Here is a 115,343-nt window from a genome sequence, read left to right on the forward strand (position 1 = left end):
AGTCAAATATCCCAAACCAAGCTTTATCAATAAGCTCAAGCGTTTATGGGCAATATCTTCGTTTGGAAGTTCCTCAATAATATCTTCAATTGAACGCCCGAAAATATCGTCAATCTCATCCTCATATTTTCTAAGTTTCCTTTTAATATCCAGAAAGGTCGCAACGGTTGACCGGCTGGTAATCGATTGATTCCGGTCCTGTCCGACCATTACCAGTTTATCTTTCGGATAGCGCTTAATAAAATCTTTGGCCATACACTCATTGACAAGTGTCGATTTTCCGCAGCCAGATTCCCCAGTAAAGGTAACCAATCTATTTTTAGGAATCTGAATCTCTTCGATTTGTATATTGCGTAAATAGAGTTCTTGAAATTGATAGCATTCAGATGTCTCGGCAGGATTACGTTCCCAAATAATCGGTTTTGGCCGCGGGGACTCTTCAACAATTTTCCCGCCATATTTCCCACTTCCAGGACCAAAGAACAACTGATCATCAGCAGCATCAAGAACCGTATCTGAATGGTCAATCAGCCAAATTTGGTTTTTATAGCCTAATTGTTTAATTTGCTCGAGAATTTTTAATAGGGTCTCGTGATCGAGTCCGACAGAGATTTCATCAATGATGATCACCGTATTTTCACTAGCAGCCATGAATTCCGCTAAGTAAAGGCGAGTGACCTCCCCGCCTGACAGCGTTCCCATTATTCGATTGATGGTTAAGTAACCTATGTTCATGTTGATGATATTTTGGAGAATATGCTGTTTTTCTTCACTAATATGTAATTCTGTTGCTAGAGAAAAAATCGTTTCAATACTTAAGTTATTGATATCGGAAATACTATGAGATTTTCCAAGTAACTCGAGCTTATATTGCTCCACCTCTTGGCTATAGCGCTGGCCATGGCATTTTTTACATTCCACATTCTTTGTGGTCCCACGGCCTTTACACTCGGGACACCAGCCGAGGGCATTATTAAAGGAAAATGTTTCAGGTGAAAGATGGAATTTCTCGGCTAGCATAACACGAATCTCTTTGAAAACACCTGTATGAGTGCCAATGGTAGAACGGGGATTGGACGAGATGGAGGATTTTCCAAGAAACAACACGAGCGGCATATCTTCCATTTTGATCGCACTGAAATTGGTCTCCATAATATTGGAAAACAAATACTGGTATTCTGCTTTTGGCAATAAGGAAACAAGTCGCTTTTTCGATTCTTCCCCAATCGTTTGGCAAAAAGTAGTTTTTCCCGATCCCGATAAACCAGCGATTCCTAACGATTTATCCCCAGGAAGCGAGGTGTCCAATTTGTTAATATTGTTGGCAATTAATTGTTTTATTTTCAACGTAATAACCTCACAATTCGCAAAATTATGCCTTCCCATCGTAGCATAATTTTTATAGATAGTGAAATGAGAGAAAGAATTCTTCCATTTTATTATTTAAAGCATAGTAAAATGTGGTAAATTTTAATCATACAGGAAGGATGTGGTCATAATGGGTAGATATTCCATTAGTGAGTTTATTAAGCAAACGGAGCAAAAGGATAAGGGTGAAGGATTCTTTGAATTAGAGACACCTAGGATGCTAGAGGTAAATTTAGACGGGCAGGTTTGGGCGAAAGCGGGATCGATGGTAGCCTATCACGGGCAAATAAAATTTACTCGTGAAGGCTTATTAGAGCATGGGCTCGGAACCGCATTCAAAAAGGCTTTTACCGGCGAAGGTGCCTCTCTCATGAAAGCGAACGGGAAAGGAAAATTATATCTAGCGGACAGCGGCAAGAAGATTATTATCCTCAATTTAGAAAATGATTCCATTTATATTAATGGCAATGATTTGCTCGCCTTTGAATCTAGCATTAAATGGGATATTAAGTTAATGAAGAAAATTGCCGGAATGATGGCCGGCGGCTTGTTTAATGTTCGCTGTGAAGGAACTGGGATGATCGCTTTTACCTCGCATTACGAACCGCTTACGTTAAGGGTGACGCCTAGTGCCCCTGTGTGTACGGATCCCAATGCCACAATTGCTTGGTCTGGGAATCTGCAGCCTGAATTTCAGACCGATATCAGCTTTAAAACCTTCATCGGTAGAGGTAGCGGTGAGTCGATTCAAATGAAATTCCAGGGCGACGGCTTTGTTGTCATTCAACCATACGAAGAGGTTTATTTGAAGGCAAAACAATCATAATCTAAGACGATCATAGGGATTGCAATTTCGTTTGCGATCCCTCTTCTTCTCTTACCTCAAAATGAAAACATCCTCCTCATTGCTCGAAAATTACCATAATCTTCACATTCCTCCTAAGTTTTTTAAGTCTAGTAAATTTATAATAATGAGTGAATAGTTTCACAAAATATTTGTATGGGGGAATAAACATGAAGTTTGAAAATTTATTCAATCCGATCAAAATCCGTGGAATGGAATTGAACAACCGGGTGGTTTTTCCAGCGATGGCCACTAACTTAATCTCAGATGGCGGCTTTGTTACCGATAAACTGATTCATTATCATGTTGCCAGAGCTTTAGGTGGGAATGGTCTAAATATTACGGAAGCCGCTTCTGTTCATACTCCCTCAGCCCCGAAAAACTTTCTATCGATTCATGATGACAGTTTTTTACCAGGACTCAAGAAATTCAACAAAGCCATTCATGATGTTGGTGGTAAGTCCTGTGTGCAATTATGGCAAGGCGGTATGGTTGCTACTGGGGCTGATTCCAATGCGCAGTGTATTATGCCTAGTGAAATAAAATTAGCTGATGCAGTTATACCAGGAGCCTCCATCGAAACGATTCATGAGGTGGTACAAGCCTTCGGGACTGCAGCTAGACGTGCCGTTGAGGCTGGTTTTGATTGTATCGAATTTCATGCTGCTCATGGCTATTCCCCCCATTCCTTCTTGAGTGCGGCAATGAATAAGCGAAGCGATGAATATGGTGGCTCTCTAGCAAATCGTGCGAGATATTCGCTAGAATGTATTGAAGCAATCCGTCAGAATATCCCTGAGGAAATGCCGATTCTCATGCGCATTGTTGCCCAGGATGATTATGTCGATAACGGACTTTCCATTGAAGATATCATAGAATTCTCTAAAATGGCAAAAGCGGTTGGCGTGGATGCATTAGACGTTTCTCGTGGCAACTCCTGGAGTGCAGCGGTGAAATATGAAGTTCCCCCTATCGATTTGCCAAAAGGCTTTAATGTTGATAATGCCGCAAGAATTAAGAAAGAAACTGGAATGATAACCATTGCGGTTGGAAGAATCAATGAGCCACAGCAGGCAGAAGATATTCTTGCAAGTGGAAAAACCGACATGGTCGTGATCGGCCGTGGGCAATTGGCTGATCCAGATTTTTGTAATAAGGCTCGTGCTGGTGCTGAAGAAAGCATTATTTCTTGTGTGGGCTGTAATCAAGGCTGTGTAGATCGCTACACGCTCCCACTTTTGTACCCTCACCTATCATGCATGCGCAATCCTGCATTAGGGCGTGAACAGGAATTTACGATCGTGAAAACAGAGCAGCCTAAAAAGGTGCTCGTGGCTGGCGGTGGTTTAGCTGGGATTGAAGCCTCCATCTTACTCAAAGAAAGAGGTCATGAACCAATACTTTGTGAAAAATCTGACCAGTTAGGCGGGCAATTTATCTTGGCTGGAGCTGCACCTCGCAAACGTGAAATGCTTGAGGCAGCGATTTCACGTGGCAATCAGGCTAGACAGGCGGAGGTTGACATTCGTCTATCCACTCCGGTGACCACTTCCCTGCTTGAAGATGTCCAACCGGATGCGGTGATTGTCGCAACTGGAGCAGAACCGGCAAAATTAAATATCCCAGGGGCGCTTCTTCCTCATGTGACGAATTCCTTTGAGGTGTTGGCTGGTAAAACAAATCTGGATGGAACTGTCGTCGTCATTGGCGGAGGATTAGTAGGTTTGGAGGTTGCCGAGTACCTTGCAGTGAGAAATATCAAGGTTACGATCATTGAGGCTTTAAATGAAGTAGCGAAAGAATTAGGTGACTTTAGGAAAATATGTGTGCTAGAAAGTCTCTATCATTCTCAAATTCCGGTCATCACGAATGCGCAATGCATTGAAATTAAAGAAGGCATTCTTACCATTGCTAAGGATGGAGGGCTTGAAAATATTGAATGTGATTATGTCGTGACAGCGATAGGTTCTAAACCTAGAGACTATGAAGATATTAAGGCATATTGTCTGAAAATGGAGATTCCAGTATACGTTATTGGCGATGCGGTAAAGGCACGAAGGGCAATCGACGCGATTGAAGAAGCGGTTGAAGTAGCAAGAACTATTTAAGAATGAAAACGCCAGATATTTATAGTAGTCTGGCGTTTTGATATTTTTTATTGGGTATCCCCTATTGTTTTTGCACAGGTGTGACAACTGCATATACATTTTCAATCGGGTCGGATACATTGATTTCTATTATTTTATATCCATTTCCCTCAGCGTTAGGCTCGTTCGAACTCAAGATGATTGGGTAGTTATTCATTGTTCATCTTCCTTCCAAAAAAATTTCTCACAGAAGTTATGATATGTAAGAGGATCCAAAAGGTGCATCAAAAAGGACAAAAAAGGTCAGTGCGTAGACTGACCTTTTTTCGTTAAGCATCTAGATTTCTATTAAACGGTATCGGCGTAAGTTTCCCCTTCGCTTCTTGTCGTTTTTCTAAAAAGTAATAGAATGCTTGTTTGGATGTTTTCTTCGGAGTATAGCCGAAGTTTGTTTTTAATTGCTGATTGTCCAGCACTGGTCGATAGCGAAGGAAATTGACTTGCTCCTCCCCATACTGGGTCAAGTTCAGTCTCTTGAGAATAAAAAGCATGCCTGCAACTAGCCCCGCCGGAATCCTCAGCACTCGTTTATTTAAGATCTCGCCAATCTCATCGATGGTGAGGGCACCATCCCCTGCAACATTGAAAATCCCTCTTTTTGATTCAGTAATGGCCTTTACTAAACATTCGACCACATCTTGATCCCATATAAACACAAATGGGCTTTTTGAACCGGAGATTCCCAACAGCACCTTCTTTTCAAACAAAGCAGTAATTTGATTGTTCGTATTATCTCCTAAAATCGTTCCGATTCGAAAAATAACCTGTTCTAACTGAGGTTGTTCGACGCGATATTTGGCCAACAGCTCCTCGACGAGTCGCTTATGATAGGAATAGGCAAACTCTTTATTTCCGCGAATCGGATCTTCTTCTTTAATCCACTCCGCATTATCTTCGTGATAGCCGTAGGCAGCGCCACTAGAGGTTAGAATAATTCGCTTCACCCCATTTTCAACACATGCCTTAAGGACATTTTCTGTCCCTAAGACATCGACGGAGTATTCGAAATCACGATTACTCTTCTTCCCCGGGGTGACAATCGATGCCAGATGAATGACTGTGTCGATTTTGTTCAGACGCATAACCTCATTGACATCTGGGGAACGGACATCTAATTTTACAAAAGTAACAAACGGATCATTGATTCCATTGTCTCGAATATCAGCCGCAAAAATTTGAAATTGATTTAGTTTCGCCAGTTTTTTCACTAAATTTCTGCCAAGATATCCTGAGGCTCCCGTAATTAATACATTCATATTTGTACCCCTTTACTCACAGGCGGAGCTTCAGGTGCCCGCCGTGACCAAATCGTGGCCATTGTTAAGCCTGAGATGAGATGCCATACTCCCCACCAAGCCGCGACAATCGCCATTCCCCCGAGACCATTAAAGAAACTGAAGATCAGAACGAGCCCCAAACCTGAATTTTGTATCCCGACCTCAATCGCTATTGCCCGTCGGTCTGCTTCTCGAAGTTTAAATAATCGTGCAGAAAAATAGCCTGATAACATGGCGATGGCGTTTTGTAAAAATACAATAAATACGACCATGCCGACAAATTCAATAAAATAGTTAAAATTAGCGACAAGCATGGCTACTACAAACAAGATGAAAAAGACGATAGAAAAATATTTCATCCCATTATTAACTTTTCTCGCAAAGGCTGGATATTTAGAACGAATCAGCATCCCGATAATTAGTGGTAATCCAAGCATAAGAAAAATCGAAACGAACATATCAATAGGATCGATGGTAAAAGATCGAAGCAATGCTTTTGTTCCTGGATAAAGCGAACCCCATAACAGCACATTTAATGGTGTCATAAAGATGGCAAACACGGTAGAAGCAGCTGACATCGTAATCGATAACGGTGTATTCCCTTTGGCAATATAGGTTAAAAAGTTTGAAAGATTGCCCCCAGGACAGGCAGCAACTAAAATTAATCCTAGGGCAACACTAGGCAGCGGTTTAATAATGGAAACCAACAGAAACGTAAAAGCTGGCAATAGCAAAAACTGACCTGTAAGTCCGATAAGGATGGGTTTGGGGGTAGAAAACGTCCTTTTGAAATCAGCCATACGTAAATCCAATGCGACGCCAAACATGATAAACGCGATGGCGATATTCATGATAGTCAGGGTCGTAGGATTAAAATTGAGTTGAACTTGATCGATGGCCATTATTTACCCTTTGGCTCTGCGTGCATATCTTTGAAGTACTTTAACCCTGGAGCCCACATATGTTTGACTGGATCCACCTCGACATGCAGAACGGAACATTTTCCTGTAGCAAGCGCTCGTTGTAAAGCCAACTTTAAGCCTTTTGGGTCATTCACATATTCCCCATAAGCGCCCATACTTTCTGCAAGCTTATCAAATTGGATATCCCCCAAATCCGCATTGATCGTTTCTTCCGAACTTAATGATTTTTTCAAAACGGTCTTAATCGGTTTTAAAGCAAACTGTTGGTTCATTTTCACCATCCCCCATTGCTTATCGACGACAACAACGAAGATCACTTGCAATTCATTTCGAACCGCAGTTTCAATTTCCTGGGGATGGAAGCCCATGGCTCCGTCACCAATGATGCAGCACACTGGACGATTTCGATTGGCTGCTGCGGCGCCAAGAGCTTGTCCAATCCCCGCCCCTAGCATTCCGAACTTATACGTAGAAATTACCGAACCAGGTTGATCTACTTGCCAGAAGAAATTGGACCAAATAACGGTATTTCCACCATCTAACACGGTAATCGTATCCTTCGGGAAAACCTCCTGGCAAATCGAAGGGACATGGGCTGGGTTCATCGGTATAGCAAAGTCTTCTAAATGTTTATCCAACTTCGCTCGATCCTTCTCTTTATCCGCTAAAATTCGATCAATCTTAGCTTTGCGCTGCTCTATAGCAATCTGATCCTTACGTTTACGCAATTTTTCGTAAAGTTGTGTTAAAAATTTCTTCACATCCGCTTGTATTGCCACTTCCGCGGGTTTGTTTGCTCCTAAAATACCGGGATCCAAGTCAACTTGAATCATTTTTTGGTTGGCATTCCAATAGGGAGCTTTCCCCCACCAATCGGTTTCACCAAGTCTTGACCCTAGGACCAAAAGAACATCGGCTTCATTTCGTGCTTTATTATTCGTTTGGATGTGCAGCATTGGAATCATGAGAGGGTTTCTCTCCGGGATCGCACCTCTTGCCGCCCAACTGGTTGTCACCATCGATTGTAACAGCTCGGCCACCATTTCTAATTCTTCATATGCTCGTGCATGAATCACCCCACTGCCGGCATGAATAAGTGGAAATTCGGCATTGACGAGGAGTTCAACAGCGCGGTCGATTTGTTCTTCCGAAGCACCTGGCAATTCGGTCATGCGATATTGGTAGGGCTCCCAAAAAGCTAGGTCCGTTTTCACTTTTGTATTAAGGATGTTTTCAGGAATATCTAGATGAACAACCCCAGGTCTGCCCTCATAGCATTTCCTAAGAGCGGTACGGAGCATTTCAGGGATTCTATCAAAGGATGGCACAGCCTCACTCCATTTGGCCATTTGCGAAATCACGCCAACCTGGTCGAAGCATTGATAAGTCCCGCCGCGATCAGGATACATAATCCCTGTTCGTCTTGCACTGGTAATCACTAGTACTCTATTTCCTTCCCCCTGCTCCACTACTAATCCAGGCAAGATATTGGCAACACCCGGTCCATTACTCGCCATACAAACCCCTAGTTTTCCTGTGACACGCGCATATGCCCCAGCCATGTGTGCGGCGCTAGTCTCATGTCTAGGAGTAATTAACTCAATTCCATATTTTTGTAGACTTGAATAAAAGCCAAAATAGGTGCCATCAATAATCCCAAACACCGTTTCAACATTCTCTAAGCTCAACATTTTAGCGATTACTTCGCCGCCTGACATTTCTCCCATATGCTTCCTCCTACTACCTGTTTTGGTAGATATGTGTTTTAACATTACATCGGTATAGCAAACGCTTACATTTATTTTGTTATTTAACTATTCTGATATTTAATGAAAGGCTTTCGTTGAAGAATTCATGTTTGTCAAATAAGTGGTGGTTTAAATGATGTTTTACAATGAAGGTGATGTTGTAGTGGTTTTCTAGATGTAGTAAATCTGCCTAAAAGATTTTCTATAAGTTAATGTTCACTCCTTTATGCGTTAACTAGTTTTAACTGGTCCCTACCAATTTAGTTAACATTATATAGATATTACATATAAAGTCAATATATTTATACAATTAATAATATTCAAAAATCTTTTTCGATTTTATTTCCTTTTGAAGTTCAATCAGTAAATCTTTATAGATTTTTTCTACATCCTTCTCCGTAGGTAATTTTTGATTGGTGGAAATTCCATTCCCTGATAAAGCATCTTGAATGAGGTTTGGCAGGCTGTCCACCAGTGGTTTAACCCCACTAAAATACGGTAACCCATCCTCCCAAATTTTAAAATCAGTGTTGTATTGCCGGATTATTTTCACAAGTTCCTGTGCTGATTGGACGCTACTTCCAGTTAACGTGTTCCCCAATAATTGCGCCACCTTTGCATATCGTTCCGCGGATACTTCCAAGCCGAACTCGATGACAAATGGCAGTAATAGGGCCACACTCAACCCATGGGGTATATGTAATCTTGCTCCGAGCGGTCGAGCGGTAGCGTGTGCAAGATTGGTAGAGGAATTGGAAAAAGCCATTCCTGCATAGCAGCTGGCGAGCAGCATCTTCTCTCTTGCTTCCAAATCTTCACCATTCTCATAAGTCTTTGGCAGGTATTCACCAATCAATCGCATCGCTTCAATGGCAAACTGATCGCTGAATATAGTTGCTTGAGTCGATACAAAGGCTTCCATCGCATGTGCTAACGCATCAAGTCCTGTATAGGCGGTTATTTGCTTTGGTAAACTGACGGTTAACCGCGGGTCGAGAATGGCAGCATCAGGAATCAGGCACGGATGTCCAGGATTTTTTTTGACACCACTTTTGACATCCGTTATAACCGTTATTTTCGTTGCTTCAGAACCAGTCCCCGTTGTAGTTGGCACAGCCATAAATGGTAGTCTTGTTAATTTTTCCATTGCTGGAATGTCATCAAAGCAGATCCCTGTATTAACAGCAAACACAGAAACTGCTTTTGCTAAATCGATGGCGCTCCCTCCGCCAACTGCCACCACACAATCTGCCGCACAGTTTTCAATCGCGTTTAGTGCTGTACTTAAGTGATCCGTGTTCGGCTCCCCTTTAAATTCAGAGAAGTAAGTAAACTTTAGCCCTTGTTCACGAATGCAATCATCCAATTCAGTCCTAAATGGCCCATTTGCTAATAATGATCCGGTTACAATAAATAAATGCGACGCACCTAGATCCTTTGCTATTTTTCCAACCTCTTGCAAGCATCCCACGCCAAGCTTTATGATTCGTGGTAAAAATAATGAACTGACCACCTATTCCCCTCCTTTAATTAAGCCTATTTTTATCTGGATGGCATTATTTTTGTCGCTTTGTTTTAATACGAAAGACATACATATCTGGACGAAAATAACTGGTATAGTACTCAACAGGTTCGCCCTTTTCATTGGTAATCAGTCTTTCAACACTTAAAACACTGGAACTGATTGGGACCTCTAGTTTTTCAGCATCCTCTGCAGAGACTTCTTTACAAGAGATAAATTGTTCAGCTTCTACCAATTCAACCCCGAGATTATTTTCTAGAAGGTCATAAATTGTGCTATTTTCCAAGTCATAGTTGGCTAATTGAGTGCCAAGGTCTTCCCTATAGAAATGTCGTTCAATGGCTATCGGTGTTGCATCAGCGGTGCGGAGCCGTGCGATTGTAAAAAGACTATCCGCATTTAATAGGTCAGAAATATAACTCGGTTCTGTTACAACTTCACTGTGCAATAGCTTGGAACCTGGAATCATCCCCATCTTTTTCACCGTCGATGTTAGGCTATTTAATGAATCCAGCCATTCATGGACAGGTGGTTTTTGTGAAATGAATGTACCCTTGCCATGAACCTTTTCTAAGATTCCCTCCTGAACAAGATGAGAAATCGCCTCGCGAACAGTTGTTCTACTAACGAAAAAACGGTCCATCAAATCTCTCTCGCTTGGAATTCGATCCTTGTAGACTCCGTTTTTAATCTCTCCTGCTATCACCTCTTTCAACTGCAGATGCAGGGGAATTGGATTACTCGTATCTATCATCGATCATCCCTCCTTTTATTAAAAATATTCATCGTGACGTACGGACCAGTTGTGGGTAATTCAATTATAAACATAGATTTAGAACTAGGACAATCATTTTTTGAAAATTCAAAAAAGTCCAGACGTGAAGCTCATGTCTGGACTAACAAATTGCCTTAGAATTATCTATTTCGTATCCTGCGGTTGCGGAGAAATGCCGGTATGTCGAGAGATTCTGCTGACTGTACTTGTGCTGGCTTTTCTTCTTTAGCTGGTTGATCATACTCGTATCGCCGTTCTCTCTTAGCTGCGAATTCCTCGATTGCGGGCTGCGGTGACTGTTGGATCACGGTCTCTTCCTTTTCAGTGAATCCGGTTGCAATAATCGTGACAATGATTTCTTCATGTAAGCTTTCGTTAATGACCGAACCAAAAATCATGTTTAATTCCTCGTGAGATGCAGCAGCAACGATTTCGGCAGCCTCCTGGACTTCGTATAAGCTTAAATTGCGGCCGCCTGTAATGTTCATAATGACACCATGAGCTCCATTGATGGAAGTTTCGAGTAACGGACTATTTAACGCTTTTTCCGCGGCTTCCGCAGCACGATTGGTTCCGGTGGCAATCCCGATCCCCATTAAGGCGGTTCCTTTATGGGACATGACGGTTTTCACATCCGCAAAATCAAGATTAATTAAGCCCGGGACTGCAATTAAATCCGAGATCCCTTGAACCCCTTGACGCAAGACCGCATCCGCTTCTCGGAAAGCATCAATCATCGGTGTTTTTTCATCGACAATTTCCAATAAGCGATCGTTCGGAATGATGATTAACGTGTCGACCGCTTCCCTCATCGCTTGGATGCCGCTTTCAGCGTTTTTGGCTCGTTTAAAGCCTTCGAATTTAAACGGACGCGTAACAACCCCAATGGTGAGTGCACCAAGCTTGCGGGCAATTTTTGCAATCGCCGGTGCTGCTCCTGTACCGGTTCCCCCACCCATCCCAGCTGTGACAAAAACCATGTCTGCCCCAGCTAGGACTTTTTCCATTTGCTGATAGCTTTCTTCTACAGCTTGTTTACCTATTTCTGGATTTGCCCCTGCTCCTAAACCTCTTGTTAACGATTGACCGATTTGCATTCGGATGGCTGCTTTTGATTGCTGGATCGCTTGGGCATCGGTATTGACCGCAATAAACTCTACTCCCCCAACTCCGTCCTCAATCATTCGGTTCACGGCGTTGTTACCGCCACCGCCAACTCCGACCACCTTTATTGTAGCCAATTGGTCCATCGGTGTTCCATATTCGAACATGGTCATTCCTCCTCGTTATCAAAAATGAATGGATAACACATTTATCAATGGTGTCCGAGTTCCTATGTTTCGAAATTTCTTTACATGGTTTAGTCGTTTTGCAGGCAAGTTTTTTTAAGTCTACGAAACTATCAGTAAATTGTCTAGTTAAGTGTTACCTAGTTTTCAGGTTATATACTAGTAAAAATTGCACAATTATCGTTTTTTTGTTTCTTTTATTAACGCTAAGTAACATTCTTTTTACAAATAGCTAGACTGGCGCGGTTTCGACAAATTTTGAACTCTCCCCTGTATATAATGACATTGTTTTAGTAGAAGAGAATGGTAGCGAAAGTCAAAAAAATAGAGGTGAAACATGACAGACATTTTGTTTTCTATTGGTACATATCTATCAGTTGCACTTGCTCTAATTTGGCTGATCTCAAAAGCTTTCGATTTGTTTTTTAAATAGCTCTAATTCTACAGGAATCTTCCTTTGTTACCGTAATGGCAGTTTTTTTAAGAACATGGTCACAAACATTTCTTTTTGTTCGGTTTGTAGTTGCTTTTTTGCGAGCCTGGTTACAAATAAAATTAAATATAATAGCGGAGGTGTCATTTTATGAAAGAAATTCACTCACCTAGTGAAATGCAGGAGCTGCTTGGAATCGATCGCAATACTTTACGGAAGTATGCCATTCTTTTGGAAGGTCATGGCTACCACATACACCGGAATCATCGAGGCCACCGAGGCTATTTTGAGAAAGATGTTCATACCCTCCGCCAAATCATCGAACTCAGTAAGCAAAAAGGAGTAGCGCTTGAACAGGTCGTGAAAGATGTAATCGCTTCTGTACATGAAGAAGGAACAAACTCAATTGAAACTCCTTCCACCGTTTGTAACCATGATGAAGTCATAGATAGAATCCACCATTTAGAGCAATTAAACGCGGATTTAATTAAGCTTTTAAAGGAAAAAGCGGTTCGGGAAGCTTATTTCGAAGAAAAGATCAATCTTATATTAAAATATGTAGAACGCACATCTGAGCAACTCGAGGCCGAGCAATATTTAAAAATGGAAGAAGAAACAAGAAAACAGATTGCTGCCGCCACCGTTAAGTCTTGGTGGAAATGGTGGAAATAATTCTAGTGAATAGGTAACTTGTCATAGATAGAAAGTAGCGATTGTCCCCTGTCTCCTTTTATTCCAATCTCTTCCATGTTAGAATTTATTAAAATGATAGATTCAACAAATGAATCATTTGTTTGGTAAGAGGAGGAAAAGTGTGAAACGATTGGCATTGCTTTTAATACTGCTAGTTTCTGTTGTTCTAGCGGCTTGCAGCAGCGATAAAGTGGAACAAACTGCTAAACCAGCCAGTAAAGAAGAAGTAAAAAAAGTAGAGAAAATGCAATTTAGTTTGGTAGATTTAGAGGATATTCCGTTAGAAGTTTCCGAGGAAACGCTGCTCGATCTGACCCCTGGCTCACTAATGAAGGATATCACTTTTGAAAAAGATATTGAAGAGATTGGCGTTAGTGTCCCCAAAATTGATGAAGACTTGAAAAAACAACTGCTTCCTAAGCTTGAGGAATTAACAAAGGAAACAAAAGATTTAGACACGATAAAAAAAGGTTTGATTGCCTTACTGGCAAGCCCTCATTATCAACAAGTCATCGAATCAAGCCATAAATATGAGCCGCAATTTGAAGAACCTTACCTGCCAGACCCTACTCAATCTGATGGCGGCGATGAAAAGCAAGTATCCAAAAAGGCAATTATCCTGCTGGATGCTAGTTCAAGCATGCTGCTTCAAGCCGATGGAAGAGTGAAAATGGATATAGCAAAGGATGCGGTGAAAAGCTTTGCGCAAACGATCGGGCAAGCAAGTGAGGTCTCACTGCTTGTTTATGGTCATAAAGGATCGGAGTCAGATGCGGATAAGATTGAATCCTGCTCCGCGATAGAAGAGCTTTACCCAATGGGTAAATACTCCAAACAAGATTTCCACCAAGCGGTTGACTCCTTTGAAAGTAAAGGCTGGACCCCTCTGGCAGGAGCGATTCAAAAAGCCTCTGATATGAGCGGGCAATATCCTGAAGGAACCACGGTTTACATTGTTAGTGATGGAGCAGAAACCTGTGACGGTGACCCTGTCCAAGCAAGTAAAGCCCTTGCTGAAAAACATAGCAGCAATTCTGTAAATATCATTGGATTTGATGTCGACGGTAAAACAGAAAATCAATTAAAAGCCGTTGCCGAAGCTGGAAATGGCGAGTACTTTAAAGCAGATAGTCCGGAAGAATTGAAGAATACCATTCAATATGAGTGGCTCCCTTCTACTCTCGATCTTGCCTGGGCCTTCACGATGGCTCCGGATGGCTGGGAATTGATGGATGAATATGAAAGAGGTGAAGTATCCCCTCTTCAACTCTGGAATATCGGCAGACGGGAGTCCAATAGAATTCTCGATGCGATTGCCATGATGTACGAAAAAAAATGGATTACAGACGAACAACAATCGGATTTAAGAGACTGGGGATTTGAACGAAGTGCAGCAATGAAGGAACTATATTATGATATGTACGAGAAAAATCGTAATAAAGCGGATAGCAAGAGTAAGGAAATCAGACAGCGCGTCGATGAATGGGTTGCAAAGATGAGACAATTGAAAGATGAACGTGGAGATATTTGGTAGTCAGAAATGCTGCAGATGTGCCTGCAGCATTTTTGTATGGGCTGGTTTAATTCGTTTGTTAGTGATAAAGTAATATTTTAGAAGGAACAACAGAAATGAGGTATTTATTTGAATATTTTATGGGATTTTGACGGTACCCTTTTCGATACCTACCCAGCACTGGTCGAGGGATTTGTAAGCTTAAGTGGCAAGGAGCTTGATCGCACCGAGGTATTAAAATGGTTGAAAATTGATTCGAAAACAGCTTTCAAACATTACGATATCGGAGAAGAAAAACGTGCCGAATATAAAAGATTAGATAAGCAGTATTCAAAGATGTACAGCAAGCCTTTTGAGCATTTAGTGAACGTTCTTTCAGCGGTGGATAACAATATTATTGTCACCCATCGCGATATGGAATCTACTCGCTACCTCCTTGAAAAATATCAGTTAACTCCCTATTTTAAAGAGATCGTTTCCGTGGAAGAACAAGGGTTTGATCGAAAGCCCCACCCTTCTTCCTATCAATTTGTGTTGAAAAGTCATCACATTGATTTGGTTGTCGGTGATCGTGAATTAGATTTGGCCCCAGCTAGAGAACTAAAGATTAAAACGGTAGCGTTTCAAAATCGTAATATTGAAGCAGATTTTCATGTGGATCGCTATGAGGATTTTATTCCTTTGGTGTTGAATTCATTTGTGAAAAAATAAGAGTCAAACCATGAAAAGGATAAGAGTGAATAATCCACCTGAGCGGTCAATCAAAGGTGGGTTATTTTTACTCTATTTCAATCGAAAAGATCTCTTTCAGTCCATTTTTACCTTCATTCGTGATTTTTATCGCTCTTGTTTTAGGTGCACGTTGAACCCAATTTAATTCTAATAGTCTTTCAAGCAATGCCTTTCCTAAAGCGCCTCCAAGGTGATGCCTTCTTTCACTCCAGTCCAAACATTTATGGCTGAAAGATCGACGTTTTTTCTTTACCTCTTCCAGGTTAATTTGAAAAGATGCAAAAAACGCTTCTCCCATTTCCGTCACATAAAACGCATTATTTTCCTCATATAGGACTCCCAAGTTCTTTAATGCAACCGTTAATTCCACTCCTAAATTCCCTGCCAGATGATCATAGCAAGTTCTGGCAATCCGTAACCCTTTATTTTCCGATGCATGTTTAAAGGATTTAATTTCAACGGGTGGAGCAACGGATAAAAGCGATTCCATAATGTGTGCTACTTCCTGGTTTCGAATCCCATAATATCGGTGTCTCCCCTGTTTTTCAACGGTGACAATATTCGCTTCAAGCATTTTTGCTAAATGGAAACTAGCTGTTTGTGGTTTGATTCCTGCCATTTGGGCCAAATCACTTGCTGGATGATATCTCCCATCTAATAAGGCTGTCAAAATAGCCGCACGTGATGTTTCGCTCACAAGTGCAGCTACTATGGCCACATTCGGACTTGCCTTCATTGTAACAACCTCCTTCTTTTGTAATCCACATTTCGATAATGGTTGAAATATATCTATTATAGAATAAATTTAGATAAGAAAAAATAGGAGGAAAATGATAGATGCAAAGACTTTCACAGAGAATGAACACAGATATGATACATCCCAAAATTCTATACTATGGAACACCCGTGATTTTGCTCAATACTCTTAACGAAGATGATACTGTAAATATTAGCCCGATCTCTTCTTCATGGGCACTAGGAAATTGTATTGTATTGGGGATTGGACTTGGTGGAAAAGCAATTGAGAATCTACAACGACATCATGAATGTGTCATCAATGTCCCAAGTCCATCATTATGGGAGAATGTTGAGCGATTAGCCCCTTATACAGGACTAAATCCCGTACCAGATTATAAGAAAAAGTTAGGATTCTCTTATGAAAAAGAAAAATATGAAATTAGTGGACTTACCCCTATAGAATCTAGATCAGTAAAACCTGCGCGGATTATGGAGTGTCCGATTCAAATCGAAGCGATTGTAAAATACATCCGAATTCCTGAATATTCTCCTGACTTTGCCATTGTGGAGACTCAAACCATCCATGTACACGTACATAAAGAGATCCTCCTGGATGAAAATCATATTGATCCAAATAAATGGAGTCCTCTTATTTATAACTTTCGACATTATTTTGGGCTTGGTGACCAGTTAGGTAAAACTTTTCGTTCTGAAACATAATCTATCTTCCTAGTTTAAAACATCCACCTAAGTCAGAGCTTGGTGGATGTTTTGGTTAATTAATTATTTACATTCGTAAGAACTGCTTGAAAATGTTGTTTTACATATGGGATGACTTGCCCTGGTGCCTCGACGTGGATAAAATGCCCTGTGTTCGGGATGATCTGGACTTTGGCTTGCGGGAATTGCTCATCACGGGTCTTGTAGGCAAAGTCTGCAGAAATATAGGGATCATTTTCACCCCACATGATCGTTACGGGATTTTTAATGTCTGAGAGCTTTTGCCACGGTTCAATCAACTTGTAATTGGAAGACCGATATAATTCTAAAATTACATCCCTTCTCTCGGCAGTTTCAAAGATAGAAAAGAAGTCTTCGAGAATCGCTTCTTCTACAGATGGAATTTCCTTTCTCATATTGGTCATCCAGGCTTCTTTATTGGCCATGGCTTCGACTACCTTTTCACCTAGGTCTGGCGTACGCCATTTTTTTGCAAGCGGATGCCAGATGTATCCTGGAAGCAGCAAAGTATCACTAATAATCAAACTCTCAACTTTCTCTACATGATCTCATGCCCACCTGAGCCCAATCATCCCACCCCAGTCATGGACAATGAGATGGATCTTATCCAACTCTAATGCTGCCATAAAATCTTCGATAAACGATACATAGTTTTCCCAACTGGACTCGTTCGGAAAACGTTCGCTCTGTCCAAAGCCTGGAAGATCAGGGGCAATGGCACGGAAACCTAATGAAGCAATCTCAGGCATGATATGCTTCCACAGCATACTTGATTCCGGGACTCCGTGAATTAGCAATACCGGCGGTGCCGCTTCAGAACCTTGCTCCATGTATGAGATATTTAGATTGTTTACGGTAATGTTCTTTTTCATATCGTTATGTAGCTCCTTTTAAATTTTCTTAAGTTTCTATTTATTTCGACATGAATATAGAATCTCCTCTTTTATTTCTGATAAGTCATTGGAGTAAAGCGCATGCCATTCACTGTCTGTTCTACGTCTGTATCCATAAAACCAAGACGATGATAAGCTTCTATCGCATAGGGGGAGGAATTTACGGTGAGTGATTGTCCATTGCTATACTCTTTCATTGTTTGAAATAACTTCCTTGCGACTCCGCGTCTATGAAACTCCTTTTTTACAAAAAGGAGACAAATATGAGTTTTATTTCTAGTTGCGCTCACCCCTATTAATTCACCTGCGAATTTACATCCCCAGAATCGTAAATTCCCATTGTTAAATTGATCCATCATGGATTTGTAGTCTATAAATTTTTTAAATTCATCGATCCCTTGCTGGGTGTAGTCAGGTGCTTCAAACTCGAGGAAAACGGTCCAAACTAAATCCAATGCCCTCTGAATCTCTTCTTTCTTCAAACTAAAAATTTCCATACGCACTTCCTCCCTTTTTATTTATATTTCGTTAGAAAAGTGAGCTCTTCCTTCTTATACAAAATAAAACGGAAACCCTTATTTAAGGCTTCCGTTTTACATTCCGTTCATTGTAGTACATGGACAGAAATAATAGCGAAATCACTATGTTACTTGTAATAAGATCTTCTCTAATGACTTATTCTCTTTGATGAATTTCATGAATATTTCGATAAAACCGTTTGCAGCTGTTCCAATATACTTTTGTTTATGGTGGATAATCGAAACTTCCTTAATAAAAGCAGGATTTGTTAGTTTGATGGCCTTTAATAACCCTGTATTTTCCAGAGAAAAAAGTGTACCAGATATAATCGTAGCCCCTATCCCTTTCTCTACCAGGTCCAATATTGCCTTTGAATCCGATGATTCAATGATAGGCTGAATAACAATCCCTGCACTTAGACAGGCATTCGTAAATAATTTCCTAAAACAATGACCGATTGGATTTAAGATTAGCGGTATATCCTGAATCTCACTAAATTCAATGTCCTCTCTCTCAGACCAAGCATGATCCATTCGTACGACTAAATAAAAATCATCCTCGTATAAAGGAATTTGGATAAAACTTTCATCTGGTTTGGTCATGAAGGTTAGAGCCAAATCAATTTCGTTTTGTTTTACCTTTTCTACCGGGTCATCTATTGCGAAGAACTGAATCTGAACGTAAGGGTACTGTGCATGAAACTCTAACAAAACCTTGGAGGCTATAAGACTCAAGTCACCTGAAAGTGCACCTATCACTAATTTGCCTCGTTTCACCTTTTGCAGTTCCTCTATTTGTTCAGTGGCAAATTTTAAATGTTCGAACACTTTTCGGCAATGTTCTAGGAGGATTTCGCCCGCCTCCGTGATAGCTATTTTTTTACCTAAACGATCAAATAGACGAACACCCAGTTCATCTTCTAACGCTTTCATTTGATAGCTTAAGGTAGGCTGCCCAATTCTTAGTTTTTCAGCAGTCTTTGTAAAATGCAATTCATCACAAAGGGCCATGAAGTATTCTAATTGTCTTAATTCCAAGATTTTTCACACCTTTGAACATTTCATTTTTTTATAAAACGCTAATCGCTCTCCATCCATTCTGAGAACAGGATGAGGAGTGACAGCTCACATAGTTGGTTGGATGGTGAACTGTCACTCCTGTTATCTGATAACCATTCAATCTATCTTACTATGATTATCAGAGTTGCTTCAATGGCAGGTTCTGAGAATTCTTATAAGAACCAGTATCATGTTTTAAAGGTTCTAAACCTAATTCAAATGCATTCACTTAGAATCTGATATTTTTCTAGTTTTATAGATTTTTATTTGTTTTCATATGAAACGACGGAGCGAATCATCGGGTTGCCCTCACCAACTGCTGCTTCAGAACCACTTTCATTCACAGGACCAGCACTACCAGTTTCTTTACGCCATGGAAGTTTGTACGTTTTCCACCATAAGCGCTCTGAGAAGGTGCTGCTGCTATCCATACCAAGGGCTGGAGCAAATGGATATGGTGATTGGGTGCTGAATACAAGGAAATATTCCTTCGGTACGTAAATAGAGTACGGGCTCAGATCAACGGTGACCCAGCCTGGAACAACATCCGATTTTGCAGGAATCGATTCCGTTAGTTTCTTTCCAGGTCCTCCATCAACTCCAGTGGCATCATATACATCCACCTGAAAATTTTCCCCGCCAGGACTAACCCAGCGTGGGTCGATATAAAACTTTCCTGCAGTCAGTAATGCTTGTTCCTCTCCATCCTTCAATGTCATTTTTAATGCGGCCTCATCTACTCCAGTGACCAAAAAGACATTTTCAGCCGAGCCATCATCATAGCTGATTTCACCTTCTGTACCAATAAAAGGCTTTAATTGTACATCAATCGAATGGATGTCATCACCCTTAATTTCAATCCGTTCCCGGTGGGTATGAAAATAGGGAGCACTCACTTCAAGTGTATAAGTTCCTTCAAAAGGTGTTAGCGAATATTTACCGCTTGCTTTTGTTTTTACAGGAGCGACAGCAGCATCTTCAATAAGTTTCACCGTGGCTCCCTTGATGGCTTTTTGGGTTTCGCTGCTCTTGACGGTTCCCTTGATGTTTCCTTTTTCTAATGGAGACAACTCCATCGCAACATTGGTCGATTCATCTTTTGTTACGCTTACCGCTTGAATCTTTTGCTTAAAGCCATATGCCTCGGCTTGTAGATGGTATTGATCTGCTGGCAGATTTATGCGGAAGCTTCCATCTGTTGGATCAGTCGCTAAGAGCCTTCCATTTTCAACAATCTGAATGTGGGCGCTAAGTGGGACTAGAATTTGTTTTTCATCTGGACTTTGTAGCCTTGTAGCCTCCAATGGTTGTTCTAATACAATCGTGGGTGAAGATGGTTGATAGACATTTCCTGAAGGCTTGGCCTCAATGGCTACATCATCCAGATACCATCCTAAATTTGTTTTATCACTGTCGGAATGAAAACGGTAAGCTACATAGACTGTTTTCCCTGAGAAGGATGACAAATCGATAGAAATGGATTCCCATTTTGTGTATAAATGCCCTTCGTTTGTCTTCGCCACATGCCAGTTCTTCATGTCTTCAGAAACGAGCACTTGGCCATAATCATTAGCCCCTACCAAAAACGGAAATCCAAAAGTCTGTTTAAAGTTTAGGAAAACTGCTTCTCCTTTGTTGACTTGGATTGGGGGCATAGATAACAATGATTCTTCGTTATTATTGTAACTCCAGTTATGTTCAATGTTATCTCTCCAGTCAGGGATCGAGGTCGCGTATGCATTCGTACCAGAAGGAGGCTTCACGATATGTGTGGGCATGACCTTACCCCAATTCCATGAACTGTTTCTACCGGTACTGGACCATCCGACAGGTGTTGTTTCAAAATCTGTAGCATACCCGACTGACAACCCTTTCTTCAGGGCCACGCGGACAGGTGCGGTTTTCGTACTATTTCCAGCATAGTCGGTAACTTTCCAGTAATAGGTCATTTCTTTCCCTTTTACTTTTTCCATCGAAAGTTCACTTGCGTAGGAACCGCTATTAAAGTTGCCTTTATAGAGTGTGCCAGTTGATGTTTGCTCGGGTTCTCTGTCGATTTGATAATAAAGCTCCACCTTGGAAACCGCAAAATCATCAGAGGCTTGTACAGAGAGTTTTAAAGGTGCATTCGCAAAAGCATAAGGAAGCGGCTCATGACTGACTACTGGTTTCTTTTTATCGACAGCTTTATAACCTACTTCTCCTTCCAGATTGCCAACCCCGTTAGTACCACTCTTTACAATACCTGTTAGGTCAAGGAGTCCTCTTCCATAGGCATCATTCGGAGAAGATGGATAGTCTGAATCGGATAACGGAAGCAATCCGGCATACAAGGTTTCTTTAATCTTGTCAATCGGCATGTTTGGCTGCATTTGCTTTAAGATGGCAATCGCGCCAGACACATGTGGGGTAGCCATGGAGGTTCCATAGGATAACCCGTATTCGTTATTTGGGAGGGTTGAAAGTATCGCTTCCCCAGGTGCGACCAAATCTGGCTTTATCTCACTTCCACCATAGGGAGAAGGACCCCTTAAAGAAAACGCTGAGATTCGGTTAGCAGAATTTGTTGAGCCCACGGCAACGGTTTCTGGGTAATTTGCGGGATTGACGATTGAACCTGGTCCGACCGGTGTCGTCATACCGTCATGGTTTCCTGCGGCAAATACCGGTGTAATATCGGCTGCCACCCATGCCTTCACAACTAATCTGAACCATTCATTCAAGCTAGAACTGCCACCCCATGAGTTATTAATAATGTCCGGTGCCATCTCTGGATGAGGAGTTCCCGTTTCATCCAATGGAGCAAGAAGCCATTCTCCAGCTTTTATCAAGTCTGTATCTAGTGCTCCGTATTCTGAAAATGCGTTAACTGCAATCCAGCGTGCCCCTGGAGCCACACCGGTGCGCATGCCTGTTTCCGGATCAAAGCCGACCATCGTCCCCGTCACATGTGTACCGTGTCCAAATGGATCCACTGGAGTAGGACTGTTGCCCACCAGGTCCAGCCAATTGTAGGTGTGTGTCATAGTGCCGTCCGGATTAAGTCCTCGGTATTGGCTCTTAAGCGCCGGATGGTTGACGTCTACTCCTGTATCAAAAGTTGCGATTACTACTCCTGATCCATCCAACCCTTTCTCCCAAGCTTTTGTTGCCTGAATTTTTTCAAGGTTCCAAGGGAGCTCATTTGTTAATTTTTGGACTTCAGATGTCTTCGGTTTCGGCAAAGCCTGCCGTTCGTTTAGGTAAATATGGTTTACCTCCGGAAAAGCTGCCATTTCCTGCACAACCTCTTTCGTGGATGTAAAGGAAACTGCATTTACGATGTAGTATGATTGATCATCCTTCAGTTTGCCTTCATCTTTCTTTTGGCGGATAAAATCTTTGATAGGATACTGTGTTTGTTCAGCATTCGTTTGTAGTCCTGACAAGACAGCTGAACGTACTCGGAGTTTCTCTTGATAGCTGCTTGCCTTCAGTTTCTTAGCCTCTTCACGAGCCTGATTAGCGATTTGTCCAACATCCGCTTGGTTTTTTAACTCTACAATTACATTCGTAAACTCGTTTTTTTCAAAGGCCTGTATGACCTCCGGATCCACCTTTTCTTCCATTGGATTTTGATTTGAAACTACGTTTTCTGCTACTGCGATACAGGGAAGGAGAAAGCTAATAAATAGAATGATAGACACTACTAAACTAAATAAATAACGCAACCTACTTATACTATTTTTCAACTGGGGGAAACTCCTCTCAACTTTATTAATGAAAAGCGCTGACAATCCTAGAAGTTGAATGGTGATCATACAACTTCTAACTAGACCTCCTTTGTATTTAGTAAAAGACTACATAATAGTATAAGTATTCTGAAATATTAACAATACAAGATTTTTGATTGAAATGATTATCAAATTAGATGATAAAACGTTCTCAATAAACAACACAACCCAAAAGAAACCAATCGGTCTCTTTTGGGTTAAAAAAATATTTATTAGTTCGCATTTTTAAGCGTATTTTTTAAACTTTTTATGATGCCAATATGCTCACTCTCATGCATGGAAGCGTAGGAAAGTAGTTCACCAATGGTTTCTAGTTTTAAGGTTCCCATGATAAATGGATTTGCAATTTTTTCATCAAGTCTCCCGCTAAATGTTTCTTTTACACGATTTACTTGTTGTAATAGTAATGGATGAAGCTCTTCTAATGGAGGCGGAGTGATCTGCCAGTCAGTTATTTTTGTGCCTGTTTTAAATAAATCCATATATCCCTCAGGCAGGTGTGGAATTTCATTAGCAAAACGAAAGACAATTCCCTCCACGGCAACATATATATGACCTAATTGCCAGCGTAATGAATTGGGATATCCATTGGGAATCGCATCAGCGTTTTCTTCCGTTATGCCTTGTGCCACCTTTAATGTAGCATGACGAGCAAATTCAAATTGGTCAAAAATCATTTTTTCATTCATGAGTATGTCCCCTTTTTATCAATTGAATTTTTATTTGCTCATACCTGTCATTACTTTTCAGTCGCTACATTTCCCATCGCAATAGAAATTCGATTCCAGCTATTAATTTGATTGATTAATAGGATGAGGTCTACATATTGTTTTTCGTCATAATGTTCACGCACTCTTTTGTAAAGCTCATCTGGAACACGTTGTGCCGCAATTAAGGTCACGTGCTCTGTCAACTCAAGGGCTGCTTTTTCAGCATCGGTATAAAACGTACACTCTCTCCATGCACTAAGACAATATAATCTTTGCTCCGTTTCCCCCATTTTTCTGGCATCGGCAGAGTGCATATTGATACAGAAAGCACATCCATTTATTTGAGAAGCACGGATTTTAATCAATTCACGAAGCTTACGGTCTAAACCCGTCGTTTTTGTATATTTCTCCATTTCCATCATGATTTTAAGTGCATCTGGTGCGACATTATAATAATTAATACGTTGTTCCATTTGAATGACCTCCTAATGATTGTTTAATTGGCGACAACATTAATCGTCGATTAACAATGTCTATAATAGGGTAATTTATTTAAAATGTCAACCGCAGTTGTAAGTGATAAAAACTAGGTTTGACAAAGAATTAAAACATTTCTAAGATAAATGGAAGGAATTACTTTTTTATTTGTGAAGAAGGTGTTTTTTTATGCAGTACAGTATTGGCGTTGAGTATGCACTTCATTGCCTCGTTTATTTAATTGATCTCCCTGAGGATTCCCCTACTGGAATTAAGGAACTTTCCTATTTTCAAGGGATTTCGGATACCTATCTCTCCAAGATTTTCACTAAATTATCAAAGGCTGGTATCGTTAGTTCTGTTCCAGGAGTGAAGGGTGGATATAAATTGGCGAAAGCTCCCGAAGATATTTCCTTTTGGGATGTAGTTGAAGCCGTTGAAGGCCGCAAACCCATTTTTCAATGTAAAAATATAAAAGACAATGGTTATTTGTATCGGGAAAACTGTTGTTCAGCCCCCTCCTCATGCACCATTAATTTAGTTATGCTCTCTGCCGAGGAAAAGATGCGAGAATTCTTGCGCAGCAAAACACTTGCCTGGTTGAATGAAGAGCTTGATCGTGTCTTACCTAATCAAATCCGCGAAGATACTCGGCAGTTTTTTTCAAAAAATAATATATAAAACAAACCTCTCGTGAAATTCCTCATATAGGGAATTTAGAGAGGTTTTTTAGCTTAAATCGTTTTACAAGTAATATTAGTTTGTGACTTGTTTTAGAGTATTATTGGCTGTTTCTTTGGAATAGAAACGATTAAATTTCACAGAGTAAATGAACACATAGCTAACAATAAAAGAAGCAAATACATTAAGCAAAATCAACGAAAAGTTCAAATTAAAAAATTGAGTCAATACTCCGACACCAACAACCGGAACAATAAATCCGGAGTAGCCGCATAAATAAAAAGCCGTAATAACTCGTGGGCGTTCTTCTGGTTTCGGTAACTGACCGGCTAACAATAAAGTACCTTGAAACGACCACCCGCCCCCAATAGCTTGAAAGAAAATGCCGGTACAGAGTAACATCAAACTCGCTGTCTGACCCGAAAAGACAATGATCCAAGATCCAATAACAAGGAATGATAATCCTAAACGGATCCGTGTAACGGTATTACTTGGCCAAGGAATGAACTGTGTGAGGGCCCCCCCACCGAGAAGCAACAAAATTAATAATCCAGGGACAGAGAGGTTGGAAGTATGAATAACATTTTTTGCAAATGAAGGCACAAGGGATAACACTATTCCTTGGAGTGTGAAACCAATAAATATCGGAAGACCGATAAACGACCAAAAATGTGAGCGAATATTACGGGGAACACCAATAGAAATCTTCATCTTAGCTGTTTTACCCGCTGGACGGTGATCATGTTTTGGCAAAGTTTCCAGAATGATTAATGCGCTAACCAACATGATCAGGAGAACCCAAAATGGTAAACGAAGCGGCTCCCAGTGCAGATATTGCACAACTAAACCTGCAATTGCTGGTCCAAGGCCAAAACCTATCAGTACTGTTACTCCTGATAATTTGATTGCTATACTCATTTTATTTGGTGAAGTTACTTTTAATAAAAAGGCAACAGCAGTCCCTGTAAAAGCTCCATATGCGACGCCTTCCAATATCCTTGCTATATAGAGCATCGAGACATTAAAGCTCCCCAGAAAAAACAAGGTCGAAACGATTGAAATCCAAACACTAAAGCGAAGCACCCTTTTCAACCCCCAGATGCTGCCTTTTGCCCCTACAATAAGCAATGTGGGTACCAGGATTACAGCATAGATGGCAAACAAGATGGTAATATGCAGACTATTCAGCTGATAATACTCACTGTATAAAGGAAATAACGATGATATAAAGGTAGCACCACACGACATCATAAGAATAACCCAAAGCATTCTTTTCATTCCCCACCCTACTTTCACGATTTTTTCAAAACTCTACAAATGTGCTACTATTTAAATTCCCTAAAGAAACCGATCGGTCTTTTTTTATTCAAAAAAAAGAACAAAATTACCCTTTGTTCATTTCTTCAACCTTCTCGAAAAGAGACCGATTGTTCTTTTTTATTAAACACCTTTGGAGCCTTTTCTGTCAAGTGATGAATCCCTTGTACCTTGTTGTGCTTTGTTTAGATTAATCAAAAATGTATGAGATAATTTTTATGAATGTCTGGTTTTATTCTTAAAAAAATTTATGATGATGACCAATATAAATAGTAATGGGATGTATCCATAAAGAAGGATTCCTTCTGAAACTGTTAACAGATAGTCGAGCTTCTCTATCACCTTTTGCCCCTTTAAAGGAACTAAACAAATAAATACAATCGCACAGGTAATCCATAATGATGGTCTAGCTTTAAGACTGAACGATTTTCTTAATAATCGTGTCCCCGCCCACAAAGGAACACAACAACGGGCTACAATGATTAAGAACCAATTATATACATAGAGGTAATCAAATCTTTCGAGAAACGGAAATTGAATGATTTTGGACAGAATTAGGGTAGGCCAAATGGTATGCTCTAACTGTTGTATATTAAAGTAAGAGAAAGTTACTACAGTTATAAATAAATATAAAATAGTTGTATGTGCCATCCCAACATGAGCCCATTTTTGTGCTTTCTCGTTGTTTTTTATAAAAGGGTAAAGAAAAAGCAAAAATTCTACACCAGAGAATAATGTCAACGAATGGTAGGCGGATTTTGCATATTCGTAGAAATTATGGTTGAAAAGCGGAAGGAAATTCATCCAATGTGCATTTTTTAATGGAGCGTTAAAAGTAATATGGATGGTATAATGATACAAAAAAAGCAAACACCTGCCACCACTCTTAATCCACCGGAGACAAGATAAATACAAATTAGGAGAATCATTAGTGAAAATATCCAAATCTGTGTATTTGGAAAAACCCAAACATGGATAACTTCTACATACAAACGAACTTCAGTTGTAACCAATAAGATTATATACCCATAAAAACCGAGAGTTAGAAACTTACCCAACCATTTTCCAAACAGCTGTTGGTGCAAGGAGATGATATCCCCTGCATTTGCATTCTTTAACAGATAAAACATAATCCATGTAATAACATGCATACTTAATCCCACTAATAATAGTGATACCCACGAATCCTGTTCCGCTCCGGAAATAATATATCTTTGAAAACTCAACATCGAAATCCCCACTTGTGTTCCATGTAGTAGAAACCAAAGAAGGTATGGAGATAATGTTAAACTTTCTTTAACATGATTACCCATTCGTTATTTCACCTGCCATTTATTCCCCTATGCCTGATTTAGTTAATTGAAGATTAAGATCAATTTCAAATGCAATATTTGGATATATTTCTTTATAAAATTGCTTCTCATTCCAATCCCTGCTATTTGCTCTTACTAAATCTCCAATACCTAAGGGGTCAACCTTCTCTTCCTGAAATTTATTTAAAAGTGCTACCAGATCCTTTTGGAGCTTCTTTTTTAAATGTATAAGTGATTTATTTATCTCTACTTGTGTGCCTTGTGGATATTCCTTTACCATTCCATTTAATATCAGCTGGTAGGTTACTTTTGTTTCGTATTGATGTTTTGAAATTGTTTTGTGCCCCTTTCCATATTGAATAGAGAATAGAGCGGTATTTTTATCCTGATCATTATTTATTGCATAGGGAATATCTCCCTGAATAATTTTACCTTGCAGCAATTTGTATAATTCCATTTCTTCCCGATTAATGACAAATTTTAACTTATCGTCTTTAAATATTCCGTAGCCGATTATTTCAGATTCTCCATTTTTATTAAAGCGAAGATACGGAACTGTGAAATCTCTTCCTTCCCCATAAAAATCAAATAGTACGGTTGAAAGATTGGATCGGGGAATGTTACCTGTTTTCATATTTTGTTCAATCATATAATATGGAAAATTACTACGATCTTTATTTTTTAAACCCTTTGAAAAGGAAGCTACAGATCCGTCTGTCACAACAATAAATAAATAGTTACTTATAAGGGGATCCTTGCAAATGGTAAGTAAAAAGTGCGATAACCCCTCTTTAGCTACCTCTTGGCTAAACATAATCATCCTCAACTTTGAGATATCGATTTGTTTGGTAGACTGATTATTCATTTGATTTAAAATCAGCTGGATTTGCTTTGAATTTCCCTGAATGAAGCTTATTTTTCCACCCTTTTGAGTAAGATTGGAGTACAGTGCTGTACCCATATAACCGTTCTTGTTTTTATCAAACCCCATGGTCGTCAAAATATGTAATTGATCTACTACCCTTTCATTGCTGCAACTAGTCAGAACCAGCACCAACAAACAGAGAAGAAGCAGTATGCGTTTAATTCTCCTCATGATTAATATCCTCCTTGTCTTTGCTTGGTTCATATCGGAAGAGCGACAATGGCTTTAATGATTTGTTCCTTTTATTTATATAGGGAAATGATGACCGGATGAAGCTGTCAGCAAAACCCCCTGTTCGAAAAGGGAATAAGGGCACTAAATAAGGAGTCCCTAGAGATTTCAGCCTCAATAAATGCCCCATAAGTAACAAGATCCCTGCAACAATCCCTAATCCTCCCCAGATGGCAGCAAGAATAATAAAGGGAAACCGTAAGACCCGCATGGTATTAGCCATTTTAAAAATAGGAGTTGTAAATGAGGCGAGTGCTGATAAGGCCACAATGATTAGTAATATACTACTCGTAAGTGCTGCCTCAACAGTTGCCTGCCCAATGACAATCCCTCCTACAATCCCTAATGTTTGACCAATTTTGGCGGGAAGCCGGGCACCAGCCTCGCGTAACAATTCAATGGTAATTTCCAAAAAGATAACCTCTATCACAGGAGGAAATGGAACATTAGCCCTCGACATGACTAGAGGCTCAAGTAATTTTTCCGGAATAACTTCAAAATGATAGGTTAATACGGCGACGTATATAGAGGTTGCAAAGATTGAGAATAAAACACTGCATATTCTAGCGATACGAAAAAACGATCCGAGTATCCATGGTAAAAAATAATCCTCCGGCGAAATAAAATAGTCCAAAATGGTAGTCGGCCCTGAAATAACATAAGGAGAGCCGTCGGATAGCACGGCTACTTGTCCCATTGACATGGCATACGCAATACGATCAATTCTTTCCGAAGATAAAAAAAGCGGGAAAATCGTATTGGAGTTATCTGAAATGATTTGATCAAGTAATGACGAATCATAAACAATATCTAAATTGATATTATTAAGTCTCTGTTTCACGGTTTCAATGTGCCTAGGATTCGTTACTCCATCTAAAAAGGCTATAGCCACCCTTGTGTTAGAAACACTTCCAATCTTTATTTCCTCAATAATTAAATTTGAAACAGCAACTTGTTCCCTTAAAAGATGAAGATTTACATCAAGATTCTCTACAAAACCGACTTTGGGGCCAACTACACTAAATTCATTTTCTGTATCATTGTTCTTCCGATGACCCATTTCTCCATTATTAACATTTACGAGTATAAAGTCTTTTTCAATATTCGTTAGCTGGATAATCACGAATCCCTTAATAAGTTTGTTTTCAACATCTTGGGTTTCATTCGTGATTTTCACTTCGTCGAAAGGAAGGACATTTTTGATATCTTCCAAATCGTTAATCTTTTCTATATTCTTTTGAATTCCCGGTAATAGATATTGATTTATTTTATCTTCGTTTATTAGTGATTTATAATAACTAATCTCTATTTTTTCAACGGGAGAAAATTGATGAAAGTCGCTCGATTTACAGGCCTGCACCAAAATATCTTTTAGTGAATTTTTTACCAATTTATCTTCGTTCGAAGTTTTATTAGAGTGTGGTTTAAACCATACCATATCGTTGGTCCCTTCTCTAAAAGATAAGTCAATACCATTATTTTCTCGGTGTTCTAAAATTCTATACTTTAAGTTATGAATCAATGTTGTCCCTAATTAAAAGAATAAAAGGGGCAATGCTGATTTATATGAAAGTATTAATAGGAAATTCACAAAAAAAGGTAGGGTGAAGGTTGATATACACCTTCATTCCCTACCACTTTTATATTTTTATAATTTTTAGATTAATTCAGTTAAATCTTTTACAATAGATGAAACTTTATCTTTTGGTGCATAACGTTTTAATACTTTACCGTTACGGTCTACAAGGAATTTGGTGAAATTCCATTTAATTTGTTCAGATCCAAATAAACCTTTAGCTTCTTTCTTTAAATAGTCAAAAATTGGTGCAGTATTTGGACCATTAACTTCGACTTTATCAAATAATTGGAATGTTACTCCATAATTGATTTGACAAAAACTTTCAATATCTTCATTTGTTCCTTTTTCACCACTACCAAATTGATTACAAGGGAAACCTAAAACCTCTAATCCACGATCTTTGTATTCGAGATATAAATTTTGAAGCTCTTTATACTGATCTGTAAAAACACATTTACTAGCTGTATTTACAATTAACATTACCTTCCCTTTGTAATCCTCCATTGATTTTTCAAGTCCTCTATTTGTTTTCACTTTATAATCATAAATTGTTGTCATTTTAAATTCCTCCAATTTGTTTACATAATGTAAAACATCGGGACGATATTTTTTACCTGTTCCCTACGACAACAATATACTACACTATTATATAACAATCAATTAAATAGGACGCTATTTAATCTGGTAAATAATTCATGCGAGGCATTTAATCAAAAAAATATCTAAGAAAACATTGAATCTACAATGTTCACTTAGATGATCTTATATCTATCGTGCTATATCATGGGCTTTTTGCAATAAATCTTTTGATTTATCTAGGAAACCAAAATAATTGTCTTCCGTCTTACAAATCTTCTCGAAAATTGAAATGGATACATCTTTTAAATCGTTCTCTAATGCAACTCCTTTATCTGTCAAAACTATTTCAACCCTTCTTTCATCTTCAATTGAACGTTTTCGATAGACCAAATCCGCTGCTTCAAGTCTTTTTAATAGCGGGGTCAAAGTGGCAGAATCCAGATAAAGGCGTTGCCCTAGTTCAGTAACTGTGCAAAGTTTCTTCTCCCATAGTAAAACCAGGACCAAATATTGTGGATAGGTAATGTTAAATTTACTTAAAATGGGCCTATAAATACGTGTAATCTCACGAGATGCAGCGTATATATTAAAACATAGCATGTCTTCTAATGTCGTGACTTCTCGGTTAGTCATGTTAAGATTCTCCTTTCCTATAAACAAGGTTACTGTATTTAGTTTACCTTATTTTGAGCTAGAGTATAACTAAATAGCGCACTATAATATAGGAAACTATTGTATGAGCGATAAAAAATGATGACTCAATTAATGAGTCATCTTCCAAATGTCGTTATTATTGTCGAATGTTGTTCCATCTGACCGTGTTACTATATTGGAGATGCCTTACGCCCTATAAGTGCTGAACATAAGTACCTTGGGTTATGACAAAGGAACCCAGATCGCTGATTAACCAACAACATTTGTTATCACTTCGATATTGCCTCTTGTTGCTTTAGCATATGGGCAAACATTATGAGCTTCGGCAACGATTTCCTCTGCCATACTTGTTTCTATGCCTTTTATGGTGATATCCATCGTAATGGCTAGTACATAGCCGTCGTTTGCATCCTTGCCCAGTGTAACTTGAGAAACAATGGATGTCCCTTCTGCTTTAACCTTCTTTTGTCTAAGAACAGCACCGATGGCACCTTCAAAACAAGCAGCAAATCCTGCAGCGAACAATTGCTCTGGATTTGTTCCGGCACCATTCCCTCCTAATTCCTTAGGATATCTAAGGTCCACATTTAGTTTCTCATCACTGGAAACCGCTTTGCCATCTCTTCCGCCTTGAACATTCACGGTGGCTGTATACAATTGCTTTTCAATTTTATTCATTTTAGGAACTCCCCTTTAATTTTGGATTAATATTTTTACTCTAGCCATACGGATGACTATTTATTCCCGCAAATTAAGGTGTAAGTGAATACGATCTTAAGTTAGTAAAATAATAAGCAGTGACAACATACTAGGGAGAACTTCTGTTTATGTTTAAAAAAAATGATGATAAGAAACTTGGAGAAAATAAGACCCTTACTGAAATTGTGCAGAGAGCTAAAAAATCTTCAGATTTTAAAGAGTTGAAGAAGACAGTTTCAGGGGTCCAGCTATTCATTTTATATTTCACTACCCTTATAGATCATAAGACAATGGAACATGTATTACTTCCCTATATGAACGAATGGGAAAATAAGAAAGATCAGGCGCTTGATATAAAACAATTTATTCATCATCTTCCGCTAGAAGATGTTAGTTTAACCGGGGACACAAATGAAATTGAAAAGAAAATTTATCAAGGATATGTATTACTGACAATTGAAAATACCTCAGAAGATTGTATTTTAGTAAATGTTGGAAATTTATCAAAAGGAATTAGAGAGACGAATGAAACCGAGAATGAGTTTAGTGTAACAGGGCCAAAATTAGGGTTTGTTGAGAGTCTGGATACTAATATTCTTTTACTACGCAGTAAGTTAAAATCCCCTTTATTAACGACTGAAGAGTTTGTTCTAGGCACATTATCAAAAACAAGGGTTACCATCGTTTATCTAGATGGAATAACAAACGAAAAACTAATAGAAACCGTAAAAAAAAGACTCTCGGAAATTGATTTTGACATTATTTGGGATACTTCTGCCATTGACCAACTCATTCGAGATAATACCCATACTCCCTTTCCTCTTTATGTATCTTCCGAGAGGCTGGATCGAATTTCTTACACACTCTCTATTGGCCAGGTCGTCATTTTTAGTGACGGTTCACCACACGCCATTTCTGGGCCTTCAACGATACACGATTTTTTTATCGCATCAGAAGATTATTATTATAACTGGGTGATTGGGTCATTTTTTCGGTTAATTCGGATATTTGGAATCATCTTTTCCATCTTTTCTTCCTCTATCTATGTGGCGGTTGTGACGTTTCACTTTGAGGTCATCCCTGCGGATTTACTTGGTCCGCTCATTAAGTCCAGAGCGAATGTTCCCTTTCCACCGTTATTGGAAGTTCTTTTTTTAGAAACGACCATTGAATTATTAAGAGAGGCAGGAGCTCGCCTGCCTACGAAGGTAGGACAAACATTGGGAATTGTTGGAGGTATTGTCATTGGGCAAGCAGCCGTTGCAGCAGCAATGACAAGCAATATTTTATTAATTATCGTTGCCTTATCGGCCCTTGCTTCCTTCACTACACCAACCATGTCGATGTCCAACACGATTCGTTTATTAAGATTTCCCTTTATTCTTGTATCATCATTATTAGGCGGGTTAGGGATTATGATCGGCTTTGCCGTGTTACTATGTCATTTGTTTAAACTAAAATCGATTGAAACTCCTTACATGGTTCCCTTGTTTCCGTTTCGGCGTAATAATTTTAAAGATAGTTTTATTCGCTCACCTTATAGTGAAATATACAAAAGGCCAGAGTATCTGAAAGCGAAAGATACGATAAAATATTCACCAAAGAAGAACAACCAAAAGAGGGAGGATATTAATGACGAATAAAACGTTGATAAAATTTGGTTTTGTTCTATTATCGATGATACTCCTGTCTGGATGTGTACCTCACAATATTATTGATGAGGTCTCTTTAATGCATAATATTGGCTTTGATCGGGAGAAGAAACTGTTAAAAGGTTTTGTGGTCTATCCTGAATATCAACAAGGTAATGCTTCTTCGTTGATTACTGCTTTTGCAACAAATCCTTCTAACTTACGGCAAGAGCTTGGTTATAAGTCTCAATATAAAATCGAAATGGGACAATTAAGGGTCATCATTTTTGGCCACAAATTAAGTACATACGGTTTAGCACAAGTTCTGGATACCATTTGCAAAGATCCTCAAGTTGGCATCGTCAGGATTGTGATTTCAGATGGCTCACCAAGCAAAATACTGAAAAATACACTGAAAGAGCGTCCCCTATACTTGATGAATTTAATCGAACAAAGCATTGAAACCGAGGGTATTCCAGAATCAAACGTTCATACAACCTATGACCAATATTTTGGAAGTGGGATTGATATGTCCTTTCCTCTATTAACAGTAGACACGAGCGGAATGGTCAAAGTGGATGGAATGGGAATATTTAAAGAGGATAAATTAAAGTATAAGATCCCAACGAAAGAGGCATTTTTATTAAAATTAATGACGGATCGAAATAAAGTTGGGGTCTATAATTTAAAAGTTAGCAAAAAAGGTAGTAGCGACTCCATAGGAGTAAGAGTTCTTTATGGAAAACATAAAATTACGACCTTGACCGAAAGCAATCACGAAAAGGTAAAAATTAACCTTGTTCTCAATGTAGAGCTTGCAGGTTTACCCGATTGGATGACAGTTGAGAATGAAAATGATTTTAAGACCATTAAAAATGAATTACAGAAATCCATTTCCAGGGATGCTGAAGCGCTACTTAAAAACTTCCAAGCCCAAAAGGTGGATCCGATCGGCTTAGGCAGGATTCACAAAATTCACCAAAACCAATGGTCTGAGAGTGATTTTTATCAAAATATATACCCTAAAATGAAGTTTGATGTTCATTCGAACATTATTATTAGACAAGCTGGAGTGGGAAAATAGTGAGCGTTAGCGTGAAAGAACAATTTCAAGTATCCACTTTTTTTACTTTCTTTTTAGTTCATGGTTCACAAACTGGAATTGGCATTTTAAATTTTCAAGCTCATATTAGTAAACATGCAGAGCAAGACGCATGGATTTCTTTGATTCTATCTGGCGTTGCTATTCAATTCATCCTGATAATGATTTTTAAAATGTTAGATTCCAAACATAATGATTTAGTAGCTGTCCATCAACACTGTTTTGGACGAGTTGCAGGAAACGCCCTCTCTCTTTTCGTTTTATGCTACTTCTGGCTGGCTTCGTTTACTGTTTTTCGAACGTACATTGAAGTCATCCAAATATGGGTTTATCCTACAATTAAAACCTGGCAGCTTAGCATTATATTCGGTGTTTTAGTATTTTATATCGTATCAGGCGGATTCCGTATTTTAACAGGATTCAGTTTCTGGGGAGTTATTTTACCGTCATTTTTATTTCTGCTCATCTATTTCCCGATAAAACATATGAATTACATCTATTTACTTCCTGCTTTCAGTCATCCAATAAGTGATTTACTCTTATCTGCAAAGGCATCGACTTTGCTTTTTCTCGGTTTTGAGTGGATCCTCATGTACTATCCTTTTATTAAAGACTCTGGGAAAATTCCTAAATGGGCATATCTTGGAAATCTATATACAATCATTGTGTACCTGATTATTACTATAATTTCCTTTTTATATTTTAATCAAGACGTCATTGAACAACTACCTTGGCCAACTCTTATGATGATGAAAATTGTCCATTTTACTTTTTTAGAGAGATTTGAGTATGTGTTTATTTTTATTTGGTTACTGGTTATCATTCCTCCGATGTGTATCTCGATGTGGGCCTGTACGCGAATAGTGAAAAGAACCCTTTCGTTTTCCCCGAAAGGTTCTTTAGTATTGTTTATTGTATTAGTGATGATCGCTGCGGTTAGTTTGAAAGACATCGAAACAGTAGACAAGGTGAGTAATCTTTCTTCGAACGTTGGATTTGCATTTATTTATCTTTACATTCCGTTCCTTTTTATTATAAAAATGTTGAAGGATCGCTATCTAAAGAATAAAACAACAAATTAATATGGACATTTACCGTTCTTCATCAAAGAGTAGGACTTCATCTCCTACTTCAATTTGACCTGTCTTTATGACAGAAGCATAGACGCCAAAATGATTGTTTCTTTCTTTGACAACGGTTTTCAGCAGAGTTGGGTCCTTTTCGGCATTATCAGGATTTACAGTAATGATCATGCAGCGCTCACAATGCCTATTTAATTGAATTTCTACTTCACTGCCAATTTTGATATGTCTGCCAAACCAAGTTTCCTCGATAAAAGGAATTTTCTCCTGTAAGTCTATTAGCAAATTCGGACGGAATCGTCGGTGATCAACCGCAGCGGTTCCCCATAATTCGGTTAATTGATGGATAGAAGCATCTGTTACCAGTTGAATATGTTCTTCTTCGATGGCCCCTAAAGGTACATGAGTAGGAAGATAAGTTATGGGAGCGATTTTTCGCTTCGATTTCTCTTCTATTACTTTTCTTAGATCCTCATTTTCCCATCCAACCACCCTACCGTCAGGCGTAACAATTTCAACTTCTGGGTACTTTTCAATAGATTCCTCACCAACAAATCTAGCTTTATACTTAACCATTTCTGGGAACTGTGTGATGGTTAAAAACTTCCCTGGTCTTGTTTCATCTAGAAAGGCATGGCTGCGGTCTCCATATAACCCATATTCCATGATTCTGGTTTTCTCTACACTTTCACCGTAAAAAGACTTTACGGGATGGCGAATAATTTCTTTTATATGACCGATTAACAATTCAATCTCCCCTTTATACTCCATTCCCTTAGCTTCGGGATAAACACACTTGCTAAAAATAAGAAAATATTAAGAAAATCACTAGGAAAATACTAAGATTTTTCCTCTATAATCTGGAAAAGGCAGTCAATAGAGGAGGATTTTTTTATAATGGAAAGTTTATTCCATGGAAATGAGTCCTTAGCAACATTTATATTCTTTTCCATCTGTTTCTTACAACCAATCTTGTTACCAATGCCAGAAGCAGCTACTGTCACGGCTGGCAGTGCGGTTTTCGGCTCACTACCAGCCGCGTGTATTAGTTTTGTTGGTACTCTTTCAGGTATTATCGCTGCCTATTTCATTGCAAAAATTGGAGGACAAAAGCTTATTCAAAGGTTAGTGAAGGAAAAACACCTGAATCAGTACAAAAGCTATGTTTCAAGAAACGAGACATGTATTTTATTAATTTTATTTATTATTCCTATTTTACCAGATGAAATCATTTGTTTTGGTGCAGGAATTAGTGGAGTTAGCTTTAAAAAATTTCTCATTATTGCTAGTGCGGCAAAACTTATTACTTCTTTCTCATTAGCCTACTCAGTTGATTTTGCGCAGACAATGTCCTTAACCAATACTCAATTCATTCTTTTGGTAATCGGAATCATAGGCCTGGTGATGTTAACATCTTTTATTAGTAAAAAATTGTTATTAAAACGAAATAAAGCATTTGACCTTTAGGATATTAGAAAATGCTTTATTTTTGCATACGTAAATGAAGGATGAAAAAATCGAGGCTTTAATGGCCTCGATGATATATTTGACGGTACATAATATCATTTAATTTCTTCTGGTGAAACTCCATTTTCTTTTTAAGTTTTTGTTTAATGGTTTGATCGAGACAATCATTATAAAGGATTTGAAAATAATTCATTCGGAAAGAATGCCAAAATTTTTTTAATTTTAATGTTAAATTCATATCATTCTTCCTATCCTGATTTTAACCATACTTTACCATTTTTTGCATGATTAGAGAATAAGGACAAAGATGCAAACGTTCAGATAATGCTAGAGTCCTGTTTTCAAATGGAAACTGATCTATTTTGACTACAAAAAGAAGCCAACTTTAGTTGTTGACTTCATCTTTTTTGCAACTATGAATTTCTTTTATAATTTTTAAGTAAATTTTTAACCTCGGTTAGTGAAACGTCTTGAGAAACGATTTCAAATACAGTGTCACCTGATTTTCCTTTAAGATGAATATTCGGTGTCCCCGGTATTTCAAATAAACTCCAGTCGATTCCATTCAAATGAAAAGTCTCCAGAGCCTCTCCAAGTTGACTTTCAAAGTCGCCAGTCGTTCTAACCACGGAATCCTTTGGATAAATCCTGTTGTAAAGCAATCGAGACCCTGATCCTATCTCATTCACTGGCTTGTCATAGCTATAGACCACATAAGCCTGCTGATCCTCGTGGTATTGTTCAATACTAGCGGAAAAGACTGTAATTTTTGGATCACTGAACTCGTAGAACATAGGGATGTTATCTCTTTGCAATTCCAATACCTTTTCGACACTGCTAGGCTTCGTATCCGCATGTTCAATAACCTCAATTTCTCTTTCCCTTTCGTCTACGAATGTTCTACTTTCCATTTTGAATTCTTGATAGTCAACTAAAACAGGGCTAAAATCTTCCACTGTAAAGGTTCGATTAATCACTAATTCTGTTGGATGCAAATAGCTAATAACATTCCCTTTCGCATCATAAATTTCTTTTTTTACAAGGATTCCAGTATCTTTATCCACCCATATTCGAAAGCTCTTTTCATTCGGCTGCATGATGTTGATGAGGCTATCATCTATATCGCCAGAGATGACCATTGTGTTATGGCCTAGTAACTCTTCATTCTGCTTTTCAATTTTCCATTGATCCTGATAACGTAAATATTTTGCGACAAATTCGTAATTGTATAGAGAAACATGAGCAGTCATGCTAGGTGGTCTTTCTCGATACTTTTCTCGTGAATCATAGATCTTATCTACATCTATACTAAAAACATCCTCCGGAAATACGGCATTCCTTCTGGTTTCTAATTCCGTATCAAATATCGTATATCTCTTCTCATCTGTTTCGATTCTCCATGTTTTATCTTCATTATAATAAGTTTCATTCGTCGTTAATTGAGAATGTGGATTCCATTCATCCGGATAATGTATTAATATTTCATACCCGCCGATGACGTTCTTATTGCTCATTTTATACTCAACACTGCGCTTACTGGAGGAACCATCGTAAAACAGATCATAGTCTTCAAATTTCCCTGCGGCCGTTTCAAAGTGATCCACTGAGTTTAGAAGCTTCAATAAAATATCTTCTTTTGACATCTCATCATAGTTTTCTTTCGGTTCCGGATGAGCATACATGGATTTCTCTTTTCCGTCTGTTTCTATTTTCTTTTCATTACTAGTCACATTCTCTTTCTCTGTCAAACCAAGATTATGTAAGACAAAATAGCTGGTACACACAAGAAAGAGGGTTGTGAAGCTTAGACTTAAGATCCATCCCATTTCAGGAAAACGTCTCTTCTGCCTGTTATACGGTTCTTTCATCCCAAAGCTTCTTCTAACCGCCGCTTTGTTCTTTTCTTTGAAATCTAAATCTTTCAGGACTGTATTATCCATTTCCTCTTTTAATTTTTCTAACAGATCAGTCAATACTTCTCCCCCCTTTTAACTTCTTCTTCAACAAATTTCTTCCCCGGTGCAATCGAGATTTTATCGTTGGGATCGTGATTTCTAATAGTTCGGATATTTGTTTGTACGATAATTCTTCATAGTAATAGAGGATAATGATTTCACGATACTTCACCGGGAGTTCCAATATACAACGTGAAAGTTCATTTTTGGTCTCCCCATCCAATAAATCGGATTCCGGCGTATGGTGATGAATACTTCTAGTAGAAAAAAAGTCATTGATAATGATATTACGAAAGCTCCAGCTCCTTAAACGATCCTTGCATAAATTGACCGTGATCGCATAAAGCCAAGTCTGATAAGACGATTCGTGACGAAATGTATCTAACTTTTGATAGCATTTCATAAAAACTTCTTGGGCCACATCTTCCGCAAGTTGCTCTTGTCTTAAATATGTAAAAGCTAACCGGACAATTTTTTTTCCAAATTCATTCATTAACCATTCTATTGTTTCTTCTCTTCTGTCATCACTAGGTTTAATTTCTATCTTTCTGTTTTCTAACATGTTTCACACCCTTTCAGACTTTAGACGCAGCCCAAGAGGGATGGTTGCAAAAAAGTAAAAAATACCTGTTTTGTTTAATCCGCAAGAAAAACTGTCTACAAATCCATAAATAGGTAAAACTAAAGTCATTCCAATTATATAGGAAGAACATTATTTTCGATGATAAAGGAGTTTGCACGGTGGAGAAAAAATACTTTAATGTTATGGAAGAAACCGTGGAGTCACTCGTTACTTTTTTGCTGCATAGTCCAGATTATCAGCTGATCTGCAAATGTGAAAAGTGCAGAGTAGACATCATTGCTTATAGCCTTAATAATTTACCACATCATTATGTCACAACGGAAGAAGGAAGACAGCAGGTTTTTTCCAGTCTAAATACGCATGAAAATCGCGAATGGATCAATAAGCGCATCATCAGTGCTATTCATCTCGTCTCGAAATATCCGAAACATTGATATACGATTACAAAAAAATAATAATAAATGGATTGAATAAATGATATTTTTGTGTAAAATAAGAATCAATTGCATAAATAAATGTTTTCTAGGGTTCCGCAACGTACAGTTGGACTGGTCCGAGAGAAAACTCACAGCAACTTTGCTGTGTCACGGAGGGATAAAAGCCTGGGAGATAACTGTTAAACAGTTTCTTCTAGGCTTTTTAGTTTTTATAGAATTATATTGGAGGGTTATTTAGATGAACGCAAACTGGATGAATGTATTGGTCGCTGCCTTATTTGAAGTACTTTGGGTAAGCGGCTTGAAACACGCCGATGATTTTTGGACATGGGCTGGAACCATTATTTCGATCATCATCAGCTTCTATGGAATAATTATGGCGAGTCGAAAACTGCCTGTTGGAACGGTCTATGCCGTTTTTGTCGGATTAGGGACAGCAGGAACGGTTATGTCTGAGATATTATTCTTTGGAGAACCTTTTAAAATGAGTAAGATTCTATTGATCGTTTTGTTACTTGCTGGCGTAATTGGTTTGAAATTAGTGACAAAGGATCAAGTTCAGGAAGGAGCTGATTCCTGATGGCTTGGATTTCATTAGTCTTTGCAGGATTGTTTGAGATGTTTGGTGTGGTAATGATCAATAAATTTCATCAAGACCGTAATTGGAAATCAGTCGTTTTATTAGTCCTAGGTTTTGGAGCAAGCTTCCTATTTCTCTCTTATGCAATGGAAACACTTCCGATGGGGACTGCTTATGCAATCTGGACAGGAATTGGTGCGTCTGGCGGAGCCATACTTGGTATGCTTTTATATGGTGAATCAAAGGATTGGAAAAGGTTAGTATTCATAGCAATGGTTTTAGGTGCAGCAATTGGCTTAAAGCTTGTATCATAGCCCAAATTTATCTAGACGGGCACCCAATTTCCTTTGTGAGTGTAGTATATAGGGAAATGTCAAATTGACCTTTATACATTCGAAAGGAAGTGTAAAAATGGATAATAACACACCATTCATGGCAGGATCGAATGCTCTTCCCCATCACACAATGTCTTACGGATATGCAGCACCAGCCTATTGTTACCCGGTTCAAAAGTGTGATGATTTTGTCATCATAATCGTGTTGTTTATTTTGTTAATCATTATTGGAGCCGTTTGTTTCTGCGATTAAAAGCTGAAATTTGATGATTTCCAAAAACGATAACAACCAAAAAATCCTCATCAGAAGATGGGGATTTTTTATTCCTTCTTTGTAAAAAAGATGGGCGCAGAATCCACCTTCTTAAGCCATACCTGCTCTTTTCCATTTAATCCATTTCTCACCCATACGTCCCCATTAAAAACCTTATCTTTTGTTCGAAACCAAGTAAGATAGGAACCAATAACTTGTGGATCTCCATCCCGTTCATCCTTCTGCGGGAAGGAGATTTGTTTTTGGTCTGCCGTCTTAATATTGATCGTATAAAGGGATGTGAACATGGTTGGAACAGGTCCTTCCTTCCACTCTTTGTTCTCTTTTGCTCGAGCGACAATCACCATGTCCTTAGAAAACCATTCCAAATCAAGATCGACGAAACCTGCTGGTGTAAATTCCTTTTGTTGTTTTGAGATTGGAATATCGGCAATCGTGGTTTTCTTATTTTCGACCCAAAATCTACCCTCTCCTGATATATAGGCTAGTTGATTGGCTGATGGAGCCCACTTTATCCAGTCTTGGAACCAAAGCATATTTCCCACGACTTGAAATTGATCACCCTTTGAGGATAAAACACAAAGTGTATTACTATCGTTCGACCATGAGGCTGTCGGCGTGGCAAGAAAACTAAGCCATTTACCATCGGCACTCCATTTAAAATCATCCGCAGAAATGGCGAACAATTTAGATTCATCTGTTGGAATCGTGTAAAAAAGCTTCATTTTATCAGGATTAAGCTTGGCATCAATCGAGACTTTGTAAAGAGGCACGGTTCCCCAGCCTGTCGGACGTAAACAGGACGATGAGGAGACAATTAACTCTTTCCCATTCGGAAACCACTCAAAATCTCCTGCGCCGAGAGCGACGTTTTCAAATCCATGCGGGCGGCCATTCTTGATCTTCGTGACATTAAGTAGGCCATTATCGTTATAGACCAATTGATTTTTGACAGGTGACCATTTAAAAAGCGATGTCTCAACCCTTACATATGATTGGAAAATATCTTTTTCCTTTGTATCGTAAATATATAAATCCGATTTTTCACCCTTTTCATCGCCATCAATAAATGCGATAAATCGACCATCAAAGGACCATTTTGGAGAATACACATACCGATCCTTTGTAATTTGTATTTCTTGATCTCTCTTTTTGATCCACAGCTGATGGTCACGGATAAAGGCAGCTGTGAGCGGCACCTCTGCATGGACAAAAGTGGTAATATGGGTACTCATAATCATGAAAAGTAATAGAATCCGAATCGCCAAACGACATCCCTCCTACAAGATAGGATGTCCTGAACCTCAATGGAGATTCTCGTTTACCGGATTAAGGCTCTGGTGTGACCCAAACTTGAAAAAGAAGTGAAGTTCGGTAACAGCAAAGCTCTGGTGTGACCCATTCTTGAAAAAGATGCCAAGTTCGGTAACAGCAAAGGCTCCGGTGTGACCCAAACTTGAAAAGGATGCCAAGTTCGGTAACAGCAAAGGCTCTGGTGTGACCCAAACTTGAAAAAGAAGTGAAGTTCGGTAACAGCAAAGACTCTGGAGTGACCCAAACTTGAAAAAGATGCCAAGTTCGGTAACAGCAAAGGCTCCGGTGTGACCCAAACTTGAAAAAGAAGTGAAGTTCGGTAACAGCAAAGACCCTGGTGTGACCCATTCTTTAAAAAGATGCTAAGTTCGGTCACAGCAAAAATGGCTCTAGTGTGAAAACAGCTGTTTCAATAAGCAAGGGACGAATCACATGGATTAATAAAACCAAGTGATTCGTCCCTCAAATAAATTAAATTAAGTCATTCTCAGATTCCTTCGTATAATGTTTCACTTGAACAAGTTGACCGTTTTTAAGCTTGGTTGCCCATTCAGGATCTGCAAGCACGGCACGGCCGACAGCAACATAGTCAAATTCTCCGGCTTTGACTTTTTCTTCGATAAGTTTTAGATTGTCCTGAATCGTAACATGACTGTTATCCTGATTGCTCAAATATGCACGGTTAATTCCGACGGAACCGACGGCAATCGTTGGTTTTTTAGTAATTTTTTTCGTCCAACCAGCTAAGTTTAAGGATGGATCTTCATCCTTAAATTCAGGCTCCCAAATTCGTCTTGTAGAGCAGTGGAAAATATCGACACCCGCTTCCGCCAACGGAATGACTAATTGCTCAAGCTCCTTCGAGTTATTCGCTAATTTAGCTCCATAATCGGTTCCTTTCCATTGTGAAAAACGGAAGACAATAGGGAAATCAGGACCAACTGCTTTTCGGCAGGCACGAACAATATCTGCGGCAAATTTTGTTCGCTCCCCTAGATCGCCACCAAACTCATCTTCGCGCTTGTTGGTTAGGTCCCAGAAAAATTGATCAATTAAATATCCATGAGCCCCATGTAATTCAACGCCATCAAAGCCGATTCTCTTTGCGTTTGCTGCTGCTTCGGCGTAGAGATCAATCATTTCAGTAACTTCTTCTTTCGTTAAGGCTTTTATTTGCTCATGTTTTTTTCCTTTTAACGTAATTCCAGACGGACTCACAGGAGGTGCGTCAATATTTGGTTCACTGCCTGCTCTTCGGGCAGCACCGACATGCCATATTTGTGGAATGATTTTTCCGCCTGCTTCATGGACTTCTTTCACGACCCTTGACCAACCAGCCAAAGCATCTTCACCATGAAAACGGGGAATATCTGGACTCATTACGGCAGCGGGATGGTTGATGGCTGTCCCTTCGGTTATGATAAGTCCAATCCCATTCTCTGCACGTTTACGGTAATATTGAGCAACATTTTCTCCTGGTACACCATCCGGAGAAAACATTCTTGTCATCGGGGCCATCACCAAACGACTAGCTAACATCTCTTTACCAAACGGTACTGATTCAAACAAAGTCTGTCCTACCTGCTTTTGCTTTTGTTCCAAGGTGAGCACTTCCTTCCGTAATTACAATTTACTGACTTACTATTATTCTACAATTCTATTTTAAAAATTCAAAACAATAAGACTTATTGTTTTACAAAATCTCACCATACAAATAGACGCATTTTCTTAATGAAATGCGTCAAATGGAAAATTGTGAGTCAAATTTTAATAGAATCAATGACATAATCAAGCATTCTTTTTAGCGATTCTGTCATATTGCATTTTGAACAACTTTATTACATGAGGTAGATCTTCTTCTCCTTTGATCCAAAAACTAACCCATCCCGAATCAGGTAGTACATGATGTGGCTTGGCCTCACCTGCCTCAATGAGTTCATTTCTAATCGATTTAGGAAATGGAAAGTCTGCAAGTTTGTCACCATGCATATGTCCCAATTCTTTCTTTTTAAAGCGAAATTCTACTCCTCCAAATCGATGTGGCTGCTCGACAACACCTTCCCAGCTAAGGAGTTCCTGTCTTACCAATTCAAGTATCATCTTTCCCTCTCCTTTCCTTATAAACCATTGGATGAAAAATAATGCATCATAGCCTGATGTTCCTTGCTTTTTTCATAAAGTTTTTCTATCTGTTCTTGACGGATAGCTTGCTCTAAACTAATTTCGCGCCTTTTGATTGTGACCGAAACAGAAAATAGATGAAGTGTCATCGTTCGGAATACCTCCTTCTCTTAGGTTTGAAATAATCTATTTGTAATGCCAACAACGTCGGATTAACCTTTTACCACTTCGTATTTTTATCTTACTGTATTTAACAAAATTCCCCATCGGCAATAATATTGAACTCCACCTACATCTTTTGGTGTAGTAACAAGGTATTGAGCTTAAATGCTTATAATTTTTTTAAAAAGAAATTGTAATCTTTTCCAACAGATTTCGTCTTATTAACAAAGGGGGAATTAATTTGAATGTTAGATTTATCCCAATTCTATTTATCTTAACAACTCTTCTTACGGCTTGTAACATCGGGAGAAATCCGAAGGAACATTTGGAGGAAATATACAACATTGCACTGGAATCCCTTATGGAAACAGATAAAGCATTGAATAGTAATATGGAGTTTATAGCTATTGATATGAGTAATTTTGAAGAAGTAAATGAGAAAGAGAAAAAAGTGATTTTAAACTATTTTGAAGATAAATATAAGGTTGAAGTTATGGATGCCACAATGGAAGAATTAGAAGAAAAAGGCTACTACAATCCAGACACAATGGCATTGGAAGGTGTACTTCTTAGGATTGAGAAGGTTGATTTTAAATTCAATAAAAATGTTGTATTTGAAGGCTCTAAATTTAAGTCCGGAAAAGGTGCTATTGGTGTCGAAAGTATAGTTCACTATAAAAATGGAGAATGGCAAATTAAAGAGTCGAGAGAAATATGGGTAAGCTAATTGAGTTGCGAATTCCTTTAACGAAGTATAACCAATTAAAAGAGGTCCGCATTAATTAGCACTGTTATGATTCATTGTTCATTTTCGTGTTAGTTTGAGAATTCATAATAGAACAATTTTCCGTTAATGCATGAAATAAGCCCAAGTAGCCAATATAAGCGTAATTATTCGCTTATATTGGCTAAATAAGCAAAAATCCCAGGATTTAGAGCATTTAGGCGAAAAAGCTTCGCTATGAAGGAAATATGGGTCTTTCCCCATTTAGAGGAAATTTTTACGCTTATTTTTCAAACATAGTAAAATCAACATTCAGTTATAACAGTGCCTATTAAGTAGATATTTTAACGAAATTATACATAATCCGAACCGAGATTAAAGCAGTCGACTCATATCTTCGAAACAATTTGGTGAAAAAATAAGGATTCATTTTCGCTAATGATGCTTACCTTACGCAACAAAACTGCTGCTAGTTCGATTATAGTATTTCTATATACCCTTCAGCTCCGTTCACCCTGATTCTTTGTCCGTCTCTAATCAGCTTCGTAGCATTCTCTACTCCGACAACGGCAGGAAGACCGTATTCTCGGGCGATGACAGAACCATGAGTCATCAAACCTCCAACTTCTGTCACCAAGCCTTTGATTGAGATAAACAATGGAGTCCAGCTAGGATCGGTAAATACCGTGACCAATATATCTCCCTCTTCTAATTTGGCATCCTCCATATTTAAGATGACACGCGCTCTTCCTTCGATCACACCAGAGGATACAGGTAGACCTGCAATCGCATTAGCCGGGAGATCTTGTCGTTTATATTCACCAGTAATGATTTCTCCATCGGACGTGATCATACGTGGAGGGGTTAGTTTTTCATAGAATTTGTACATCTCTTTTTGTTTGCTGATCAGCTGGTAATCTAGTTGGCGTGTTTGAACGACTTCACGAAGTTCTTCAAAAGTGAGATAGAATATATCTTCCTTTACATGAAGAACACCCTCTTTTACGAGTTGTTCAGCTTCTTTCAGTAAAGCCTGCTTATAGACGAAGTAACGATGAATCATTCCGTATTTAGGATATTCCCGATAACCACCTAAATTCCGAATGAGGTCGATCCTTTGTTTAGTTTCTTTGGCCTTGTGCTCCCCATCTGGTAATGACAATAAACGTTCTAATAAATCCTGTTCTTTTTTCAAGGCAACATGTTGCCCGTGCTCAAATTTCCGTTTGCTCTCACCAGGCTTAAAATTTTGGATGTTACTGAGAATCGTTGGAATAAGTGTCGTTGGACTCTCACTCCAACGAAGTCTCGAAATATCAATTTCACCTGTACAGCGCATGCCATATTTGTCTAGATAAGTAGAAATAGCCTCTTCGGCCACCCCACCACCTTCGAACTTTACCAGGTCATCGAAAAAGTTCTCATCTTTTACGTTTTTTAAATAATCGATGACTTCTGGATAAGGACGAATGACATCAGCAACATCCAATAACGCCAGCCCCATTTCCGAAGTAATATTGTTTGGTAGAGATTGAGAAAGTGGGTCGGCTGCGTTTATTTCCCCTAACCATTCATTCATATTTTCATTAATCCATGCTGGAGCATTCATTACTGCCATAATCACACGCGAACTTTGAGGATCAAATAAAATCTTCCTTAATTCCGTGATATCCTCCAGGATAAAATCCAATAAATCCGCCCCTGATTTAGATTGGATGTTCTTCTTCAACACTTCTATTGATGTTTGACTTTTCTTCATCAAATCCAAAATGATGGTTGGATCACTTTCGATTGGTGCTTGGAAACCCGCAGTCGGTATATTTTTACCGGGGCTTTGTTCATTTTTATCAGCAGGTAACATTGGAATAAATTCTCGCTCAATGATGGTATTAAGTGCATCCTTTATTAGAGGATCGGAATCCCCAAGGTTTAGTAATATTTTTCTTCCAATGGGCGATGCCAGATTTTGAGTGATATCAACAAACAATCTTCCAGCTGCTGTACGCATGGGTGCAGGAGTCGTTAACAGATAAAAAGACAATCCTAAAGGTTTCATCGGATCCGTCATCATCTGTTGATGTCCAACGGAGATATAGACGCGATTTTCTTGATCATACGCTTCAGGTATTGGAAAGAGCGTAGTGATTGGACGACTCTGGACGATATAAAAAGTATTGTCAACTAAACACCATTCGATATCCTGTGGGTATCCAAAATAAGCTTCGATTTGTCTACCAATGCCTGCTAGTTGTAAAATTTGTTGATCCGTCAGTGTTTGTGACTTTTGCAAATCTGGATTGATCTGAATCGTTTCTGTTCCGCCTTCTTTTCGTCCATAGATAGCCAATTTCTTGGTGGCAATCAACTTATCGACAATTTTATCTTCCTTTACTTTATAGCAATCTGCAGAGACCATGCCTGAGACAAGTGCCTCTCCCAATCCAAAACTAGCGTCGATTGAAAGCAGCTTTCTGTTAGAAGTAATGGGGTCTGCTGTAAATAAAATTCCGGATGCCTGTGGGAATACCATCCGTTGAACGATAACAGATAAATACACTTGGCTGTGGTCAAAGCCGTTTTGCATCCGATAGATCACGGCCCGATCCGTAAATAAGGAAGCCCAACATTTGCTGATGTGCCGCAAAACCGCTTCTTCCCCGATAATATTCAAATAGGTATCCTGCTGACCGGCAAAAGAGGCATGTGGTAAATCTTCAGCCGTTGCACTAGAACGTACAGCATAAGCATGTTCATCGCCAAACTGGGAGAGGTAATGAGAAACAACTTTCACAACATCGGAAGGTATTTCTACCTCCATGAGGAGTTGTCTAATCCTCTTGCTAATTTCACCAATTTGAACGCTATCCTCTACTTTTAAGTATTTTAGTTGATCCAATAATGATTGGAAGGCTTCGTTTTGGTCTATCACTTTTTGATACACTTCTGTCGTAATACAAAATCCTTCTGGCACTTGAATCCCATCAAGCTTTGCTAGTTCCGCTAAATTTAACGCTTTTCCCCCGACGAGCATATGTTGTGTCTGATCGATCTCGGTAAACTCTCGTACATATGGTTTCATTGCTTTCCCTCCCATTCATTGTCCATCATCATAATGTAAGTTCGAACTCAAATTTGAATGTAGCTTTCCGGTAAGACGTTTCTTAATAACGGAGTCGGTTTCCCTACACTATAAAGTTGCAATTCATGCATCGCTCTGGTACAGCTAGTATAGAATACTCGGCAAAGACTATTATCTCTATATACATGCTCCGATACATCATAAAGGATGACTGCGTCGAACTCGATTCCTTTAGACAAATAAGACGGGATGACTACAACCCCTTGTTCATACTCAATCGAGCTGCTCTTCAAGAGCTTAATATCCTTGATGTGAGCCAAGGCTTCGAAAGCACGTTTACTTTCCTCAGCTGATTTGCATATGATGGCGATACTGTTATAGTGACGACTTCGCCACTTTGCAACTTTCGATTCAATGTGCTGATGCAGTTCTGACTGGTCGAGCAATTGTGTCAGCACAGGTCTTTTACCATCACGTTCGAAAGGGATAATTCGTTCACCGTTAGGGACTAGTCTGCGTGTAAATTCGATGATCGGTTTTGTTGACCGATAACTACGAGTCATGTTGATTACTTCTGTTTCATCCTGACCGTATAAACTCATCAGTTTGGTGAAATCATCCATTTCGCTTGCATGGGCAAATATCGCCTGATTAAAGTCACCAAGAACCGTCATTCTTGCCGAAGGAAATAACCGCTTTAAGAACTCGAATTGAAAAGGCGAGTAATCTTGTGCTTCATCTACAACGATGTGTTTTATCGAGCTGTTCGTCTGAAAGCCTCGGATCAACTCTTTCATCAATAAAAAAGGAGTAGCGTCCTCGTATAATAGTTTGTTATGATCTAAACTCTCCAACGTCGCTTGACAAATCTCCGCCCATTCCACCGGTATTTCTCCCTCTATCCACTGTTTGATCTGCTGCGGATCGGTGAAAAGCTGCTTGTATATCCCCTTTATGTCGATGAAACGAAACGCGCGAATTCGTTTACGTAACGGTTTGAATTTTTGATGAACAATCAATCTGGCCAATGCTTTCGGCTCCATCTCGTAATCAGCAATTGATTCCCCTTTAAAACCTCGCTTTTCTGCTAAGAAGGTATGCGCTTTGTGGTAATCCTCGTTGCTAAGTAGCTCCATTTCCTCCTGTACCCATGACTTCGTCCGTTCCAGCTTTTCTGCTTCATTTATTTTCTTCATTAGCCAATCCTTTAACGATTCAAGTCTGTTAGAAAATCGAAGTGAAGTATCGGTTCGATAAAACCTCTCTGTTATTTGTTGAGATGCAATCATCAGCTTTCCATTGAAGGTGATGTCCTTGAACAGCATTCCTGATAACTCCAGCGACTTCCTGTAGGATTGAATCGCCTCAAAAAAACGAGAAGAAGCTTTAAATGAAATGCCCGCAACTCTTGAACGGTAAGAAGTAGAGTTTGCAGCAGTTAAAACATACTCCAATTGCTCATAGGGATTTTCTATTTGGAACTCTTTACTTAACCGGTGATCTAAATATTCTTGAAATGTAACCTGCTGCATATTCTCTTCGCCGAGTTCGGGTAAGACATTGGAAACGTAATGATTAAACAACGAATTAGGAGAAAATAAAATAATTTGATCAGCATTTAGACGATCTCGATACTTATAGAGCAAGTAAGCAATCCGCTGCAGGGCGGCCGATGTCTTACCGCTGCCGGCTGCACCATGAACAATGAGAAGCCTCCCTCGATCATGTCGGATGATCCGGTTTTGCTCCTGTTGAATGGTTGCTACGATATTGTGCATCTGTTTGTCAGTGCCTTTGCCTAGTACCTTCTGTAAAATTTCATCCCCAATTGTGAGACTTGTATCGAACATGGATTGAAGTTCATTGCCGCGGATCAGATATTGCCACTTATTCTCTAATTTTCCGTGGATGACACCGCCTGGAGTTGTATAGTTAGCTGGACCACCAGGCTGGTAATCGTAGTAGATACTCGAGATCGGTGCCCTCCAGTCGTAGACGAGGAAATCATCACCACTTTCATCCGTTAGTGTGGAGATGCCAATATAAACTTTTTCCGGAGTGGAAGTTCCTTCTTCCGTGAAATCAATTCGTCCGAAGTAAGGAATCTCCTGCATACGTCGCAGCGTTGATAATCTCTTAGCTGCGTGCCTATGGGTGCTTTGGCTTACTGATAGAGCTTGAGCCTCTTGTCTTAAGCCGATGATCGTTTCAAGAAAATCATCGAAGGAATCAATATTCACCTTAATTTCATCCCAAAAGTGTTTGCGGATATGAACCACCTCATTACGTCGCTGGGCAGTTTCTTCCTTCAAGCTGCTGATCCGCTCCGAGATAATTCCCAAAACATTTTTCAATCGAATTTGCTCCAGCTGAAATTCTGCATTCATAGCATACACTCCTTAAATTTTTTTAATATAAGGCTTGACGAAAATGTAATTTCCATTATATAATTATAGTAGGGATATTATATTTAATTGTAATTACATAATGGCAATCTTTATAAATTTACCACAACCACTCCTTTTTTTCAATACATTGGAGCATTTTTTATATATAAAAAGAGTAGTATTTTACGTTTTTTACGTAAGTACTACTCTTTTTGTTTTTAATTGTATTGGTCATTAATCTTTTGAAGAAAAATTCTTGGGAATAACTAGTTTTTTATTCCATGAAGCGAACTACCTCTGCCAACCGGCCTTTATAATTTTGAATATTATGAGGATAAGCATTCCTATTCGATCATTTTCAATGGTATTGTCCTATAATAATAGAATAATAACGAATTGTTGGAGGGGTTTGTATGTATCAGGCAACGGTCAACGGAGTCAATATTTACTATGACCGAATGGGTAGTGGCGAACCGCTTGTGCTCATCCATGGTTTGGGAGAACGAAAAGATGGTTGGAAATTTCAGTACCAACTTGCTGATCAGTTTGATTTAATCATCCCAGATTTACGTGGCTTTGGGAAAACTAGATGTTCAGAAGACCAGGAAATAAGTATTAACGCCTTTGCAAGAGACATTACTATTTTATTGGATCAATTAGGTTTATCCAAGGTGCACATCCTGGGTTTTTCAATGGGAGGTATGGTTGCACAGGAAATCTATAAAATCCATCCTGAAAAAGTAGCGTCCCTTATCCTAGCCAACACGCTGTTTTATGTTCCAAAATGGATTAAAAAAATATTACTGCTATCGAATAAGAAATATATCGGTAACTTGACTGTCGAAAAATTTCAATATGGCGCTACATCGAGATGTATTCATGATAAAAATGAGGCAGCGGTTGAAACTGTTATGCCTATTTGGTCAGAGCATCTTGATGGTTTTTTTTCAGGATTAAATGCTTGTCTAGATATTGATTATCGTCAAACTTTGAAAACAATCAACGTTCCAACTCTTATTATTTCATGCCAGCAGGATAAAATCTGCCCTCCCTTCAACCAAAAGATCATGCACAAATTAATAAGAAACTCAAAAATATATACGATAAAAGAAGCTGGCCATGTCGGCAAAATTGAAAAAACAGAAGAGTTTAACCGTGTGGTTCTAGAGTTTTTGAGAAAAGAATCTGCTTAGGAAAATAAGCGGTGCCGTATCTCTTATATCTGTGGGATTATGGGATTGATTAGGGAGTTATGGATTTCTAGAATATTCACCATTCATTCTTTTTGTTCATCCCTATGAGGTGAGTATTGGAATAAGTGATGCTAACGAACAGATGAAATTGTTTTAAATTGTGATCTAATAATATTATTGTTAATAGAGGATTTACTAGGTTAAAATTAATAAATAGAATGAATAAATTAAAAAAAGACCGCACATGCAGCAACATGTCCGGTCCTGCAATAGACGGTTACCTCAAAGGGATCGGCTATGAGGTACTATAGTCCACCTAGTTGCCGAGACTCAAGGGTGGATTATTTTTTATGGTTAAATAACAGGATAGTTACGTTTAATCTTGTAAATGCAATCGTTGTCATAAGTGTTTCAAAATACTCCATCAGACTTTTTTCCCCTACCATTCTTTAAAATATGGTAATATCAGCAAGTAGGATCATCATTATACCTCCTCCCTTTGTATCATTTCGTTAAAAATAATTTGTCTATTATTGAAATAACTTTAACGAACAACAAAATAGAATAATTTTTTATTTTTATACAATTTTTGACAATCTTCACACTCCTAATTTAGTAAAATGAATTTATATATTCAAAAGTTTAGAAGTATGCATTAGTTTTTAGTATTGAAAACATGGATGCATGGGTTCACAGATCTACGGGGGGATATTTATGAGCACAGTAAATGCAAAAATGGAGGAAATGGATAAAAAACACGGCAACTCGTTCAAACAGCTGTCAAATCCAAAATTTATTGCGATTGGTCTTTTCATTATCATTGCACTCATTTTCGGGGTCATTAGCTATTTTCAGGCCACTCAGTTTAATGCGAACGTGATGATTAATGACATCAAAGTCGGCGGGCTAAATACGGATCAAGCTTTGAAAAAATTAAAAACAACCCAATTGAAAAATGTTGTTTTTATTGGGAAACAGGAACTATTAGATGAGAAAGATACAGAGATGGGATTTACGGATAAAGATCTACCCGGTGTTAAGAAATTATTGAAAAGCCAGTGGACGTTATTTCCATCTTCAAAAGAAAAACAATATTCTTTGATTCCGAAAGATATGGAGCAGTATCGAAGCCAAACGCTGGAAAATCTCGTCGAAGAAAAGCTGCTCACGATGAATACTAGTTTAAAACCACCACAAGATGCACAGGCTCGTTTGGAACAAGGAAAAATCGTGATTGCTCCAAGTGTGGATGGAGAACAGTATGATGTCGAAAGCCTATTAAAGGATTACCAGAAACAAAAATATAACAGTGAAATCCATTTAAAACCTGCCTACATACAGCCAAACAAAGAAGACAGTCCAGTTGTAAAGAATCAAGAGAAAAAACTGCAAGAATTTCTTCAACAAACAGTGGATTATAAGGTGCAAGATAAAGTCCATTCTTTGAAAGCGAGTGAATTAGTTCAAAATGCCTCATTGACAAAAGACCTACAGGTGACGATTGAGGCGAACACGATTCAAAATAAAATAGCGGAAATTAACAATACCCAGTCTACTTTAAATAAAGATTTCTCCTTCAAGACCCATTCAGGTTCGGTTATCTCAGTGAAAGGAAAAGGTTTTGGCTGGGCTTTAAAAGAAAAAGAGGAAGCAGCACGTCTTCAGGAAGCGTTTCAAAAAGGAGAAACTTCGATAGATGCTTCCAGTCTTTACGGAAATGGTTGGGACTGGACCCCTATCGGCTATGACAGGATCGCCAATAATGGTATTGGAGACACCTATGCTGAGGTATCGCTTGCGGAGCAGCGTATTTGGATTTACAAAAATGGACAATTGGTCGTCACAACAAATGTCGTAACCGGTAAACGAAGTACAGGTGAAGATACACATCCAGGTGTTTGGTATATTCTTTATAAAAAATCACCGTCCATCCTAAGAGGCACTGCCGTTGGTAAAGGAAGTTATGAACAGCCAGTTAACTACTGGGCACCGTTTACCAACGATGGGCAAGGATTCCATGATGCCGGTTGGCGGACAAATTGGGCAAGTAATGCTTATCATACAGCTGGTTCTGCCGGATGTGTCAACGTCCCTCCAAGCGTGATGGCTAGCATCTACAACAATCTCAGCCAATTCGATCCAGTTGTGATTTATTAGCCGCCACATAAAAAGAAGCAGAAATCGATGGATTTCTGCTTCTTTCTTTTTAACATAAAACGTTAGCCCGATGAAAATCGAAAAAGATTGATTCTTACTTGCCTGTAACTCTTTTTAAAACAAGCTTAAAAAATTCTTCTTCACTTATTTCCCCAGTTAGCTTTAACCGAACAATTTCCCTGTGCTCTTCTGTGATGGTGAAACCGGATAGTTCCATTGATGCTTGGGTATTACGAAGTGCTTTTTCTATTGTTTCCTCATTTGGTTTAGTCATCCTATTCACCTCAACACCTTTGGTATAGAATAGACTGCTGTAGTAACTGGCAGATGTCCCAAAACCGGAGAATGTCACTTTTCCCCTATTAAAGTTACTGTTTTTTTTCATACAAATAGAAAATATAATCAGTTGAAGCACCTTTATGGCCCAGTTGGCGCAACATCGCAGTAATATTCCCACGATGGTACGTTCCATGATTAACCACATGCTGAACCAATTCAGAAAGCTGAGTATTTAGTTTTCCAAAATGAGGATGTTCGACACTCATTGGACAATTCAAATCTTCTTGAGCAGAGAAAAAGGCATGGTACTTCTTCGTAAACTCTGAATACATTTTCTCCATTTCCTCCATGCTTTTCCCATTCGTTTTCTCCCTCATCTCAGTCACATTTTCCATAATTTCCTCAAAGCTGTTACCCGAGATCACCCCAAACCAAGTAACATCGGTTAGAAACATATGAACAATTACATCCGAAATCGTTGGAAAAACACTTTTAATCTCTTGGGTATAGATGTCCTTTGGAAGTTCTTTTAAGTGTGAAAAAATTCTGTTATTTGCCCATATATGGTAACCATAAATTTGTAATGTCGAGTTCAATTGTTTTCCTCCTAGATTGTTAGTTTTGTTTCCATTATAACCTCTAAACCTATCGATTTGTATCATTATACCAATTTAGTTAATTTTTTACTAAAAAATCTATAAAACCATAATATTGTTAACTATAAAACAAACATTCTTATTCAATGGATTACTATATTCTGATTTACGATAATGAACTGGATCATCTGATTCCCATCAACCCGATTTTTCATGCTTCACGGTAATCAGATAACTCATCTGATTCCCATCAACCCGATTTTTCATGCATCACGGTAATCAGCTGGCTCATCTGATTACCATTAACACGATTTTTCATGCATCACGGTAATCAGCTGCCTCATCTGATTCCCATTAACACGATTTTTCATGCATCACGGTAATCAGATAGCTCATCTGATTCCCATTAACACGATTTTTCATGCATCACGGTAATCAGATAGCTCATCTGATTCCCATTAACACGATTTTTCATGCATCACGGTAATCAGATAGCTCATCTGATTCCCATCGACCCGATTTTTTATGCTACACGGTAGTCAGCTGGCTCATCTGATTCCCATTAACACGATTTTTCATGCCTCACAGTAATCAGATAGCTAGTCTGATGCCCGCCAATGTGTACAAAAAAGAAGCCCTGTTCCATCATTGGAACGAGGCTATTTTCTTGGGTTGCTATCAACTATAAATCTAAATTCAAACTTGAAGGTACTGGTTAAGATTGGTGTTGGCGAACAACAGGTACTTTCCCCATTCAACTTTATAGTTCCTCGAGAACAATATTGACCGCATACAAGGCATCAATTGGAAATCCCGATAGCCATAGTGCTACTTCGGGAAGCTGAATGGATTTTTAGGAAGGATTTGAACCTTGGTATATTTTAAGTTTATAATATTATTCCCCAAAAATTACCTCTCAATATACTTGGGATCTTTTTATGGAGGATGCTACTCTTTTTCTGTTATGTACCATCCATCCCGCTTTTTTTCTAAATGGAATTGATCAACATCGAATTTTTTTCGGAGTATTTTATATTCTTCATTTTCTATTTTGATTTTGGTTACATTGACTTTTTTTAGCGTTATTTCGGGTTTGTTAACTTCGATGAGCAAATCATTCATCATAAAAAATGTTCTCTGTTTTCTCATATTCCACTTCCTTTCCTGTTTCTATTACTTACGTATAGAATTAGGCAAATATTAATAAAATCCTTGTAAATTTTTTGTTAAAAAGGTCTCCTTGACATGCTTGTAATTAGTTTATGGCAGGTATCCCATATACATTATATGTAAAAATCAATGGAAATTACGACGTAAACTTTAAACATCGAGTCCTTGTCTTCAAAAAATATATATTATGTAATAGTTTGATATTCGCAATAAAAAGAAGCCAACTTCAACATTAACGTGAATCCAGCCTCCACTATTTATTTATAATAATGGATAATTTGTAGTTTACATATTTGTTTAGAGCTACCAAAAACTCGTCTAATACCTCATTGGATGGGAATTTACATTCTAATAGATAACAGCTATCACCACTAATTTTGTAGTTGTTCATGACATATGGTTCCTGTGTTTTGATGAAAGACAAATAAGGTTCATGCTGAATGCTTTTGGTAAAAATGCTGATCATTGCGTGAACAGGATAACCCATTTTTGTTTGATTAATTTTAATGGTATACCCTTCGATAATTCCGCTGTCCTCTAATTTTGCCACTCTTGCTGAAGCAGCTTGTCCCGTTAGATGGACCTTCTCCCCCAGCTCCTTCATTTTGATACGGCTGTTCTTAGATAGTTCATCCAAAATTCGCCTATCAGTTTGATCGAACATTTCTACAACTCCTTTCATGAATCAAGTCAAACCGGCCAAAGACTTGATTTATTCTATGTAACAGTTCTTGTAGATAGTATAAACTACATCTAGATTATAGAAAAGGAGTTATGAAACATGAATATACAACTAATTCGCAATGCAACACTCGTTCTTCAGTATGCAGGGAAAAAGTTCTTAATTGATCCATTTTTAGCGGAGAAAGGGACTTACCCGCCTTTCCCAAATTCAGTAAGACAAGACCAAAATAATCCTTTAGTTAGCTTACCAACATCAATAGACAACATCATCAGCAATGTAGATGCTGTTATTTTAACTCATTTACATTTAGATCACTGGGATGAGGCGGCCAAAGTGGCTTTGCCAAAGGATATAAAAATGTTTGTACAAAATGATGAAGATGCTACTGCTATTCAAAACGATGGTTTTCAAAATGTAGAAGTTTTACAAGAAGATACCGTTTTTGAGGGTATTACGCTAACGAAAACCAAAGGCGAGCATGGAAGAGGAGAAATTCTCAAACGTGTAGGTCTAGTTTGTGGCGTTATCTTTAAACATGCAAATGAAAAAACCCTTTACGTAGCCGGTGATACAGTCTGGTATGAAGCGGTACAAGAAGTAATCGAAACACATAAACCAGAGATCATTGTTGTCAATGGTGGAGACAATCAATTCCTACAAGGTGGCTCTCTCGTTATGGGTAAAGAAGATATCAATGAAGTATATAAGGCTGCCCCTAACGCGAAAATTATCTCTGTCCATATGGAAGCGGTAAACCATTGGACATTATCTAGAGCAGAATTAAAGAGCTTTATTGAAGAAAATGGAATGACATCCAATGTTTTAGTGCCAGATGATGGGGATTCATACTCGTTTTAATTTCCAATTTTAGAATAGTAAAACGCAAGGTTTTTCCCCTTGCGTTTTATCTGTTTTGTTTACAGCGAAGCAAAATGGATGATTATTTTTATGGTTAGATAACTTATAAATCTATTAGCAATTGATCCCTCCCATTAACCATTCACGAGGTTGATAGGCACCAATGGGGATTTGGATTAGACTAGTTTTTCCTTCAGACCCTAGCTTGTAAATATCATCACACAACTTGACGTCATAACCTAGGAGTGGGTGCCCCCCCATTTCATTGGCTGCAGCTACTAATAAGAGTCGTTGCACGAGCATTCCTGCCTCCATTTGTTGGATGCGATATCCCCTGTATCCGAGCGAATCTTTATTGTAATCCTTGTCACCTATGACATGGAGACAGACTGGTACTTGAAACAGATTCACATTATCCATCGACATCCCCGATTGCAGTTGCCGTCGATAATCTCCAAGCTGGAGCGGTTGTAAAGCATGCGCGGTGCGATTATATTGATACGCCCCATTCGGAATTCCTTCCACATTATACAAACAAACATTCACTGAAACACGGTGCTCATCCCTCTTATGTGGGGATTCTAGATCATTTCGATACTGAAAAGAATCCGTCGCCTCCTTTAACAAATTTGCGAGAATCTGTTCACTTACTTTTTCTAAAACAAAATCCATACCCGGAGAAAACCGCTTTCGACAAGCAGAAGCCAGATCGAACCGCTCTTGTTTCGCATCAGGCAGGGTGATCGCTTGACCATCTCCACTCTCATTTCTCTTTACTTTGACCAAGGTAAACGAAGCGGTTGAATCAAACGTAGATACTTCATTTAACATGGTTAACATCGGATATTCTTTAACCCTCTTCGACCGGACATAGTGATTGGGCTGAATGGCGTTTATTTCACCGCATAACTCAGCTGATGAAATCATTCTTACCCTTTCACTCCCATGTGAAGACCAAATGGTAGGTTCTGCCGATAAAGGAATGACCGCATAGACACTCTCCTCTTTTTCCGATAATCCAAGCAAATGATTCATCGCTCGATCAAGAAATTGAAAGTAAACCCCCGATTCGAAGCCAAACCGTTTCGCAACCTCCAATAACTGTCCAATCACTACGCCAGCATCCAGCCCCTGCAGTCTGTAAGCAAAGTTATTATATTTGAAAAAATTCTTCCAAAACATCGTTGATACAAACACTGTGCAAAAACAGGAGGAGACATCACACCGATTCCCTAGAGCCCGGGCTAGATAGGAATCGAAATTACCGTCTCGCAGCAAAACTAAACGATGGTGTGCCACATCATAATGATAGACACCCGTTGGCAAATCATCGATTTTTAAATAAAGGTACAATTCGTTTGGATACAACGCGCCACCCGAAGGAGCGAACCTCCGATACGAATTCATGAAATCCGCATCGTTCTCTCCTGAATCCGTGGGAAAAACAGATTGACTAAATTGTGTAAGACCGTAAACATACCAAAGAATATGACTGATTTCTCGAAGATCAGGTACTACAGATTGTTTGGAACCTTCAAGTGACAGGGGTACATCTAAAGATAACGGGAATACAGGCAATCCGCGGTATAATTTATAGGGCAATGGTCCATCTTCCCAATCTACTTCCCAATTCGGGATGCTTGCACTTTCAATGTCAAAATGTAATTGGTGGAGAAATTCCTCTACATTCATCTATCCTTCCTCCTAGTAACTGCTTATGGAAACGGATGAGGATGCGGATTGAGCTGTTCAGCCGTTAACGGTTCCTTCGTATATCCAAGCTCCATTGGGACCTTCAACACCCGCTCCAGCCCTGTTACGCGGGTAAGGTGATGTCCGAATGTCATCGGTAGCATTCCAGGTATCAACACTTTCACACAATACAATCCGTTACGGATCGTTTCAGGTGTCGTCTGATCAACCGCAATTACATCAAGATTTAATTGGCGAAATGCTTGAAGAATTTCCTGAAGATCATCGGTAAGGTCTAAATGCTTCGACTTCCACTTAAATTCCTCATTGAACGTTCTTAATGGACGATTTTCGTCTAGTAAAAACGTTAGACGCTCTTCCGCTTCTGGCAAGCCGTACAACATCCCATGATCATCCATTTGGCGAACCAAGGAAGAATCATGCAACATTCGACGAAAGTCCTCCTTGTTTGTTTCTAATTTTTCATCCAATGTCAGCATCATCCCAGCTAACTCATGAACAGCTGTTTTTACGGCACGTACCGGATCCAAATGAGCACCAGAGGCACAAATCAGATTCAACCCTTTTTCCTTTCTATTTTTCGCAATTGCTACTATACTTGGGATTCCATGCTCCATCGTAGAGTTATATAAATATAGATCATATCCCCCAACTGCTCGCATCCGTTCAATCATTAGCAGCAGCTCTTCGTCCTCCGTGGAGAACGGATCCAGACGTGGGAGAGGAAGCTGTGCGTACCAGGTCATTAGGAACGAATCACGCTCCACCACTTCCAAAATCCCGTAGAAAATGGCTTCTTCTAAACTCCCGCCCAATGCGCATCCGTTAGAGGTTTCATAGACAAACCCTCTTGATCCACAACCTAAACTGTAATAAGCCAGTCGCTCAGGAACGAGAATAGGGCGCTCTTGCAAAAAGGAATATCCCCATACCCAATTCATTGGGCGATCGGGATCAAATTTTTCAAAAGGAAAACCTGACCTTTCATACTGTTCCGTTTCGTGTACTCCAACTTCTACTGGATTCAGGGCTTGATTTTTCAGATTGTTAAAACTGTCAAAGACCACTGTCCGTTTACCGCGGGGCTCAAGGCCGCAGTACCGCTCCAATCCTTCCAAAATCGCTGTTAACTCACTTACCGCATAAGAGTTAGTCCTGCCTGCTGTCCCTTCATCCCCATTCAATAAAGGTAAATTAACACTTACATCTGCAAATGGAGGGACGAGGTTAATCATTTTTTCATTTAAAAGGCCAGTTCGATGGTCGAGATATTCTTCAACGAGAACGTTATTAAAGTCATCTAACGAACGGCTGCGGTAGCTGTCTCGGTTCATCTTCGGACTTGTCTGCAGAGAGATTTGCGCCATGGCTGGGGAATCATCTGGTAATGGACCACAAACTTCACATAAAGGTACAGGCAAAAACCTATGCCATGAACTCTTCAAGGATTTCAAATTAACGAATCCTACTTTTCCATCAGAAAAAGCCTGTTCACCATGGATGATTCTTTGTACCTCTGCCCCAATCAGGTGGCTCAACTGCACTAGTCCCGCACGCGATGCCCAAGCCTCATCTTGTCTACCACCATTTAACTCCAAGTGCTTATGAATCTCCCTCATCTCATTCCGGTCAGGGCCCGTCATCAGACGTCTCATATCCGCGCATTGAGAACACCCAGGTGTGCCAGGACGAACAAAAGGTCCGATAATGCCCTCTCCAAAGGAAACAAAGCCTCGCAGCCAAGGAGTATTTGTTCGCTGAAATACCCTTTCCGCTTTTTGATGAAAAGAGGGATTCCAACAATCTTGCAGCACCAATGCCAAATCCATTGTAACAGGAATTATAGAATTGAAATCGGTTTGGCGAACAACAAGATATTGAGGTGACAGTTCTTCATATAGGCGGTCTGCCAGCTCCCCTTCTCCGACAATCCAAACAGCCGCACTCATGATGATCCCTCCTCTTGAACCAATACCCCACACAGACCTGCCAATTCTTTTTTCATATAAGGCTCTAGTTCTAGTTCATACACAAGAAGCTTCTTATTGTTCCGTTCCAAGATTTCCATTGCAGATTGCAAATGCTCGGATTGGAACCTCTCATCGCACGCAGGAATATCAAGGCTTTGCTGCGCCTTTTCATCCAAGAGGATAGACGAAACCTCCAAGGCACGTGGCATAACAATATTTTCTTGGTTTTGAGCTTTTGCTAGTGCTTGTTGCAGGGCATTCCGCAACGCTAAGGTGATATTTAACCCACTACTGCCATACCAACCTTCTTGGGTACCAATCCAGACAACTGGAAATCCCGAAACGTCCTTACCAATGCCGAGGGTCGGTACTCTCTGCATTGTTTTTAGTGCTTGCAAATAAAACCGGCAGCGATCATCGTCTACTGTACATAACTCCACCCGAGAGACAGAATACATAGGATCATTGAGCTGTGACTTCAACTCCTGATCTAGACACCTTTGAAGTCCTCGGCAAATCCCTTCACTCAACGATTCGCCTGCTCCAATTTCAACTTGGGCTGAAAGGTTGAGTGAAGTGACGATTTTTGTAAGGTATTTTTCAATCCCTGAAAGCCCCGCTTCCCGTCTTGCTTCCTCATGCGTAAGTCCAGTACAAACTAGGTCCTGCAAAAGCTCAGCCGGACCATCTGTGATTGGATCAACGGACTGAACGCGGCACTGGGCTAATGGCAGTTGGTTTAAATCTCCTTCTTCCCAGATATGAAAAATCCCTGAGACCTTTGATGTTAATTGGTTAAAGAAGAGAAGTAATTTATGTTGATCTTCATTCTCTATGGTCCTTGAAGGCCGCATTGTTATATTTTCAACTAATCTAGTAGACTGTTTCCCTGTCACAAGGGGATGTGGCTGGAACGGATGCCAATTTCCTTCCAGCGTTTCGAAATCAAACAAAAAGAATTGATTTTTCTGTTCCTTTTCAGACTGTTCCTTTTCAGACACACCTGTCACATGTTTAAACAATTCAAATACACTCACATTCGCGAGCAAAGCTCCGGCTGTAGGAGAATAAGAGGAAAATCGCTGGTCATTGGTGAGAGCCGATTGGTGAAGGCGTCTCCAAGCAGACTCCCAGCATGCCTCTGAGTTTGGATACACAAGAGGTCCAGCTAACCCCAGCTGCTCTAAGCTAATAGCTGGGAGAAACACCTTCTCCACTTCCCTGCAAACCCTATGTAGGAAACGGAGCTCCTCTACATCCCCATGTTCTGAAACATACAAAATATACTCAAATGGTTTCATCACCTCCTGCCAATTTATTTCCTCATCCCTTGTTATTTCAACTATTTCCACCTCATCGTCTGTGTTGCGAGCATGGGCCACGAGCTCCATCAATCTTTTTCGATTGGTCTGTACGGTGTCCGTGATCAGCATTTGGAACTTTGGCAATCCAGATTCAAGCAACGAAGATACCAAGGAAATAAACAATGGACCAGCACCTATTGCCAACACTTTCGCCTGACGATAGTTCTGGAAGCGGAATGCTCCCGAATCAACTAGGTTATCGACAAATTCAATTTGAGAGGCGTATTTTTTAAGAACTTGTTCATTCAATTGATGCGGTTGGTCCTGACTTACGTCTCGAACAAACCCATTTTGATAGAGAGTTGCTGCAATTTCATAGACTCTATCTCGGTAAGGTCCAGGCAACTCGTTCGTCAAAAACTCCATCGTGTACTCACCATTAAACATCGGGATTAATTTTTCAACCCACTTGTCGATCATACTGCCCTCCATACGGAAGGAGCTTACATTGTTCCGAAAATACACACCGAGGTTTGAATCAGGGAGAAAAAACGTATCCCTTTTCACTTTCAGACGCATAGAAGGGTTCAAATTCGCCATTTCGTTCCTCCTTAGCCGTAGCTGTCCCATTATTTTAATATCATCACTATTATCCTATGTACCGGAATTTGTCCCATATGTACTTTCTGATAAGAAAAAGCCCCTACACATTGTAGGGGCAAACTCTTCATTTAACTACCAGCGTATTTATTATTAACCGAAGATTATCTGCCGCCGCAACGGCCACCGCCACCACAACGATGTCCGCCGCCACAACGATGTCCGCCGCAGCGATGTCCGCCGCAATTAAAGCAACTGAAGCAGCTGAAGCAACTAAAACAATTGAAGCAATTAAAACAGCTAAAGCAACTAGAGCATCGGCCAAAACCACCTACACCAATGTAAAGACGATCTTGCTCACTATAATATTGGTTTGGGTCATATGGTACCGCTTGGGTAGCCTGGTAATCACCTAGATTTAGCATTTGAAGATCATTTTGAAAATCATGCATTTTGGATACCTCCTAAAATATTTAAAACAAGGGCCGCAGTAACTTAAATCTGAAACAATACAAGGTAAAGCACATAAGAAACTTGAAAAATAGGTGAATATAATCCTATTTCCAATCCTTCTCAACAAAATATGAATAATAGATGGGTATTGCTACTGATACAAAAGCCCTTTTTAAATAGTTCTGAAACCATTTAGTAAGGAACACAAAAAAACTCCTCTTATCATTCAAGAGGAGTTGTCTTAAGAGTAGTAAAGTCATAGTCATAACAATAATGGTATAATTCGATGATCTCATCATGGCTTGGGATTCGAGGATTGTTGGCTGGACTTCCGCTTGCCAAGGCATCTGTTGCCATTTTCGATACCACTTGCTCAAACTTCACCTGATCCAAGCCAAATGATTTCATATTCGGGATTTTCAAATCACAACACAGGTTTTTCACTTCATTGATGGTAACACCAGCCAGTTCTTCATTGTTCAACGCTTGTAAATCTGGCCGAATGAGTCGCCCAATGACAGCAAGGCGGTCCACAGCACTTTCTTTGGTAAATTCAAGAACGGCTGGAAGAAACATCGCGTTCGATACACCGTGCGGCACATGGAACAACGCACCAATTGGCCGGGACATTCCGTGCACAAGGGTAACAGATGCATTGGTAAAAGCAAGACCAGCTTGCATGGAAGCATAAGCCATTTTTTCTCGCGCCTCACGGTTCTCTCCATCAAAGTATGCGGTTCGAAGGTATTTCATGATGTTCTCAATAGCAGATAAAGCAAGGGTGTCTGTTAAAGGCTGAGCCTGCCGCGAAATACACGCTTCAATCGCATGACATAAAGCATCTACTCCAGTTGCAGCTGTTACATGTGGCGGTGACGAATACGTCAATACAGGATCGATTATGGCTGCCACCGGAATAAAAGCAGGATGCTTAATCATCATTTTAATATTATCCTCTGTATTGATGTTGACCGTAACACTCGTCACTTCGGAACCCGTCCCAGCGGTAGTGGGAATCGCGATAAGTGGTATGGGTTTCTTATCGATAGCCTTTTTCCCACTCATATAATCACCAATAAAACCGCCATTCGTCGCAAGTACAGCAACCGCCTTTGCCGCATCCAGGCAGCTTCCTCCTCCGACGGCGACTATGACATCGCACTGATTGACCATCATAACGGCAAGTGCTTCCTCGACGTGCACATCGGTTGGTTCGGTATTCACCTCCAAATAACAAACACTTGAAACACCGGCTTCTTCGAGAAATTGCTGGGACCTCATGACGTTTCCAAGCTGGTCCATCACCCGGTCGCTAATAATGAGTGCTCTTTTCCCAAGTGGTGCTGCAATCTCCCCTAATTTCGTCAACGAGTCATTCCCATACGTAACAACAGGCGGCATGCGAAAATCTGAAATTCCTATCATAAAAATACCCCATCCTTTGCATTTACAATTCTATTAACCAATATATAGAAAAATAGAATCTATTATGATTGGTGTTGGTATTTCTTGATAGAAGTACCCTTCAATCGTAGTCATTAGGGTTTCAAAAACGAGCTTAGAGCGTTACCCCATTACTGCTGGGAAGTGTGAAAAATCTTATATTATTGCTCTTTTAAATGATTTCTTCCTTGTACAGAATTATGTTTCAATGCCGAAGCTAGGATGATTAACAAGCTCCCTACTCCAATCCAAACAAGGGTTGCTACTGAAGAACTCCAAGATAATCCTTTACCGAAGAAGAATAATTCGCGTAAACCTTCGACCATAAATCGCATTGGCAACCAAGAATACACCCAATCTCGATAAAATGAAGACATCATTTCAGGAGCCATGGCAAGCAATGGGGCACCAAAGAAAAGCATTAAAACAAAAATAGGAATACCCCTAAACCCTAAGATGGAAAGGACAGCTAATATCATGAGAAAAAAACTAAAAGAAGTAATTGATAGGAATATAGCAATATCCATAAATTGCGGAATATTTAATCCTACCAATGCATCTGCTAACCAAGTTAATCCAAATCCAATGACGAGAGCAACAATTGCGCCGATGAAAATTTGCGCCGATTTGGCAGCAAGGTTCTCCTTACGATTTGTAATCGATAATTTGCTAACAGCCATAAAGATAATCGCTGCACTTGCAATGCTTGCCATCCATAGTGGCTGGAATAAGGAAATAGGAGCATTTCCGTTAGCACTATTGGTACCAATTTCATTTACATTTGTAACGGTTTTTGTAATAGGAGTGACAAGACTTGCAGCTTGGTTTGCTGTTAAAGTAGCTCCCTGTTTTTTATATCCATCTAGCAGCTGGGTACGAACATTGTTGTTCATATTATCCATTACTCCGTTTAATACCTGTCCTGCCATCGTTGACGCGGCTGTATTCATTCCCTGATTGATATAGATTTGAACTTCAGGCGCAGAAGGTGCAGGAGTTCGTAAAGATGCCTGTTTTGCACTAAAATCCTTCGGAATCACCAAGGCAGCATAATATTCTTGATTATCCATTCCATTTTGTGCTTCTTTTTCGGTTTTAACGACAACCCATTTCACAGCAGGGTCTTCATCTGTTGTTGAATTTGAATTTTTTTGTATCATTTCAACAATCGTTTGACCTATATTCATTTTAGGTTGATTCGGTATTTCCACCCCTTGATCTTCATTAACAATGGCGATGGGTAAATTTTTCGGTTGAGGTTGGACCGATGGGAAAAGTGTTAGTGAAAAAATAAAGATTATGGCTAAAGCTATGATCGGTGACAATAACACCAATTTGTTTTTAAAAATATTCATGTGGTTACATCCTCCATTTAATAAAATAAAAAGCGAATAAATGTTTATACTGGCTTACTTAAGCCATTCATGATAAAACGGACAACTGCCTCTATTTCTTCCTCTTCCTCCATCACAGCGTTATTAGTCATTAACACAAAATGGGAGGTGAAATAGCCATACAGGAACGTTAATAACATGCGAAGAAGAATCGGAGTGGGTTGATCAATTAAATCTCCACGCTCTTTAAATGTTTCTATGACTCTATTGAAATGAGGAATAATTAATTCCGAAACGAAAGGTTCGAGTTCTTGTTTAAACTCATCGCTATACATTACTTCCTTTACCAAGATTTGAAAAAGTTTTCTATTATCACTTAAAAAATCCATTCGGTTTTTAATCAGTGCTTTTAGGAACTGTTCAAATGTTGCTGGATTTTGAGACATTAACCCATTAAAGATTTCATCAGCCATACGGGGGATCATGTCTTTTATGAATGGTAATAGAACAGATAGGAGTAAGTTATCCTTCGTTCTATAATGGCGAAAGATTGTTGCCTCTGCTACCGTAGCTGCCTTGGCAATTTCACTTGTCGAAGTGTTGGCAAATCCTTTTTCCGCAAATATTCTAATCGCTGCCTCTACTACCTTTTGTTGTTTGTCCGTTTGTTTCTTTGAAAATTTAGCGTGGGCAATCATTTCATCGATAAGTTTTGTAGAAGACATCTATTGTGGCTCACATCCTTACATCGTTTGATAAAAGTGAGTAATCACTTACATTGAATTTTAATCGATAATGATTTGGAGGTCAATAAAAAGTAAGTAATCACTTACAAAAAATATTGCACTGGTCCTCTAGAAGTGATGGCAAGTAAAAAGACGGATTACTGTTTTTTTGTAAGTTTAGATAATGATGTAAGAAATAATTAAGTAAATGAAAAAGGACCAAACAGTCAGCAACATGTCCGGCCCAGCAATAGACGGTTCCCTCACAGGGAAATGGCTTTGGGGTAAAATAAACCACCCTGGTCGCCATACTTAAAGGGTTCACTTAAGGGGTGCTTTAGCTTAAGTATATTCTTTCACAATCTTGTTTTAATAAAATAGAGGCTGCTACAGTTAGCAATCCTAATTTATATTATCGAATTCTTTTTTCTAAAGTTCATATTATTTATCTCCCAAAAATTTTAATACATTTTAGGAGATTCCCTACCTGTCATAACCCATTCCTCTTTTGATGGACCATAAAGACTAGGGACGGTTAAAGGCTTACTCTTACATATATCCTTTTGGAATAAAAAGACGTACTTCTAAATATATACATTGGTTCATCCATCATTAAAATGTATTGTTAGTCTGTTTTTTCTGACGAATCTCTATTTGCCATCTGTCATACCAATAAAGAAATATATATGGGAGAGTATATCGTATAAAGGTAAAAAAATGATTCCATTTAACATAAACAAGCCATCCTTTCCAATATGAGTTAAAACCAAATAACACTGTAAGTAGGGATAAGACAGTAAAAGCAGGTAATTTGTAAGCTTTAGGTGTCTTCGGTATGATGATTCCTATTATTAAGGCAATCACTAAGCAAGAACCAAGATTTGCAACTCGGTCATCAGGCCCAAAAGTCTCTCAAAATTCCAGTACTCCAATAGTGAAGATGTAATAATACATCTGGTATTGCCCCAGGTATTTCAAGAACGAGGTATGCGAAGGTAGTTAGACTAATAAAATAAGGTATCTTAGTCGGTTTATTGATTAATTTAAACGCAATCGGAGCAAATACTGAAAACCCAATGAGGTAAACTATAGTTGAATAATATAATTTCCAACCGAAGTATTGTAGGTAATCTAGTTTAAGGTAAATCCACTCCAAAAACGTATACAAAATGGTAAAATAGAGGCTACTTTTCCATGGATTCCTGCTAGCTGTATAACAAAATATAATGGCTGTCAGAGGTAAAATGACCGAATCAGCAAATAGAATTCCTAGAAAGTTATCTTTTTGAGGATCAGTATACAGATTAGCTGGGAATTTATAGAGATCAAATATGATATTAATAATAATTTCTATTATATCTACCGTAAATAAAGCTATTGTATAGATAGTCCAAAAAGAAATCCAACTTATTCTTTTTGTCTTTAATAACCATCCTACCGGAACTAACATAAAACAAATTTGAAATATATATAACATAACTTTCTCCTTAGATTGTCCACTTATCCTCTGTACTCTTAAGTCCTTTTTTATTCGAGAAGACTAAAATTAATATCAAAGCCGTTCCATAAAAACAAAATGAAAATAGCTGAAAGGATCCATGCAAGAATAGGGCGTTTAAAGTGAATAGCTAATAAAGTAAACATTATAAAATCAAATACTAACGACCACCACATATTCCACCCATGATGGTAACTAATCATTCCTAAGAATTTAGAAACAAATTCAATTGCACTAAATAATTATGTCCAAGTCAGGATATATATTAAATATTTTTCAAAATTCCTTTCCTGTGGGAAAAGCGATAGATATATGAAAGTCAATATTGGAAACGAAGTAAAGGTTTTTAGTAAATCAATACTCATTCTCGTAGGTAGAATTTTTTCTTCAAATGTGTGTTCATATCTCCACAAAGGATAGTCATAAAACAAAAAGCTATATAGAAGATTTCCTATCACCATAAACAATACAGTAGGATAGTATTGCTGCCAGCACTTCCATTTTCCCAATTTTAAAGAAATAAGGAAAAAGATTATTGGATAAATTATTTGCATTATTTACCACTTTCTCTTTTTTTCTATATGTTTTCCATTTTAATTCGCATTATCCATTCATTTTTTCTGCTTATTCGAATGATTCGTATTTAGACAAATCAATGCCTAGTTTATATTAATAAGTTCACTATAAGGGCAACCGTCATGAAAATGTAGATTTACAACGTTAAGGAAGTTTCAAAATTAAAAAACCTAATTTTTCAGCATTAAATGAGAAATTAGGTTTTTTCATTAATTGAAAAAGATTTATAAGTATTTATCTCGAATCACTTTCATATGGTGCAACTCGTGCCCGGCAATGCCATATGCAATGGTACCTACCGAAACTGGGCTGTTCATTACAGTTCCATTACGAACCCAAGCTACGTCATCAATGGTTGAAATAAGGTTTAAGGTGTTGGAGCGTATCGTGTCTAAACCAGCTAGTAACTGCTCCCAGGATAATTTGTTGAAGTTTGCCGCAGAAACGTATTGAACCTGATCCATTGCTGGGAGTTGTGAACTTTCATTTCGTGCAATGGCAAGCATTCGATACGACATCACACGTTCCGAGTCGGTCATATGTCCAATCACTTCTTTTAAAGTCCATTTCCCTGGCGCGTACGCCTCCCTTGCTGACTCCTCTGATACGCTGCTTAAAAGGGTAATGGTCTTAGTTCGTTGCTTACTAAGTATTTCTTCAATATCTCCATCTGGCACAAGACGAACATACCTATCTTGCTCTGGATTTTCAATAAATAATGGTCGTGGACGCACTAGAATCCTCCTCATCGGAATAGTTATTTATGGTTCTAGGCTAATATTCGATTGTCAAAAAGATATGTCCTTTATTTTTGATATTTAATTTCATTACTGCAAAATAATTGCAAATTAAAACAACTTTATTATCTCTTGTTTTAGGGGTACAGACAGGAAAATGCGGATTTACAACGTTAAGAAATTTTCAATACTAAAGAGCCCAACTTCACCTTTAATTAATAAAGAAATTGGGCTTTTTCATTAAAAACCACGCTTTGACACTGTCTAAAGCATGGTTTATTTTACTAATATATAAATCTGCTAAGTTGATTTTTTTAGTTCAGCTATTTATTGAATTCATTAACTGGAAGAAGTATTCAGGTTTATGAGTCTTATTTAGGTTATACCATGAATGTAATGTATCTGGTGCAAATACATCTAATTTGTTCAGTACTTCCATCGCAAATTCCAGAGGAGCTATTCCTGATGCAGTAACTAAATTCGCATCAGATACCACAGATCCCACCTCATAGAACTTTTCTCCTTTATAGCTAGGACATACCATTTTAGTGTATTCTAAGTTATTACTTGTATGCTTCCTAGTATCCAAGAATCCCATATTCGCGAGGGCATCAGTTGCACCACAAATTGCAGCAACAATAGCGCCAAGCTTTAAAGCTTGGCCAATTCTCTCCAAGATAGGTTGATGAATTTCTTCACTCCAAGTAGTCCCTCCTGGTAAAATTAAAAGATCTTTATTCTCAAGAATACATTCATCAAGGGAAATATCTGGTTTTATGCTCAGTCCCCCCATCGAAGTAATCATTTCTTTACTAGCTCCTACTGTAACTACTTTTAAAGGTGCTAAATCTTTTTTGAAATATCTTCCTGTGTTTAGTTCGGCAATTAAATATCCATATTCCCAGTCTGACATTGTGTTAAATACATATAGATAAACTCTTTTTGTTTGCATCCAATAACACTCCCAATCACACTTAATATAGGCAAATATAACATAACTTCCCTGACACCTAGCGTCAGGGAAGTTATCAAATTTGATGATATTTTATTAATTCCGACAGAACTTCAATCAGTCTTTTCTTTAGACTTATTGGCTCGATAATTTGAATAGATTTACCATACGGTAAAAGTAAATAAGGTATATATGTATGTACTATATCTTTTTCAAGAAGGAAAACTGCTTGATTTGAATTTCGTTTATGTAAATAATGTCCTAAAAACCAATGTTGGCAAACATCATTCAGCGTACTTTCATTTCCATTAATAACTAAAGAATTAATCCCTTCCTTATCTTCTATAGTTGGAAGGAGGTTTTTCATAAAAAAGTCACGTGCTGAAAAATTTGCTGGCCGGATAAACTTATTTTCGGTTAGCATTAGACTTTCAATTCGATTTACTCTAAAACTACGGATATCATTCCTAAGATGACAAAATCCAATCACATACCACTTATTATTCCAATAGATAATTCTGTACGGATCGACCAATCTATAATTTAATTGTTTTTCGCCACTTTTAGGGTAAAGAATTTTTACTGAGTACCCGTCAGCTACAGCCTGCTCCAACTCCTTCAAAAAAGGTTCCAAAGAGAGTGAACTTAATCGGCTTATTACTTCAAGACTAGTTAAATGTTGGTTTATCTTTGTTTCCTGCTCTTGATTTGAGTATTTACTTAGTTTTGAAATGGCCCTATTTAGTGCTTCACCTCCATAATATCCGGCTTCTTCTGCAAAAACAGCAGCGTGAAATAGTGAAGTTTGCTCCTCAATATCAAAAAAAAGAGGAGCCTCAATAAAATTGTTCAATAAAGTGTATCCACCGTTATGTCCTGGTTCTGAAATTATAGGTACGCCACTTGTTGAAATTGTATCAATATAACGATACACAGTCCTTATATTCATCTCTAACTTTTCAGAAATTTGTTTTGCAGTAATTTTTTCACCTGAACGAAGCATCCATAGAATTGCTAACATATTGTCAATTTTAGGCATATAATTCCGCCTCTAAATGGAATTTATTTTCTATTATATATTTCCGATTTTTGGTATATCTCATCAAACGTTCCCTTCCGATAGCTTTCTATTTATCTCTCAAAAATTTTAATTACATTTTAGGAGCTTCCCTACCTGTCATAGCCCATTCCTCTTTTGATGGACCATAAAGACCAGGGACGGTTAAACCTGCTTGTCGCATCAAAATGGTCATTTGCCCTCGGTGGTGAATTTGATGTTGAATCAAAAAAGTTAACATTTCGAGATTGGACAATCTCTGTCCAAAAACATCTTGTTCATCACTAAGATTTTTGTCACTCCATTGATTTTTTACTGCTTGCGAAAAAGCATTCCTTGCTTGTTGATAGCTATCAGAGATGAATTTTGCTGAGGATGGCACAGGATAATCTTGTGTAGGTGCGTCAAGGGTAAGGGCAGTTCGAGATGAGATAACACCAATCGCTGTTACAGTATGCCAAGCTATTCTTCCTAATGTCCAATTTTGAGATGTAACTTCTTGGGATAAGGACTCATCTGTAAGTTGATTAAGAATTTTCTGAGTGGCATCTGCTTCAAAATTCCATAATTTAAAAAAACCATCTAATGTTTGAAACATATTCATCCTCCTCACTTTAATACTTCATAAATATATTCTGCATCACTAAAAATTACCTCTAAATTTTAAAAAGATAATAGTTCAAAAAAATAATCTACTGTATTAGCTATTCATGCTAAACTAACCTCGTTACTTTAATTACAATTTTCACAAACTATGTATATCAAGTTTATTAAATACTCAATAGATATAACCCAAATAAAGCTTTTATTGAAGAGGCATAAATGACACTTGCCAAACCCCATCTTCATTTTTAATCATTTGAAAACTATTTGTTCCTTCGGCTAAATCATATTCAATATATCCTTCATAATCACTCGTTTTTATGAATGTTCCTTTATCAATATTATTGAATTTTTTGATATTTAGTTCTTCAGAACCTCTGTCAGATTCAGGAATTTTTTCATCTTCTTCTTTTGACCAATGAACATATCCTTCTCTGTCTGTATATAAAGCATATTGTACATCATATTTTTTATCAAACCCTGCTTTTACATATAACTTCGCAATACTTTTTGGTTCTAATCCACTTAGATGTTTTAAATTTAAATCTTTTTGAAAATAGCTATAAACCTCTTCTTCTTTAGCAGATAGATCAAAAAGGTTTAATTCAGTAGTATCGTCAACAATTACTTTTTCTTCAACTGTCTTATCTTGTATACCTTTTTGTTCAGTTTTTTCCGCACTACAAGCTGATAATATGATTGTTCCAACTACTACCAATATACAAAAATATTTATTAATCATTGTTCATCTCTCTCCCAATTAATTTATATATATTGTTAATATTTGCTAACGTGCTTCGTTAGTGCAACAAGAATAATGGTTATTCTTAATACTCAATACCATCCCTTTTTTCTATATGCAGTTGTCTTAATAAAAGGAAAAGTGGAAGTCCAAGGGATACACCCACAGTCACAGTTGCGATCATCGGTATCCATAAGCGGCTCATGGCTTTTCGCTTTCCCTCATACACGATGAACCCAATGACTACAATAATTGAAATCAATACATCCCACCATGCGAAAGCTCCCATTCTAGATTTAGTTACTTCATTAAAAAATTGAGGTAAACTAAATCCATAGTTATAAAGCCAAGGTAGTAATTGCGAATAAGGAAGTATTGTACCTAAAACTGATAATGTCCCATAAAAATATTTCATTACCATCACCTCATAATTCCATTAAATGGCCCGATTGCAGAAGATTAATCTTATTGAAAATCTATTAATTTTGGTGTATATGAAAATCACATTTTCAATTCCCAAAACTATCGTTTTCTATTTGAATATCCTAGAATAATACTTATTTGTTACCGAGTTGTTCCGCCAAACCGATTAAAATTCCTTCGGTTCCACGAATGTAGCATAGCCGATACGAGTCCTCGTACTGAACCACTTCGCCAACAAGCTGAGCACCATACTTAGTGAGTCTGGAAACCATTTCGTCAATGTCTTCAACGGTGAACATCACCCGTAGATAACCGAGGGCGTTTACAGGAGCAGTCCGGTGATCTGATATAGTAGGTGGGCTAAGAAATCGCGAAAGTTCAATTCGGCTGTGGCCATCTGGGGTAACCATCATAGCAATCTCTACGCACTGAGAATCTAACCCGGTTACGCGACCAGCCCATTCACCTTCAACAGTGGCTCGCCCTTCGAGGTTCAAGCCAATCTCCTCGAAAAAAGAGATTGCGTCATCCAGGGATTCTACAACGATACCGACATTGTCCATTCTTAGTAATCTGTTTTCAGCCATAGTTTATCTCCTTATATGAATAAATTTAGAAGCATTTGCAGTTAAAAAAAATCAGTAGGATATGGACTTATATCATTGAAATAACTTTAATCGTTCGGATATAGATTCTGATAGGTTTCTACTGTAAGTTTAATTAAATCCTTTAAAACACTGGTATCGATATCAGTCAATTTATTAACATAAATACAAGCCTTACCCTTCGTGTGTTTACCAAAGCGTTCTAATAATTTTTCTCTTTCCTCACTTTCATAGGTCAAATAAAGACTAATCTTTGCCTTTCTTGGTGAAAAACCCACTAAAGGGGCATCCCCTTCATGTCCTGATGCATACTTATAGTGATAGCTGCCAAAGCCTATAATACTAGGCCCCCACATTTTTGCGTCGTAACCCGTTACCTCTTCAAAAATTTCTAATAACTGATAGGCATCTGCCTTCTTCTTCTCATTTTCTACACTTTCAATAAATTCAACTACACTATTGTCGGTTTCTTTCATCTTCGGTTCATACATATATGCGCTCTCTCCTATTCTCTAATTTAATTCTTATTTACATTATCGACAGCATTATTATATTCTAAAATACAAGCCTATTTTCCTGCAAATGTGAATACTGCTTAATTTACCGCACAGATGTAATATTGGTTTTCTACTAGTTTTTTAATACTACTTTAGGTTGGTTATAATAAAAGAAATAAATGAATAAAATAAAAAAGACCGAACTTGCAGCTACATGTTCGGTCCAGCAATAGACGGTACCCTCTAATGGAGTCAGCCAGTAGGCAATATAATCCACCTGAGCCTCTAACTCAAGGGTGGATTATTTTTTATGGTTAAATAAACATCCACCTATTGAACTTATGTTCATGTTTGATGGTGAAATTTTTTAACTTATTTAACAAAATGACAGATATCAAGAATGACATTTCCATCTTTATCAGGAGTAGTAAATCGAGGACAGCCATAACGTTCAAAGAACCACCATGCCCCTGCTTCATCCGTTTCTAGCTCATATCCCCTTCTTCCGTTAGTTTGTTTGCACATTCTTCTTCCTTGCCATAGATTTCTAGGTGGGTTCCTTGTATCCAACATACCCCTAAGTTGGAGTCTGAAAAATCAATAGAATTGTACCCCTCTGGGACTATCGTATCTTCAGGGAGAAACCTCCCTATCCAATATTCAAACTCTTCCCCTTCTTTCCAGCGCATTAAGCCAATTTGTGCATGGAAATCTTCATATTCGGAAGTTAAATCTTCTGTTACCAAATCATCCAACTCATGAAAACGCTCTGTTTCGAGCCATTCTCCCCACTTGGCAGCAAAACTTCCTTCGACTCGATCTTCATTACCATATTTCATTCCAACAAAACGCATGGCAGGGAATGCTTGTTTATAGTTTTTTACTATTTCTGACATTTTTTGGACCTCCATAATAAATGATAAATGAATCTTGTAACTGAATAGCATGTTGAGGGTGACTTAAGATTCTAGAGCTCATTCCCCCTCTACAGCTTTTCACAATTGAATAACCTCTCAATCTTTACTATACTAATTTTGGAAGTTAAATTATAGGAAAATTATTATAACGTGGCAACAACGAAGAATTGGCAATCCACATGGCATCAATTAAAAGTTTATCCTATTAATAATTCATTTTAAGCAGGTACAAAACATGGGAACGTCCGAATTGGATGTTCCCATTCTTATTTCATTAAAGCCCCTATAATAATGAAGCTTTTTTAAAAGCTGCGTTTCCCTGCCCAAGCACCTTGCATTTTACTTAAAAATACAATTTGCCCAATATGATAGGCGCCGTGCATGGCTAAACTTTTCAGCTCAAACATTAATGGATTGTCTTCAGGAATCTCCCTATACAACTCTTCTAGTTCTGCTGTTGCTAGTAATTTTTCAAGTTCACGATGAACAAAAATGTATTCTTGTTTTGTTTCCTGCCAATTTTGTAACGTCTCAGTTGGTAATCGATAAGTAGCGTCATTATTTTCTGCCTTTGGTTCCTTCGATGTTTCACCAAGAAATCGTAACAGAATTCTTTTTTCATAGAACAGTAAATGACAAACTAATTCCCAAATGGAATGGGCCCCCTCAACTGGTTTCCAAATTGCCTGTTCAAAAGTGATATTCGCTAGTACTTTTTCAAGTGGTGGGAACCAGTCTTCTTTATCTAAGCAGCTGGCCCATTGTTGTAATAAAAATGTCCTTACATCCAATTTCTATTCCCTCCAATCCTATCCTTTTTAATAGATAATCCCTTTGGTCAATATTCATTTGCAGCGTATTGTGGGTTAGCTATTAAACTGGTCATTTAACGGACCAATGAACATTCCCTCGTTCGGAAAATTCAGACATTATTAGTTTAGCATAAGTTTTTTTAACTGGAAAAGAACAACTGTCTAAAACCAAGGAGTTGTTCAAGAAAATGGTCCTATAAAAAAAGATCTTCCTTATTCAAGGAAATCGCCCTTTAACTGTACAGTTGTATTTTTATAAAAGACTATTTGAAAAACTAAAGGGAATATTAATGGTATTATTTTAGTTGAAGGTGAATGGGACAAAATGGCACCATTAATCAGTAAAGAAGAAATAAAAAAATCAGATGAGTTTTTTGAACAAATCCATAAGATCGAAATGGATTATTTTGATTATTGGATAGAAAATACATTATGGGATTGGGAATTTTGGTTTTCAATATTTTTATCCATATTTCCGTGGTTAGTATGGTTAATAGTTCGTAAACGAGGAAGTGAAGCAAGGCTACTCTTGGCTGGGAGTTTTGGTATAATAATGGCTTGTTGGTTAGATTTCATAGGGGTAATATCTGGACTTTGGCATTATTCGGGAAGAGTTTTACCGACAATTCCAGCGTTTTTACCTTGGGATTTTTCATTGATACCAGTAACGATCATGCTTTGGTTGCAATTTAAACCAACATATAACCCTCTTCTCAAAGCTATTATCTATTCTGCATTGTCTTCTTTTATTGGTGAACCTCTATTTGAATGGATAGGATTTTACACAGAAGTAAACTGGAGTATTTTTTATTCCTTTCCAATATATATCGTTATTTATTTGATCTCTTATCGCATAAGTATCGCTAAAACATTTGATGCATTATAATTCTAAATTTAATTTGAGTTATTGGAAGGTTTTCGAAAAAAAACCAACAGTTGGAGCTGATTTAACGACTGATTCTAAATTTGAAGGAATTAGATAGCCAGTTAATGCACAAAAACGGATAATGGGTCCCACTATCTCCAAACTATTCATTGGATTTAGCCAATCAATTATGGGAAAGAAGCATGAAAAAGGATCAAGTGTATTTTGTATAGCATTGCTCGCGCATGATCTACTGTAAATATTTCCTAAATATGAAACCATTTTTAAGAACGAAAGAGTCGTCTATCCCATGTTCTATTAAATTCGAATTTTAACAAACATTGCGGTAATATAAATGAGAGAAATTCACATCTAGTTATACAGGAGGAAAGAACATGCATACAGTAGGATGGATAGGATTGGGTCATATGGGGACTCCGATGGTTCAAAATCTTTTACAGGTAAATTTTAAGGTGAATGTATATAATCGTTCCCAGGATAAGACCACCGCTCTTGTCGAAATGGGAGCGGTTAAACTGACAACACCGAAAGAGGTTGTCGAGCAATCAGAGATTATTTTTCTAATGTTATCAGACTCCAACGCCATTCGAGATGTATTAACACAAGTAAATGGTGTGCTAAGCGCTGATCTTCAAGGGAAAATCGTCGTGGACATGAGTACGATCTCACCAGATGATTCTTTGTCGTTTACAAAGCTGATTTCGGATAGTGGCGGTACATACTTAGATGCTCCCGTTTCCGGTTCAGTAGGACCTGCCAAAGCGGGACAATTAGTGATCCTTGTTGGTGGTGAGAAGAAAGCGATCGATATTTGCCAGCCTTATTTTGATGTCTTAGGAAAAGCAACGATACATTTTGGTCCAAATAGTAAAGGCAGCTCTGCCAAGCTGGCGATCAATTTATTACTCGGTATTCTTGGACAAGGCATCGGCGAAACGTTGTTACTAGCAGAAAAGTCAGGATTGGTAAAAGAAAAAGTACTGGAAATGATTTCACAGTCCGCCATGAATACACCTTTATTTCAAGGAAAAAAAGACATGTATCGTCACGATGACTTCCCTGCTGCCTTCATGCTTGAACTCATGGCCAAAGATTTAGGCCTGGTCAAAGCAGAAGCAGATAAATTAGAAACCAAATTACCATTGGCAGAAGCCGCTGATACGACCTACCGTACTGCAAAAGAGAATGGAAGAGGGAAACTAGATATGGCTGCGGTTTATCTAGAGTTGAAGGAAAATGGGGTTATATTGGGGACAAAGGTTTAATTAACTGAATAATAATTTTCTTTGAAAAACGCAAGGTTCATTCACACCTTGCGTTTTATCTGATTTAAGGGGTGGTTCAAGTATTTATGGTAATCAGCATTTCACATTATTATCTAGTGTTTTCACCATATTATACCAAGTTACTCCCCCATGCTCCGATTTTGATATCCCCATGTTGGCATATCCGTATTTATCATAGAAGCCAATTAGGTCCTCTTTACAAGTCAACGTGATAGATATCCGAATTTTTGCTCTCGCTGCTTCTTCAATATGTGCAAGTAACGCTGCTGCCACACCGCGTGTTTGAAAATGTGGAGTAACCGCTATTCCGAGTACGCTTTGATGACCGCCAGTTAATGGATTCGCCTTGACTTCCCGAAAAAGTTCATCTGTAATGTAGGGTGTTTCAATCACAGGGCCATTTACAAAACCGACAATTACCCCATCCATTTCAGCTACAAAGAAACTATCAGGAATGATTTGAATTCGCTCGGCAAATGTATCTTTCGATGCAGCCTCATCCCCTAGAAAGCATAAGCTTTCAATGATAGCAATCTCTGGTAAATCTTCCATCTTTACATTACGGATTATCAGCATTATCTATTTGCCTCCAACAATTAATAAATTCTTTTTTAAAAAATTTCTAGATTTATAGATATCCTTTATATTAACTCTTATATATTACTATATTAGGTTTAAGTTCGTAACAAAAGAATAGAATCCGCAACATTACATTGATAAATGCAATTCTTTTTATTGAATTATGTGAAATGAATAGATTTTTGCTAAAAGATAGAAACTAAAGAAACATTAATTCAATTGGAAAGGAATTTTTGCTATGGATCATGAGCAGGTAGAATCAATTAAAACCACAAAAATAGAGACAAAAACAATCGGTAATAATGAAAACTTAACATCAGCCGAAATGGGTAAACTTTGGGCTACTTATACAGGTAATACGATGGCAAAGTGTGTTCTAAGTTATTATCTTCAACACGTTGATGACCAGGACATTAAAAAGGTTTTAGAAAATACCCTAACTCTTTGTGAGTCGCTTGTGAAAAGTATTAAAGAAATATTTATTCAAGAAGGCTTTCCTCTTCCAATTGGATTTACAGAGGAAGATGTAAACTTAGGGGCCCCAAGATTATTTTCTGATGAGTTTTATCTTCACTACTTGAAATATACAAGTAAAGCTGGAATGAGCATTTATTCAATTGCTGTACCTTTAATGATACGACCAGATGTGAGAGATTTCTTTATTCATACGCTGGACTCTACTGTAAAACTTGTATCCCAAGTGAATGAGGTAATGAAAGCAAAAGGATTCTTCGTAAAGCCTCCAACCATTCCTACGCCCCAAAAGGTTGATTTTGTACAAAAACAAAATTATTTAAATGGATTTTTTGGAGATATAAGACCTCTCCATGCTCTTGAAATTGCACATCTTTTCGATAATATCGAAAATAATGTTACAAGTAAGGCATTGTTAATCGCTTTTAGTCAAGTCGCTAAAGATGAAAAGGTTCAGAAATTTTTGCTTAGAGGAAAGGAAATAACGAATAATCATATAGAAACCTGTTCTCATCAACTACATAAAAATAATTTGCCGTCACCACCATTATTAGATAACTTTGTAAGCACTTCTACTTTTTCACCTTTTTCAGATAACTTAATGTTGTGGCACAAAATAGATATGTTTTCCATGAAAATAAGGTCTTATGCAAATGGTTTATCACTTAATGGAAGACGTGATCTTGGAGCGATGTATGCTAAGTTTCAAATGGATGTAAGTCTTTATGTAGAAGATGGGGCTAATATTATGATTGACCATGGATGGATGGAACAACCACCCGAAGCGATTGACCGAGAAGATTTAGCAAAGGGTTAAATGCTGTGGCTAATGAAAACGTGACACTGTAAAACCATTAGTATGGTGGCAGCTTCTGGAGAAACTGCCATGAAGGCGCTCACTTTGGAGAAAGACAAACGCCGTTTTAATGTTGCCGTTAGACGAGTGAAAGACCAATTATGGCTCTTCCATACCCCAACCTTGAATGATCTTAGAAATCAAGAAGACATGCGCTATCAGTTGATCTCTTACTGCGAGAATCCTGAGAAGGAAATTCACTCCACCAACCGTGAAAAATGCGAAAGTGATTTTGAACGCAGTGTCTATGATCAAATTGCGGCAAAGGGATATCGAATCGATTTAGTCGTGGAAGGAGAAAAAGGCAGAATTGCCGTAGAATGTGGTGGTGATCAATGGCATGGCCCGATCGATATGACTATGATATGAATCGCCAGCGGATCCTAGAGAGATGTGGTTGGAGATTTTGGCGAGTCCGTGGCAGCGAATATTATTATGACCCAGAAAGAGCACTTGAATCTCTATGGGAAACTCTTAAACAATATCAGATTGGAACCATGGCCTAAGAGACCAGCTAAAACGATGACTATTTCTCTTACAAGACGGAGTGAACCTGAACGCAAATCCGTTGACAACCTGAATTCACAGGGATCAATCCGGACTACGACTCCGCCGACTAGTGAAGCAAATAACAAAAGATCTACCATTCTAACGAAAGAGATCACTCCCCCATCAGAACCAAATATCGTGTTAGAAAAGAAACAGGTAAACATTGCGGAAGTAGGATTGAAAACCTATTTAGAGAGCATAGGATATGAAGTGATCGACCTGCGCGATAATGGCGGAGCCTTCTGGCTTTTGGGAGATACAGAACTGTCTGACCGTATTTCAAAGCTGAAAGAACAAAATGTTCACTTCTCGTATGTACCAAATGGAAGCTTAGCAACCAACAAAAGACTGGGATGGTATTCAACGTATCACGGGTAAGACAATCGACAAAGTAAAGAGTTACTCAGCTTCTGAGCAACTCTTTTACTGATTACAGAATCCCTATCCCTACAAGTTTATGCCACAATTAACTATAATTATTTAGTAGAAATAGAATCACATGATTTTTAGATAATTTCATCAAGACATGGCTTCTATAAAAATCTTGTATCACATGAACCTTTCAAAAAACAAACCTATTTAAGTCGTTGTTAATTTAGCATAAATAACAAAAAACAAGCTTATTTCCCCTATTACTACAATATTTGGTACTGACACAATCAAATTAACAATAAAAAAGAATGCTAGAATCCCAATAAATAATCCTAAATGATAGATTTTTAACCTGTGGTGCTGATGTCTATATTGGTGGAAAACCAACGTAGTGGAGAAGAAATAGAGTAATACAGAACCAAAAACGAAATATTGGATAAATATATAGTCGACTTCATGTAAAAACAATAGTCTAATAGATGCTGCGATCATACTTAAAGACATTAATATAAACAGATGACCGTATATAATGGTTTGGCCGGCAGTTTGGATCGACTTATCTACTTTCTTTTCTACATTATCAAAATACTGCCACCACATCGCTATTATCAGGATAAATGAAATAACCGCAAAGCCGATTGAATTCCAATCTCCTTGTGTAGGCTGAATAACCGCAAGCGTACTGACAAGAGACTCACCAAATAGAATAATAGTGAATAGTCCGAATCGCTCCAATAAATGTGCCATATTAGTGGGTACTTTTACTAAATACCTTCGCCCGAACACTGGGACCATCATATCAATAAATATCCCTAAATATAAGAAAATATATCGGACCCAAGTATCGAATAGCAGTGAAAATAAGGAAATAATGATCCCTATCCAAAAATACCTTCCCAAATATTGTGCTGCCTCTTTACGAGAATCTGTTTCTAAGCGCTGGACAACAAGATATTGGATGGCCGTTATCGCTCTCAAACCAATATAACCAATTAAAAATGAAAGATAATATGTATCAAAATCAACGGATAAGCTTGATGTCATAATAAGAACAAAAAACATTTGCAGGATCAAAAACAGCCGTTGATGAAACAAATCTTGTCCAAACCGATTCACAAACATGGATTGCCCTACCCATGCCCACCAAATCGGAATAAAAATTAAGACAAACTTAAATAAATACTCTAAATGGATAATTCCTTCATCTACATGAAGTAAAACATGGGTAGCAACCGAAACAGAGGCTACAAATAATAAATCATAAAAAAGCTCTAACCAGGTAACTTTCTTTTCCTGCACTACTGAATTCCTCCCTATCCTTCATAAACGATTTATTATATCTATTCTATTAAATTTGAGACTAAAGGTTAATGTATTGGATTGGAATGAACCTGTGAACACATTGTTAATGAAAAAGAGCTTGCCTAAGGGCACTTGCTGCCTTATGGAGGTTGTCTATAACTCTCCTCTCAATTCCACTAAAGGATATATTAACAAACCTATTTAACTGTTTCTCATCATATATTCTTAAGAGTTCACTCTCATATTGTCCTTCCTCCTCAGTAAGATTCTCCCATAAAATATATTATTTTATTGTTTGATTGTACATTTCTACAAAACGAGTTTTATTCCTGCTGATTAATTCTCTGTTAGTTGTGTAAATGAAAAAAAGAGCAGTCTAAGTTTGACTACTCTGGGCATAATCTCTTACAATTGTTAGATTCTTACCAAATTTTCGTTATGAGAGCACCTAATTTCTCCTGGCGCTCTTCAATTTCATTTTTTGTCCATTTTTCCAGCGATGCGATATTTTTATTTTGGATAATGGTACTGTTCATATACAGATCTTTCTTTTCTGAAAAATCCTTGTTACTTGCTGAGGAATTGATATTTCCTAAAATAATCGTCATGTTTCCTATATTGGCCGTATATCTTTTACGTTCTTCCTCATTCGGAAACATGTTAAGCCATTGACTATTGGTTCTCGGTGTTACCGGTAAAATATGTTCTAAGTTAACCTTTTGATTGTCATTAGATATAATCGTTTCAGAGTTGTTTTCATATTCATAGATCGATCTAAGGATATACTTAACATTCCTTTCATCAGGTCCAGAACTAAACTCTCGATTGGAAAGGGCACCTAGCAGCTCTTTATCAGAAATCTTAATTTTATTTAATTGCTGCTTCAGTTCCTCGATTGAAATTTCATCTTTGTATATCTTTCGTGATAAATCGGTAAAGGTTATCTCCACCGTATTTGCTTTTCTTTGACTGATGAAAAAGTTCCTAATATTAATCCCAAGGACGAGCTTCAAAATTTGATTGATCTCCTCTAGTGGATAATTTTTCATGAACAAGGATAAGATGATCGGAATATGTTGCTTGGACTTAAATAAATGTAAATCCTCTGAGATTTTCTTATAGTATTTTAAAGAATTTTTGTCGGAATGATTCTTCAGCTCAGGCTTTTTAATTTCAAGATAATACTTGGATGCCCTTTTTAAATTATCCAAAAATTTTTCTACAGATAGTGCACTTGAAAGGTATCCATATTCCTCGATTTTCTCTAGGTTCTGTGCTTTCGTTGTTTTACCATTAAATAATGTGACAACCGTATTTAAAAAATCCGACTTATCAATTCCATCTAAATTCGCTTCTATTTCATTCCAATAGGTCTTTGTATTTTCTTCCCCTAATTGTTTAATACAAGAATTCTTAAGAACGTAAAAATCAGCAATTTTCTTACCTGTATTATTCAGGGTTTCAAACATGTCTGTCGCCACGTCTTCACTAGGTGTCTCTAACAATACTAATTGGACCCTATTCGTGATGGCTTTTAAGACCGCTTTCAAATCATCAGCCTGTAGATTGTTTAGATCAATATATTCCTGTAATAAATCACTCACATAATTAAAATTTTCGATGATATGTTTCGTGTTATCCCTTGATTTATCATCGTCATTATAATTTCCACTCTCTAAGAACTCCCTAAAAAACCGATCCGTATTCGAATTGTCGAATCGCAACTTATATTGTTTTTGATCTTCTTCCCAGCTCTCATCAAAAATATAATCACTGGTGATTTTATCAGCCAAGTCCCTTTTACCGAATGACCTGATTTTCTCCGTTATTGCTTTAATGATTAAAAGAAGGGTAACGGATCGTTGTTGTCCATCGTAAATGAATTTTTTTCCATCCTCATTGTAAATGGTAAAGAAATTAAGGATATGAACCCTTTGTTCTGTCGAATCTTCGTAAACTGAGATGAGATCATTGAATAGCCTCTTCACCTGTGGTTTTGTCCACTCGTAAGGTCTTTGTGTATAAGGTATGTATAATTTGTCATTCTTGATTAATAAGTATGTTTTTAAATCCTTCTCACTTGCCTTTAATAATTCACTCATATTAACACCTCAAGATCTTCGGTTAGAATGCTTTTTTCAATATATACATTTCAATCTTAACGCAATCTAATATCATGATCAACTTCCACTCCCTCAAATCCAAACTAATTAAACAAGAGGAAATGGCAGTCTCTTTAATCGAATTGGATTGGATTCAGATGGGTAAAGTAACAGGAAATAGGACGAAGGGGAAGAATGATGAGAAAAACTCTAAAAGTAGTCGGGGGTATATTTGGCGTTTTCTTTTTAGCTGTAATAGTAATCCTAATTGTCGACATTTCAAATGATGTTGAGTATATGGTAATTGAAGAAAATATTCAAGGGAACGGGAACTATGTTCGGGTTTCCACGGAGGCAACCAGTGAGGACGACTTGAGGACGATAGTTAATGAAGTAAAAAAGGATAGACCAACTGGAATTGATGCTACCTGGTTGTGGATTCATGAAGGTAAAGAGTCAACTGATAAATCATTAGGAAAACTATTGGCTTCAGCTAGAATTCCTTATAATAGCAAGGGTCAGATTATGGTAGGTGCAGATAACTCTGATTATATATTTGAAATGAAAAAGTAAATATAAAGGCCCCTCTAACCGATATGGTTTTTTTTTACTTCATCATTATTTAGCAAAGCACTTCAAACTTTTGAAGTGCTTTGCCTTTTAATTTATTTCATTACTTCCCCTTCATACAACTTCCAATTGTATTGTAATTGTTTATCTCCACGAGATTTTACAATAGCTTTTACTTTAACTTGTTCCCCTTTTTTCAAGCCCGATTTCATTGCTTTGTCTTTTAATTCAACAATAAAGACATATGGCATTATATCCGTCTTGGCTGTACTGATGGTTGACCAATCTTCACCGTTATAGCCTTGTGGATTTCCATAAACAACGATACTGTCTCCAATTGCACCTAAATCCGCAATCGTTCCTGTCCAAATAACTTCTTCATCATAGATAAAATCATCATAAGTCTGTGATTTTTGTTCGTTTGGTAAATTATAATAGGCTTCCACCAACGGGAAGAAATCGGATTTATTTTGCATTAGTTCAGCCACTTGCTTTTGTTGCTCGGATGCATAAATCGGTTCTAAATCGGTTAAAGGCTTACCAGCTTCTAAAACTTTTTTAAAACTATCATGCTGGCTTTGGCCTTGGATAATTAATATATAAATATTTTTGTGAGAAACTGTCAAATCGGATCCTGTATCGTATTTTTTAGCTTGTTCTTCTTTTTTAAATTCATGAATATCTACTTCACCGGTACCAATCACTTTCACAATGCCTTCACTATTTTTAAATTCAGAAGTTTTATCTTTTCCTTCACCCTTAATTAAACCTGATTCCTTTAACCAATCATACACATTTTCTGCTGTATACGCTGTTTCCTCTTGCTTGGATGTCGATTCTTCTTGTGTCTTGCTTTCTTCTGCCTTTTCTGGCTCTTCTTCACCGCCAAGTCCAGCTATAAATAATACTACAATAATCGCAATAACCCATACCCACCATTTTTTATAAAATGGTTTGCCTACTCTTTCTTTTTTACTCAAAAATGTCCCCCCTAGAATATATCGGTTCATTGTATATTTTCCCCTATCTTAATTGTTACATTCTTAACAACCCTGTTTGTTAATAGGAGTAAAAATCATTTTATACAGCACCATCCAAATAAATGAATTGTAGTTGGCCTTTGGTAATACGAAATTAAGAATTTTAGGAAGAGATAAAAAAGAGCTGCTCAGCATTTTGAGCAACTCTTTGATTAAGACAATATTAAAAAGGTACTTCACTTGAGTCCGCATATATATAGCTTAGTAAGTCGACCTCATATTCGCTGTAGGTAGGGTCAAGTTTGTTTCCATCCCAACGGTGTCCGAATACCTCATCGACCAGTACCTTCATTCCACCCTCTGCATAATTCTCAAGTTTTCTTCTGGCATTTAAACGAAATTCATTGTCATTGAAGGCTTCGATGTTCTTCCCTATATCAGGATCATTCAAAATGATCGAATAGGCCGCAGCCTTTTGACGGGAGCTGAAGTAGTTGCTTCTGAACTCCCTGCCTCGTTCCTCGATCTTCTTTTTTTGATTTTTTTTGAAGCCGATGCTGGCACAAATTAAGAATAAGTCTTGGTATTTGATATCGAGCTTCGTATTAAAATGAATATAAATTTCCTCGTATTCCTTACTTGTATAAATAAGGGCCTGCTCCATTAAAAAGTCCATGCTTTACCCCCTTGTAGCAATAGCGTCATTCAGTTCCATTGGAACAATTTCAGAACGCCCTGTTGTGATTTGCTCCAGCTTGTACCATTTACCAAGCTTATTGGTGCTTTTAAAACGCATTTCTTCCGTTTTTGATAATTCTGTATCTGTTAAGAGCAGAATCCATTGAGAAGTAAGGTTCGGAATATGATCAATCAAATGATCACGGTTATTTCCACTGATTCGGCCAAATGGGGTATCCATGAATAATGGGAAATTGATGTCCTCGGATCCGCCTGATGCCACTTTTGCCAAAGCGGTGATAAAGGATAAGGCCACCACCTGTCTTTGACCTTGTGAAATATCCTGGGTAATATTGATTTGATCCCAGCCAATAATATCAATTTCATATTTTTCATTGATATTGATTCGATTAATAAGATTCTTGTCTTTGCGGTCAATTAATTCTTTAAAGATGGCTGTAGCTTCGGTCGTCAATTTCAAGCGCATTTCATCGCTGTATTCTTTAAAGACTGTTTCAAATTGTTCCTTTAAAGCATCCATATATTCCAGAACCTTGGAATCAACTTGTAAGCTTTCGTTGGCACGAAGCAAACGGCTGAATTCCTTTTCAAGGGCGTCTTTGTCCTTTTCTTTTTCTTTAATTTGAAGCTTAGCCCCTTCAATCTCCACACCGAGATTATGTAAGAATTTCTCTTTATCCTTTAGGGTTGCTTCGAGATTTTTCAAGTTCTCCTGCTCCTGAGCCTTGGTGTTGATTTCATCTTTGTAGCCTTGGAGCTGTTTGTTGAATTCCTCGATGTTGGTCTTAATATCACGGAACTCTTTTAGATTTTTCGCGATTTTGCTTAAAATTTCTTCCTCTTCCAAACCAAAATCGTGAATGCTGGAAGTGATTAACGAAATCAGCGGGGTTAATTCTGAACGCTTAAAGTTGGTTTTTAATTGTTCAATATGTCGTAAGTATTCCGGATTTTCCCGCAAATCGCTGCTGCAGCAGGCACAAACAAAGTCATTAAGCGATTTTTCAATAACCTCAAAAGGAATTAAGTCCCTTTGGTCCACCAAGATTTGTTCCAAATATGATTTCACATAAAGATAGGTATCCTTCAAAATGAACTGGTATCCGTTTTGGAGGAGCTGTCGTTTCATTTCGTCTTTTTTAGCACCAGCCAGTTTGACTTCTTGATTTTTCATTTCCTTTTCATGCTCATACTTTTCTTGAATTTGGCGAACCTCTTCATTCTCAGCCAACCGTTCTTTAATATCGACAATTTCGCGTTCGCATGAAATTTTGTTCTCCTCTTTTAAAACAATTCGTTCCTCAAGATCAGAGATTTCCTGACTTAAAGTTTGGATCTCATTTTCTTTCCGGTTTAAATCCAGATGCTGTGAGCTTTGAAGAACTCTTTTCTTTTCGGAAGAATAAAGCCGCTTTAATAGCTGGATCGATTCATCCAGCTTATCGATTTGTAAAAGCTTAACAATCCCTGTTTTTACTTCCTCTTTCACCCTAGCATCCGTTTTAGCGAGCGTTTCAATTTTCTCGGCATCAAAAAGGAAGAAATCCTTAATGCTTTCATGAAGAATCTCATTCATGACGCTTTTAATTTGAATGGGATCGGTGATTGGATCCGCCGAATAATTCCCGTGTTCATCAATCGTGGTCAGTTCTGCATTTAGGATGCGTTCGGTAATTTTCTCGTTCGTTTTAATCCCCTGAAGCGTTCTCTTCATTCGGTATGTTTGGTTGTTCGCCTCAAAAAGGACCTCAACATGGGCATCGACCGGGATATTTTCATTTTCATCCAAGGCAATGAAGTTGACGAGGTGAATCACCTCTCTTGGGTTATCTTGCTGGATATGGGTACTGCCATATAAACCAAACATCAAGGCGCGAAAAATACCCGTCTTCCCTTTCCCGTTCTCCCCGAATATAATCGTGATGTTCTGAGAACCCTTTGCGAATTCAATCTTCTGCTGCCCATAAAATTGACGGAAATTATATAAGGATATTTCGAGTAATTTCATTCGCCCATTTCCTCCAATACAATCTCTCTAATTTCCCGTCGGATTAACTCTTCTATTTGCGAATGAGACTTTTTGCCTGATTCAATTTCTGCTAATAAAATTCGGGCCAAATAAGAAAGATCCTTGGGAAACTGTTGGATTTTTTCATTTAAGTCTTTATTGATTTTCATTCCAATACCTCCATCTGCTGAAATTCTCTGTATACATCCCATGGAAGCTTGTCCATCAAGTATTCAAGAGAGTAAGGTTTTAGTTTATTCCCTACCAGTTCTCGTGCTTTAAAATTGTTGATCGCAAATCGTGAAAACTCCGCAAACCTAGGGAGTTCTTTGGAAGCAATTGACTTATACATCTGGTCATTTGCCTCCGATGGGAGAACAATAAAGTCATAGATGACGGCTAGGTTTTTGCCAGGATATTTTCGTAAAATACGTCCGCGGCGCTGTACAAATTCACGCGGATTCGATGTACTGGCAAGAAAATAGGCAACCTTCGTACTAGGCACATCCACACCCTCATCTAAACATTTTATCGCCACCAAGATTTGGATATCACCTTGATCAAATGCCTCAAGAATTTTCATTCGCTCGGCAAGTGGTACTTCTGAATCAAAACGATGAACCCGGTAGCCTAAATCTGCTAGATTTTTCGTAATCAATTCAACCTCACCGGGAGCGCAATAAACAAGGGTATGGGACACCTCATCCCGCATTTTATCCGCAAAGATGGAAAAGAGCACGTCTTTTTTTTGTTCCGCCTTACTAATAATGAGACTTCGTTTCCGATTGACCTCACTAATTTCTTCTTTATTGTCCTTTTTATTCCCGTAGAGATAAATCAGCCTCTTTGTAAGTTTTTCATACCTGTCTAACTCATCATCTGTCAAGTCGATTGTTAGAGGATGATAAATATATTCCGTGAGCGCCCCGTTAGCAATGGCACTTGCCATATCATATTCATAGACGGTCTCGCCAAAGAAATCGGTTATATATTGAGAACCCTGCTCATCCCACCAGCGGTCAGGTGTTGCAGACAAACCAAGCTTTGCCTCGATGTTTCCGAGTTTGTTTTGCCTCAAGCTTCTCATCCCGAAATAGTGACACTCATCGGAAATCAGAAAGCTCTTCCCCCTAATCCTTGAAATCAAGTCATTAAACTCATCCGATGCTGCCGTTTTATAGGTCGTGATGGCGACATGCTTCTCTATCAATCCAAGATTGAAATCACGGACTTCGGTTTGAAGCTTATTCACCCATGACTTTTTATTGCCAAAGCAATTGGTTATCGTTCGATAGCCCATATCATGGCAATTTTTTTCCCACTGCTCCACCAAATGGGTGAACGGAACAAGAATAACCAGAAAGATTCTGCCTCTCTCTTTAAAAAATTCTTCCGATATCAGTAAGCTCGTAATCGTCTTTCCTGTTCCGGTTGCCATCTCCAGAATGCCGCACCAGTTATTTTGAATCACGGCATTGATGGCTTCCTGCTGGTAGGGTCTAGGTTTTACTTGATTGGGAAATGACAACCCCTTACCTCCTTCTGCCTTTTAGGAAATTAGGATAGTCTAATTTAAGGTGACAATTCCAATAGTGTTCACGGATATCAATTTTCCACTATCTTTGATTTCACTAGGCAGTGATTTATCATAATCAGAATCCTGTTCACGTACGATCCCTTTATCCACTAAGAAATCATAAACCTTCACTTCATGCATATTTCCTTCATATTCTTCTTTTAATACGAAGTAGACAAGTTCCTCGAAGGTTTGTATTTCGGAATCCTCTTTGACAAGAAGAATCTTGTCATAACGGTAATCCCGATGAATTTTTTGAATCTGTCTGAATCCATGCTTCACTAAAATGCTTCGCATCAAAAATGGATTCCATCTAAATGCAATGACAGGCAGTTTCCGCTTGTATCCTTTCAGCTGATTCAAAGAGATATATCTTTTTCCTTGCCTATGCTCTTCGATAAAAGTGGTTAAAGCTTGGACTACCTCATCAGGAATATGGAATTCACGGGCTGGGTAAAGCAAATCGATATCCACTTCAATCAATAATTCTTGTTCTAAAAGACTGCCAATGAGATTGGAAGCCATGACTTCACTATATCCATGCTCCTTGGCAAAATCATGAATTTCTTTTCTGGAAGCTCCATCGTTAAAGTGAGAGAGGATCACCTCATCAAAGCTGGTAATCTGACTGCCTTCCTCATAGAGAAAATTAACATGACCCTTTAAGGTTGGCATCAGTTTTTTAATCACAGCCGCAAGTTTGGCATTGGTATCAATCCCTTTGCCAATGAGTCCAGCAAGGTTTCGATCAAACATAAGCTCCTTATATAAGATACCCGCCGTTGTGTATCCTTCCTTAAGAGAGCGGTTCACTAAAGAGATCAACCCATCCGTTTCCTCGTTTGTTAACCCGATCGACTCAAATAATTTAATCTGATTCGTACCCCAAGGAATTAACTTTTCAGAAGCAGATATGGATTGATCAATGCGATACATCGGAACTCGGAGAAGCTCTTTTAATTCATCCTTCGAGCATGTACCTCCCAGATTCCGAATCGCTTCGACAATCGTCTCTTTCCGATCGGTCTTTTCAGCATCTTTTTGGTAGAAATTTAACGTGTTTCCTTTCCCAATGCTATACTCATCATCTAGGAAATATTTGATTATCGAATACAACTGCAGCTTACTGGTAATCCCGTAATGTTTAAGCTGATCTTCAAAGGCATGATATACTTCATCAATATTAATAACATTTACCTCTAAAAATCGTTGTTTTAAGTAAGCATCCACCAATGAAACAATGGTTTGATCGAACTCTTCACTATCAAACCATTGATACGTGTTACTTTCCACTAAGATCATATTGCTTGTATCTCTTAGACGGGCATCAATGGAACGAACAGAGCCTTCCAGCGAATAGTGATAATGTTCCAATGCCAACTTTTTCAATTGCTCAATGGAATTTTCATCAATTCGCAGCGGCTGGTGAATGTAATTCCGAAACAAATTCTCTAGTACATCGGGAATATGGAGCTTTCTCCTCGAGTAAAGTTCTCCATAGTGTTTAAACCCATAGCTTTCAAGAACCTTCTGGATCATATGATCGGATGGTTCCTTTACTCCCACTTTTTCCAGCATTTCTTCGAAAAACGATTGATACTCAATCGAATTAAATATCTCTGGTAAATCAAAAATATACTCTTCTACAATTTCATTGAAATTTTGACATTCCTCTGGGTCCGTGCAAAAAACACCCATTTTATCAAAATAAGCAAAAATACTTTTCTTATCCTTTAATACTTCGAGAAGATAGGAGTTCTCCTCGCCAATTAAGTCTAGAACTTCATCTTCCGGGATTAGGATTTGCGCATGCGACAATAGCTTAACAATGAGACGAAATTGATTGAATTTTAAATAGTTAAAAATCTTCTGGATCGCCTTCGCTTCAATTTGGCGCACCCGTTCCCTGGTAACCCCTAAGGATTGTCCGGTTTCTTCTAAGGTCCATTTTTTAACGAATCTACCTTGGATCACGGCCATTTCTTGTTCTTTAATAACCGCTGGTATTCCCTCTGCCAGTGTTTTTGGATGCTTTAAAGAGTTTAGCTTATTCGAGAATTCGATGAGGGACCGAACATCCCATTCCCCTTCAAAAATCTCAAAATCTTTTCCTTGGATATCTTCTAATTTTAACGAACTATTGGATATTGTTTGATAACCAAAAAGTTTTAACAGCGATGAAACATGCCATTTTTTTATGGACTCAAACAATTCTCCTGCTTCAAATTTTGCAGGAATGAAATCAGCCGCTGATTTCGCGTAGGTCACAAGGAGTTCTAAAACATCCTGTACCTTTTTCCTGCCGATTCCAGGACTTCTCGTGAATTCATCGATATGCTTTTGCTTTAATTGGCCAACGATTTTAACGCCTTTGTCCTCGCAGAAATTTCGAAACTTATTATAGCCATTTTCATAAAACAGCTGCGAAATTTCCTTATCACCGGCATATTTATTGGTTAACTCGATTGCTGGCGCTTCTGGATCAAGAGGTTGAGATTGATCAGGTAAAAGATGCTCTCCTAAGCGTTGGAATTCTTCTAAGCGCTCATCCACTGCCCGAACCTTTCCGATCCCAACACCAGGAGTACGCTTGAATTTTTCCAATACATCAGGTGTAATATCAGCAATAAACATTAATTGTTTTCTCTCACAAAATCTTCTGAAAATCTTATACTTGTTGTCTTCAAATAATTGAACAATCGCGGTGGTATTCCTTAACTCTTCGAAATCATTACCAGGAGTAACTTCTGTGGTCTCTTCTTCTTTTGGTCCTACCTCATCTTCGGTCGCATGCTCCTGGGCTGCATCCGTATGAATAATGCCAAAACCAGCTTTCAAAAACTCTTCGGCTAAATTATTCAAGTCCATATTGGCGTTCATATAGTTGAAACCATTTAGTGGAGTTTTATGAAAAAACAAATCATTGTCGACATGAAATCGGTTAATGAATTCCCCAAGACCAAGGGTGCTGAAATTCATTTGGGTAAAACGTGTATTCTCCTCTTTCACTTCCACGTAAGGTGCAAGTTGTGGTGAGAATGTTGGTAAAATATTGGTAGGCTTATCGGTGATAAATCGAAAGCCCCTAAGAGATAATTCGTCCACCAAATTGATAAATCGAGTACGATCGGTTCTATAAACTTCTCTAAGATAATCTAGAGAAATTTTATTCTCCATGATCGTGCTATTCGTAGTCAGGGTTGATACATTTTCACTATGTATTTCTGTTAAATCATGAATAATTTCTGGTATTTCGATGTAATCCTTCATGGTTTGATTCTCTGATGTTACGGTTGTAACTGGAACAGCAGCTGGTTGTTTCTCCTCAAACTGATAGATAGGATGATCAATTGGCTGCGCTTCTGGTTCTATTTCAGGTACGCTGATTGGATCTTGCTGCATCACTGGTTCAAAGGTATGCTCACTTGATGAATCTTGTGCTTCGATTGGTTGTATTTTAGCTTTACTCATTGAACTTTGATCCACTACTGGATCGATGGTATGTTCACTTATTGGAACTTGCTGAGCTTCGTTAAGCGGTATGTACTCTTCTGGAGGATTTGGTATTTCCTCTTCGACTATATCATCTTCTTGAACTGCCTCAATTGTCTGATTGACAGGTTCTTGGGTATCATTTGTCTCCAGTTCAATTAGGGCTTCCTCGGTTGGTTGATCATCAACTTCAACACCATAATTTTTACAAAGATCAGCAAGGCCACCAAAGAACCCGGCTCCAATCGCTTGGAATTTCCATTCACCGGAATATCGATAGATTGCACCTAGGACAATCGCACTCTCTTTCGTGAAGGAGTATTGAATAGGAAATGCGGCTACTTCCTCAAGGGTTTGCTTATTTAAAATTCGTAATTGAATAGCCGATACTTCTTCAAAGGTATGGCCATTAAAATCAGATTCATAAATCGAAAGGGTAAAGATGATTTTTTGAACTTCTTCTGGTACATGTAGAAGATCAACAAGGAAATTTTGTTTTTCATTTGTAGTGATCGACTCCTCTATCACAACAGAACCATTGCTTGAGCTAGGCTGTCCATAAAAAACAAAATCTTCTTCACTTACGATTTTCTCATCCTGCCCAACCATAAAGGCAGAAACATCAATATCCAGATTCCCAGGTGCCTGCCAATTCAAGCCAACAGATAATAATTGAGTATCCGGATTATTCTTTGTCAGATCGATTTTTTGGCCTTTTATCAAGGATAAGACCATTTTATACCACTCCTTCAAGGACAACGCGTTACAAACGGCATACAAATTTTCTTAATATAATAAAACTTTACCATATATTTTACCCTAAATGATGCAAAATTGCTTATTTTTGAAATTCCCTTCCAAAAACAACAAAAAAAGGCAGGAATTCTGCCTTTTCATTTGATATTCGATTCTTGCTTTATGAATTCTCCAAAATACGATTCTGCAATTCTATCCAGTTGTGAGGCGATATTATTGAAAGAAATATTCAAATCAAGTGTTTTTACACTGATTTTATTTCCGCCCATCATGAAATCACAGTCTGGCGTAATTGTTTCTTCTGTTTTGGCATAAAGCAACATACCTGCCACATTTCCGGTATTACCCACATCCTGATTTTTTACGTATGTAAAAATCTGATACAAATTATTAGAATGGAGAGTTCGGCTATCATACCTGCCCTGAACCTGCATGGTTTGTGCATAATACTTAGTATCAATGATAAGGATTATTTCACCATACCGGAGTATGATATCCGTCTGCATAATCGGTAGAAAATCAACCACGCCATCGTCAAGGTTCCAAGCCACCTGTGAAGCTGTTGCACGCAAGTAGGGATGATGGTATCGGTAATACTCCAAAACAAACTTCTCATATAAACGTGACATATGTTGATCATCCAAGAAGGTAGCCATTCTATACTCACCTTTATCAGTAGACAGCAATAGTCCTTCCAGAACAAAATAGCAAATATTGAGCAACATTTTATAGGTCTGGTTGCTTCGCTGATACTGCAACTTATTCCATTTGATGTAGGACGGCTCAATTCTATCAACACCATTAAAGAATAGCATTAATTTTTTCAAAGCGGTCCTACGTTTGATGCTTAAAGTAGATTGCCTTATAAGGATGATAGCTGTTGTCTTCAATATCTGATTAAACACATTGTTTTCGGACAGCTCATCATATTCACAGGTGAGCTTTTGTTTTCGCTGTAGCTTATTATGGATTGTACCGTGAATATTCAGTTTCCCTCGCATGACTGAAAGGTTATCACATTCCGTAATATATTCTCGGTACAGCCCCTGCTTTAGCTGCTTGGCAATGCCTTTAGCAAGAATGGCAGCTAACAAATCTTGTATATTCTCAAATTCTTCTGACGCGATTTCATCGTAGTTTGATTGTTTCAACACCTGAAAAGCATATGTAAGCATGTAATAAATGTTTTTGATGTGAATTCCCTTATCATTAGTCACTGAAAACACCATGAAGTATGTTCTCCCAACGCTGAAGTTTAGACGGTTCATCGAACCAATACTCACTTAGCATCGGAAGAATTTCGTATTCAACAACTTCCTTCATCCATTCATCAGTGCATTCTTCCATTCTTAAGAAATAGCTATGACCAATACAGAAGCCCTTTCCAAGAGAATTATCTGCAACGATTTCCCTATTAAGTTCTTTAATTCGCTCTATCAGAGTATTGAAAGTATCATTGTCAATTTCCGCTTGATATGCTTTAAAACCATCAGAATTAAATCCCGGTTCCATTTCGAAGAAACTGAAACGGCGTCGCAAAGCATAATCAATCAGTGCAAGACTTCGGTCAGCCGTGTTCATCATGCCGATGATGTACAAATTCTTTGGAACAGTAAAGGGCATCCCGTTATAGGCAAGCGTTGCCTTTGTACCACGGTAGTCTTTTTCAATCAGCATGAGCAGCTCACCGAAAATTTTACTCATGTTGCCACGGTTGATTTCATCGATGATAAAGAAAAATGGTTTGTTCGGCATATTCGCCGCCTTTTGGCAAAAACGATAGAAAATACCGTTTTTCAATTCGAATCCTTCCCCCTGCGGCTTATAGCCCATAATGAAGTCCTCGTAGGAATAGTTCTGGTGAAACTGAATAAATTCAATGCGGCTATCGTCTTTCTCCTTCATCATGGCATAAGCTAGACGCTTTGCTGCAAAGGTCTTTCCAACTCCCGGAGCACCTTGCAAAATTAGGTTCTGCTTATTCTTCAGCAATGAGACCAGTGTATCAAAGCGTCCACCAGTCATATAGACTTCTTCCAAAAATCTTTCTTTGGTGTAAAGTTCTAACATTTCTTTCTGTTCGACAGGATTTTCTTCACGGATTACATCCATGATAAATTCATATTCACCCTTGGTCAGCTTAAATAGAGTGCCATTCGGATTGGTGAAGAATTCCATGCGCTCCAGCTCAGGAAAACTCTTTAATGTTGCATAATCAATAGGAATTGCAAGGCCCTCCACTTTTTCAATATAGAGATTCTCTCCGTCATTTTCCTTCGCTACTTTCGCAAGTGCTACAACCTGTTTTGTAGGGTTGGATTCATATCCAATAACAAAATCATCGGCCTTTGCATCCAAAAAGTTCTGGAAGATCTTGCGTTTATTGCCATTTTCGTTATACAACGTATAACTTTGTGTTTCACCGATACCAATATCTGAAAAGCTCCAAATTTTCGGTCTGGCATTTAGCCACCAATATCCGATTTTATCACCCATGGTAGATGTTTCATCGGCGTAAAGCGGAATCTTTGAAAAGTCAAATTGGTCCAGTGCTTGACTCAATTCCTCGCGCAATTTCCAGATATAGTTTCCTTCTGTGTTTTTATCTGCATCCTTGCCAACATAAAGAATTGGCCACCATCTTGAATTGTCGTTATTAGTTGTTAAAACCGGACATCCTGTTTTCTCAGCCACGCGTCTTGCGAGGGATGAAGAACCTGAATTATAAAAGTTATAATTCTCTCCGTACTTGATAGAAAGTTGTTTGCAGGTAGCCATACCGCCATAGTCTTTCATCCGCTTCATAATTTCAAGACTATTATTCGTGAACACCGTTTCATCCGCAAGAAGGGACAACCATGTTTTAGTTGAAATGTTGGGGCTGTATTCCGTTGGGAACCACTGAGCGGTGGTTTCTACAGACTTTTTAGAATAATTCCGACTGATGTAAAAACCAACATCAATCGTCAATGTTTTCAGATTTTCATCTGGGTAACAGTTTTCAGTCAGTACAGAATGCAGCAACCCAATTAGCTCTTCATCTGCAGCCAGTTGTTCACAAATTTCATTATACAGCTTAAATCCACCTACTAGGTTAGCAGAAGATGCCCCTTTTTTTGGTACGAATTCACTGTCCAATTCTTTAGCAACGGCACGACACTCGGAGTATTTGTAAATATAGTATGTATCCGGATAACGAAGCCATAAGTAGGTACTGATAGAATTTGGATTCTGATAGTGCTGCTTCCAAGTGCCATCATCATATTTTGACCGCAATAATTCCGCATCGGACTGAAATTTTTCCACTCGTTCTGCAAAATCCTTTGTTTCATCAAAAAGATTAATAAACATGGCTCTAGTAGCCTCAGGATCCACAGAAGCAAATTGTTGGATCATTCCTCTGGGAAAGTTGTTCATGGAGGCAAGCAGGTTAAAGGTTTTATCAGTTGCTTTCATAAACATCTCCGCAAAGTTAGGAGCTTTGATATCCCAGTGATCTTGGAAGTGCTTTACAGCTTCCCATTTATAACGCTCGTTGACCCACTGCTTGGAAACGAAATCTCTTTTGTAATCTACTAGGACAGCTTTTATCTTTTCCAAATCAATCATGCTGTCACATTCCCCCTTAATCATTATGTAAAAACCATGCATATTCTCAATTCAAATATATTTACTTGTATTAGCCAATTATATCCTTAAAATAAACCAAAAAAATAGAGTAAGCCTGGATTGGCTACTCTTCTAAAGTAAATAAGCAAATTTCATTAAAGTGGGACATATAAAACCTATTATGCATTATCATGATCCTTAAATTTCATTATACGATCCTATTCTTAGGCACCCAAATATCCGTAAACCCATTTTCAACCGAGTAATGATACAAGTCTACCAGCTTCTTACTGGTATAGACTTTCATGTCCTCTCTATTCCGAAGCTCGGGTATCGTGATGAGATTATCATTTCGATCGATGACAGTTTCTAGGAAAACTTTATCCGCTAATTTATCATTTTTGGATAAGTTGCAAGCGCTGCAGGCAATTACTAAGTTCCATAGTTGATCTGCTTGAACAAAACTCCAAGGAATGAAGTGATCCACATGAGCGTTCTCTTTCTTAACTTTCTTCCCGCAATAAAAGCATTTCCCACTGTAGAAGGATGCAAGCACCTGGTAAAACTGATCTAACGAAGACCGCTTCGAAACATTTTCTACCTTTAAAAGGAGATTTGTCGTATCTCCCTCTTGATTAAACTTTTCTAAAAATAAGGCAAGATGATAGTTGGTTAAATAATTCAACACTCGTTGAAACCGCTGCATAAACGAGTAAAAAGTTGGATTCAGTCTTACATACTCCTTTGCATTATCAAAATCATAAATCGTGCAACCGGTATCACCGTAAATGGCTCCCATAACATTCAGTTTGCAACGCTTCTTCACTTTCGTGATAATCTCCACCTGCAATTCACTCGAAAGCTTATCAAAGACGAGAGTTCTCGGTATTTGTTTCTTTACCTGAACATCGAGAAGGATTTTTTGTACTTCGGCTTTTTTATCGGTCATATTAATTTGATTAAGATCATGATGGATAACCAAATTCCAGTAGATCTTCGCAAAACTTGAAAAAACAACTGAATAATTCAACTCCAGCTTTTCATTTACGTTGTATAAGTTTTCAAGAATGGATTTAATCAAAACAAACTTATAGGTTGTAGAATTTTTTGATTTTGAAGAAAAAATGAAATTAAAATGTGACCATATTTCCTTATCAGTTAAATAGGTCGCTTTCATTTCTCCTACTTGTAGCTTATGGCTCATGGAACCTTCACCTGCATTACAATTGGGTTAGTATCTCTAATTTTAACAATTCCCTACCATTTTACTATAGTAGGCGTTAATCATCTTCCACTTCTATTAAGAAAATTCTTTCTTCGAAGCCGCCGCGCTTTTCTAACTTTTCCTTTCTTACTTTCTCCACCTTTTCAAAAGTGGCTCCATGGTATTTAGCTAAGGTATGAATGATTTCAAGGAGATCAGCCAGTTCCTCAATGGCATTCTCATCATTATTGGCACTTATGTATTCTTGTAGTTCTTCATGGCTTTTTTTCTTTAGCTCATTTATGTATTCTTGTTGGTCTAGTATTCTTGTTGAATAATTTTTTCCGGTGTTTTCGATGACATGTGGTATTCGGTCACGGACTAGCTTATTGTAAATTGGCAATGTTAGGTACCTCCTCCAAAATATGCATATATTTGTATTATATCGATAGTAGATAATTTTTTATAGAAATTGTACTAGCATTCCTCAATTTACTTTAATTTGAGGAATGCTACTGTATATTTCGCAAATAAAAAAACTCACTTAATAAATCCATAAGTGAGCACGAACTAATTAGTCCAATTTAGAATTAATTGTTCATTTTTAGGGAGTTACTTGGAACCAGAACTTACACAGCAGGTCTCAAGCAGTTTTGAAGACTATGGAGGACACCAGTACCCCATTCAGCCGTCTACAAATCCTGTTATATCAACGTTTCTAACGTGTACCTCGCTAGTCTTTTTGCGAAGTTCTCGACAGTTTCACTCTTAATCACGACAGTCTAATTATCGTATAATAATTTATATTTATCAAGAGATTTTAGGTAAGAATATTCTAAATTACTTAAAGAATTAAAAGTAAAGGTATGTATTGATTACCGAAAGGAAATTCAATAATAAACGGCAAGCCGTCAAACGAACTTCACCGAAAGTTAAAGTGGGCTATTTGTAAAAGAAAAAACATAGTAGGAACCACTAAGGTTAATATTTGTATACCTAAAAAGAAAAGCACCTCAAAGGGGTGCTAAAATTACGATTATTTTGGTTGTAATATTTCCTTCAATAATTCAATAGCACTTTCTTCTGAAGGTTCATTAGTACCAAGCTCTCCTTTAAAAGCTTTATGAAGAATTGCTTGCTTTAAAGAATCAATGTTTACAATTTCATTTAAGTGTTCCAAAGCTTCTGTTTCTTTAATGAGAATATTATTAATAATATTTATTAGGTGTGTTTGTTCTTTTTTATCCATAACAGGAATTGGTATATCCATTAAATCTGGCAAATTTATATAAGGTTGATCTGAACCCATTAACCTCTTTTGAACTTCTCCAAGAAAATAACTTGAAGTTAAGACTAAATATAAATAATCAATATTTATGTGATTTGCAATTGGTCTTAAGCACCCAACTCTTTGATACAAAATTGCTGGAAGATCAGCATTATTTATTATGCCAACCTTTAACTTATTATTTGTTATCGGTCTATTCAGAGCAATTAAAATATCATTTTCTTTCAATAATAATTTACTTTCTTTTTTGGTGTAATCCATTGGTAAGTAAGAAGTATCTTCCCAATTAATCTTTCTATATGATACATTTTGGATTTTAAGTAGCCTAACACCTGTTTCGGTGTACTCAGATTTCTTGAACCCCTTACCAGAAAAAACTGAACATAATTCCCTAAGTCTTATCCATCTCCATTCATTTGGTAAAACAAATGGTTCTTCCTCAATGCCTATTTCATCTATCATTTTGATTTCGAATGATAATTCTGATGAATTAAGTTTTCTCCATTCTTCTGTAAGCTTTCCTCGAAGTCCTTGACCTAAAATAGAAGCTCTGCGAATCTCAAATGTTTTCTTGGATTCTTCAATTAATTTTTCTGCTTCTTCAATATTACTTAAAAGATGCTCTACCTTCTCAGCAATTCGAAATTGTTCTTGTAGAGGTGGAAGTGGAAATGGGTAGTCTTTAATTATTGTCTGAGATATATTGGGCTGAGCCCCTCCTTTACCCATGTTGATTAAATTATTTCTCTGTTGCTTAAAGTAGTAAAATAGAAAATTTGTTGTTGTATTTTCTAAAGGTGTTGCAACTGCACATGCCTGGTTTGTTGCAGCTTTAAAATTAAAGATTCCCAATTTACCGATTGTAGCACCGTACATTGCAATCGCTACAGAACCTTTAGGGAATAATTTTGCAGAAGAATTTTTCAGTCCTTGTTCCGTAATTTTTTCATCGACTTCTTCAATAAATGAATCTTTTAAATCGCCGGTTTTTATCCAAGGAATTTCACCACCATAATATTCTGGGTGCTTCCGTGAAGGTGTACCTCCTGAACCCCAATTAGCAACATATTCACTTCTTATCCAAACCCAGTTCTTTGGGATTTCATAGGGCTGTTTCTCATTCGGAACTAAGGCAAGATCAACTATATCATTAACTGACATTTGCTTCTTAACCTTTTTACTCATTACTTCCCACCTCTACACTTTCTGAAGGCTTGCTTTTTTCAAGTCTACTCCCATTCTGAACTGCAAGTAGGTCTTCAACAACCTTGTTCAACAAACCCACAGCTTGTTCTAGCTTTACTATAATTTCTTCTGCTGAATCAATCGGATCCGGTAAGTTTTCATATACCGAAAGTGTTTCATCAGCAATTAAACCTATATCCAAGCTATTATCCTTCTTACGAATCTCATCCCGTGTGAACATATTGAATCGTTCATCTTTTACACTAGCTCTATCTTCAGAATTATATGCAACATAGAAACCTTCAAAGTGTTTTTCTGTTAACGGATATCTCTTTCCAAAACTTGGCATTTTAGTTCTTAAATCATAGACCCAAACCTCTTTAGTATTATCTTTATCACTCTTGCCACGAGTGAAGAACAAAACATTTGTTTTAACACCTGGAGCATAGAAAATACCAGTAGGAAGCCGGAGAATTGTGTGTAAATTACATTTGTCCATTAAATCTTCACGAATTTTGGCTCCCGTACCGGCTTCAAATAGCACATTATCCGGTAGGACAACTGCTGAACGAGCTTCCCCATTCGGCTTTAAAGCACGATAAATATGCTGTAAGAAATTCAACTGCTTATTTGTAGTAGTAAAAGTTAAATCATCACGTGTAGGGCGTTCGCCACCTTGTTTTGTACCGAACGGGGGATTAGTCATAATAACTTCGTAACCCTTTAAATCTTTACCAATGTCAGATAAGGTATCTCCAAGAATGATTTCTCCATGAATGTCGTGTAGTAATGCGTTCATCATTGCAAGACGGTGAGTATCTTTAACTAACTCAACACCAGAAAAAGCTTTATACTTTTGAAATTCTGCTTCCTTTTCACCTAAGTCAAAGTAATCGTCAGTCATTTCACGGACATGTCTATCGGCTGCAATCATAAAACCGAATGTACCAGCAGCTGGGTCATTACACCTTTCTCCTGGTTTTGGATCAACTAATTTTACAATTACATCAATCAATGGGCGTGGTGTAAAGTATTGCCCTGCTCCTGATTTTGTTTCGCTAGCGTTCTTCTCTAATAAACCCTCATACAAATCCCCTAGCCCTTCTTCTTTCGCACTATACCAGTCTAGTTGGTCAATAGAACGGATAATTTTTTCAAGGTTTTTTGGTTCATCTATATTTGTTGTAGCATTAAGGTAAATTTGTTTTAAGATTTCGTGTGATTCATTGCCCAGGTCTAACAGCAATTTTCTATAGTAATTTTTTAAGTCGATTCCATGTTTATCGGTTAATGAATCCCAGCGAAATTGTTCAGGTATGTAATCCTCATTCCCAGTTTCTTTCATCATTTTTAGGAACAGCAAATACGTTAATTCCGTAACATACTGATGATAGGTAATCCCATCATCACGTAAAACATTACATAAATTCCATAATTTTTGTACTATGTCTTGATTGCCCATTTAGCTTTCTCCTTTACAAATTACATCTTCTTTTAACTTAACCTTTCCATTATAGCAAAATCCCCAAAAAAGAAGACCTCTTTTTTAGAGGTCAAGAACTACGCTTTTTCTTGTACATCTTGTTTGTATAAAGCGAAATTTATTCTTTTTACAATATCCGGCAGTTCACCTTGGAAGATTTTATTCAATTGCTTGAAGCCGCCTTTACTTTTAAAAGGTTCGACGTTGAATGCTTGCTCTGGGTCTGGATCAAGAATTGATTCTTGGAGCAGCTGTTTCTCAATTCTTTCTAACCATTGTTTTTGGACTTTCGGCCAGGCTTTCATTGAATAGATATTTTTCATGGCATTTTTAATACGTTCTTCATGACTGATAAGTGGATCGCCTAGTGCTTGTTGTCGTATGAAACTAATAATGTCTGCAGCTATATCCTCATTTTTAGTATCACGCCATGCAGCTTGTAGATTCTTCTCTGTATAGCCTTTTTGGTCTAAAGCAATACGAAGTTTACGAAGCTCTTCCCTCGTTAAATCACTAGGACGTGAACATACAATTTGTAAAGCTGGAATAAGATTCATGTTCTCCTTTACAAATTGACTAAAACTCTGTAGATAATCCTCTGGCTTTTCTGCATTTCCATACCCTCTTGTTACTTCAATTAACTTATCTTCATGACGTGATATTAACTGACGAATAGGACGTTCCCTATTTTCATCAATATAGTTAATTAACTCCTGACTACTTTTTAGTCTTTGTGAAATCTGACTTTCACTTGTATTTTTTATAGTTTCAATAAACTCCTCAATAGTTTTGCCACCAGATAAGACCTTGAAATCTTCCCGTTCTTTTTCAGTCCATTGTTGTTTTCTTCTTTGCATTTTTGCAACGAACTGATCCTTATGTTGTTTTAAATGCTCCTCATTTTCAAGTTGGTCAATTTCTTCAGCTAATTGAGTTAATGTAACTTTAGGGCTTGTAACGACAGGCTTCATACTTGTATATGGTTTTAATGATTCATATAAACCAACTGCATCATATATTGAAAAATGGTCCTTTCCAATTTCATCAGCTCGTCGGGTAGCTCTACCTAACATTTGCTCATATAAAATTCTTGAACGAATCCTTCTGAGAAACACCAAATTTACAATTTTCGGAATATCAACACCAGTAGTCAATAAATCTACTGTTACAACAATATTGGGCAAACGTTCATTCTTAAAAAGCTTAATTGCTTGGATTGGATCTTTAATAGAACCAGTTATTTTCATCACAGCGTTATCTTCAATTTGTCCATGTACATTTTCAAGTTCTTCTTTTAAAATGCGAATAACCATGTCAGCATGGTCATCAGTAGCAGCAAAGATAAGTGTTTTTCCCTCACCATAAGGGTCTAAATGATTAGCCAATTCACCCAAAATAACACGATTAAAACTCTCTGTTATTACGGTTTTATTAAATTGAGTAACTTCTATATTCACTTCGTCTTCAAGTATTTCTTTATCTATTTCACCTGTTCTTGAATCATATACCTCTACTTCTGAACCTCCCTCCCATTTGATTCCACTTTTTTTAAGAGTAGTTTCAAATTGGTAAGGTGGCTCATGGTCAATTAAGTATCCGTCAATTACAGCTTCACGATAGGAATAAGTGTAAACAGGCTCACCAAAAATTTCAACGGTATGCAAGGCTGGTGTAGCAGTTAGTCCAATTCTTGCAGCATCAAAGTAATCCAATACCTTTCGATACTTGCTTACATAATCATTGTGATCACGAAATTCAAGCTCAACATCTGTCATTTCTTTATCCAAGGTATATCCTCTATGGGCTTCGTCTACGATAATACAGTCATATTGGTCTACTGTTGGTATAGATGAATCATTTTCATTATAGAAAAGCCTTTTTAGCATTCCTTGGACAGTAGCAATTTGGACTTTTGTTTCCGGATTGGGCTTTTGGTCATCTAGAGTTTGTAGCTCAAAAATCTCGGTAAAGGAATGGAAATTCTCCAGTTTAGAATCCTTGAAAGCTGCTTCTGCCTGTCGACCAAGAGCCGAACGATCCACGAGGAATAATATTCGTTTAAAGCGATTGTGCTTTATTAAACGATATATTAACCCTATTGCCATACGTGTCTTACCTGTCCCAGTTGCCATAGCTAGTAGAATTTCATTCTTTCCTTTTGAAAGTGCATGTTCAACTGATGAAATTGCACTTTCCTGGTATGGGCGTAAGTTTAAATAATCAAGGGTTTCATCTTGTAAATCTTCTGTCGCTTTATCAATATCATGTTTTAAATATTCTTTCAGACCTTCGGGTGAGTACCATGCTTTCAATACCCGAGGGTGATTTGTTGGTTTTCTAGCGTCTAAAAACCAAATACCCGATTTTTCCTCTAATTGTTTTAAATATGAACGACCATTAGTGGCGAATAGAAAAGGAACAAAGTAATCGCCAAAGGGCTTATTAATTATCTCATTATCTTGTTGAACCACTAATCGAGCATATTCCTTCGCTTGTTCAATATCCGATAAAATATTTTTACCTTTTCTTTTCGCTTCAACAATTCCGATAAATTCTAATCCAACAAATAAAGCATAGTCAGCAAAACCCTTTTTTAAGGGCCACTCTGCTATAGCCAAATTTTTACCCTTTTCTGGTCTTGTTCCTTTTCCAAAACGAAGTTTTTCTGTATCTGCTTCCCACCCCGCTCGTCTTAACTGTTCATCTATAATAATTCTTGTTTCTGCTTCGGATAATTTAATATTTTTACTTAAACGTTTCGATTCCTGTTTTCTTTTTAGTTTTTCTTCATTTGGAACAATGCTCTGCTCCTGACGTAACGTTTTGAGTTGAGCTTCAAGTTGAGAAACTTTTTCTTCATATGTTTGTGAAAGTTTTTCAATTTCTTCCTCAGTTATAGTTGCTAATTTTTGAGGTTCACTATACTCTGGTTCTTTAAAGTCCCATTCTCCGTATACTTGCATAAACCATACTGCAATACGAAACGCCATATGTACTAAGGTTTTAGCTTCCTTTTCAGTTCCGAATCCAGCTTCATGAACAGCTTTATTCCCTTTTTTGCGAATTGTATCGAACATCTCATGTAAATCATCAGATATCAGCTCGTCACGTTTAAGAGCGTTCAACCGGTCAACTTGATTTGTATCAAAGGTTTCCTTAATTTCTTCATAAGCCAAAACATATTTAACAATTGTTTCTGCAAACATTCTTAATTTAATCAAAGTAATGTTTGGATCAATATGTACGTTCTTTTCTGCCGTTTCCCCTAAGTTAGCAAGTATTTCCCACTTTTTTATCAAAAAAGAAAAATTACTTTCAGACAAGAAATAGCACCTCACACTCTAGTTATTTATTCCTATTATAACAACAACAACAACAGTTAAGGAAATATTTTCAATTTTAGTTTTAGCTAACCATAATTGTTTTCCAGATGTGAATTTATCGTTCTGTGATAATAACTCAACAGTCTGGTGTCATATCCTTTAGGTATTTACACTATTTCGATATGTAGTACCATCCAATTATTCACCTAAGCCGTCTTATTACCTTCTGGTACATTCTCCAGGAATTTTTAATTAAATTTAAATTTTCAAGACAACTTTATTCTATTAAACCAAGAAGTTAGGATATAATATTTATGGTTAAATATGGTCTTGGAGGTATAAATTTGAAAAGTATTAGAATTAAAAACCTTAGGAGTCTTAAAGATACATCTGAAATTGCTATAAAACCATTAACTGTTCTTGTTGGTAAAAACAGCTCTGGGAAAAGTACATTTTTGAGATTTTTCCCTTTACTAAAACAGACACTAGAAACAAGAATAAATGAGCCTGTTCTTTGGTATAGTTCGAGATATGTTGACTTCGGTAGTTTCGAGGAGAGTCTTAATAGAACCAGTGAAAACAAACTAATCAGTTTTTCTTTCGAATTCGAGTTAAACCGAAAGAGGTTAAACATACCTCGTTTCAGAAGAGGTTTTTTTTACGCAGATCATTATTTGACTAATGAAAATACTAAACAAAAACATGAATATCTAAATTGCAACTTATGCATTGAATTTAACAAACAGAATTTTGAGAGTCTGTATATAAAGTGTGCAGATCAAGAAATTAAAATTGACAAATCACTAAAGAATAACAAAACAATAAACTTGAAAATTAATAATATGGAAATTAAAAATAACTTTTTTATGAATGAAACTGAAGTTGGCAATTTAATACCACAAATATTTTCCCAAGTAAATGAAAATAAATTTACCATTTTAGATGAGTATTTTAGGAGAGAATTATTTACCCTTTTTAAAAATATGGCATATCAAAGTACGACAGCCGAAACAATTGAAGATTTTTCATTTATAAATTTTGGTGGGCAAAAGGAAATACTTAATAGCTTAAAAAATAAAAGATCATCAGCGACAGTTTTAATTAATAATGTAAGAAATTTAGATATTAATGATGAGATGTTTAAAAAAATAAACAACAGTTACGTAGGATTATATTTAAATAATATAATATCTGCCATCAATAATTATCTTAAACGCTATTTTTCCTCAGTAAAGTATATCGCACCTTTAAGAGCAAGTGCTGAAAGATACTATAGAATTCAAGGGATTTCTCTAGATGAAGTTGATCCCCAAGGTGAAAATATTCCGATGTTAATACAAAACATGAATGATAGTGAAAAGTTTCATTTTGACAATTGGCTTTTAGAAAATTTCAAGTTTAAGATAAGTTCAAATTTAGAAAGTGGACATTCCTCTTTAAAAATACAATATAAAAATGGGTACGAAGTTAATCTAGCTGATACAGGTTTTGGTTATTCACAAATACTTCCAATATTATTAATACTCTGGCAAGCAAATGGCACCAATAACAATAACAAAAAAATTAAAAACACAGAAATTGAACAGTTTTGGTATGTCGAACAACAATTTGATCAAGTTATTAATATTGTTATAGAACAACCTGAACTGCACTTACATCCAGCTTTACAAGCAATGTTAATGGATTCGTTCGTAAGAATTATAAAACTTTGCAAAAGCCATGATATAAATATTAGTATAATAATTGAAACTCATAGTGAGACTATTATTAATAGAATTGGTTATTTAATTGCAAAGAATTTTGAAGAAATTAATAAAGATATGGTAAATATATTAATCCTTGATAATACTGAAAATAATTATGATACAAAAATTCAATCCACTTCATATACAGAAGAGGGATTTCTACAAAAATGGCCATTTGGATTCTTTAGCCCGGAGGAAGTCTAGTGTTAATAAAAATTGATACATCAGTAGTAGATTTTATTAAAACCAATATCCACAATTTAACAGAATCAAGTGATGAAATAAGTGCACTGAACAACCTTGCAATTTCTTCAATGCATGGTATTCATATAGTATTTGCAACTCTTCCGGCGTTAGAATTTTTAATGAAACTCGAATTATTAGATTTTAGTTCTAGAAAAATATATAATTCAATTTTCACTAGATTTTCCATGTTAGGTTCTTATCAATCTTTATTTAACAGTTATATAGTTGTCAAAGATACCAATTGTACCTTAAAAAGGGTAAACAATGTTTTTGAAGTTCCACTGAATTATTTTAGCCATATATTAAGCGTTAATCCTACAAAGTTATTATGTGAAGATATTAGTGACTATAAATTGTATACTAAACTAGCAAAAAAATATATAAAGGAACATCATACTACATATAATCTTTCTCTATCATTTGATTTTGTAAATGGTGGTGGAGATCGAAGTGGATTAAATTATGAAAATTTATTAATTGATAAAAATCAGATATCCTTAGCTATCGCTGATAGTGACAAGAAGGTTCCACACGGCGATATTGGAAATACATTGAAGGGATTACGAAGCAGTTTTAATAGATTTGGACAAAATAAGGTTACTGATTTAATTGGCTTAAGTGTTAGGGAGAAAGAAAACCTAATCCCTCCATCTATTTATGAATTATGTTCTAATTCTTCGTTAGATGAATTAATTAATAAATTAATGATGATTGAATCATCAAAAGAACATTATGAAAAATTATTTTATTTAGACATTAAAGATGGTTTACAAGCAAAGCAGTTGAAAAATAATAGTAGTCAAATGGAATATTATAAAGATATGTTTAGGGAAATTCCTGAACTAATTTCATGTACTGTAGATGAAATAGACAATTTACATGATGAGGACTTTATCATTAGAGGAATCGGGACAAGCTTAATGGATAACTTTGTAACAAACGTTCTAGAAGATGGATTAGATAAGCAATTAAAGACAAAAAAAGAATTGAGTAGTCTAGATCCTATAATTATTACTATGTTAGAAGACAAAATTAAGATAAAAGATCATCTTTTTAATAACATACCAGATTTTATAAAACCACATATTGTAGAAATATGTGAAACTATTATTGCTTGGGGCTGTTCAACATCTCAGCCAAACTCTATTGCTGGATAATTTGGAGATAGAATTTAACATTTAGGAATTATTTTTAAAAAAGGGAGAAAAATCAAAAGATTTTTTCCCCTTTTTTCCATCTGTTATTGCAAACCATCTATTTTGTGTAAAAAACTAGGAAAACACCTGGTTCGTTTTGGATTGCATAGGAATTGAACATAATAAGTCCATCTAATCCTACCTGTAATTACCTCAGTGAATCCATTACTTCAAATAGTTACCTTCACCCGAAAATGTTACTCGATTGCTATTCCTATTCGGTGGTCATAACTTCTCCTTTTCATATTGAAACAAGCCTCTAATTCACCCTGAGTCTGTAACTGATCCTACAATACAAAACGACTCTTGCCACTTCTTTCTGCCTCTGCAACCTATCGCCAAAATGATCATCGTTCTGCATTTAACCCAAAATAAAAGGACCAAACTTGGTCCAAGTTCATTTATCAATATTTAATTATAGCCACTGTCAATTCAACAAGGAAGCGAGTATGAAGATTTTTAATAATACACTTAATTTCACTCATATAGTCGTACTTTAATAGGGCAACTCTGATCCTTCTTTTTTATAGAATTCTAACGAAGAGGTTCTAATTTCTGCTTCTTGATTGGCTCGTTCAGCCATCGGTGAAAAGTTCAAGAATTTTGGATCGGCTATGATAACACCTCTCCATTAGAAACTACAGAGGATGATAGTAATGAAGTTATCGAGGACGAAAATTTAATCTACTAACTTAAAACAAATAATCCGTCCCATAAAATGGAACAGCCTAATCAGCTTTATTGTTTACTTTTTTAAGAAGTAGTATATACATTTTCCTCACAATCCATCAATCTTCCACCAACAGGATTATATCCATATTCCCCCCTAAGATATTCCGCTATCTTATCATGAACGATACAACCCACTTCACCATATTTTCTTCTATTCTCAGCATAATCTTTATGTTTCACTACGAACATCCATTTACGTCCGTATGCCTTGAGTTGCTTAAATCCATATCTTCTATCATATCCTTTAACATTAATGTTAATTAAGTCTAAGCAAACAAGTTTGTTCAAATATAAATTATCTAAATATTCGATCTCGAAGCATTTGTCTATGATGTTAGGTAGTTCCTTTGTTTCATCGTATTCCCTTATTTGTACACCATTAATAGTTTGAAACATACATTTCCTCCTAACAATATCGAAAGTCAAGGAAAGTATAACATTGTTAATGTTCAAAAATTATGTTCAATAATTACATTTTAGTGAAATAATATAATAATTGTTATTTTTATTAGTCATATTCATTTTTTAACAATAGAGAACCACCCCGTAACGAAAACGGAAATGCATTTTATAAAATGTATAACTTTTCACTTCCATATGGCCAACGAGCTACACCATGATCAACCAATATATGCTGAAAAGTTTTGTGTGAAGCATTCGTACCCACTTCTAAGCTAACACCAAGAAGCATTAGCCAGTGACTCTTTTCCATTTTCAATTCTTTTTAATTTAAATTTTTTGGATTTACACTGAAGATCTAACCTTCCATCATTACATTACTCTTTCTAGAGTCTGATCCGTACAGCCTAATTTAATCCATTCTCATGAAAGGCAGTATCACTCCCATAAATATCAACCACACTGCCATTCCGTATTATAAGACCGAGGACATCAATCTCACCTTGTTTGAAAAATTGTGAATGTGATTGATTATTATTAAAGATATTTAATAAATACTCTCCTTCTTGTAATGACTTGTAATTTTCATTATTTTTATTATCAAGTCTTCGTTGTGCATTTCCCAAGCATTGACATCCGGTTTCCAGTTTAACTGGAACAGCTTGGCAATGCTGGATATGTCTCAACCAGGATAGAATCATTGATTCGCATATTTCTATTTTCATTTTCAATCACCTATTGATAATTTGTTTATATCACCAAACACCTATTTATTCGACATTTTCTGTCAAACTCCTTCGTTTTTTTTAATAGCGAAAACTCATATAAGATGTCGACTAATAAAAAGCGAAGTACTTCAACCAGAATTTCATAGACTATGCTATTGGAGAAACCCAAAAAAGGATGCCCCCTAAAAAGTTATACTTTGGGGACACCCTCTCCTCAATTTAATTAAACTAATGCAATTATTTATAATTAACTAAATAACAGTCCAAATAAACAATCTCATAAATTATAATAATGGATTTATATAGGATGTTTAGAATCTCTACATCCTTATTCTCTTTTAACCAAATGTTCAATTCTCTTGAATCCTCAATTGCTTTCACTTGAATGTCTGAAGCATTTGCATTACTTACACTTATCAAATTCCTCCAAATCGTTACTTTACAAACCATTCGTAAAAAAACTAATGAAAGAAATTCATCTTGGGAAGTAGATCAGCGAATCATGTATGATATTTTTAAGTGGAGTTTTATTATCTATTGGAATTAATTAATCCTTTTGTGCTTTTTTAAAGGAAATTTACTAGCATGAATTCAACCACGACAAAGAAGAACAAAAAAGGTCAAGTAGTTAAAATTCAAAAGGAAGTAGAACAACTAGAAGAAGTAATGTATCTACTCCAGTTTTGAAAAACGAAATACAAATGGATACCGAAGGGCAAGAAGAGGTAGTTAAATCTTTACATAAGCCGAATCACTTTGGAACCAATACGAGCAAATTCATATAATGCCTTTTTCAGTCTTTTCTCAACACAATAAAAACACTAATTTAACTAATTATCTATGTAAACACCCATTAAATCCCCATTTGGTAACAAAATTAGGGACGCTCCAAATGTTACGTTTATTCCTTTTTGCTAGGTTCTCATCTTTCTTAAATGGATCTAGATATTTATAGGGAGGATCCAAAATATATCCTAATCGAGCATATCCTTCTTTTAGAAGCGTTTCTTGAATCAATTTTCCATCTACATAAACATAGGCTAACAGCCGTCCAAATGAATCCCTCGTGCTTCCCTGTTCCAATTCCATTGTTAACACACCACTCTTCACCAGCTCGTTATTTCTAAAGAAAGCTTCCATTGCAAAGTGCTGGATACATGTTTTTGGGTTCTTTGACTCAGGAGTATCGACAAGTAAATAACGAACGGTTTCAACCTTGCCGTTTACTCTTATTTTTATCGTATCACCATCTATGATATCGACTAAAGTAATCGGTACCTGATTCGTTGATAGAACAAGCGCTTCGCCTTCCATTAATTCACTTCTTTGATTTTCCGTAACCTTATTGCTTGTCCCCTGTGAAATTACTTCTTTCTGTGATGGTTTTGAATAGAATGCTTGACAGGTAGCTGCTGCGATAATCACGATTCCACCCTTACCGTATCCACTTCTCACCCTCACCACTCCCGCTTAAAATATCCCGCTACAGCCGGAAAAATCTTGAATTCCTTCTTCATGTCCCGAAATGAAATCACTTCTTTGGCTCTAACAAGCTGGAAATCGAGTGGATATTCGTGGCAGTTCAATGGGCCTTGATGTAAAGTTTCTTCATAGTATTGAATCGCCTGATGCTTACTGCCAGCAAAAATAAACACAAAATCCTTTTCGTTCATTTTCAATGAGTAGATGTTAATCCGATGAAAACCAAGTAAATTGGTATGAATCATTTGCGCTACTTTTTGATGATCTGCTTGTTCTAAATCAATATGGTCTATGTCATCCTCTAATGAAATTTTCTTCTCTGTTAGTAAATGGTGGAGGTAATGGGCCAATGCAGATTCTTCATGAACAAGACTATCCTGGTAAACTTCTTTGACAAGCATGTGAATACACCTCGATCTCGCATTTTTTATCTTGCTAGGCTTACTGGCTCATTCAAATTTCTTCCTGGGTAAGACTCGATTCGATTTTGTCTTTAATCCTTCCTAATTTCTCGTAGTAATTGACTGTGACGATTCCAACTGGACCATTACGGTTTTTCGAGACGATGATTTCAAGTGAATGGTTGTCCGTTTCCTTGTTATAGTACGCCTCACGATATAAGAACATGATGACATCGGCATCCTGTTCCACGCTGCCGGATTCCCGAATATCCGACATGATCGGTCGTTTATTCTCTCTTGATTCCACCGATCGATTTAACTGTGCCAAACAAATAACGGGACAATGAAACTCCTTCGCCATCGTTTTGAGAGATTTCGATACTACTTGCCTAAACCTAACTTTCGAAAAGCTGGAGGGACACCTTTATCGACAACGTATAAGGTATTCCCATTAGGGGGACATAGGTTAAGTAGTGAAAAATTCAGGGAAGATGATAAAATTGGATCCGAATTCTTCTGCTGTTTTAATATAATGCTCCACCTGGTCTGCAA

The 115,343-nt window shown here is 37.6% G+C and carries 101 protein-coding genes, 4 pseudogenes and 1 riboswitch (2 of these 106 cut by a window edge); of the genes and pseudogenes, 28 read left to right on the forward strand and 77 right to left on the reverse strand.

What is annotated here, in order from left to right; all coding sequences use genetic code 11:
* Positions 1 to 1,347 carry the 5' end (the start) of an ATP-binding cassette domain-containing protein gene (locus tag ACWM35_RS09685; protein ID WP_454817741.1) on the reverse strand. It extends 1,824 nt beyond the left edge of the window, so 1,347 of the gene's 3,171 nt are visible here — the first part of the coding sequence; it begins with the start codon at positions 1,345 to 1,347; its stop codon lies off the left edge, out of view.
* 151 nt (positions 1,348 to 1,498) lie between these two features.
* Here ACWM35_RS09685 and ACWM35_RS09690 point away from each other — a divergent pair, with 151 nt between their 5' ends.
* Together ACWM35_RS09690 and baiCD are read left to right on the forward strand one after the other, a co-directional pair.
* Positions 1,499 to 2,194 (forward strand): AIM24 family protein, encoded by a 696-nt coding sequence (locus ACWM35_RS09690; protein WP_454817743.1) that lies wholly within the window; start codon positions 1,499 to 1,501, stop codon positions 2,192 to 2,194.
* A 188-nt stretch (positions 2,195 to 2,382) separates the two neighbouring features.
* The gene (gene baiCD, locus ACWM35_RS09695; protein ID WP_454817745.1) at positions 2,383 to 4,320 is read left to right on the forward strand and encodes a bile acid Fe-S flavoenzyme BaiCD; all 1,938 of its coding nucleotides are present in this window, start codon (positions 2,383 to 2,385) and stop codon (positions 4,318 to 4,320) included.
* A gap of 61 nt (positions 4,321 to 4,381) precedes the next feature.
* On the opposite strand, the gene ACWM35_RS09700 is transcribed toward baiCD, so the two are convergent.
* From ACWM35_RS09700 to ftsZ, 7 genes are all read right to left on the reverse strand, one after another.
* On the reverse strand, positions 4,382 to 4,516 hold the full coding sequence (locus tag ACWM35_RS09700; RefSeq protein ID WP_454817747.1) for a hypothetical protein: 135 nt from the start codon (positions 4,514 to 4,516) through the stop codon (positions 4,382 to 4,384).
* A 112-nt stretch (positions 4,517 to 4,628) separates the two neighbouring features.
* Positions 4,629 to 5,615, reverse strand: coding sequence for an SDR family oxidoreductase (locus ACWM35_RS09705; RefSeq protein ID WP_454817749.1), 987 nt, complete (start codon positions 5,613 to 5,615; stop codon positions 4,629 to 4,631).
* A complete protein-coding gene (locus ACWM35_RS09710) occupies positions 5,612 to 6,538 on the reverse strand; it encodes a bile acid:sodium symporter family protein (RefSeq protein WP_454817751.1) in 927 nt (308 codons plus the stop codon). Before ACWM35_RS09710 ends, ACWM35_RS09705 begins: the two co-directional genes overlap by 4 nt.
* Positions 6,538 to 8,286 carry a thiamine pyrophosphate-binding protein gene (locus ACWM35_RS09715; protein WP_454817753.1) on the reverse strand — a complete coding sequence of 583 codons (1,749 nt, stop codon included), beginning with the start codon at positions 8,284 to 8,286 and terminating at the stop codon, positions 6,538 to 6,540. Before ACWM35_RS09715 ends, ACWM35_RS09710 begins: the two co-directional genes overlap by 1 nt.
* A 331-nt stretch (positions 8,287 to 8,617) precedes the next feature.
* A complete protein-coding gene (locus ACWM35_RS09720) occupies positions 8,618 to 9,820 on the reverse strand; it encodes an iron-containing alcohol dehydrogenase (RefSeq protein ID WP_454817755.1) in 1,203 nt (400 codons plus the stop codon).
* Positions 9,821 to 9,863: 43 nt separating this feature from the next.
* Positions 9,864 to 10,583 carry a GntR family transcriptional regulator gene (locus ACWM35_RS09725; protein ID WP_454817757.1) on the reverse strand — a complete coding sequence of 240 codons (720 nt, stop codon included), beginning with the start codon at positions 10,581 to 10,583 and terminating at the stop codon, positions 9,864 to 9,866.
* 161 nt (positions 10,584 to 10,744) lie between these two features.
* Positions 10,745 to 11,875: a cell division protein FtsZ gene (ftsZ, locus tag ACWM35_RS09730; RefSeq protein WP_454817759.1), complete on the reverse strand. Its 1,131-nt coding sequence runs from the start codon at positions 11,873 to 11,875 to the stop codon at positions 10,745 to 10,747.
* A gap of 601 nt (positions 11,876 to 12,476) precedes the next feature.
* On the opposite strand from ftsZ, the gene ACWM35_RS09735 reads away from it, so the two are divergent.
* From ACWM35_RS09735 to ACWM35_RS09745, 3 genes are all read left to right on the forward strand, one after another.
* Positions 12,477 to 12,998 (forward strand): MerR family transcriptional regulator, encoded by a 522-nt coding sequence (locus tag ACWM35_RS09735; RefSeq protein ID WP_454817761.1) that lies wholly within the window; start codon positions 12,477 to 12,479, stop codon positions 12,996 to 12,998.
* 142 nt (positions 12,999 to 13,140) lie between these two features.
* Positions 13,141 to 14,553 (forward strand): vWA domain-containing protein, encoded by a 1,413-nt coding sequence (locus ACWM35_RS09740; protein ID WP_454817763.1) that lies wholly within the window; start codon positions 13,141 to 13,143, stop codon positions 14,551 to 14,553.
* Between the two features lie 108 nt (positions 14,554 to 14,661).
* Positions 14,662 to 15,243 carry an HAD-IA family hydrolase gene (locus ACWM35_RS09745; RefSeq protein ID WP_454817765.1) on the forward strand — a complete coding sequence of 194 codons (582 nt, stop codon included), beginning with the start codon at positions 14,662 to 14,664 and terminating at the stop codon, positions 15,241 to 15,243.
* A gap of 67 nt (positions 15,244 to 15,310) precedes the next feature.
* On the opposite strand, the gene ACWM35_RS09750 is transcribed toward ACWM35_RS09745, so the two are convergent.
* Entirely contained in the window at positions 15,311 to 16,000 is a 690-nt protein-coding gene (locus ACWM35_RS09750; protein WP_454817767.1) for an ArsR/SmtB family transcription factor, read from the reverse strand.
* 101 nt (positions 16,001 to 16,101) lie between these two features.
* Here ACWM35_RS09750 and ACWM35_RS09755 point away from each other — a divergent pair, with 101 nt between their 5' ends.
* The gene (locus ACWM35_RS09755) at positions 16,102 to 16,722 is read left to right on the forward strand and encodes a flavin reductase (protein ID WP_454817769.1); all 621 of its coding nucleotides are present in this window, start codon (positions 16,102 to 16,104) and stop codon (positions 16,720 to 16,722) included.
* Between the two features lie 59 nt (positions 16,723 to 16,781).
* Here the strand turns inward: ACWM35_RS09755 and ACWM35_RS09760 are convergent, their stop codons facing one another.
* From ACWM35_RS09760 to ACWM35_RS09790, 7 genes are all read right to left on the reverse strand, one after another.
* Complete coding sequence (locus ACWM35_RS09760) at positions 16,782 to 17,267, reverse strand: alpha/beta fold hydrolase (RefSeq protein ID WP_454817771.1); 486 nt, start codon at positions 17,265 to 17,267, stop codon at positions 16,782 to 16,784.
* Between the two features lie 24 nt (positions 17,268 to 17,291).
* Complete coding sequence (locus ACWM35_RS09765) at positions 17,292 to 17,615, reverse strand: alpha/beta fold hydrolase (RefSeq protein ID WP_454817773.1); 324 nt, start codon at positions 17,613 to 17,615, stop codon at positions 17,292 to 17,294.
* 71 nt (positions 17,616 to 17,686) lie between these two features.
* The gene (locus ACWM35_RS09770; RefSeq protein ID WP_454817775.1) at positions 17,687 to 18,133 is read right to left on the reverse strand and encodes a GNAT family N-acetyltransferase; all 447 of its coding nucleotides are present in this window, start codon (positions 18,131 to 18,133) and stop codon (positions 17,687 to 17,689) included.
* Between the two features lie 144 nt (positions 18,134 to 18,277).
* Positions 18,278 to 19,192 (reverse strand): LysR family transcriptional regulator, encoded by a 915-nt coding sequence (locus ACWM35_RS09775; protein WP_454817777.1) that lies wholly within the window; start codon positions 19,190 to 19,192, stop codon positions 18,278 to 18,280.
* A 284-nt stretch (positions 19,193 to 19,476) separates the two neighbouring features.
* Positions 19,477 to 22,944 carry a S8 family serine peptidase gene (locus tag ACWM35_RS09780; RefSeq protein ID WP_454817779.1) on the reverse strand — a complete coding sequence of 1,156 codons (3,468 nt, stop codon included), beginning with the start codon at positions 22,942 to 22,944 and terminating at the stop codon, positions 19,477 to 19,479.
* 254 nt (positions 22,945 to 23,198) lie between these two features.
* Complete coding sequence (locus tag ACWM35_RS09785; protein ID WP_454817781.1) at positions 23,199 to 23,675, reverse strand: DinB family protein; 477 nt, start codon at positions 23,673 to 23,675, stop codon at positions 23,199 to 23,201.
* Positions 23,676 to 23,725: 50 nt separating this feature from the next.
* Positions 23,726 to 24,169, reverse strand: coding sequence for a carboxymuconolactone decarboxylase family protein (locus ACWM35_RS09790; protein WP_454817783.1), 444 nt, complete (start codon positions 24,167 to 24,169; stop codon positions 23,726 to 23,728).
* A 193-nt stretch (positions 24,170 to 24,362) separates the two neighbouring features.
* On the opposite strand from ACWM35_RS09790, the gene ACWM35_RS09795 reads away from it, so the two are divergent.
* Positions 24,363 to 24,854: an Rrf2 family transcriptional regulator gene (locus ACWM35_RS09795; protein ID WP_454817785.1), complete on the forward strand. Its 492-nt coding sequence runs from the start codon at positions 24,363 to 24,365 to the stop codon at positions 24,852 to 24,854.
* 75 nt (positions 24,855 to 24,929) lie between these two features.
* Here the strand turns inward: ACWM35_RS09795 and ACWM35_RS09800 are convergent, their stop codons facing one another.
* From ACWM35_RS09800 to ACWM35_RS09830, 7 genes and pseudogenes are all read right to left on the reverse strand, one after another.
* Positions 24,930 to 26,132 (reverse strand): MFS transporter, encoded by a 1,203-nt coding sequence (locus ACWM35_RS09800; protein ID WP_454817787.1) that lies wholly within the window; start codon positions 26,130 to 26,132, stop codon positions 24,930 to 24,932.
* 255 nt (positions 26,133 to 26,387) lie between these two features.
* Positions 26,388 to 27,484 (reverse strand): annotated as a pseudogene (locus tag ACWM35_RS09805) (GerAB/ArcD/ProY family transporter).
* A gap of 19 nt (positions 27,485 to 27,503) precedes the next feature.
* Entirely contained in the window at positions 27,504 to 28,580 is a 1,077-nt protein-coding gene (locus tag ACWM35_RS09810; RefSeq protein ID WP_454817789.1) for a Ger(x)C family spore germination protein, read from the reverse strand.
* Complete coding sequence (locus tag ACWM35_RS09815; RefSeq protein WP_454817791.1) at positions 28,567 to 30,078, reverse strand: spore germination protein; 1,512 nt, start codon at positions 30,076 to 30,078, stop codon at positions 28,567 to 28,569. Before ACWM35_RS09815 ends, ACWM35_RS09810 begins: the two co-directional genes overlap by 14 nt.
* A gap of 219 nt (positions 30,079 to 30,297) precedes the next feature.
* Positions 30,298 to 30,777 (reverse strand): glutathione peroxidase, encoded by a 480-nt coding sequence (locus ACWM35_RS09820; RefSeq protein ID WP_454817793.1) that lies wholly within the window; start codon positions 30,775 to 30,777, stop codon positions 30,298 to 30,300.
* Positions 30,778 to 30,987: 210 nt separating this feature from the next.
* Positions 30,988 to 31,431 (reverse strand): MarR family winged helix-turn-helix transcriptional regulator, encoded by a 444-nt coding sequence (locus ACWM35_RS09825; protein WP_454817794.1) that lies wholly within the window; start codon positions 31,429 to 31,431, stop codon positions 30,988 to 30,990.
* Positions 31,432 to 31,701: 270 nt separating this feature from the next.
* Positions 31,702 to 32,130: an organic hydroperoxide resistance protein gene (locus ACWM35_RS09830; RefSeq protein ID WP_454817796.1), complete on the reverse strand. Its 429-nt coding sequence runs from the start codon at positions 32,128 to 32,130 to the stop codon at positions 31,702 to 31,704.
* Between the two features lie 149 nt (positions 32,131 to 32,279).
* On the opposite strand from ACWM35_RS09830, the gene ACWM35_RS09835 reads away from it, so the two are divergent.
* The 3 genes from ACWM35_RS09835 to ACWM35_RS09845 are packed head-to-tail and all read left to right on the forward strand — an operon-like array spanning position 32,280 to position 35,966.
* The gene (locus tag ACWM35_RS09835; protein WP_454817798.1) at positions 32,280 to 33,794 is read left to right on the forward strand and encodes a spore germination protein; all 1,515 of its coding nucleotides are present in this window, start codon (positions 32,280 to 32,282) and stop codon (positions 33,792 to 33,794) included.
* Positions 33,784 to 34,866 carry a Ger(x)C family spore germination protein gene (locus ACWM35_RS09840; RefSeq protein ID WP_454817800.1) on the forward strand — a complete coding sequence of 361 codons (1,083 nt, stop codon included), beginning with the start codon at positions 33,784 to 33,786 and terminating at the stop codon, positions 34,864 to 34,866. Before ACWM35_RS09835 ends, ACWM35_RS09840 begins: the two co-directional genes overlap by 11 nt.
* Complete coding sequence (locus ACWM35_RS09845) at positions 34,866 to 35,966, forward strand: GerAB/ArcD/ProY family transporter (protein WP_454817802.1); 1,101 nt, start codon at positions 34,866 to 34,868, stop codon at positions 35,964 to 35,966. The genes ACWM35_RS09840 and ACWM35_RS09845 overlap by 1 nt, the downstream gene beginning before the upstream one ends.
* Before the next feature lie 9 nt (positions 35,967 to 35,975).
* On the opposite strand, the gene ACWM35_RS09850 is transcribed toward ACWM35_RS09845, so the two are convergent.
* On the reverse strand, positions 35,976 to 36,713 hold the full coding sequence (locus ACWM35_RS09850; RefSeq protein WP_454817804.1) for an MOSC domain-containing protein: 738 nt from the start codon (positions 36,711 to 36,713) through the stop codon (positions 35,976 to 35,978).
* A gap of 150 nt (positions 36,714 to 36,863) precedes the next feature.
* Here ACWM35_RS09850 and ACWM35_RS09855 point away from each other — a divergent pair, with 150 nt between their 5' ends.
* Positions 36,864 to 37,433 carry a TVP38/TMEM64 family protein gene (locus ACWM35_RS09855; protein ID WP_454817806.1) on the forward strand — a complete coding sequence of 190 codons (570 nt, stop codon included), beginning with the start codon at positions 36,864 to 36,866 and terminating at the stop codon, positions 37,431 to 37,433.
* A 413-nt stretch (positions 37,434 to 37,846) separates the two neighbouring features.
* On the opposite strand, the gene ACWM35_RS09860 is transcribed toward ACWM35_RS09855, so the two are convergent.
* Both ACWM35_RS09860 and ACWM35_RS09865 read right to left on the reverse strand, forming a co-directional pair.
* Positions 37,847 to 39,406, reverse strand: coding sequence for a hypothetical protein (locus tag ACWM35_RS09860; RefSeq protein ID WP_454817808.1), 1,560 nt, complete (start codon positions 39,404 to 39,406; stop codon positions 37,847 to 37,849).
* Positions 39,399 to 39,950, reverse strand: coding sequence for a sigma-70 family RNA polymerase sigma factor (locus ACWM35_RS09865; protein ID WP_454817810.1), 552 nt, complete (start codon positions 39,948 to 39,950; stop codon positions 39,399 to 39,401). Before ACWM35_RS09865 ends, ACWM35_RS09860 begins: the two co-directional genes overlap by 8 nt.
* A gap of 179 nt (positions 39,951 to 40,129) precedes the next feature.
* Between ACWM35_RS09865 and ACWM35_RS09870 the strand changes: the two genes are divergently transcribed.
* The 4 genes from ACWM35_RS09870 (at position 40,130) to ACWM35_RS09885 (ending at position 41,576) form a co-directional block, all read left to right on the forward strand.
* A complete protein-coding gene (locus ACWM35_RS09870) occupies positions 40,130 to 40,405 on the forward strand; it encodes a late competence development ComFB family protein (protein ID WP_454817812.1) in 276 nt (91 codons plus the stop codon).
* 77 nt (positions 40,406 to 40,482) lie between these two features.
* Positions 40,483 to 40,582: riboswitch (guanidine-I (ykkC/yxkD leader) on the forward strand.
* A gap of 64 nt (positions 40,583 to 40,646) precedes the next feature.
* On the forward strand, positions 40,647 to 40,988 hold the full coding sequence (locus ACWM35_RS09875; protein ID WP_454817814.1) for a DMT family transporter: 342 nt from the start codon (positions 40,647 to 40,649) through the stop codon (positions 40,986 to 40,988).
* On the forward strand, positions 40,988 to 41,302 hold the full coding sequence (locus ACWM35_RS09880) for a DMT family transporter (RefSeq protein WP_454817816.1): 315 nt from the start codon (positions 40,988 to 40,990) through the stop codon (positions 41,300 to 41,302). Before ACWM35_RS09875 ends, ACWM35_RS09880 begins: the two co-directional genes overlap by 1 nt.
* Before the next feature lie 97 nt (positions 41,303 to 41,399).
* Positions 41,400 to 41,576, forward strand: a complete 177-nt coding sequence (locus ACWM35_RS09885; protein WP_454817818.1) for a YjcZ family sporulation protein — start codon at positions 41,400 to 41,402, stop codon at positions 41,574 to 41,576.
* Positions 41,577 to 41,644: 68 nt separating this feature from the next.
* On the opposite strand, the gene ACWM35_RS09890 is transcribed toward ACWM35_RS09885, so the two are convergent.
* The 4 genes from ACWM35_RS09890 to ACWM35_RS09905 form a co-directional block, all read right to left on the reverse strand.
* Positions 41,645 to 42,865, reverse strand: coding sequence for a translocation protein TolB (locus ACWM35_RS09890; RefSeq protein ID WP_454817820.1), 1,221 nt, complete (start codon positions 42,863 to 42,865; stop codon positions 41,645 to 41,647).
* 517 nt (positions 42,866 to 43,382) lie between these two features.
* Entirely contained in the window at positions 43,383 to 44,513 is a 1,131-nt protein-coding gene (locus tag ACWM35_RS09895; protein WP_454817822.1) for an NADH:flavin oxidoreductase, read from the reverse strand.
* 186 nt (positions 44,514 to 44,699) lie between these two features.
* A complete protein-coding gene (locus ACWM35_RS09900; protein ID WP_454817824.1) occupies positions 44,700 to 45,011 on the reverse strand; it encodes a luciferase domain-containing protein in 312 nt (103 codons plus the stop codon).
* 17 nt (positions 45,012 to 45,028) lie between these two features.
* On the reverse strand, positions 45,029 to 45,181 hold the full coding sequence (locus ACWM35_RS09905; RefSeq protein ID WP_454817826.1) for a YrzI family small protein: 153 nt from the start codon (positions 45,179 to 45,181) through the stop codon (positions 45,029 to 45,031).
* Between the two features lie 254 nt (positions 45,182 to 45,435).
* Between ACWM35_RS09905 and ACWM35_RS09910 the strand changes: the two genes are divergently transcribed.
* Positions 45,436 to 45,921 carry a peptide ABC transporter substrate-binding protein gene (locus tag ACWM35_RS09910; protein WP_454817828.1) on the forward strand — a complete coding sequence of 162 codons (486 nt, stop codon included), beginning with the start codon at positions 45,436 to 45,438 and terminating at the stop codon, positions 45,919 to 45,921.
* A 475-nt stretch (positions 45,922 to 46,396) separates the two neighbouring features.
* Here ACWM35_RS09910 and ppsA read toward each other — a convergent pair whose 3' ends face one another.
* Both ppsA and helD read right to left on the reverse strand, forming a co-directional pair.
* Entirely contained in the window at positions 46,397 to 48,997 is a 2,601-nt protein-coding gene (gene ppsA / locus ACWM35_RS09915) for a phosphoenolpyruvate synthase (RefSeq protein WP_454817830.1), read from the reverse strand.
* Positions 48,998 to 49,044: 47 nt separating this feature from the next.
* Complete coding sequence (gene helD / locus ACWM35_RS09920; protein ID WP_454817832.1) at positions 49,045 to 51,384, reverse strand: RNA polymerase recycling motor HelD; 2,340 nt, start codon at positions 51,382 to 51,384, stop codon at positions 49,045 to 49,047.
* 413 nt (positions 51,385 to 51,797) lie between these two features.
* On the opposite strand from helD, the gene ACWM35_RS09925 reads away from it, so the two are divergent.
* Both ACWM35_RS09925 and ACWM35_RS09930 read left to right on the forward strand, forming a co-directional pair.
* Positions 51,798 to 52,577, forward strand: coding sequence for an alpha/beta fold hydrolase (locus ACWM35_RS09925; protein ID WP_454817834.1), 780 nt, complete (start codon positions 51,798 to 51,800; stop codon positions 52,575 to 52,577).
* Positions 52,578 to 53,291: 714 nt separating this feature from the next.
* Entirely contained in the window at positions 53,292 to 54,734 is a 1,443-nt protein-coding gene (locus ACWM35_RS09930; RefSeq protein ID WP_454817836.1) for a L,D-transpeptidase family protein, read from the forward strand.
* Between the two features lie 94 nt (positions 54,735 to 54,828).
* Here the strand turns inward: ACWM35_RS09930 and ACWM35_RS09935 are convergent, their stop codons facing one another.
* The 4 genes from ACWM35_RS09935 to ACWM35_RS09950 form a co-directional block, all read right to left on the reverse strand.
* Positions 54,829 to 55,008 (reverse strand): antitoxin VbhA family protein, encoded by a 180-nt coding sequence (locus tag ACWM35_RS09935; protein ID WP_454817838.1) that lies wholly within the window; start codon positions 55,006 to 55,008, stop codon positions 54,829 to 54,831.
* Positions 55,009 to 55,102: 94 nt separating this feature from the next.
* Positions 55,103 to 55,609: a DinB family protein gene (locus tag ACWM35_RS09940; protein ID WP_454817839.1), complete on the reverse strand. Its 507-nt coding sequence runs from the start codon at positions 55,607 to 55,609 to the stop codon at positions 55,103 to 55,105.
* Positions 55,610 to 56,557: 948 nt separating this feature from the next.
* Entirely contained in the window at positions 56,558 to 56,758 is a 201-nt protein-coding gene (locus tag ACWM35_RS09945; protein ID WP_454817841.1) for a hypothetical protein, read from the reverse strand.
* A 274-nt stretch (positions 56,759 to 57,032) separates the two neighbouring features.
* Entirely contained in the window at positions 57,033 to 57,443 is a 411-nt protein-coding gene (locus tag ACWM35_RS09950; protein ID WP_454817843.1) for an Lrp/AsnC family transcriptional regulator, read from the reverse strand.
* 117 nt (positions 57,444 to 57,560) lie between these two features.
* On the opposite strand from ACWM35_RS09950, the gene ACWM35_RS09955 reads away from it, so the two are divergent.
* Positions 57,561 to 58,322, forward strand: a complete 762-nt coding sequence (locus ACWM35_RS09955; RefSeq protein ID WP_454817845.1) for an MBL fold metallo-hydrolase — start codon at positions 57,561 to 57,563, stop codon at positions 58,320 to 58,322.
* 114 nt (positions 58,323 to 58,436) lie between these two features.
* On the opposite strand, the gene ACWM35_RS09960 is transcribed toward ACWM35_RS09955, so the two are convergent.
* From ACWM35_RS09960 to ACWM35_RS10050, 19 genes are all read right to left on the reverse strand, one after another.
* Positions 58,437 to 60,014 (reverse strand): SagB family peptide dehydrogenase, encoded by a 1,578-nt coding sequence (locus tag ACWM35_RS09960; RefSeq protein WP_454817847.1) that lies wholly within the window; start codon positions 60,012 to 60,014, stop codon positions 58,437 to 58,439.
* A 23-nt stretch (positions 60,015 to 60,037) separates the two neighbouring features.
* Positions 60,038 to 61,984 carry a TOMM precursor leader peptide-binding protein gene (locus ACWM35_RS09965; protein ID WP_454817849.1) on the reverse strand — a complete coding sequence of 649 codons (1,947 nt, stop codon included), beginning with the start codon at positions 61,982 to 61,984 and terminating at the stop codon, positions 60,038 to 60,040.
* Complete coding sequence (locus ACWM35_RS09970; RefSeq protein ID WP_454817851.1) at positions 61,981 to 63,909, reverse strand: putative thiazole-containing bacteriocin maturation protein; 1,929 nt, start codon at positions 63,907 to 63,909, stop codon at positions 61,981 to 61,983. The genes ACWM35_RS09965 and ACWM35_RS09970 overlap by 4 nt, the downstream gene beginning before the upstream one ends.
* 164 nt (positions 63,910 to 64,073) lie before the next feature.
* Complete coding sequence (locus tag ACWM35_RS09975) at positions 64,074 to 64,361, reverse strand: heterocycloanthracin/sonorensin family bacteriocin (RefSeq protein ID WP_454817853.1); 288 nt, start codon at positions 64,359 to 64,361, stop codon at positions 64,074 to 64,076.
* A 223-nt stretch (positions 64,362 to 64,584) separates the two neighbouring features.
* The gene (locus ACWM35_RS09980; RefSeq protein ID WP_454817855.1) at positions 64,585 to 65,787 is read right to left on the reverse strand and encodes an iron-containing alcohol dehydrogenase; all 1,203 of its coding nucleotides are present in this window, start codon (positions 65,785 to 65,787) and stop codon (positions 64,585 to 64,587) included.
* 179 nt (positions 65,788 to 65,966) lie between these two features.
* Entirely contained in the window at positions 65,967 to 67,154 is a 1,188-nt protein-coding gene (locus ACWM35_RS09985) for a YhgE/Pip domain-containing protein (protein ID WP_454818166.1), read from the reverse strand.
* A gap of 50 nt (positions 67,155 to 67,204) precedes the next feature.
* On the reverse strand, positions 67,205 to 67,864 hold the full coding sequence (locus ACWM35_RS09990; RefSeq protein WP_454817857.1) for a TetR/AcrR family transcriptional regulator: 660 nt from the start codon (positions 67,862 to 67,864) through the stop codon (positions 67,205 to 67,207).
* Between the two features lie 1,740 nt (positions 67,865 to 69,604).
* The gene (locus ACWM35_RS09995; RefSeq protein WP_454817859.1) at positions 69,605 to 69,916 is read right to left on the reverse strand and encodes a CBO0543 family protein; all 312 of its coding nucleotides are present in this window, start codon (positions 69,914 to 69,916) and stop codon (positions 69,605 to 69,607) included.
* 246 nt (positions 69,917 to 70,162) lie between these two features.
* Positions 70,163 to 70,672 (reverse strand): DinB family protein, encoded by a 510-nt coding sequence (locus tag ACWM35_RS10000; protein WP_454817861.1) that lies wholly within the window; start codon positions 70,670 to 70,672, stop codon positions 70,163 to 70,165.
* 322 nt (positions 70,673 to 70,994) lie between these two features.
* Positions 70,995 to 71,627, reverse strand: a complete 633-nt coding sequence (locus tag ACWM35_RS10005; protein ID WP_454817863.1) for a type 1 glutamine amidotransferase family protein — start codon at positions 71,625 to 71,627, stop codon at positions 70,995 to 70,997.
* A gap of 76 nt (positions 71,628 to 71,703) precedes the next feature.
* A complete protein-coding gene (locus ACWM35_RS10010) occupies positions 71,704 to 72,666 on the reverse strand; it encodes a helix-turn-helix transcriptional regulator (RefSeq protein ID WP_454817865.1) in 963 nt (320 codons plus the stop codon).
* Positions 72,667 to 72,778: 112 nt separating this feature from the next.
* A complete protein-coding gene (locus ACWM35_RS10015) occupies positions 72,779 to 73,282 on the reverse strand; it encodes a DinB family protein (protein WP_454817867.1) in 504 nt (167 codons plus the stop codon).
* Between the two features lie 207 nt (positions 73,283 to 73,489).
* The gene (locus tag ACWM35_RS10020) at positions 73,490 to 74,029 is read right to left on the reverse strand and encodes an RNA polymerase subunit sigma (protein WP_454817869.1); all 540 of its coding nucleotides are present in this window, start codon (positions 74,027 to 74,029) and stop codon (positions 73,490 to 73,492) included.
* A gap of 85 nt (positions 74,030 to 74,114) precedes the next feature.
* Entirely contained in the window at positions 74,115 to 74,444 is a 330-nt protein-coding gene (locus tag ACWM35_RS10025; RefSeq protein ID WP_454817871.1) for a DUF2834 domain-containing protein, read from the reverse strand.
* 142 nt (positions 74,445 to 74,586) lie between these two features.
* Positions 74,587 to 75,039 carry a VOC family protein gene (locus tag ACWM35_RS10030; RefSeq protein ID WP_454817873.1) on the reverse strand — a complete coding sequence of 151 codons (453 nt, stop codon included), beginning with the start codon at positions 75,037 to 75,039 and terminating at the stop codon, positions 74,587 to 74,589.
* 86 nt (positions 75,040 to 75,125) lie between these two features.
* Entirely contained in the window at positions 75,126 to 75,548 is a 423-nt protein-coding gene (locus ACWM35_RS10035; RefSeq protein WP_454817875.1) for a DUF1801 domain-containing protein, read from the reverse strand.
* A 378-nt stretch (positions 75,549 to 75,926) separates the two neighbouring features.
* The gene (locus ACWM35_RS10040) at positions 75,927 to 76,079 is read right to left on the reverse strand and encodes a hypothetical protein (RefSeq protein ID WP_454817877.1); all 153 of its coding nucleotides are present in this window, start codon (positions 76,077 to 76,079) and stop codon (positions 75,927 to 75,929) included.
* Positions 76,040 to 76,450 carry an AraC family transcriptional regulator gene (locus ACWM35_RS10045; protein ID WP_454817879.1) on the reverse strand — a complete coding sequence of 137 codons (411 nt, stop codon included), beginning with the start codon at positions 76,448 to 76,450 and terminating at the stop codon, positions 76,040 to 76,042. Before ACWM35_RS10045 ends, ACWM35_RS10040 begins: the two co-directional genes overlap by 40 nt.
* Positions 76,451 to 76,773: 323 nt before the next feature.
* Complete coding sequence (locus tag ACWM35_RS10050) at positions 76,774 to 77,262, reverse strand: DinB family protein (protein WP_454817881.1); 489 nt, start codon at positions 77,260 to 77,262, stop codon at positions 76,774 to 76,776.
* A 346-nt stretch (positions 77,263 to 77,608) separates the two neighbouring features.
* Between ACWM35_RS10050 and ACWM35_RS10055 the strand changes: the two genes are divergently transcribed.
* A complete protein-coding gene (locus ACWM35_RS10055) occupies positions 77,609 to 78,169 on the forward strand; it encodes a CBO0543 family protein (RefSeq protein ID WP_454817883.1) in 561 nt (186 codons plus the stop codon).
* Between the two features lie 374 nt (positions 78,170 to 78,543).
* The gene (locus ACWM35_RS10060) at positions 78,544 to 79,434 is read left to right on the forward strand and encodes an NAD(P)-dependent oxidoreductase (protein ID WP_454817885.1); all 891 of its coding nucleotides are present in this window, start codon (positions 78,544 to 78,546) and stop codon (positions 79,432 to 79,434) included.
* Between the two features lie 93 nt (positions 79,435 to 79,527).
* Here ACWM35_RS10060 and ACWM35_RS10065 read toward each other — a convergent pair whose 3' ends face one another.
* On the reverse strand, positions 79,528 to 80,031 hold the full coding sequence (locus tag ACWM35_RS10065; protein WP_454817887.1) for a GNAT family N-acetyltransferase: 504 nt from the start codon (positions 80,029 to 80,031) through the stop codon (positions 79,528 to 79,530).
* Between the two features lie 241 nt (positions 80,032 to 80,272).
* Between ACWM35_RS10065 and ACWM35_RS10070 the strand changes: the two genes are divergently transcribed.
* The 4 genes and pseudogenes from ACWM35_RS10070 to ACWM35_RS10085 all read left to right on the forward strand — a co-directional run bounded on the left by ACWM35_RS10070 (position 80,273) and on the right by ACWM35_RS10085 (position 82,291).
* Positions 80,273 to 81,325, forward strand: coding sequence for a DUF3231 family protein (locus ACWM35_RS10070; protein ID WP_454817889.1), 1,053 nt, complete (start codon positions 80,273 to 80,275; stop codon positions 81,323 to 81,325).
* A gap of 69 nt (positions 81,326 to 81,394) precedes the next feature.
* Positions 81,395 to 81,733, forward strand: coding sequence for a hypothetical protein (locus ACWM35_RS10075; protein ID WP_454817891.1), 339 nt, complete (start codon positions 81,395 to 81,397; stop codon positions 81,731 to 81,733).
* A pseudogene (locus ACWM35_RS10080) lies at positions 81,730 to 81,780 on the forward strand (hypothetical protein); the annotation flags it as partial. The gene ACWM35_RS10075 and the pseudogene ACWM35_RS10080, both read left to right, overlap by 4 nt.
* Before the next feature lies 1 nt (position 81,781).
* Positions 81,782 to 82,291 carry a hypothetical protein gene (locus ACWM35_RS10085; protein ID WP_454818178.1) on the forward strand — a complete coding sequence of 170 codons (510 nt, stop codon included), beginning with the start codon at positions 81,782 to 81,784 and terminating at the stop codon, positions 82,289 to 82,291.
* Between the two features lie 201 nt (positions 82,292 to 82,492).
* Here the strand turns inward: ACWM35_RS10085 and ACWM35_RS10090 are convergent, their stop codons facing one another.
* Together ACWM35_RS10090 and ACWM35_RS10095 are read right to left on the reverse strand one after the other, a co-directional pair.
* Positions 82,493 to 83,584, reverse strand: a complete 1,092-nt coding sequence (locus ACWM35_RS10090; protein WP_454817893.1) for a low temperature requirement protein A — start codon at positions 83,582 to 83,584, stop codon at positions 82,493 to 82,495.
* 425 nt (positions 83,585 to 84,009) lie between these two features.
* A complete protein-coding gene (locus ACWM35_RS10095; RefSeq protein WP_454817895.1) occupies positions 84,010 to 85,689 on the reverse strand; it encodes a DUF262 domain-containing protein in 1,680 nt (559 codons plus the stop codon).
* 198 nt (positions 85,690 to 85,887) lie between these two features.
* Here ACWM35_RS10095 and ACWM35_RS10100 point away from each other — a divergent pair, with 198 nt between their 5' ends.
* The gene (locus ACWM35_RS10100) at positions 85,888 to 86,262 is read left to right on the forward strand and encodes a hypothetical protein (RefSeq protein ID WP_454817897.1); all 375 of its coding nucleotides are present in this window, start codon (positions 85,888 to 85,890) and stop codon (positions 86,260 to 86,262) included.
* A gap of 92 nt (positions 86,263 to 86,354) precedes the next feature.
* On the opposite strand, the gene ACWM35_RS10105 is transcribed toward ACWM35_RS10100, so the two are convergent.
* The 13 genes from ACWM35_RS10105 to hsdR form a co-directional block, all read right to left on the reverse strand.
* Entirely contained in the window at positions 86,355 to 87,239 is an 885-nt protein-coding gene (locus tag ACWM35_RS10105; RefSeq protein WP_454817899.1) for a hypothetical protein, read from the reverse strand.
* A gap of 223 nt (positions 87,240 to 87,462) precedes the next feature.
* Positions 87,463 to 87,915, reverse strand: coding sequence for a hypothetical protein (locus ACWM35_RS10110; RefSeq protein ID WP_454817901.1), 453 nt, complete (start codon positions 87,913 to 87,915; stop codon positions 87,463 to 87,465).
* Between the two features lie 3 nt (positions 87,916 to 87,918).
* Positions 87,919 to 89,946 (reverse strand): AAA family ATPase, encoded by a 2,028-nt coding sequence (locus tag ACWM35_RS10115; RefSeq protein ID WP_454817903.1) that lies wholly within the window; start codon positions 89,944 to 89,946, stop codon positions 87,919 to 87,921.
* On the reverse strand, positions 89,943 to 90,116 hold the full coding sequence (locus tag ACWM35_RS10120) for a hypothetical protein (protein ID WP_454817905.1): 174 nt from the start codon (positions 90,114 to 90,116) through the stop codon (positions 89,943 to 89,945). Before ACWM35_RS10120 ends, ACWM35_RS10115 begins: the two co-directional genes overlap by 4 nt.
* Complete coding sequence (locus ACWM35_RS10125) at positions 90,113 to 91,474, reverse strand: DEAD/DEAH box helicase family protein (RefSeq protein WP_454817907.1); 1,362 nt, start codon at positions 91,472 to 91,474, stop codon at positions 90,113 to 90,115. The genes ACWM35_RS10120 and ACWM35_RS10125 overlap by 4 nt, the downstream gene beginning before the upstream one ends.
* A gap of 39 nt (positions 91,475 to 91,513) precedes the next feature.
* On the reverse strand, positions 91,514 to 95,749 hold the full coding sequence (locus ACWM35_RS10130; RefSeq protein ID WP_454817909.1) for a TerD family protein: 4,236 nt from the start codon (positions 95,747 to 95,749) through the stop codon (positions 91,514 to 91,516).
* A gap of 158 nt (positions 95,750 to 95,907) precedes the next feature.
* Entirely contained in the window at positions 95,908 to 96,999 is a 1,092-nt protein-coding gene (mcrC, locus tag ACWM35_RS10135; protein WP_454817911.1) for a 5-methylcytosine-specific restriction endonuclease system specificity protein McrC, read from the reverse strand.
* Positions 96,980 to 99,379: an AAA family ATPase gene (locus ACWM35_RS10140; protein ID WP_454817913.1), complete on the reverse strand. Its 2,400-nt coding sequence runs from the start codon at positions 99,377 to 99,379 to the stop codon at positions 96,980 to 96,982. The genes mcrC and ACWM35_RS10140 overlap by 20 nt, the downstream gene beginning before the upstream one ends.
* Before the next feature lie 208 nt (positions 99,380 to 99,587).
* The gene (locus ACWM35_RS10145) at positions 99,588 to 100,583 is read right to left on the reverse strand and encodes an HNH endonuclease (RefSeq protein WP_454817916.1); all 996 of its coding nucleotides are present in this window, start codon (positions 100,581 to 100,583) and stop codon (positions 99,588 to 99,590) included.
* A 76-nt stretch (positions 100,584 to 100,659) separates the two neighbouring features.
* The gene (locus ACWM35_RS10150) at positions 100,660 to 100,986 is read right to left on the reverse strand and encodes a pyrophosphohydrolase domain-containing protein (protein WP_454817918.1); all 327 of its coding nucleotides are present in this window, start codon (positions 100,984 to 100,986) and stop codon (positions 100,660 to 100,662) included.
* A 633-nt stretch (positions 100,987 to 101,619) separates the two neighbouring features.
* Positions 101,620 to 103,056: a restriction endonuclease subunit S gene (locus ACWM35_RS10155; protein ID WP_454817920.1), complete on the reverse strand. Its 1,437-nt coding sequence runs from the start codon at positions 103,054 to 103,056 to the stop codon at positions 101,620 to 101,622.
* Positions 103,049 to 104,518, reverse strand: a complete 1,470-nt coding sequence (locus ACWM35_RS10160; RefSeq protein ID WP_454817922.1) for an N-6 DNA methylase — start codon at positions 104,516 to 104,518, stop codon at positions 103,049 to 103,051. Before ACWM35_RS10160 ends, ACWM35_RS10155 begins: the two co-directional genes overlap by 8 nt.
* A 98-nt stretch (positions 104,519 to 104,616) precedes the next feature.
* Positions 104,617 to 107,862, reverse strand: a complete 3,246-nt coding sequence (gene hsdR, locus ACWM35_RS10165) for a type I restriction-modification system endonuclease (protein ID WP_454817924.1) — start codon at positions 107,860 to 107,862, stop codon at positions 104,617 to 104,619.
* Positions 107,863 to 108,206: 344 nt separating this feature from the next.
* Between hsdR and ACWM35_RS10170 the strand changes: the two genes are divergently transcribed.
* Both ACWM35_RS10170 and ACWM35_RS10175 read left to right on the forward strand, forming a co-directional pair.
* On the forward strand, positions 108,207 to 109,811 hold the full coding sequence (locus tag ACWM35_RS10170) for an AAA family ATPase (RefSeq protein WP_454817926.1): 1,605 nt from the start codon (positions 108,207 to 108,209) through the stop codon (positions 109,809 to 109,811).
* Complete coding sequence (locus ACWM35_RS10175; RefSeq protein ID WP_454817928.1) at positions 109,811 to 111,010, forward strand: hypothetical protein; 1,200 nt, start codon at positions 109,811 to 109,813, stop codon at positions 111,008 to 111,010. Before ACWM35_RS10170 ends, ACWM35_RS10175 begins: the two co-directional genes overlap by 1 nt.
* A 792-nt stretch (positions 111,011 to 111,802) precedes the next feature.
* Here ACWM35_RS10175 and ACWM35_RS10180 read toward each other — a convergent pair.
* From ACWM35_RS10180 to ACWM35_RS10205, 6 genes and pseudogenes are all read right to left on the reverse strand, one after another.
* The gene (locus ACWM35_RS10180; RefSeq protein WP_454817929.1) at positions 111,803 to 112,177 is read right to left on the reverse strand and encodes a hypothetical protein; all 375 of its coding nucleotides are present in this window, start codon (positions 112,175 to 112,177) and stop codon (positions 111,803 to 111,805) included.
* A gap of 410 nt (positions 112,178 to 112,587) precedes the next feature.
* Positions 112,588 to 112,905, reverse strand: a complete 318-nt coding sequence (locus tag ACWM35_RS10185) for a hypothetical protein (RefSeq protein WP_454817931.1) — start codon at positions 112,903 to 112,905, stop codon at positions 112,588 to 112,590.
* 837 nt (positions 112,906 to 113,742) lie between these two features.
* Positions 113,743 to 114,363 (reverse strand): thermonuclease family protein, encoded by a 621-nt coding sequence (locus ACWM35_RS10190; RefSeq protein WP_454817933.1) that lies wholly within the window; start codon positions 114,361 to 114,363, stop codon positions 113,743 to 113,745.
* Between the two features lie 2 nt (positions 114,364 to 114,365).
* A complete protein-coding gene (locus ACWM35_RS10195; protein WP_454817935.1) occupies positions 114,366 to 114,791 on the reverse strand; it encodes a hypothetical protein in 426 nt (141 codons plus the stop codon).
* Between the two features lie 52 nt (positions 114,792 to 114,843).
* A pseudogene (locus ACWM35_RS10200) lies at positions 114,844 to 115,161 on the reverse strand (DnaB-like helicase C-terminal domain-containing protein); the annotation flags it as partial.
* A gap of 99 nt (positions 115,162 to 115,260) precedes the next feature.
* Positions 115,261 to 115,343 (reverse strand): annotated as a pseudogene (locus tag ACWM35_RS10205) (carbon-nitrogen hydrolase family protein) (its annotated part continues 61 nt past the right edge of the window); the annotation flags it as partial.

This window comes from Neobacillus sp. K501, from assembly GCF_053749995.1.

Bases quoted from the DNA above. Each gene is read 5' to 3' on its own strand.
- ACWM35_RS09690 (WP_454817743.1), top strand. From the start codon at position 1,499: ATGGGTAGATATTCCATTAGTGAGTTTATTAAGCAAACGGAGCAAAAG.
- baiCD (WP_454817745.1), top strand. From the start codon at position 2,383: ATGAAGTTTGAAAATTTATTCAATCCGATCAAAATCCGTGGAATGGAA.
- ACWM35_RS09700 (WP_454817747.1), bottom strand. From the start codon at position 4,516: ATGAATAACTACCCAATCATCTTGAGTTCGAACGAGCCTAACGCTGAG.
- ACWM35_RS09705 (WP_454817749.1), bottom strand. From the start codon at position 5,615: ATGAATGTATTAATTACGGGAGCCTCAGGATATCTTGGCAGAAATTTA.
- ACWM35_RS09710 (WP_454817751.1), bottom strand. From the start codon at position 6,538: ATGGCCATCGATCAAGTTCAACTCAATTTTAATCCTACGACCCTGACT.
- ACWM35_RS09715 (WP_454817753.1), bottom strand. From the start codon at position 8,286: ATGGGAGAAATGTCAGGCGGCGAAGTAATCGCTAAAATGTTGAGCTTA.
- ACWM35_RS09725 (WP_454817757.1), bottom strand. From the start codon at position 10,583: ATGATAGATACGAGTAATCCAATTCCCCTGCATCTGCAGTTGAAAGAG.
- ftsZ (WP_454817759.1), bottom strand. From the start codon at position 11,875: ATGTTCGAATATGGAACACCGATGGACCAATTGGCTACAATAAAGGTG.
- ACWM35_RS09735 (WP_454817761.1), top strand. From the start codon at position 12,477: ATGAAAGAAATTCACTCACCTAGTGAAATGCAGGAGCTGCTTGGAATC.
- ACWM35_RS09750 (WP_454817767.1), bottom strand. From the start codon at position 16,000: ATGAAGGCAAGTCCGAATGTGGCCATAGTAGCTGCACTTGTGAGCGAA.
- ACWM35_RS09755 (WP_454817769.1), top strand. From the start codon at position 16,102: ATGCAAAGACTTTCACAGAGAATGAACACAGATATGATACATCCCAAA.
- ACWM35_RS09765 (WP_454817773.1), bottom strand. From the start codon at position 17,615: ATGAAAAAGAACATTACCGTAAACAATCTAAATATCTCATACATGGAG.
- ACWM35_RS09770 (WP_454817775.1), bottom strand. From the start codon at position 18,133: ATGGAAATTTTTAGTTTGAAGAAAGAAGAGATTCAGAGGGCATTGGAT.
- ACWM35_RS09785 (WP_454817781.1), bottom strand. From the start codon at position 23,675: ATGAATGAAAAAATGATTTTTGACCAATTTGAATTTGCTCGTCATGCT.
- ACWM35_RS09790 (WP_454817783.1), bottom strand. From the start codon at position 24,169: ATGGAACAACGTATTAATTATTATAATGTCGCACCAGATGCACTTAAA.
- ACWM35_RS09795 (WP_454817785.1), top strand. From the start codon at position 24,363: ATGCAGTACAGTATTGGCGTTGAGTATGCACTTCATTGCCTCGTTTAT.
- ACWM35_RS09800 (WP_454817787.1), bottom strand. From the start codon at position 26,132: ATGAAAAGAATGCTTTGGGTTATTCTTATGATGTCGTGTGGTGCTACC.
- ACWM35_RS09810 (WP_454817789.1), bottom strand. From the start codon at position 28,580: ATGAGGAGAATTAAACGCATACTGCTTCTTCTCTGTTTGTTGGTGCTG.
- ACWM35_RS09815 (WP_454817791.1), bottom strand. From the start codon at position 30,078: ATGGTATGGTTTAAACCACACTCTAATAAAACTTCGAACGAAGATAAA.
- ACWM35_RS09820 (WP_454817793.1), bottom strand. From the start codon at position 30,777: ATGACAACAATTTATGATTATAAAGTGAAAACAAATAGAGGACTTGAA.
- ACWM35_RS09825 (WP_454817794.1), bottom strand. From the start codon at position 31,431: ATGACTAACCGAGAAGTCACGACATTAGAAGACATGCTATGTTTTAAT.
- ACWM35_RS09830 (WP_454817796.1), bottom strand. From the start codon at position 32,130: ATGAATAAAATTGAAAAGCAATTGTATACAGCCACCGTGAATGTTCAA.
- ACWM35_RS09835 (WP_454817798.1), top strand. From the start codon at position 32,280: ATGTTTAAAAAAAATGATGATAAGAAACTTGGAGAAAATAAGACCCTT.
- ACWM35_RS09840 (WP_454817800.1), top strand. From the start codon at position 33,784: ATGACGAATAAAACGTTGATAAAATTTGGTTTTGTTCTATTATCGATG.
- ACWM35_RS09855 (WP_454817806.1), top strand. From the start codon at position 36,864: ATGGAAAGTTTATTCCATGGAAATGAGTCCTTAGCAACATTTATATTC.
- ACWM35_RS09865 (WP_454817810.1), bottom strand. From the start codon at position 39,950: ATGTTAGAAAACAGAAAGATAGAAATTAAACCTAGTGATGACAGAAGA.
- ACWM35_RS09875 (WP_454817814.1), top strand. From the start codon at position 40,647: ATGAACGCAAACTGGATGAATGTATTGGTCGCTGCCTTATTTGAAGTA.
- ACWM35_RS09880 (WP_454817816.1), top strand. From the start codon at position 40,988: ATGGCTTGGATTTCATTAGTCTTTGCAGGATTGTTTGAGATGTTTGGT.
- ACWM35_RS09885 (WP_454817818.1), top strand. From the start codon at position 41,400: ATGGATAATAACACACCATTCATGGCAGGATCGAATGCTCTTCCCCAT.
- ACWM35_RS09900 (WP_454817824.1), bottom strand. From the start codon at position 45,011: ATGATACTTGAATTGGTAAGACAGGAACTCCTTAGCTGGGAAGGTGTT.
- ACWM35_RS09905 (WP_454817826.1), bottom strand. From the start codon at position 45,181: ATGACACTTCATCTATTTTCTGTTTCGGTCACAATCAAAAGGCGCGAA.
- ppsA (WP_454817830.1), bottom strand. From the start codon at position 48,997: ATGAAACCATATGTACGAGAGTTTACCGAGATCGATCAGACACAACAT.
- helD (WP_454817832.1), bottom strand. From the start codon at position 51,384: ATGAATGCAGAATTTCAGCTGGAGCAAATTCGATTGAAAAATGTTTTG.
- ACWM35_RS09925 (WP_454817834.1), top strand. From the start codon at position 51,798: ATGTATCAGGCAACGGTCAACGGAGTCAATATTTACTATGACCGAATG.
- ACWM35_RS09930 (WP_454817836.1), top strand. From the start codon at position 53,292: ATGAGCACAGTAAATGCAAAAATGGAGGAAATGGATAAAAAACACGGC.
- ACWM35_RS09935 (WP_454817838.1), bottom strand. From the start codon at position 55,008: ATGACTAAACCAAATGAGGAAACAATAGAAAAAGCACTTCGTAATACC.
- ACWM35_RS09945 (WP_454817841.1), bottom strand. From the start codon at position 56,758: ATGAGAAAACAGAGAACATTTTTTATGATGAATGATTTGCTCATCGAA.
- ACWM35_RS09950 (WP_454817843.1), bottom strand. From the start codon at position 57,443: ATGTTCGATCAAACTGATAGGCGAATTTTGGATGAACTATCTAAGAAC.
- ACWM35_RS09955 (WP_454817845.1), top strand. From the start codon at position 57,561: ATGAATATACAACTAATTCGCAATGCAACACTCGTTCTTCAGTATGCA.
- ACWM35_RS09960 (WP_454817847.1), bottom strand. From the start codon at position 60,014: ATGAATGTAGAGGAATTTCTCCACCAATTACATTTTGACATTGAAAGT.
- ACWM35_RS09965 (WP_454817849.1), bottom strand. From the start codon at position 61,984: ATGAGTGCGGCTGTTTGGATTGTCGGAGAAGGGGAGCTGGCAGACCGC.
- ACWM35_RS09970 (WP_454817851.1), bottom strand. From the start codon at position 63,909: ATGGCGAATTTGAACCCTTCTATGCGTCTGAAAGTGAAAAGGGATACG.
- ACWM35_RS09975 (WP_454817853.1), bottom strand. From the start codon at position 64,361: ATGCATGATTTTCAAAATGATCTTCAAATGCTAAATCTAGGTGATTAC.
- ACWM35_RS09980 (WP_454817855.1), bottom strand. From the start codon at position 65,787: ATGATAGGAATTTCAGATTTTCGCATGCCGCCTGTTGTTACGTATGGG.
- ACWM35_RS09990 (WP_454817857.1), bottom strand. From the start codon at position 67,864: ATGTCTTCTACAAAACTTATCGATGAAATGATTGCCCACGCTAAATTT.
- ACWM35_RS09995 (WP_454817859.1), bottom strand. From the start codon at position 69,916: ATGCAAATAATTTATCCAATAATCTTTTTCCTTATTTCTTTAAAATTG.
- ACWM35_RS10005 (WP_454817863.1), bottom strand. From the start codon at position 71,627: ATGCAAACAAAAAGAGTTTATCTATATGTATTTAACACAATGTCAGAC.
- ACWM35_RS10010 (WP_454817865.1), bottom strand. From the start codon at position 72,666: ATGCCTAAAATTGACAATATGTTAGCAATTCTATGGATGCTTCGTTCA.
- ACWM35_RS10015 (WP_454817867.1), bottom strand. From the start codon at position 73,282: ATGTTTCAAACATTAGATGGTTTTTTTAAATTATGGAATTTTGAAGCA.
- ACWM35_RS10020 (WP_454817869.1), bottom strand. From the start codon at position 74,029: ATGATTAATAAATATTTTTGTATATTGGTAGTAGTTGGAACAATCATA.
- ACWM35_RS10025 (WP_454817871.1), bottom strand. From the start codon at position 74,444: ATGAAATATTTTTATGGGACATTATCAGTTTTAGGTACAATACTTCCT.
- ACWM35_RS10030 (WP_454817873.1), bottom strand. From the start codon at position 75,039: ATGGCTGAAAACAGATTACTAAGAATGGACAATGTCGGTATCGTTGTA.
- ACWM35_RS10035 (WP_454817875.1), bottom strand. From the start codon at position 75,548: ATGTATGAACCGAAGATGAAAGAAACCGACAATAGTGTAGTTGAATTT.
- ACWM35_RS10040 (WP_454817877.1), bottom strand. From the start codon at position 76,079: ATGTGCAAACAAACTAACGGAAGAAGGGGATATGAGCTAGAAACGGAT.
- ACWM35_RS10045 (WP_454817879.1), bottom strand. From the start codon at position 76,450: ATGTCAGAAATAGTAAAAAACTATAAACAAGCATTCCCTGCCATGCGT.
- ACWM35_RS10055 (WP_454817883.1), top strand. From the start codon at position 77,609: ATGGCACCATTAATCAGTAAAGAAGAAATAAAAAAATCAGATGAGTTT.
- ACWM35_RS10060 (WP_454817885.1), top strand. From the start codon at position 78,544: ATGCATACAGTAGGATGGATAGGATTGGGTCATATGGGGACTCCGATG.
- ACWM35_RS10065 (WP_454817887.1), bottom strand. From the start codon at position 80,031: ATGCTGATAATCCGTAATGTAAAGATGGAAGATTTACCAGAGATTGCT.
- ACWM35_RS10070 (WP_454817889.1), top strand. From the start codon at position 80,273: ATGGATCATGAGCAGGTAGAATCAATTAAAACCACAAAAATAGAGACA.
- ACWM35_RS10075 (WP_454817891.1), top strand. From the start codon at position 81,395: ATGAAGGCGCTCACTTTGGAGAAAGACAAACGCCGTTTTAATGTTGCC.
- ACWM35_RS10095 (WP_454817895.1), bottom strand. From the start codon at position 85,689: ATGAGTGAATTATTAAAGGCAAGTGAGAAGGATTTAAAAACATACTTA.
- ACWM35_RS10100 (WP_454817897.1), top strand. From the start codon at position 85,888: ATGAGAAAAACTCTAAAAGTAGTCGGGGGTATATTTGGCGTTTTCTTT.
- ACWM35_RS10110 (WP_454817901.1), bottom strand. From the start codon at position 87,915: ATGGACTTTTTAATGGAGCAGGCCCTTATTTATACAAGTAAGGAATAC.
- ACWM35_RS10115 (WP_454817903.1), bottom strand. From the start codon at position 89,946: ATGAAATTACTCGAAATATCCTTATATAATTTCCGTCAATTTTATGGG.
- ACWM35_RS10120 (WP_454817905.1), bottom strand. From the start codon at position 90,116: ATGAAAATCAATAAAGACTTAAATGAAAAAATCCAACAGTTTCCCAAG.
- ACWM35_RS10130 (WP_454817909.1), bottom strand. From the start codon at position 95,749: ATGGTCTTATCCTTGATAAAAGGCCAAAAAATCGATCTGACAAAGAAT.
- mcrC (WP_454817911.1), bottom strand. From the start codon at position 96,999: ATGGTGTTTTCAGTGACTAATGATAAGGGAATTCACATCAAAAACATT.
- ACWM35_RS10140 (WP_454817913.1), bottom strand. From the start codon at position 99,379: ATGATTGATTTGGAAAAGATAAAAGCTGTCCTAGTAGATTACAAAAGA.
- ACWM35_RS10145 (WP_454817916.1), bottom strand. From the start codon at position 100,583: ATGAGCCATAAGCTACAAGTAGGAGAAATGAAAGCGACCTATTTAACT.
- ACWM35_RS10155 (WP_454817920.1), bottom strand. From the start codon at position 103,056: ATGAGTAAAAAGGTTAAGAAGCAAATGTCAGTTAATGATATAGTTGAT.
- ACWM35_RS10160 (WP_454817922.1), bottom strand. From the start codon at position 104,518: ATGGGCAATCAAGACATAGTACAAAAATTATGGAATTTATGTAATGTT.
- ACWM35_RS10180 (WP_454817929.1), bottom strand. From the start codon at position 112,177: ATGTTTCAAACTATTAATGGTGTACAAATAAGGGAATACGATGAAACA.
- ACWM35_RS10185 (WP_454817931.1), bottom strand. From the start codon at position 112,905: ATGAAAATAGAAATATGCGAATCAATGATTCTATCCTGGTTGAGACAT.
- ACWM35_RS10195 (WP_454817935.1), bottom strand. From the start codon at position 114,791: ATGCTTGTCAAAGAAGTTTACCAGGATAGTCTTGTTCATGAAGAATCT.